The sequence below is a fragment of the Mesorhizobium sp. CU3 genome (assembly GCF_006442965.1).
GTDB lineage: Bacteria > Pseudomonadota > Alphaproteobacteria > Rhizobiales > Rhizobiaceae > Mesorhizobium.
Genome location: NZ_VFWX01000017.1, coordinates 1 through 110160 on the forward strand (window position 1 = coordinate 1; position 110160 = coordinate 110160).

Annotated in this window: 118 protein-coding genes (1 of these 118 only partly in view); 63 read left to right on the forward strand and 55 right to left on the reverse strand. The window is 64.4% G+C overall.

The annotated features are described in order from the left end of the window. Positions 1-73 precede the first annotated feature (73 nt). The gene (locus FJ988_RS23305; RefSeq protein WP_140820699.1) at positions 74-661 is read right to left on the reverse strand and encodes an invasion associated locus B family protein; all 588 of its coding nucleotides are present in this window, start codon (positions 659-661) and stop codon (positions 74-76) included. Positions 662-865: 204 nt separating this feature from the next. Between FJ988_RS23305 and FJ988_RS23310 the strand changes: the two genes are divergently transcribed. After that, complete coding sequence (locus tag FJ988_RS23310) at positions 866-1159, forward strand: hypothetical protein (RefSeq protein WP_181183646.1); 294 nt, start codon at positions 866-868, stop codon at positions 1157-1159. 146 nt (positions 1160-1305) lie between these two features. Then, complete coding sequence (locus FJ988_RS23315) at positions 1306-1773, forward strand: NUDIX hydrolase (RefSeq protein WP_140820700.1); 468 nt, start codon at positions 1306-1308, stop codon at positions 1771-1773. A 9-nt stretch (positions 1774-1782) separates the two neighbouring features. On the opposite strand, the gene FJ988_RS23320 is transcribed toward FJ988_RS23315, so the two are convergent. From FJ988_RS23320 to FJ988_RS23340, 5 genes are all read right to left on the reverse strand, one after another. Beyond that, positions 1783-2622: a citryl-CoA lyase gene (locus FJ988_RS23320; RefSeq protein ID WP_140820701.1), complete on the reverse strand. Its 840-nt coding sequence runs from the start codon at positions 2620-2622 to the stop codon at positions 1783-1785. Next, positions 2619-3803, reverse strand: a complete 1185-nt coding sequence (locus tag FJ988_RS23325) for a CaiB/BaiF CoA-transferase family protein (protein WP_140820702.1) — start codon at positions 3801-3803, stop codon at positions 2619-2621. The genes FJ988_RS23320 and FJ988_RS23325 overlap by 4 nt, the downstream gene beginning before the upstream one ends. A gap of 6 nt (positions 3804-3809) precedes the next feature. Continuing rightward, complete coding sequence (locus tag FJ988_RS23330) at positions 3810-5333, reverse strand: tripartite tricarboxylate transporter permease (RefSeq protein ID WP_140820703.1); 1524 nt, start codon at positions 5331-5333, stop codon at positions 3810-3812. 4 nt (positions 5334-5337) lie between these two features. Next, a complete protein-coding gene (locus FJ988_RS23335) occupies positions 5338-5874 on the reverse strand; it encodes a tripartite tricarboxylate transporter TctB family protein (protein WP_140820704.1) in 537 nt (178 codons plus the stop codon). Positions 5875-5981: 107 nt separating this feature from the next. Continuing rightward, complete coding sequence (locus FJ988_RS23340) at positions 5982-6959, reverse strand: tripartite tricarboxylate transporter substrate binding protein (protein ID WP_140820705.1); 978 nt, start codon at positions 6957-6959, stop codon at positions 5982-5984. Positions 6960-7153: 194 nt separating this feature from the next. On the opposite strand from FJ988_RS23340, the gene FJ988_RS23345 reads away from it, so the two are divergent. Continuing rightward, positions 7154-7906, forward strand: coding sequence for an IclR family transcriptional regulator (locus FJ988_RS23345; RefSeq protein ID WP_140820706.1), 753 nt, complete (start codon positions 7154-7156; stop codon positions 7904-7906). Here FJ988_RS23345 and FJ988_RS23350 read toward each other — a convergent pair. Next, positions 7884-8783 carry an NmrA family NAD(P)-binding protein gene (locus tag FJ988_RS23350; protein ID WP_140820707.1) on the reverse strand — a complete coding sequence of 300 codons (900 nt, stop codon included), beginning with the start codon at positions 8781-8783 and terminating at the stop codon, positions 7884-7886. The genes FJ988_RS23345 and FJ988_RS23350 overlap by 23 nt on opposite strands. Before the next feature lie 81 nt (positions 8784-8864). Here FJ988_RS23350 and FJ988_RS23355 point away from each other — a divergent pair, with 81 nt between their 5' ends. From FJ988_RS23355 to FJ988_RS23380, 6 genes are all read left to right on the forward strand, one after another. Next, positions 8865-9188, forward strand: a complete 324-nt coding sequence (locus FJ988_RS23355; RefSeq protein ID WP_140820708.1) for a helix-turn-helix transcriptional regulator — start codon at positions 8865-8867, stop codon at positions 9186-9188. Further along, positions 9185-9589 (forward strand): SRPBCC domain-containing protein, encoded by a 405-nt coding sequence (locus FJ988_RS23360; protein ID WP_140820709.1) that lies wholly within the window; start codon positions 9185-9187, stop codon positions 9587-9589. The genes FJ988_RS23355 and FJ988_RS23360 overlap by 4 nt, the downstream gene beginning before the upstream one ends. An 81-nt stretch (positions 9590-9670) precedes the next feature. After that, complete coding sequence (locus FJ988_RS23365; protein ID WP_140820710.1) at positions 9671-10063, forward strand: VOC family protein; 393 nt, start codon at positions 9671-9673, stop codon at positions 10061-10063. Between the two features lie 39 nt (positions 10064-10102). Further along, positions 10103-10336, forward strand: coding sequence for a hypothetical protein (locus tag FJ988_RS23370; RefSeq protein ID WP_140820711.1), 234 nt, complete (start codon positions 10103-10105; stop codon positions 10334-10336). Continuing rightward, positions 10336-10773 (forward strand): DUF1801 domain-containing protein, encoded by a 438-nt coding sequence (locus FJ988_RS23375; RefSeq protein WP_140820712.1) that lies wholly within the window; start codon positions 10336-10338, stop codon positions 10771-10773. The genes FJ988_RS23370 and FJ988_RS23375 overlap by 1 nt, the downstream gene beginning before the upstream one ends. Before the next feature lie 80 nt (positions 10774-10853). Then, positions 10854-11246 (forward strand): DUF1801 domain-containing protein, encoded by a 393-nt coding sequence (locus FJ988_RS23380; protein ID WP_140820713.1) that lies wholly within the window; start codon positions 10854-10856, stop codon positions 11244-11246. A 25-nt stretch (positions 11247-11271) separates the two neighbouring features. Here the strand turns inward: FJ988_RS23380 and FJ988_RS23385 are convergent, their stop codons facing one another. Beyond that, a complete protein-coding gene (locus tag FJ988_RS23385) occupies positions 11272-11823 on the reverse strand; it encodes a GNAT family N-acetyltransferase (protein ID WP_140820714.1) in 552 nt (183 codons plus the stop codon). A gap of 196 nt (positions 11824-12019) precedes the next feature. On the opposite strand from FJ988_RS23385, the gene FJ988_RS23390 reads away from it, so the two are divergent. After that, the gene (locus tag FJ988_RS23390) at positions 12020-12475 is read left to right on the forward strand and encodes a DUF2214 family protein (RefSeq protein ID WP_140820715.1); all 456 of its coding nucleotides are present in this window, start codon (positions 12020-12022) and stop codon (positions 12473-12475) included. A gap of 57 nt (positions 12476-12532) precedes the next feature. Here FJ988_RS23390 and nth read toward each other — a convergent pair whose 3' ends face one another. Then, a complete protein-coding gene (gene nth, locus FJ988_RS23395) occupies positions 12533-13336 on the reverse strand; it encodes an endonuclease III (protein ID WP_140820716.1) in 804 nt (267 codons plus the stop codon). Between the two features lie 23 nt (positions 13337-13359). On the opposite strand from nth, the gene FJ988_RS23400 reads away from it, so the two are divergent. The 9 genes from FJ988_RS23400 to FJ988_RS23440 all read left to right on the forward strand — a co-directional run bounded on the left by FJ988_RS23400 (position 13360) and on the right by FJ988_RS23440 (position 20361). Beyond that, a complete protein-coding gene (locus FJ988_RS23400) occupies positions 13360-13854 on the forward strand; it encodes a DUF2244 domain-containing protein (RefSeq protein WP_140820717.1) in 495 nt (164 codons plus the stop codon). Positions 13855-13999: 145 nt separating this feature from the next. Then, complete coding sequence (locus FJ988_RS23405) at positions 14000-14905, forward strand: bifunctional helix-turn-helix domain-containing protein/methylated-DNA--[protein]-cysteine S-methyltransferase (protein ID WP_140820718.1); 906 nt, start codon at positions 14000-14002, stop codon at positions 14903-14905. 238 nt (positions 14906-15143) lie between these two features. Then, complete coding sequence (locus tag FJ988_RS23410) at positions 15144-15614, forward strand: hypothetical protein (RefSeq protein ID WP_140820719.1); 471 nt, start codon at positions 15144-15146, stop codon at positions 15612-15614. Positions 15615-15802: 188 nt separating this feature from the next. Then, positions 15803-16123 (forward strand): hypothetical protein, encoded by a 321-nt coding sequence (locus FJ988_RS23415; RefSeq protein WP_348644332.1) that lies wholly within the window; start codon positions 15803-15805, stop codon positions 16121-16123. After that, a complete protein-coding gene (locus FJ988_RS23420; RefSeq protein ID WP_140820721.1) occupies positions 16090-16674 on the forward strand; it encodes a hypothetical protein in 585 nt (194 codons plus the stop codon). The genes FJ988_RS23415 and FJ988_RS23420 overlap by 34 nt, the downstream gene beginning before the upstream one ends. Continuing rightward, a complete protein-coding gene (locus FJ988_RS23425) occupies positions 16649-17131 on the forward strand; it encodes a hypothetical protein (RefSeq protein ID WP_140820722.1) in 483 nt (160 codons plus the stop codon). The genes FJ988_RS23420 and FJ988_RS23425 overlap by 26 nt, the downstream gene beginning before the upstream one ends. Positions 17132-17281: 150 nt before the next feature. Continuing rightward, a complete protein-coding gene (locus FJ988_RS23430) occupies positions 17282-18187 on the forward strand; it encodes a ribokinase (RefSeq protein ID WP_140820723.1) in 906 nt (301 codons plus the stop codon). 3 nt (positions 18188-18190) lie between these two features. Then, complete coding sequence (locus tag FJ988_RS23435) at positions 18191-19642, forward strand: amidase (protein WP_140820724.1); 1452 nt, start codon at positions 18191-18193, stop codon at positions 19640-19642. 104 nt (positions 19643-19746) lie between these two features. Next, positions 19747-20361, forward strand: a complete 615-nt coding sequence (locus FJ988_RS23440; protein WP_140820725.1) for a LysE family translocator — start codon at positions 19747-19749, stop codon at positions 20359-20361. Positions 20362-20370: 9 nt separating this feature from the next. On the opposite strand, the gene FJ988_RS23445 is transcribed toward FJ988_RS23440, so the two are convergent. Further along, positions 20371-21315 (reverse strand): nucleoside hydrolase, encoded by a 945-nt coding sequence (locus FJ988_RS23445; RefSeq protein WP_140820726.1) that lies wholly within the window; start codon positions 21313-21315, stop codon positions 20371-20373. Positions 21316-21455: 140 nt separating this feature from the next. Here FJ988_RS23445 and FJ988_RS23450 point away from each other — a divergent pair, with 140 nt between their 5' ends. Then, positions 21456-21881, forward strand: coding sequence for an Hsp20 family protein (locus FJ988_RS23450; protein WP_140820727.1), 426 nt, complete (start codon positions 21456-21458; stop codon positions 21879-21881). A gap of 63 nt (positions 21882-21944) precedes the next feature. After that, a complete protein-coding gene (locus tag FJ988_RS23455) occupies positions 21945-22202 on the forward strand; it encodes a DUF1150 family protein (protein ID WP_140820728.1) in 258 nt (85 codons plus the stop codon). 78 nt (positions 22203-22280) lie between these two features. Here FJ988_RS23455 and ptsN read toward each other — a convergent pair whose 3' ends face one another. From ptsN to lptC, 6 genes are all read right to left on the reverse strand, one after another. Further along, the gene (gene ptsN, locus FJ988_RS23460) at positions 22281-22745 is read right to left on the reverse strand and encodes a PTS IIA-like nitrogen regulatory protein PtsN (protein ID WP_042641064.1); all 465 of its coding nucleotides are present in this window, start codon (positions 22743-22745) and stop codon (positions 22281-22283) included. Positions 22746-22806: 61 nt separating this feature from the next. Next, positions 22807-23394 carry a ribosome hibernation-promoting factor, HPF/YfiA family gene (gene hpf / locus FJ988_RS23465; protein ID WP_140820729.1) on the reverse strand — a complete coding sequence of 196 codons (588 nt, stop codon included), beginning with the start codon at positions 23392-23394 and terminating at the stop codon, positions 22807-22809. A gap of 329 nt (positions 23395-23723) precedes the next feature. After that, positions 23724-25253, reverse strand: a complete 1530-nt coding sequence (gene rpoN, locus FJ988_RS23470; RefSeq protein WP_140820730.1) for an RNA polymerase factor sigma-54 — start codon at positions 25251-25253, stop codon at positions 23724-23726. A gap of 423 nt (positions 25254-25676) precedes the next feature. Then, entirely contained in the window at positions 25677-26495 is an 819-nt protein-coding gene (gene lptB, locus FJ988_RS23475; RefSeq protein WP_140820731.1) for an LPS export ABC transporter ATP-binding protein, read from the reverse strand. Next, the gene (locus tag FJ988_RS23480) at positions 26495-27088 is read right to left on the reverse strand and encodes an LptA/OstA family protein (RefSeq protein WP_140820732.1); all 594 of its coding nucleotides are present in this window, start codon (positions 27086-27088) and stop codon (positions 26495-26497) included. Before FJ988_RS23480 ends, lptB begins: the two co-directional genes overlap by 1 nt. Then, entirely contained in the window at positions 27075-27779 is a 705-nt protein-coding gene (lptC, locus tag FJ988_RS23485; protein WP_140820733.1) for an LPS export ABC transporter periplasmic protein LptC, read from the reverse strand. Before lptC ends, FJ988_RS23480 begins: the two co-directional genes overlap by 14 nt. Before the next feature lie 336 nt (positions 27780-28115). On the opposite strand from lptC, the gene sppA reads away from it, so the two are divergent. From sppA to FJ988_RS23505, 4 genes are all read left to right on the forward strand, one after another. Then, positions 28116-29072, forward strand: a complete 957-nt coding sequence (gene sppA, locus FJ988_RS23490; RefSeq protein ID WP_140820734.1) for a signal peptide peptidase SppA — start codon at positions 28116-28118, stop codon at positions 29070-29072. Between the two features lie 77 nt (positions 29073-29149). Continuing rightward, entirely contained in the window at positions 29150-29434 is a 285-nt protein-coding gene (locus tag FJ988_RS23495) for an integration host factor subunit beta (protein ID WP_027165368.1), read from the forward strand. Positions 29435-29546: 112 nt separating this feature from the next. Then, positions 29547-29879: a DUF1049 domain-containing protein gene (locus FJ988_RS23500; protein WP_140820735.1), complete on the forward strand. Its 333-nt coding sequence runs from the start codon at positions 29547-29549 to the stop codon at positions 29877-29879. A gap of 25 nt (positions 29880-29904) precedes the next feature. Next, on the forward strand, positions 29905-30867 hold the full coding sequence (locus FJ988_RS23505; protein WP_140820736.1) for an ornithine cyclodeaminase family protein: 963 nt from the start codon (positions 29905-29907) through the stop codon (positions 30865-30867). Here FJ988_RS23505 and FJ988_RS23510 read toward each other — a convergent pair. From FJ988_RS23510 to FJ988_RS23520, 3 genes are all read right to left on the reverse strand, one after another. Further along, entirely contained in the window at positions 30849-31289 is a 441-nt protein-coding gene (locus FJ988_RS23510; protein ID WP_140820737.1) for an EVE domain-containing protein, read from the reverse strand. The genes FJ988_RS23505 and FJ988_RS23510 overlap by 19 nt on opposite strands. Then, positions 31286-31666, reverse strand: coding sequence for a VOC family protein (locus tag FJ988_RS23515; RefSeq protein ID WP_140820738.1), 381 nt, complete (start codon positions 31664-31666; stop codon positions 31286-31288). Before FJ988_RS23515 ends, FJ988_RS23510 begins: the two co-directional genes overlap by 4 nt. Before the next feature lie 70 nt (positions 31667-31736). Beyond that, positions 31737-32447: a YafY family protein gene (locus FJ988_RS23520; RefSeq protein WP_140820739.1), complete on the reverse strand. Its 711-nt coding sequence runs from the start codon at positions 32445-32447 to the stop codon at positions 31737-31739. A gap of 126 nt (positions 32448-32573) precedes the next feature. Here FJ988_RS23520 and FJ988_RS23525 point away from each other — a divergent pair, with 126 nt between their 5' ends. From FJ988_RS23525 to FJ988_RS23550, 6 genes are all read left to right on the forward strand, one after another. Further along, positions 32574-33644, forward strand: coding sequence for a class I SAM-dependent rRNA methyltransferase (locus tag FJ988_RS23525; RefSeq protein ID WP_140820740.1), 1071 nt, complete (start codon positions 32574-32576; stop codon positions 33642-33644). 1 nt (position 33645) lies between these two features. Next, entirely contained in the window at positions 33646-34503 is an 858-nt protein-coding gene (locus FJ988_RS23530) for an RNA methyltransferase (protein ID WP_140820741.1), read from the forward strand. An 11-nt stretch (positions 34504-34514) separates the two neighbouring features. Next, positions 34515-34997, forward strand: coding sequence for a signal peptidase II (gene lspA, locus FJ988_RS23535; RefSeq protein WP_140820742.1), 483 nt, complete (start codon positions 34515-34517; stop codon positions 34995-34997). 56 nt (positions 34998-35053) lie between these two features. Continuing rightward, positions 35054-36043: an MDR family oxidoreductase gene (locus FJ988_RS23540; protein ID WP_140820743.1), complete on the forward strand. Its 990-nt coding sequence runs from the start codon at positions 35054-35056 to the stop codon at positions 36041-36043. A gap of 108 nt (positions 36044-36151) precedes the next feature. Then, complete coding sequence (locus FJ988_RS23545) at positions 36152-38431, forward strand: PAS domain-containing hybrid sensor histidine kinase/response regulator (protein WP_140820744.1); 2280 nt, start codon at positions 36152-36154, stop codon at positions 38429-38431. A gap of 261 nt (positions 38432-38692) precedes the next feature. Continuing rightward, entirely contained in the window at positions 38693-39580 is an 888-nt protein-coding gene (locus tag FJ988_RS23550) for a GNAT family N-acetyltransferase (RefSeq protein WP_140820745.1), read from the forward strand. 57 nt (positions 39581-39637) lie between these two features. Here the strand turns inward: FJ988_RS23550 and FJ988_RS23555 are convergent, their stop codons facing one another. Beyond that, positions 39638-40285, reverse strand: coding sequence for a trimeric intracellular cation channel family protein (locus FJ988_RS23555; RefSeq protein ID WP_140820746.1), 648 nt, complete (start codon positions 40283-40285; stop codon positions 39638-39640). A gap of 128 nt (positions 40286-40413) precedes the next feature. After that, positions 40414-41046: a nucleotide exchange factor GrpE gene (grpE, locus tag FJ988_RS23560; RefSeq protein ID WP_140820747.1), complete on the reverse strand. Its 633-nt coding sequence runs from the start codon at positions 41044-41046 to the stop codon at positions 40414-40416. 217 nt (positions 41047-41263) lie between these two features. On the opposite strand from grpE, the gene FJ988_RS23565 reads away from it, so the two are divergent. Next, positions 41264-41461, forward strand: a complete 198-nt coding sequence (locus tag FJ988_RS23565; RefSeq protein WP_140820748.1) for a hypothetical protein — start codon at positions 41264-41266, stop codon at positions 41459-41461. 59 nt (positions 41462-41520) lie between these two features. Here FJ988_RS23565 and FJ988_RS23570 read toward each other — a convergent pair whose 3' ends face one another. From FJ988_RS23570 to cysG, 7 genes are all read right to left on the reverse strand, one after another. Beyond that, the gene (locus FJ988_RS23570) at positions 41521-42141 is read right to left on the reverse strand and encodes a DJ-1/PfpI family protein (RefSeq protein ID WP_140820749.1); all 621 of its coding nucleotides are present in this window, start codon (positions 42139-42141) and stop codon (positions 41521-41523) included. 193 nt (positions 42142-42334) lie between these two features. Continuing rightward, positions 42335-43942 carry a GMC family oxidoreductase gene (locus tag FJ988_RS23575; protein WP_140820750.1) on the reverse strand — a complete coding sequence of 536 codons (1608 nt, stop codon included), beginning with the start codon at positions 43940-43942 and terminating at the stop codon, positions 42335-42337. A 78-nt stretch (positions 43943-44020) separates the two neighbouring features. Continuing rightward, positions 44021-44554 carry a DUF934 domain-containing protein gene (locus FJ988_RS23580; protein WP_140820751.1) on the reverse strand — a complete coding sequence of 178 codons (534 nt, stop codon included), beginning with the start codon at positions 44552-44554 and terminating at the stop codon, positions 44021-44023. Between the two features lie 170 nt (positions 44555-44724). After that, positions 44725-45489: a phosphoadenylyl-sulfate reductase gene (locus tag FJ988_RS23585; RefSeq protein WP_140820752.1), complete on the reverse strand. Its 765-nt coding sequence runs from the start codon at positions 45487-45489 to the stop codon at positions 44725-44727. After that, complete coding sequence (locus FJ988_RS23590; protein ID WP_140820753.1) at positions 45464-47134, reverse strand: nitrite/sulfite reductase; 1671 nt, start codon at positions 47132-47134, stop codon at positions 45464-45466. The genes FJ988_RS23585 and FJ988_RS23590 overlap by 26 nt, the downstream gene beginning before the upstream one ends. Positions 47135-47239: 105 nt before the next feature. Continuing rightward, the gene (locus FJ988_RS23595) at positions 47240-47542 is read right to left on the reverse strand and encodes a DUF2849 domain-containing protein (RefSeq protein ID WP_140820754.1); all 303 of its coding nucleotides are present in this window, start codon (positions 47540-47542) and stop codon (positions 47240-47242) included. Then, positions 47539-48987 (reverse strand): siroheme synthase CysG, encoded by a 1449-nt coding sequence (gene cysG, locus FJ988_RS23600; protein WP_140820755.1) that lies wholly within the window; start codon positions 48985-48987, stop codon positions 47539-47541. Before cysG ends, FJ988_RS23595 begins: the two co-directional genes overlap by 4 nt. Before the next feature lie 450 nt (positions 48988-49437). On the opposite strand from cysG, the gene FJ988_RS23605 reads away from it, so the two are divergent. Continuing rightward, positions 49438-51243, forward strand: a complete 1806-nt coding sequence (locus FJ988_RS23605) for a cation:proton antiporter (protein WP_140820756.1) — start codon at positions 49438-49440, stop codon at positions 51241-51243. A gap of 6 nt (positions 51244-51249) precedes the next feature. On the opposite strand, the gene FJ988_RS23610 is transcribed toward FJ988_RS23605, so the two are convergent. After that, the gene (locus FJ988_RS23610) at positions 51250-52056 is read right to left on the reverse strand and encodes a helix-turn-helix domain-containing protein (RefSeq protein ID WP_140820757.1); all 807 of its coding nucleotides are present in this window, start codon (positions 52054-52056) and stop codon (positions 51250-51252) included. Positions 52057-52176: 120 nt separating this feature from the next. Between FJ988_RS23610 and FJ988_RS23615 the strand changes: the two genes are divergently transcribed. Then, positions 52177-53097 carry a zinc-binding dehydrogenase gene (locus tag FJ988_RS23615; RefSeq protein ID WP_140820758.1) on the forward strand — a complete coding sequence of 307 codons (921 nt, stop codon included), beginning with the start codon at positions 52177-52179 and terminating at the stop codon, positions 53095-53097. A 116-nt stretch (positions 53098-53213) separates the two neighbouring features. Next, positions 53214-54341, forward strand: coding sequence for an MFS transporter (locus FJ988_RS23620; protein WP_246688648.1), 1128 nt, complete (start codon positions 53214-53216; stop codon positions 54339-54341). Positions 54342-54350: 9 nt separating this feature from the next. Here FJ988_RS23620 and FJ988_RS23625 read toward each other — a convergent pair whose 3' ends face one another. The 8 genes from FJ988_RS23625 to FJ988_RS23660 form a co-directional block, all read right to left on the reverse strand. After that, entirely contained in the window at positions 54351-55100 is a 750-nt protein-coding gene (locus tag FJ988_RS23625; RefSeq protein ID WP_140820759.1) for an SDR family NAD(P)-dependent oxidoreductase, read from the reverse strand. A gap of 65 nt (positions 55101-55165) precedes the next feature. Continuing rightward, the gene (locus FJ988_RS23630; protein WP_140820760.1) at positions 55166-57436 is read right to left on the reverse strand and encodes a transglycosylase domain-containing protein; all 2271 of its coding nucleotides are present in this window, start codon (positions 57434-57436) and stop codon (positions 55166-55168) included. 175 nt (positions 57437-57611) lie between these two features. Then, the gene (locus tag FJ988_RS23635) at positions 57612-58529 is read right to left on the reverse strand and encodes a hypothetical protein (protein WP_246688649.1); all 918 of its coding nucleotides are present in this window, start codon (positions 58527-58529) and stop codon (positions 57612-57614) included. Positions 58530-58542: 13 nt separating this feature from the next. Then, positions 58543-60462: an acyltransferase family protein gene (locus FJ988_RS23640; protein ID WP_181183647.1), complete on the reverse strand. Its 1920-nt coding sequence runs from the start codon at positions 60460-60462 to the stop codon at positions 58543-58545. A gap of 99 nt (positions 60463-60561) precedes the next feature. Then, the gene (locus FJ988_RS23645; RefSeq protein WP_140820762.1) at positions 60562-60708 is read right to left on the reverse strand and encodes a hypothetical protein; all 147 of its coding nucleotides are present in this window, start codon (positions 60706-60708) and stop codon (positions 60562-60564) included. A gap of 59 nt (positions 60709-60767) precedes the next feature. Further along, entirely contained in the window at positions 60768-60971 is a 204-nt protein-coding gene (locus tag FJ988_RS23650) for a hypothetical protein (protein WP_140820763.1), read from the reverse strand. A 60-nt stretch (positions 60972-61031) separates the two neighbouring features. Beyond that, complete coding sequence (locus tag FJ988_RS23655; protein ID WP_140820764.1) at positions 61032-61655, reverse strand: ribonuclease D; 624 nt, start codon at positions 61653-61655, stop codon at positions 61032-61034. 93 nt (positions 61656-61748) lie between these two features. After that, positions 61749-63134 carry a M20/M25/M40 family metallo-hydrolase gene (locus tag FJ988_RS23660; RefSeq protein ID WP_140820765.1) on the reverse strand — a complete coding sequence of 462 codons (1386 nt, stop codon included), beginning with the start codon at positions 63132-63134 and terminating at the stop codon, positions 61749-61751. A gap of 472 nt (positions 63135-63606) precedes the next feature. Here FJ988_RS23660 and polA point away from each other — a divergent pair, with 472 nt between their 5' ends. Both polA and FJ988_RS23670 read left to right on the forward strand, forming a co-directional pair. Further along, positions 63607-66561 (forward strand): DNA polymerase I, encoded by a 2955-nt coding sequence (gene polA, locus FJ988_RS23665; RefSeq protein WP_181183648.1) that lies wholly within the window; start codon positions 63607-63609, stop codon positions 66559-66561. Positions 66562-66571: 10 nt separating this feature from the next. After that, positions 66572-67192, forward strand: coding sequence for a LysE family translocator (locus FJ988_RS23670; RefSeq protein WP_140820842.1), 621 nt, complete (start codon positions 66572-66574; stop codon positions 67190-67192). Here FJ988_RS23670 and FJ988_RS23675 read toward each other — a convergent pair. The 8 genes from FJ988_RS23675 to FJ988_RS23710 all read right to left on the reverse strand — a co-directional run bounded on the left by FJ988_RS23675 (position 67189) and on the right by FJ988_RS23710 (position 75211). Next, entirely contained in the window at positions 67189-67593 is a 405-nt protein-coding gene (locus FJ988_RS23675; protein WP_140820767.1) for a Fur family transcriptional regulator, read from the reverse strand. The two genes, FJ988_RS23670 and FJ988_RS23675, sit on opposite strands and share 4 nt — an antisense overlap. Positions 67594-67735: 142 nt before the next feature. Then, entirely contained in the window at positions 67736-68782 is a 1047-nt protein-coding gene (gene mgrA, locus FJ988_RS23680) for an L-glyceraldehyde 3-phosphate reductase (RefSeq protein WP_140820768.1), read from the reverse strand. A 134-nt stretch (positions 68783-68916) separates the two neighbouring features. After that, positions 68917-70059, reverse strand: a complete 1143-nt coding sequence (locus FJ988_RS23685; protein ID WP_140820769.1) for a Gfo/Idh/MocA family protein — start codon at positions 70057-70059, stop codon at positions 68917-68919. Between the two features lie 5 nt (positions 70060-70064). Then, positions 70065-70817 (reverse strand): sugar phosphate isomerase/epimerase, encoded by a 753-nt coding sequence (locus FJ988_RS23690; protein WP_140820770.1) that lies wholly within the window; start codon positions 70815-70817, stop codon positions 70065-70067. 30 nt (positions 70818-70847) lie between these two features. After that, the gene (locus FJ988_RS23695; protein WP_181183649.1) at positions 70848-71948 is read right to left on the reverse strand and encodes an ABC transporter ATP-binding protein; all 1101 of its coding nucleotides are present in this window, start codon (positions 71946-71948) and stop codon (positions 70848-70850) included. Beyond that, positions 71948-72883: a carbohydrate ABC transporter permease gene (locus tag FJ988_RS23700; protein WP_407067738.1), complete on the reverse strand. Its 936-nt coding sequence runs from the start codon at positions 72881-72883 to the stop codon at positions 71948-71950. The genes FJ988_RS23695 and FJ988_RS23700 overlap by 1 nt, the downstream gene beginning before the upstream one ends. Further along, positions 72880-73776, reverse strand: a complete 897-nt coding sequence (locus FJ988_RS23705) for a carbohydrate ABC transporter permease (RefSeq protein WP_140820771.1) — start codon at positions 73774-73776, stop codon at positions 72880-72882. The genes FJ988_RS23700 and FJ988_RS23705 overlap by 4 nt, the downstream gene beginning before the upstream one ends. A 178-nt stretch (positions 73777-73954) precedes the next feature. After that, complete coding sequence (locus FJ988_RS23710) at positions 73955-75211, reverse strand: ABC transporter substrate-binding protein (protein ID WP_140820772.1); 1257 nt, start codon at positions 75209-75211, stop codon at positions 73955-73957. 388 nt (positions 75212-75599) lie between these two features. On the opposite strand from FJ988_RS23710, the gene FJ988_RS23715 reads away from it, so the two are divergent. Further along, the gene (locus FJ988_RS23715) at positions 75600-76643 is read left to right on the forward strand and encodes a LacI family transcriptional regulator (protein WP_140820773.1); all 1044 of its coding nucleotides are present in this window, start codon (positions 75600-75602) and stop codon (positions 76641-76643) included. Positions 76644-76776: 133 nt separating this feature from the next. Here FJ988_RS23715 and gndA read toward each other — a convergent pair whose 3' ends face one another. From gndA to FJ988_RS23745, 6 genes are all read right to left on the reverse strand, one after another. Further along, positions 76777-78201, reverse strand: a complete 1425-nt coding sequence (gene gndA / locus FJ988_RS23720; RefSeq protein WP_140820774.1) for an NADP-dependent phosphogluconate dehydrogenase — start codon at positions 78199-78201, stop codon at positions 76777-76779. A gap of 122 nt (positions 78202-78323) precedes the next feature. Beyond that, positions 78324-79949, reverse strand: coding sequence for a copper resistance CopC/CopD family protein (locus FJ988_RS23725; RefSeq protein ID WP_140820775.1), 1626 nt, complete (start codon positions 79947-79949; stop codon positions 78324-78326). Positions 79950-80002: 53 nt separating this feature from the next. Next, positions 80003-80521, reverse strand: a complete 519-nt coding sequence (locus FJ988_RS23730) for a YcnI family protein (protein ID WP_140820776.1) — start codon at positions 80519-80521, stop codon at positions 80003-80005. 36 nt (positions 80522-80557) lie between these two features. Further along, positions 80558-81022: a copper chaperone PCu(A)C gene (locus FJ988_RS23735; protein ID WP_407067714.1), complete on the reverse strand. Its 465-nt coding sequence runs from the start codon at positions 81020-81022 to the stop codon at positions 80558-80560. A gap of 167 nt (positions 81023-81189) precedes the next feature. Continuing rightward, a complete protein-coding gene (locus tag FJ988_RS23740) occupies positions 81190-81537 on the reverse strand; it encodes a DUF2946 family protein (RefSeq protein WP_140820778.1) in 348 nt (115 codons plus the stop codon). Between the two features lie 125 nt (positions 81538-81662). Next, positions 81663-82565: a GntR family transcriptional regulator gene (locus FJ988_RS23745; protein WP_140820779.1), complete on the reverse strand. Its 903-nt coding sequence runs from the start codon at positions 82563-82565 to the stop codon at positions 81663-81665. A gap of 258 nt (positions 82566-82823) precedes the next feature. On the opposite strand from FJ988_RS23745, the gene FJ988_RS23750 reads away from it, so the two are divergent. The 6 genes from FJ988_RS23750 (at position 82824) to FJ988_RS23775 (ending at position 90514) form a co-directional block, all read left to right on the forward strand. After that, on the forward strand, positions 82824-84329 hold the full coding sequence (locus tag FJ988_RS23750) for a UxaA family hydrolase (RefSeq protein ID WP_140820780.1): 1506 nt from the start codon (positions 82824-82826) through the stop codon (positions 84327-84329). A gap of 107 nt (positions 84330-84436) precedes the next feature. Beyond that, a complete protein-coding gene (locus FJ988_RS23755; protein WP_140820781.1) occupies positions 84437-85435 on the forward strand; it encodes an aldo/keto reductase in 999 nt (332 codons plus the stop codon). Between the two features lie 330 nt (positions 85436-85765). After that, the gene (locus FJ988_RS23760) at positions 85766-86761 is read left to right on the forward strand and encodes an ABC transporter substrate-binding protein (protein ID WP_140820782.1); all 996 of its coding nucleotides are present in this window, start codon (positions 85766-85768) and stop codon (positions 86759-86761) included. A 153-nt stretch (positions 86762-86914) separates the two neighbouring features. Further along, positions 86915-88465, forward strand: a complete 1551-nt coding sequence (locus tag FJ988_RS23765; RefSeq protein ID WP_140820783.1) for a sugar ABC transporter ATP-binding protein — start codon at positions 86915-86917, stop codon at positions 88463-88465. Beyond that, complete coding sequence (locus FJ988_RS23770) at positions 88462-89430, forward strand: ABC transporter permease (protein WP_181183650.1); 969 nt, start codon at positions 88462-88464, stop codon at positions 89428-89430. Before FJ988_RS23765 ends, FJ988_RS23770 begins: the two co-directional genes overlap by 4 nt. Before the next feature lie 67 nt (positions 89431-89497). Continuing rightward, positions 89498-90514 carry a zinc-binding alcohol dehydrogenase family protein gene (locus FJ988_RS23775; protein WP_140820785.1) on the forward strand — a complete coding sequence of 339 codons (1017 nt, stop codon included), beginning with the start codon at positions 89498-89500 and terminating at the stop codon, positions 90512-90514. Here the strand turns inward: FJ988_RS23775 and phnF are convergent. Further along, positions 90511-91284: a phosphonate metabolism transcriptional regulator PhnF gene (gene phnF / locus FJ988_RS23780; protein ID WP_140820786.1), complete on the reverse strand. Its 774-nt coding sequence runs from the start codon at positions 91282-91284 to the stop codon at positions 90511-90513. The genes FJ988_RS23775 and phnF overlap by 4 nt on opposite strands. A gap of 89 nt (positions 91285-91373) precedes the next feature. On the opposite strand from phnF, the gene phnG reads away from it, so the two are divergent. The 15 genes from phnG (at position 91374) to phnE (FJ988_RS23855) (ending at position 103169) form a co-directional block, all read left to right on the forward strand. Further along, positions 91374-91835, forward strand: coding sequence for a phosphonate C-P lyase system protein PhnG (gene phnG / locus FJ988_RS23785; protein ID WP_140820787.1), 462 nt, complete (start codon positions 91374-91376; stop codon positions 91833-91835). After that, positions 91835-92443 carry a phosphonate C-P lyase system protein PhnH gene (gene phnH / locus FJ988_RS23790; RefSeq protein WP_140820788.1) on the forward strand — a complete coding sequence of 203 codons (609 nt, stop codon included), beginning with the start codon at positions 91835-91837 and terminating at the stop codon, positions 92441-92443. The genes phnG and phnH overlap by 1 nt, the downstream gene beginning before the upstream one ends. A gap of 1 nt (position 92444) precedes the next feature. Next, positions 92445-93560, forward strand: coding sequence for a carbon-phosphorus lyase complex subunit PhnI (locus FJ988_RS23795; RefSeq protein WP_140820789.1), 1116 nt, complete (start codon positions 92445-92447; stop codon positions 93558-93560). Beyond that, the gene (fosX, locus tag FJ988_RS23800) at positions 93557-93976 is read left to right on the forward strand and encodes a FosX/FosE/FosI family fosfomycin resistance hydrolase (protein WP_140820790.1); all 420 of its coding nucleotides are present in this window, start codon (positions 93557-93559) and stop codon (positions 93974-93976) included. Before FJ988_RS23795 ends, fosX begins: the two co-directional genes overlap by 4 nt. Next, positions 93973-94248: a hypothetical protein gene (locus tag FJ988_RS23805; protein ID WP_140820791.1), complete on the forward strand. Its 276-nt coding sequence runs from the start codon at positions 93973-93975 to the stop codon at positions 94246-94248. Before fosX ends, FJ988_RS23805 begins: the two co-directional genes overlap by 4 nt. A gap of 5 nt (positions 94249-94253) precedes the next feature. Then, the gene (locus FJ988_RS23810; RefSeq protein WP_140820792.1) at positions 94254-95153 is read left to right on the forward strand and encodes an alpha-D-ribose 1-methylphosphonate 5-phosphate C-P-lyase PhnJ; all 900 of its coding nucleotides are present in this window, start codon (positions 94254-94256) and stop codon (positions 95151-95153) included. After that, complete coding sequence (phnK, locus tag FJ988_RS23815) at positions 95150-95926, forward strand: phosphonate C-P lyase system protein PhnK (RefSeq protein WP_140820793.1); 777 nt, start codon at positions 95150-95152, stop codon at positions 95924-95926. Before FJ988_RS23810 ends, phnK begins: the two co-directional genes overlap by 4 nt. Positions 95927-95928: 2 nt before the next feature. Then, complete coding sequence (gene phnL / locus FJ988_RS23820; RefSeq protein ID WP_140820794.1) at positions 95929-96636, forward strand: phosphonate C-P lyase system protein PhnL; 708 nt, start codon at positions 95929-95931, stop codon at positions 96634-96636. Then, positions 96633-97247 carry a DapH/DapD/GlmU-related protein gene (locus tag FJ988_RS23825; RefSeq protein WP_140820795.1) on the forward strand — a complete coding sequence of 205 codons (615 nt, stop codon included), beginning with the start codon at positions 96633-96635 and terminating at the stop codon, positions 97245-97247. Before phnL ends, FJ988_RS23825 begins: the two co-directional genes overlap by 4 nt. A gap of 110 nt (positions 97248-97357) precedes the next feature. Then, the gene (locus FJ988_RS23830; protein ID WP_140820796.1) at positions 97358-97567 is read left to right on the forward strand and encodes a hypothetical protein; all 210 of its coding nucleotides are present in this window, start codon (positions 97358-97360) and stop codon (positions 97565-97567) included. A 110-nt stretch (positions 97568-97677) separates the two neighbouring features. After that, the gene (locus FJ988_RS23835; RefSeq protein WP_140820797.1) at positions 97678-98388 is read left to right on the forward strand and encodes a DUF1868 domain-containing protein; all 711 of its coding nucleotides are present in this window, start codon (positions 97678-97680) and stop codon (positions 98386-98388) included. A gap of 493 nt (positions 98389-98881) precedes the next feature. Next, positions 98882-99739 (forward strand): phosphonate ABC transporter ATP-binding protein, encoded by an 858-nt coding sequence (phnC, locus tag FJ988_RS23840; RefSeq protein WP_140820798.1) that lies wholly within the window; start codon positions 98882-98884, stop codon positions 99737-99739. Positions 99740-99885: 146 nt separating this feature from the next. Continuing rightward, positions 99886-100794, forward strand: a complete 909-nt coding sequence (gene phnD / locus FJ988_RS23845; RefSeq protein ID WP_140820799.1) for a phosphonate ABC transporter substrate-binding protein — start codon at positions 99886-99888, stop codon at positions 100792-100794. 55 nt (positions 100795-100849) lie between these two features. Continuing rightward, positions 100850-101803 (forward strand): phosphonate ABC transporter, permease protein PhnE, encoded by a 954-nt coding sequence (phnE, locus tag FJ988_RS23850; protein WP_140820800.1) that lies wholly within the window; start codon positions 100850-100852, stop codon positions 101801-101803. Position 101804: 1 nt separating this feature from the next. Next, positions 101805-103169: a phosphonate ABC transporter, permease protein PhnE gene (phnE, locus tag FJ988_RS23855; RefSeq protein WP_140820801.1), complete on the forward strand. Its 1365-nt coding sequence runs from the start codon at positions 101805-101807 to the stop codon at positions 103167-103169. A 203-nt stretch (positions 103170-103372) separates the two neighbouring features. Here phnE (FJ988_RS23855) and FJ988_RS23860 read toward each other — a convergent pair whose 3' ends face one another. The 3 genes from FJ988_RS23860 to FJ988_RS23870 all read right to left on the reverse strand — a co-directional run bounded on the left by FJ988_RS23860 (position 103373) and on the right by FJ988_RS23870 (position 106778). Continuing rightward, positions 103373-104224, reverse strand: a complete 852-nt coding sequence (locus FJ988_RS23860) for a sugar phosphate isomerase/epimerase (RefSeq protein WP_140820802.1) — start codon at positions 104222-104224, stop codon at positions 103373-103375. A gap of 162 nt (positions 104225-104386) precedes the next feature. After that, positions 104387-105574: a Gfo/Idh/MocA family protein gene (locus tag FJ988_RS23865; protein ID WP_140820803.1), complete on the reverse strand. Its 1188-nt coding sequence runs from the start codon at positions 105572-105574 to the stop codon at positions 104387-104389. Between the two features lie 148 nt (positions 105575-105722). Next, positions 105723-106778 (reverse strand): sugar phosphate isomerase/epimerase, encoded by a 1056-nt coding sequence (locus FJ988_RS23870; protein WP_140820804.1) that lies wholly within the window; start codon positions 106776-106778, stop codon positions 105723-105725. 401 nt (positions 106779-107179) lie between these two features. On the opposite strand from FJ988_RS23870, the gene FJ988_RS23875 reads away from it, so the two are divergent. The 4 genes in view from FJ988_RS23875 to FJ988_RS23890 are tightly spaced (at most 56 nt apart) and all read left to right on the forward strand, a layout consistent with a single transcriptional unit that may run on beyond the window. Next, positions 107180-108067: a sugar phosphate isomerase/epimerase gene (locus FJ988_RS23875; protein ID WP_140820805.1), complete on the forward strand. Its 888-nt coding sequence runs from the start codon at positions 107180-107182 to the stop codon at positions 108065-108067. Positions 108068-108123: 56 nt separating this feature from the next. Next, positions 108124-109293: a mandelate racemase/muconate lactonizing enzyme family protein gene (locus FJ988_RS23880; RefSeq protein ID WP_140820806.1), complete on the forward strand. Its 1170-nt coding sequence runs from the start codon at positions 108124-108126 to the stop codon at positions 109291-109293. Positions 109294-109295: 2 nt separating this feature from the next. Continuing rightward, the gene (locus FJ988_RS23885) at positions 109296-110012 is read left to right on the forward strand and encodes a FadR/GntR family transcriptional regulator (RefSeq protein WP_140820807.1); all 717 of its coding nucleotides are present in this window, start codon (positions 109296-109298) and stop codon (positions 110010-110012) included. 4 nt (positions 110013-110016) lie between these two features. Continuing rightward, positions 110017-110160: the beginning of a hydroxyacid dehydrogenase gene (locus FJ988_RS23890; RefSeq protein ID WP_140820808.1), read on the forward strand. It continues 837 nt past the right edge of the window; 144 of the gene's 981 nt are visible here — the first part of the coding sequence; its start codon is at positions 110017-110019; its stop codon lies off the right edge, out of view.

The following is a 110160-nucleotide window of genomic DNA, read 5'->3' on the forward strand; positions in this document are numbered from 1 at the left end:
CCCCCCCCCCCCCCCCCCCCCCCCCCCCCCCCCCCCCCCCCCCCCCCCCCCTACTCGAAAACCAATTCGGTAATCAGTCCGCCGACAGATCCGCCGTCCGCGCCAGCGCGCTGCCGAAGCCGTTCAGCGAGATGGTGAAGGCGATCGGCTGCTGTGTGTCGGCCGCCGTAGCGTTTATCTTCAGCGTGGTGCCGTTCTGCAAGAGCGGCGTGGTGTCGGCGTCGAAGGTCACCGGCACCAGACAGCCGACCGCCTGGCAGGTGTTGAACTGCAGCGTGCCGTCCAGCTTCTTGTCGTCGATCTCGAGCGAAATGCCGTTGGCCAAGGCAAGCCCGAAGGGTAGCGCCAGCGTGCCGGTGGCGTCCTGGCCGGTCTTGGTCGTCAATTCGATCGCGAGCAGCCGCTGGCCGCTCTGCTTGTTGAACTGCTGGTGCGACAGGCTGCACACCTTGTTGCTGCCGGTGATCTGGCAATTGACCGTCCAGTCGCCATGGGTTTCCGACAGCGCCGAGGCGCCGCCCGGCAATTGCGGCTTGGCCGCGGCGTCGGCCGGTTGAGCGGCCACCTTGTCGCCCTTGTTGTTCTGCGCGGCGAATGCCGGCAGAGCTGCGATACCCGCGACGGCCAGCATCGCTATGGTCAACCTATACCTGCTTTTCATCGAATTCCCTTTTGACCAACCGGCCAGTCATGCGGACGGGCGGAACCGCGCGATAGAGCCGCCGACCGCTGCTGCCGTCAAGTGCAATGGCGGGCACCTGCCGGATTTTCTTTGGTATGACAATCGATCAACTGACCATGGCAGAGCTGGTCGAACGTCCTATATTAGGATGAGGCTCTATCGTTCATGCGGACAAAGGAAACGATGTCGCATTTCCGTCTGACAATGGCCGCCCTCGCGGCCACCGGCTTGCTGTATACGGCACCTGGCGTGTCGGCCCAGGTGGTCTTACCAAACAATGGCAACGCATTGGTGCAGCAGGGCCAGTTGCAGCAGTTGCAGAACCAGTTGCAGCGGCAGCAATATCAGCAGCAGCAGCAACTCTATCGTGAGTTGGACCGGCAGACCGCGCCAAACCCCCAGCCTGACGTGCCGGTTATAGGTAAAACCTGCCGCATGGAGACCGTAGGCAACACGATTTCGCGTGTCTGCCGCTGACAATTCGGTTTTTTCGGTTTATTAGCCGACTTACTTGCAGGCGAAATGCCGGATTGCAAGGGCGGTGGTTTTGGGGTCTTAGGGCCCGGAGTTTTGCCGCGCGCGGACAGCGTACGGCACTGGTCTTGCTCTCACCGGAATTTGGGATGGCAACAGCCAAGAAGAAAGCAGTTCGCAAGGCCAAGAAAGGCCAACGGATCCGCCAGGTGGCGGCCATTCCGTTTCGTCTGCGCGGCGACGGCGGCCTCGAGGTCTTGCTGGTCACCTCACGCACGACCAAGCGTTTCATCGTGCCCAAGGGCTGGCCGATGAAAGGCAAGAGCGGACGCAAGGCGGCGGCGATCGAGGCCCAGGAAGAAGCCGGCGTTCTGGGCAGGACGCTGAAGCAGCCGGCCGGCGCCTATTCCTATTGGAAGCGCATGACCAACGGTTTCATCCGCGTCGACGTGGCGGTCTATATGCTCGAAGTGACCGAGGAACTGGCCGACTGGCGGGAAGCCGCGAACCGTCAACGCGCATGGCTGCCGCCTGCCGATGCCGCGCTGCTCATCGACGAGCCGGAGCTGTCGACACTGCTGAGGGATTTGACGAATCCGGCAGCCGACCCCGCATAGATTGCCACTCTATTCAGTGTCGTTCGGGAAAGGCCGTACCGGCGCGCCGGTATAAGCCCACAGCCATTCCCTGGGCAGCGGCCCCTTGTTGCGGTCGCTCTCCTGCGACTGCTCCCAGGCATGCGCCAGGATGCCGACCGAGCGCGACAGCACGAAGAGCCCGCGCGTCAGCGCCGGCGGAAAGCCGAGCTCGCCATAGATGACGGCGGTGGCGCCGTCGATGTTGAGCGGGATTTTCTTGCCCTTGCGCGCCTCGACTTCCGCCTCGATCGCCTGCGCTATGTCGGCGAAGCGTCCACTGACCACCCCGCGCGCGGCGAACTCCCGTGTCAGCTCAAGAAGGCGCGGCGCGCGCGGGTCGACCGGATGGAAGCGATGGCCGAGGCCCGGCACATAGCCTTTCTCCTCGGCAAGAAACCGCTCGAGCCGCGCCGTCACCGCCGCAGCCAGGCCGGCGCCGCCATCCATCGCCGCGGCAACATCGCCATAGAAGGAAAGCGCCTGCTCGCCGGCGCCGCCATGCACGTCGCCAAGCACGTTGATGGCCGACGCCATGGCGTTGTTGATGCCGACGCCGCAGGTCGCCGCCATGCGGGCAATGGCGATCGACGGCGCCTGTGGGCCGTGATCGACGGCGGCTCCCAGCGCAATGCCAAGCAATGCCGCCTGCTCCTCGCTCGGCAATTCGCCGCGCAGCATGAGCCAGATCATCGCCGGAAAGCTGACGCGGCCGATCAGGTCCTGGATCTCGTAGCCGCGCAGCCGGATCACACCCGGCCGCATCTCGATGATGGAGGTCTGCCACCATTCCTCCGCGCGCTCGCGGCCGGTCTTTTTCTCGCCGCTCATGCCCGCGCCCTCGATTTGTCGCGCCCCGGCAGTGTGGCGAAGACCTCATCCATATGCTCGCCCAGACGCGGCGGCGGCCCGGCCGGCTGAGGCGCCGCGCCATCGACCATGAAGCCGCAGCGCACCACGGTCAGCGGCCGGTCCATCCCGGCGACGCTCTCGAAGCTGGTCGTCATGGCGCGTTCGATGACTTGGTGTTCCTCCAGCACTTGCGGGATCGTCAGCACCCGCCCCGCCGGCACCCCGGCACGGTTGAACTTCTCTTCCCAGCTCGCGGCGGAAGCGCCGGCCAGCGCGTCCTCGATCAGCATCTTCAAGGCGGCCCGGTTCCGTTTGCGCGTTTCGCGCTCGGCAAAGCGCGGGTCGGCAGCCAGGTCCGGCCGGCCGATCAGTCCGCACAGCGTGACGAACTGCTCCTGCTTGTTGGCGGCTATGTTGAGCAGGCCATCGCCGGTGCGGAAAGCGCCCGAGGGCGCGGCCGTCATGTTCTCGTTGCCCATCGGCTTCGGCTCGACGCCTGCCGTCAGATAATTCGACACCGGCCATCCGAGCGCCGACAGCGTGCATTCGAGCATCGACACGTCGAGGAAGGTGCCCTCGCCGCTGGTCTTTTGCCGCACCAGCGCCGCGGCAATGGCGAAGGCGCCGACCAGCCCGCCAAGCGTGTCGGCGACGGGATAGCCGACGCGTAACGGCGCGGTCTCCGGAGTTCCGGTGATGCTCATGATCCCCGAGAGGCCCTGGATGATCTGGTCATAGGCCGGATTGCCGCGCATCGGCCCGGTCTGGCCAAAACCCGATATCGCGCAATAGATGAGGCCGGGCCGGACGTCCTTCAGCTTTTCATGGCCAAGCCCCAACCGATCCATGACACCGGGACGGAAATTCTCGACCAGCGCGTCGGCGGTCGCGACCAGATCGAGGAAACGCTCGCGGTCTTCCGCCCTCTTCAGGTCGAGCACGACCGATCGTTTGCCGGCGTTCTGGGCCAGGAAGGACGCCCCCATGCCGGCCTGGTTGAGCTCCGCCGAAGCGCCGAGCTGGCGCGCCAGATCGCCGCCCGGCGGCGCCTCGACCTTGATGACGTCGGCGCCGAGCAGCGCCAGCTGGTAGGCGCAGTAAGGGCCGGCCAGCACATTGGTGAGGTCGAGGACGCGGATACCGGAAAGCAGGCCTGTCATGATAAATCAGGCATCGCCCGGCACATGCTCCGGCCCGCGCCTGCGCCGGTGCTCGATCCAGGCCCAGATATGCGGCCCGGCGAGGCCGATGAAGGCCAGCGTCAGCAACGTCAGCGACAGCGGGTGGCGGAAGAATACCGTCCAGTCGCCGTTTTCGATCGTCATCGCCCGGCGAAACTGTGTCTCGGCCAGCGGCCCCAGGATCATGCCGATGATCACCGGCGCAGTCGGAAAATCGAAGCGCCGCATCAGGAAGCCGGCCGCGCCGAGCAGATAGAGGATGACGAGGTCGATCGGCGACTGCGAGATGCCATAGGTGCCGACGGTGGCGAACACCAGGATGCCGGCATAGAGCTGCGGCGCCGGGATCTTCAAGAGCCGCACCCAAAGGCCGATCAGTGGCAGGTTGAGGACGACGAGGATGACGTTGGCGATGAACAGGCTGGCGATCAGGCCCCAGACCAGATTGGCCTGCGTCGTCAACAGCAGCGGTCCCGGATTGATGCCGTAGCTCTGGAAGGCCGACAGCATGATCGCCGCCGTCGCCGAGGTCGGCAGGCCGAGCGTCAGCATCGGCACCAGCACGCCGGCGGCCGACGCATTGTTGGCCGCCTCCGGTCCGGCGACGCCTTCGATGGCGCCGACCGTGCCGAACTCCTCCTTGTGCTTCGAAAGCTTCTTTTCGATCGCATAGGACAGGAAGGTCGGGATCTCGGCGCCGCCGGCCGGCATCGCGCCGATCGGGAAGCCGATTGCGGCGCCACGCAGCCATGCTTTCCACGAACGCGCCCATTCGGCCGCCGTCATGTAGAGCGAACCTTTCAGCGGCACGATCTCGTCCTTGCCGGCATAGCGCCGCGAGGCCATGTAGAGTGTCTCGCCGACCGCGAACAGGCCGACCGCGACGATGATGACGTCGACGCCGTCGAGCAGTTCGGCGGTGCCGAAGGTGAAGCGCGGCTGTCCGGTCTGCAGGTCGACGCCGATCATGCCGATGACGAAGCCGGCAAACAGGCTGGTCAGCCCGCGCACCGACGACGAGCCGAGCACCGCCGAGACGGTGATGAAGGCCAGCACCATCAGCGAGAAATACTCGGCCGGCCCGAACTTCAGCGCGTATTTGACCACGGTGGGCGCCAGGAACGCGACACCCAGCGTGCCGATGGTGCCGGCGACGAAGGAGCCGATCGCCGAGGTGGCAAGCGCGGCACCCCCGCGTCCCGAACGCGCCATGCGGTTGCCTTCTAGGGCGGTGACGATTGTGGCGCTCTCGCCCGGCGTGTTGAGCAGGATCGACGTCGTCGAGCCGCCATACATGGCGCCATAATAGATGCCGGCAAACAAAATGAACGAAGCTTCGGGCGCCACCTGATAGGTGATCGGCAACAACAGCGCGATGGTCAGCGCCGGCCCGAGGCCGGGCAGCACGCCGATGGCGGTGCCGAGCGTCGTGCCGACCAGGCACCACAACAAATTGGTCGGCGTGAACGCGACCGCGAATCCATTTGCGAGATGGCTGAGCGTGTCCATGGTCTCAGCTCCCCTTGCCGCCGAACACGGCGCTGATCAGCACATTGAGCTCATTCTCGATCAGGCCGGCCCCAATGTTGACGCCGAGCGCCTTGGCGAAGCCGAAATAGGCGGCAAGCGCCAGCACCAGGCCAAGCAGCGCATCGCGCAGCGGGTGCCGGCTGCCGAAGCCGAAACAGATCAGCACGAACATCACTGTCGAAGCGAGGGTAAAGCCGAGCGGCTGGATGAGCACCAGGTTGGCGACGAGGCCCGCCGCCACCAGGCCCATCGCCTTCCAGTCGGTCGGCGTTTCCTTTTCTTCCTCCGGCTGCCAGCCGCCGCGGATGGCGGCGAGGATGAGCAGCAGCGAAAGCACGATCATCCCGGCCATGGTGATATAGGGAAAAACCGTCGGGCCGACCTTGGAATAGAGCGGCGAAACAGGGATCGCCAGCGTCTGCCAGGCGACGGCGCCGGCGCAGGCCAGCAGCCCGACGCCGATGAGAAGTTCGGGTATGGCAAGGCGCGCCGGTGACGCCTGCTGGTCGCTCACGCTCATGGATCTCCTCCCCGGATGGCCGGCATCGCACCGCCGGCATCGCCGCAGTTCTGCCCGTTCATGCCGTCACGGAGGCGGTGCCGCCTCCGCGACCCGGTGGAGAGGGATCAGGCCAAGCCGAGATCCTTGAGGATGGCGCCGATACGGGCCGTGTCTTCGGTGACGAATTTGGCGTAGTCGTCGCCGGTGAGCAGGATCGGTGTCCAGTTGCGGTTCTTGCACTCGGCCGCCCAGGCGTCGCTTTTGGCCATGGTCTCGACCAGCTTGATCATCGCCGCCTTGTCCTCGTCGGAGACGCCGGGCGGCGCGAAGACGCCGCGCCAGTTGAACAGTTCCACGTCGATGCCCGCCTCTTTCAGCGTCGGCGCGTCGATGCCGTCCTGGCGCTTGTCGGCCGAGATGGCGAGCAGCCTCAGCGCACCGGCCTTCACCTGTTCGGAGAATTCGCCATAGCCCGAGATGCCGGCCGCGACCTGGTTGCCGAGCAGCGCCGACAGCGCCTCGCCGCCGCCGGCGAACGGCACATAGGAGAGGTTCGCCGCCGGCACGCCGGCGGTCTTGGCGATCAGGCCGAACAGGATGTGGTCGGAACCGCCGGCCGAACCGCCGGCGACCGGAACCTTGGTCGGATCGGCCTTCAGCGCGGCGACGAAATCGGCGGCCGTCTTGAACGGCGATTCCGCCGGCACCACCAGCGCCTCGAACTCGCCGGTTAGCCGCGCGATCGGCGTCACTTCGGTGAGGTTGTTGGCCGCCTTGTTGGCGATGATGGCGCCGACCATGACCATGCCGGCAACCATCAGCGAATTGCCCTTGCCTTTCCACTGGTTGACGAATTGCGGCAGGCCGACCGTGCCGCCGGCGCCGCCGACATTGGTGATCTGCGAGCCCGAGATCAGCTTTTCGGAGCGCAGCACCTGATCGATGGTGCGCGCCGTCTGGTCCCACCCACCGCCGGGCGCCGCAGGCACGAAAATCTGCACCTGCGGCGCGTCCTGCGCGAAGGCGGGGGCGAAATGCAAGGCGGCGAAACCGGCGGCGCCGGCCGCGGCCGTACCGGTCAAAAATCTGCGTCTGTTCAGCATGGGATTCCTCCAGATCACGGGCACCCTCCTCCGGTGCCTGCCAAGACGAGGTCCGATCACGGGCCTTCACATCGAGTTCAAGCAAATGTTACTTAGTTCTGTCAACAGGAATACCATTCTGCTAGACAGAACGCAGACAATCAAAGGAAAGTCTGTCCTCTGGATTGGACCGCGACAGTGAAACCTTCGGCGAAATGACAGACACCCCTCCCGCTTCGAGATCGGCCGACGGCGTTGCCGCACTCGAGCGGGCGATCGCCATCCTCAATGCCTTCACCCCCGCCGACCGCTCGCTCGGCCTTGCCGAGATCGCCGCCCGCACCGGCCTCTACAAGAGCACGATCCTGCGGCTCGCCAACTCGCTGATCCGCGGTCAATTGCTGGAGCGGCTGGCCGACGGCCGCTACCGCGTCGGGCCGGCCACGTTCAGGCTCGGCGCGCTCTACCAGCGCTCCGTCGTGGCGATGGACATCCTGTTGCCGATCATGCGCGATCTGTCCGAGCTAAGCTGGGAAAGTGTCGCCTTCTATGTGCGCTCGGGCGATGTGCGCACTTGTCTCTACCGGGTCGAATCGAAGCATCCGATCCGCTACACGATCCGCGAGGGCGATGTGCTTCCCTTGCTCGTCGGCTCAGGCGGCCGCGTGCTTGCCGCCTTCTCCGGCGAACCGGGCGAGCCTTATGAGACGATCCGCAGGACCTACACTTACATCTCGATCGGCGACCGCGATCCGCAGACGGCGGGCATATCGGCGCCTGTGTTCGGGCCAGGGCGCGCCTTGCTCGGCGCACTGACACTCGCCGGCCCGAGCACCCGCGTCGACGCGGCCTTCCTCAGCCGCATGAAACGTCCGCTGCTCGAAGCCGCCGCCCGCGCCACCCGCGCCTTCGGCGAGGATGCGTTCATGCTGGACGTGGCGAGCCTCAACGCGGACGTTTCAGGATAGAACTCGGCAAGTCGACCGGCGGAATTCCCGATAGTGTTCGAACGAGAAAATCGCGGAAGCTTTCCGGCTTGCGGCGTGTAATTCCTGCAAAATGGTTCACCGTGTAGCAGTAGCCGCCGTGGCCGATCGAGGCGCACAGGCTTGCAAAGGCACGGGGCCAGGGCTCGTCGAGCCGGGCCGATGCTGCAGTCAAATATTCCTCGATGGCGCAGGAGCGATAGCGCAGCGGCCTGCCGCTCACCTCGCGATAGATGGCGCAGACATCATCGAAATCCAGCAGTCGATCCCCGGTGAGCATCCGGATGTCGCCAAATTTCTCCGGTCTGGCGGCGACGGATGCAATGGCAGCGGCAACATCGTCGCGCGAGATCGGCGCAAATTGACCATGGTTGGCGGGAAGTGCGAGTTCCCCCGATGCAACACCGGACTGCAGCCAGTGTTCGAGAATGAAATCCGAGTAGAGGCCGCATGCCAGAACGGTCGAAGGCACGCCGCAATGCGCCAGTTGGTGCTCTGAGGTCCGATAGACATCGGCGAAGTAGAAAGTCGACATCTCGCTGGCATCGAGGATGCTTGTGAACACGATGTGCCGGACTCCACGGGCAGCAGCCGCGTCAATGGCGTTGGCATGGTGCCGCATCACGGCGTCTGCCTCGCCATCGCTTGAGATCAGGACCAATACATCGACGCCATCAAACGCAGTTTGTAGAGAGCCGACGTCCTCGTAATCGCCAACACGCAGCGGAATCTTGGCGGGCAGCCGGCGACGCGCGGCATCGATGTTCCGGACCATCGCGACCACCTCGCGGCCGCGCGCTGCCAACCTGCAAACAACGCTGCGACCGATATGGCCTGTGGCTCCGGTTACGAGGATCATGCACCGCTCCAGCTTTCTGCTTGACTCACATATATCCCAATGGTTATACGTCAATCAATAGCCAACGGGTTATCGATTGAGATGTCGGCCTCGCACGATGTGCTGTTCAGGACACTTGCCGATCCGACAAGGCGCGCCATTTTCGAGCGCCTGTGCCGGCAGGGCGAGCAGACGGTCGGCGCGCTGACCGCGCAGGCCGGCGTGTCGCAGCCGGCGGTGTCGAAACACCTCGGCGTGCTCAAGGAGGCCGGGCTGGTGCGCGACCGCCATGAGGGCCGCCAGACGCATTACAGCGCCCAGCTTAGCGCGCTGTCGCCGCTGATGGACTGGACGCGCGAGATGGCGGGGTTTTGGGAAAGCCGCTTCGACGACCTCGAGGACCTGCTCAAAAGGATGGACCAATGAATGAGGCCGTAGCGCGCTCCGTCGTCGTCGAGCGCGAGATCCCCTTCCCGCCGGAAAAGATCTGGCGCGCGCTCACCCAGCCACATCTTATCGAGGAGTGGCTGATGAAGAACAATTTCAAGCCGGTGGTGGATCACCGTTTCAACGTCAGCGCCGACTGGGGCAGCGTCGACTGCCAGGTGCGGACGGTCGAACCCAACAAGTCGCTGTCCTACAGCTGGGACACAAAAGACCTCGAAAGCGTGATTACCTGGACGCTGACGCCGACCGGTGCCGGCACCCGTCTGCGCATGGAACAGGTCGGCTTCCGCACGGATCAGGAGCCATATTATCGCGGCGCCACGGTGGGCTGGAAGCGCTACTTCGCGGCCCTGGAAGAACTGCTTTCGCGGCTCGAGTGAAGTCCGCGCAAAGGCTCAAAAGACAGACACAGGTCCTGGCGGAGCGGCGCACCGCAGGCGCAAGCAATGGAGGAATGACAAATGAAGATCAAGCTGACCAGCATCTATGTCGACGACCAGGAGAAAGCCCTCGGCTTCTACACCGGCGTGCTGGGCTTCACCAAGAAGGCCGACTTCACCAACGGGCCGTTTCGCTGGCTGACCGTCACCGCGCCCGACGATCCAGACGGCACCGAACTGCAGCTGGCGCTCAACGACAATCCGGCGGCGAAAACCTACCAGCAGGCCATTTTCAAGCAGGGCCAGCCGGCGCTGATGCTGTTCACCGACGACATCAAGGGCGATCACGAGCGCATCAAGGCCAATGGCGGCAGCTTCGCCATGACGCCGACCGAAGTGACCGGCGCCACAATCGCGCAACTCAACGACACCTGCGGCAATCTCATTCAGCTTTCGCAGCTGGCGCGCTGGTGAATCGTCGATCCATTTGGGCATTCTGCAAAGGAGGAAGCATTGGACTGGAGCAAGTGGACCAGGCAGCTTCATCGCTGGCTGTCGATCATCTTCACCATCACCGTCATCGCGAATTTTGCCGCCATGGCCTTCGGCCCGCCGCCGGCCTGGATCGTCTATTCGCCGTTGATCCCGCTCTTCCTCTTGCTGTTCTCCGGCCTCTATATGTTCGTGCTGCCCTATGTGGCGAGGTCGCGCGGCGATGCGGCGCACGAGCGGAAGGGACCGGCCTGATGGCGAAGGCGAAATCGACGGAGGGCGCGACAGCAAAGCCCGTCCTGTTGTCGGGCGGCAACCCGCAGATCGCCAAGGGCTATGGCGACGCGCCGGTGCAGGCCTATATCGCGGCCATGCCCGGCTGGAAAAGCGAGGTCGGACGCCGGCTCGACCAGCTGATAACAAAGGCCGTTCCGGAAGTGCAAAAGGCGGTGAAATGGAACTCGCCGTTTTACGGCATGGACGGCGAGGGATGGTTCCTCGGCATCCATTGCTTTGCCAAATACATCAAGGTGGCGTTCTTTCGCGGCCTGATGCTGGACCCGGCGCCGCCGGTTCCATCCAAGAGCAAGGACACGCGCTACCTTCACATCCACGAGGACGGCGCACTGGATGAAGCCCAGTTCACCGCCTGGGTGAAGCAGGCGAGCCGGCTGCCCGGCGAACGGATGTGAACGCACGAAAGATCAAGCGCGGTTCCCCGCGAAGGGGCACGGTGGCCATCTTCCATTCAGAAGCGAAGGAAAACCAGGACATGAGCACAAGCGACGACGGCAAGTCTCCTTCCGAGCTGATCGATGGCAGGATCAAGGAGCTGGGCGACTGGCGCGGCGAGATGCTTGCCCGGCTCCGCGCCCTGATCAGGCAAGCCGCGCCGGAGGCGATCGAGACATGGAAATGGCGCGGCGTGCCGGTTTGGGAGGATGCCGGCATGATCTGCACCGGCGAGACCTACAAGGCCGTCGTCAAGCTGACTTTCGCCAAGGGCGCGGCGCTGCCGGATCACGAGAAACTCTTCAATTCGAGCCTCGAAGGCAACACCAGGCGCGCCATCGACTTCCATGAAGGCGAAGCGATCAAGGAGGACGCGCTGAAGGCGCTGGTCCGGGCCGCCGTGACGCTCAACAAGACCAAGGCCAAGCGCTGAATCACCACGCCCGCGAGGCTCCAAATCACACGCTTCCGCCCGCCTGGCGCTCCAGCAGGATCGTCGGCTTTTCATGATAGGTGGTGCGCAGCGTCTCGCGGTAACCGTTCTTCTTGGCAACCCTCAGCGAAGCGCCGTTATCGGGATCGATGATGCAAACGGTTTTCGCCGGACCGAACGTCTCGTCGGCCCAGGCGACGATCCGTGCGACGACTTCGCTGGCCATGCCTTGCCCATGCGCAACCGAAGCCAGCGCCCAGCCTGCTTCCGGAATGCCTTCGAGCGAAGGTTCGATCTCGCGCTTCAGATCGTGAAAGCCGGCCTCGCCGATGAAGCGCCGCGTAGCCTTGTCCTCTATCGCCCAGAAACCGTAGCCGATCAGCGACCACAGGCCGGCATGGCGCAGAAAGCGCATCCAGCTTTCCTCGCGCGTGCGCGGCTTGCCGCCGATGAAACGGGTGACGCCGGGCTCCGCCCACATGGCGGCATAGGTGTCGAAATCGTCCAGCCTGTGCGGCCGCAGAATCGTGCGCGCCGTTTCCAGGATCGGCACGCCGGTTTCCTTTTTGATGCTCATGGCATTTCCTCGTTGAGGCGGCAGCGCTTAGCAAACCGTCCCGTTCGAGCAAGGGCCAGAACGGCACGATGCATCTCCCAGCGCGGGCAGCGGACTGTCAGGAGATGGCGCTAACCGCACCCAGCGTCGCTATGGGCTTTTCGCCCGACGATGCTAGGTTGCGGACCGGGCACGGCACTTCGACCGGAGGAGAAGCATGGACACCACCGACCTTCTGCTGGCGATAGTCCATCACCTCCTGGTGTTCTCGCTGGCCGGCATCATCGGCGCCGAGTTCGTGCTGGTGCGCGGCGATCTGGGGGCGGCGACGCTCAAGCGCCTTGCCGGCATCGATCGCCACTACGGCATCATCGCCGCGCTGATCGTCGTCGTCGGCATCTGCCGTGTCTTCTATGGCCTCAAAGGCTGGGAATTCTACGTCTACAATTGGGTGTTCTGGGCCAAGATGGCAGCCTTCGCCATTGTCGGCCTGTTGTCCATCGTGCCGACCATCCGCTTCATCTCCTGGAGCCGCCAAGCGAGCGGCAATCCGTCCTTCTCCGTGCCGGCCGCGGAGCTGGCCTCGGTGAAGAACTATGTCCGCGCCGAGGGCGCCATCTTCCTGCTCATTCCGATCTTCGCCGCGGCCATGGCGCGCGGCTACGGTTACTGAAGCAATTCCAGGAAAAGTGTGTAGCGATTTTCCGTCCGGAATTGCGCGAAAAAGACCCTAAACCCCGACCGCAGCCGTCTCCTTCAACGGCGCAATCTCCACCAGCGGCGCCGGCACGTCAGTGGTCTTCTCGGGCGACTTGCAGATGTCGGCGATGACACAGGCCGGACAGTCGGGCTTGCGCGCCTTGCAGACATAGCGGCCATGCAGGATCAGCCAGTGATGGGCATGGCGCATGAATTCGTCCGGGATGACTTTCAGCAGCCCTTCCTCGACCTGTTCCGGCGTCTTGCCAGGCGCCAGCCCGATCCGGTTGCCGATGCGAAAGATATGCGTGTCGACCGCCATTGTGTGCTGGCCGAACGCGACGTTGAGCACGACATTGGCGGTCTTGCGCCCGACGCCCGGCAGCTTCACCAATTCGTCGCGTTCCTGCGGCACCTCACCGCCATAGTCGTCGATCAGCGCTTTCGACAGCGCGATCACGTTCTTGGCCTTGTTGCGCCACAGGCCGATGGTGCGGATATGATCGCCGACCTTGGCCTCGCCGAGCGCCAGCATCTTGGTCGGCGTGTCGGCGGCTAGAAACAGCGCCTTGGTCGCCTTGTTGACGCCGGCATCCGTCGCCTGCGCCGACAGCACAACCGCCACCAAAAGCGTGAAGGCGTTGACATAGTCGAGCTCGCCTTTCGGCTCCGGCCGCTGGACCGAGAAGCGCCGGAAGATCTCATGCACCTCGGCGGGCGTGTAGAGACAGCGCGACGCGCCCTTCCTCGGTCGCCTCGCACTTGCGCGGCCGCTCGAAGCGGTCGGCTGTGGCTTTTTGACAGTTGCGGATTTTTTGGACTTGGGAGGCGCCATATCCCTTCCTATAATAGTCCCTTATGAGCGACACAAACGCCTCATTCGAAGCCGACGAGCCATTTTTCCAGGCCCTGCTGACGCCGCACCGCTCGCTCGGCCGCACCGGCTTCCTGATCCTGATGGGAGCGCTGCTGTTCGGCTGGGTCGTCACCGGCGCCTTCTTCCTGTCGCACGGCGCCTGGCCGGTGTTCGGCTTCTTCGGTCTCGACGTCATCGCCGTCTACATCGCCTTCCGCGCCAATTACCGCGCCGCCCGTGCGCGCGAGGAAATCACCGTATCGCGTACCAGCCTCGACATCCGCAAGACGGCGCCGTCCGGCAAGTCGGAAGCGCATCGCTTCAACCCGTTCTGGACCAGGTTTTCGATCGCCCGCCATGCCGAGATCGGCATCACCAGAATGGCGGTGGAGGCGCAAGGCAAGAGCGTGCCGATCGGTGGCTTCCTCGATCCGGATTCCCGCGAGAGCTTTGCCACTGCCTTTTCGCGCGCGCTGGCGACTGCCAAGACGCGCTGAGGTCTTTAGCAGGCTTCCCTATCCCGTCAGATTTTGCCTGTTCGCGGCGATCCGCTTTCGTGACCCCGGCCTATTGGAGGAAGGCAAGTTTCGGGTGGAGGCAAAGCCCGGGAGGACCGATATTCAGGCTCAAGGAGATATTGCCATGAACGCTCAGATGACCATGAATAGGCAGATGAAACCGACCGCGATCCTTCAGAACGACATCACGCCGCAAGGCAGCGACTACGACGTCGTGCGCCGCGCCATCGAGAAGATCAGCCTCGACTACCGCGACCAGCCTTCTCTCGAAACCCTGGCGGAGGAAGTCGGCGAAACGCCGACCGGGCTGCAGAAACTGTTCACCCGTTGGGCAGGCCTGTCGCCGAAAGCCTTTCTGCAAGCCGTCACGCTCGACCATGCGCGCCGGCTGCTCGATTCCGGCATGCCGCTCCTGGAGACCTCGTTCGAGCTCGGCATGTCCGGCCCCGGCCGGCTGCACGACCTCTTCGTCACCCATGAGGCGATGTCGCCCGGCGATTACAAGACCCGTGGCGCCGGCCTCACCATCCGCTACGGCTACCACATCTCGCCCTTCGGCATCGCGCTGGTCATGGTCACCGACCGCGGCCTCGCCGGCCTTGCCTTCTGCGATGCCGGCGGCGAGCGGGCGGCCTTCGCCGATATGTCCGGCCGTTGGCCGAACGCCAATTACGTCGAGGACATGTCCGCCACCCAACCCTATGCGGCGCGGGTCTTCGACCCGACCCAATGGCGCGCCGACCAGCCGCTGCGGGTGGTAATGATCGGCACCGATTTCCAGCTGCGCGTCTGGGAAGCGCTGCTGCGCATCCCGATGGGCAAGGCCTGCACCTATTCCTCGATCGCGGCGGGCATTGGCCACCCGACCGCAAGCCGCGCAGTGGGCGCTGCGGTCGGCGCCAACCCGATGTCCTTCGTCGTGCCCTGCCACCGGGCGCTCGGCAAATCCGGCGCGCTGACAGGCTACCACTGGGGTCTGACGCGCAAGCGCGCCATCCTCGGTTGGGAGGCCGGACAGGTGGGGTCCTGAAACAATCGATTTTTTCGCATCCCATTGCGAAAAACCGTGTTTCGTAATATAACTCGGTACAACTCAAATAAGTAAACTGTTTTATTGGCGAGATACAACCGGCGACAACCTATGGTTATCGCCGGTTTTCTTTGAAGTTGTTTGGGATCAATATCCCATTTAACGTTAAATTAACCACGATAAATGGAAGATGACTCCTAGATTGAGCCGCATCATCCGGCTCGAAAGAGGGGTCTCGATGAAGTTCCTTCGCGCCGCCACGGCCGCTGGCTTGCTGGCCGCCTGCACCGGCCATCAAGCATCGGCCGCCACCGGAAACGTATTGTTTAACGGCACGATCACCGCGACCTGCACGATCACGGTGAATTCCAACGGCACGATGACCGTCAGCAGCAATCTGCAGTCGCTGAGCTCGCACAATGCCGGCGGCTCGGCCGGCAGCGCGCAGGTCGACACCACCGGCGGCGTCCAGCTCAGCGTCGACCCGGTGACGACCACGACCGTGCCGACCAGCGACGTCACAGCCACCACCTGGACGCCGACCTTCGCCACCACCGGCGCGCAGACCATCGCCGAGACCGGCACCGCGACCGCGCTGACCGTGCCCGGCACATCGACGGTCGCGGTCAATCTCGCCGGCACCAAGAGCGGCACGAACCGCTTCTCCGCCGGCAACTACCAGGCAACGGTGACGCTGCGCTGCGAATAGTCCTCTAAAACAGTTCCAGGAAAAGTATGATCGGTCTTCCGCCCGGAACTGCGTAAAAACAAAGGGATAGAGCGTTTCATCGGTTCCATGAAACGCTCTAGGGAAAGGAGCGATCCTTGAGAACGATTGCAATTCTGGCGGCAGGCCTGACTACCGCGCTGTCACCTGTTGCGGCGACGAGCCAATCGATGACGCCGATGCGCGGCGAGGTGCGGTCCTTCACCGACGCCTTTGCCGTGCGCGTTTTCCCGGGCAATCCGTACAACCAGCGCATACGCGTCGAGGTTCATGTCTACGACCAGAATTTCGAGCCGGTCGCGGCCAAGATCACGCCGAGCGCCTTTCTTCTGGCCGGCCAGGCGTCGCGCCCCGTCTTGGTGGTGGTCCCGTTCGACGGCGCGAACGAGCGTAAAGTGCGTATCTGTACCGAGAGCATCCCCTTTCCAAGCGAGCAGACCCAGATAAGGGCACAGATATGCGGAAAGTTCTTCGGGCATCGCAGGTTCTGACCCTATCCCTGCTGCCCGTCCTGGCTTTCGTAAGTCAGGGGCTTGCCGAGGATATCCTGAACCTGAACCAGAACCAGACGGGTTTCAGCCTGCCCGGCGTCAGCCTGCCCCAGGGCCAGGACGAGGTTCATGCCAGCGACGGCACGACCTGCCGCTCGGCCGTTTCCGGCAGCGGCGCCTATCTCGACCTCGGCATCATCCGCGGCAACAACTCGAGCAACCAGGCAAGCAGCGACATCGCCACCTATGGCCGCGTGGTGATCCCGATCGGCCGGACGCCGAAACGCGTCGATTGCAGTCGACTCTACGAGTTGGAAGTGGAGCGTCTGCAGCTTGAATTGAAGCTTCTCAAAATGGGCCTTGGCGCCGACGGCCAGACGACGGGGAGTGTGGCCGCCGCCACGCCCCAGGGTTCCGCGCCCCAGGCTGGCGCACCTCAGGTCAACGCTGCGCAAGCCGGCGCGGCCCAGGTCAAATCAGCAGGATGGGCCAACGAAGGCTGGACGATCAGAGGCACGACCGGCAATGCAAAGAAAAAGAAGCGGAAATAGCCGCGCGCTGTTCGCGGCGGCGGCGCTTGCCGGCCTGTGCCTCCCGGCGCAGGCCGCGATCATCGGCACCTGCACGATCATGATCGGCGCATCGGGAACGATGAAATCGAACCCCGCCATCAACATCCTCGGCTCCAAGCAGCCCGGCGGATCGAGCGCCGGCGCCACCATCACCGCGAACTCGACCCTGTGTTCGATCCTGAACCTGCTAGATTGTTATACTGTCTCCGCGCCGGCGCCGATCGCCTTCACCTCGGCGCCGAGCGGCGGCGACACCAACGTCACCTTCGCCACCGTCTACCGCCTCGACGGCTCGGGCCTGGATGTGCCGGGCAGCTCGCCGCAGCGGGTGACCAACGGCACCCACACCATCCAGGTCGATCTCACCGCGACGAAATCGCCCGGCATCTTCCCGGCGGGCAATTACCAAGGCACGGTCACGGTACGCTGCGAATGAAGCTGTGGGCTGCGCCGCGCAAAGGCCCCTGACGATCTGGCACCCGACGACCTTTGCGGCTAGCCTTTTGCGCAATCATTTTGTTAAAGCAGACACTTGGAGTGTCGGCATTCGACCGAAAGCCGGACCGCTCCGCCGGGAGGCTTCTTCTTGATCATCGTTGTCGGCTCGATCAACCTCGACCTCATCGCCAATGTCGACCGCTTGCCGGAGCCCGGCGAGACGGTGCGCGGCTCCGGCTTCGCCACCACGCCGGGCGGCAAGGGCGCCAACCAGGCGCTGGCGGCCGCCCGCGCCGGCGTGCCGGTGCGCATGGTCGGCGCGGTCGGGAGGGACAGCTTCGCTGGCGACGCGCTGGCGCTGCTCAAGGCCGGCAATGTCGATCTCTCCGGCGTCGGCCAGAGCTTCGCCTCGACCGGAACGGCGCTGATCCTGGTCGGCGCCGACGGCGAGAATGTCATCGCCGTGGTGCCGGGCGCCAATGATTCCGTCGTGCCGGGCGATGTCGCAAAGGCGTTCCTGAAAAAGGGCGACGTCGTGCTGCTGCAGCACGAGATCCCGCTGCAGACGGTCGAGGCGACGCTCGATGCGGCCCGCGCCGCCGGCGCCGTCAGCGTGCTCAACACCGCGCCGTTCCGCGCGGAGGCTTCGAGCTTCGTCGGCAAGGCCGACTATGCCGTCGCCAACGAGACCGAATTCGACCTCTATGGCGAAGCGCTGGCGCTGTCCGGGCGCGACCGCCCTGCCCGCATGCGCGACTATGCGCAAAAGACCGGTCGCGCCATCGTCGTCACGCTCGGCGGCGACGGCGTGCTTGCCGCCACGCCCGACGATTTCCTTACAGTCCCGGCGCTGAAGATCACCCCGGTCGACACGGTCGGCGCCGGCGACACTTTCTGCGGCTATTTCGGCGCTGGCCTGTCGTCGGGCCTCTCGCTCGCGCAGGCGCTGGCACGCGCCGCCGCGGCCGGCTCGCTCGCCTGCCTGAAACCCGGCGCGCAGCCGGCGATCCCGCTGGCGAAGGATGTCGAAACGGCCCTGGCGGCGGTTCGCTGACAGATGCGCCCGGCCACCAAACATGCCGTGCCGCCGGCCAGCGACATTTGCCGCCTCTCCGCCGTCGATCTCACCGAAGCCATCCGGCAGCGCCGCCTGTCGGTGCGCGAGGTGGTCGCCGCCTTCCTCGACCGCATCGAGGCGGTGAACCCGCTGGTCAACGCCATCGTGTCGCTGCGCGAGCGCGCCGACATCCTGGCCGAGGCCGCCGGCGCCGATGCCCATCTGGCGCGGGGCGGCGAGGCCGGCTCGCTGTTCGGCCTGCCCATCGCGATAAAGGACCTTGCGCTGACCAAAGGACTCAGGACCACCTTCGGCTCGCCGATCTTCGCCGATTTCATCCCGCAGGAAGACGAGATCTTCGTCGATCGCCTCCGCAAGGCCGGCGCCATCATCATAGGCAAGACCAACGTTCCGGAGTTCGGGCTGGGCTCCAACACCTACAATCCGGTCTTCGGGCCGACGCTCAACGCCTTCGACCCGGCTTTGATCGCCGGCGGCTCCAGCGGCGGCGCGGCCGTGGCCTTGGCGCTCGACATGGTGCCGGTTGCCGACGGCAGCGATTTCGGCGGTTCGCTGCGCAACCCGGCCGCCTACAACAACGTCTATGGTTTTCGCCCGTCGCAAGGTCTGGTGCCGGCGGGTCCAGCCTTCGATGTCTTCCATGCCCAGATGGGCGTCGAAGGGCCGATGGGCCGCAATATACGCGACATCGCACTGCTGCTCGACGAACAGGCCGGCTATCACCCGCAGGCGCCGCTGTCGCATGACAGCCAGGGCTCATTCCTCGACAGCTTGCGGGCCAAAGCGGCCGGCGGCCGCATCGCCTGGCTGGGCGACCTCGGCGGTCACCTGCCGATGGAGCCGGGTGTCCTCGACCTTTGCGAGACATCACTCGCCCGCTTCGCCGATGCGTCGTTCGAGAGCGAGGCGCTGGTGCCTGACGTCGATTTCGAGGCGCTGTGGCAGGCCTTCGTCACCCTGCGCCAGGCAAGCAGCGGCTGCGGGCTGAAGGCACATTACGACGACCCGGCAAAGCGCAAGCTGCTGAAACCGGAGGCGGTCTGGGAAGTGGAGCAGGCGATGCGCCTCAACGCGCCGCAGGTCCATGCGGCAACCGTCCGGCGCACGTCATGGCACAAGACGCTGCTGTCGCTGTTCGAGCGCTTCGACCTCATCGCCCTGCCCAGCGCACAGGTCTTCCCTTTCGCGGTCTCGACCCATTGGCCGAGCGAAGTCGCCGGACGGCCGATGGACAGCTATCACCGCTGGATGCAAGTCTCGGCCTTCGCCACGCTGGGCGGCTGCCCGGCGCTCAACGTGCCGGCCGGCTTCAACGAAAAAGGCCGGCCGATGGGCATGCAGTTGATCGGCCGGCCGCGAGGCGACCTCGACGTGCTGCGGGCAGGCGCGGCCTATGAGGCAACCCTGCCTTGGAAGGCCGGAGCGGTATAAGCGTCTCGTCACTGGTCCACAGCGTGCCGCTTGCGCCGGCAAAAGCGCCGTGCATTGATCGCTCGCGCCACCGCCGCATCACCTCTATCCCCCGAGGAAAGACCATGTCGCTGGAACTTTACGCCACCTATGTCGTCGCCTGCATCGTCATCATCCTGGTGCCTGGACCGACGGTGACGCTGATCATCGCCAACAGCATCCGCCACGGCTCGAAAGCCGGACTTGCTAATGTCGCCGGCACCCAGGCCGGCCTCGCCATCATGATCGCCATCGTCGGCATCGGCCTCAACACGCTGATCGCCGGCATGGGCCACTGGTTCGAATGGGTGCGGCTGATCGGCGCCGCCTACCTAATCTGGATGGGCGTGCAGATGTTCCGTGCCAAGGGCACGCTGAATCCCGATGGCTCGGCCAGGAAGCCGCGCGGCGGTTTCTTCCTGCAGGGCTTCCTGGTGGCGATCTCCAACCCGAAGACGCTGGTGTTCTTCGGCGCCTTCTTCCCGCAATTCATCGCGCCGCACGGCAACTACACGCTGCAGATCGTCGTCATGGGCCTGACCGCGATGGTCTTCGCCGCAATGTCGGATTCGACCTACGCCCTCGCCGCCGGCCGCGCCGGGCGCTTGCTGTCAGCCAGCCGCGTCAGGCTAATGTCGCGCATCAGCGGCAGTTTCCTGGTCGGCGGCGGGCTGTGGTTGGCGTTCTCGAAAGCGAAGTAGAGGCGCTGATCAGTTTAGCCGGCCGAGCCGCTCCACCAGCAGCGCGAAGAAGCCGTCATGGTCGATGTCGCGCATCACCATGGCGTTCTTTTCGCGCTTGGTGACGCCCCACCAGTCGATCACCGTCATGCCCATGGTGAGCTCCGACGAGGTCTCGACGCTGACGTTGCAGCGGCGGCCCTTGAACAGCTCGGGTTTCAGCAGATAGGCGATGACGCAAGGGTCGTGCAGCGGCCCGCCGTCGGTGCCGTATTTCTCCTCGTCATAGCGCTCGAAGAACTCCAGCATCTCGGCGGTCGCGGTGCCGACCTTGGTGCCGAGCTGGCGGAAGGCCTGGATGCGCTTGGACGTGGTCAGCGCCTTGTGGGTGACGTCGAGCGGCATCATGACGATCGGGATGCCGGATTTGAACACCAGATCGGCGGCTTGCGGGTCGACATAGATGTTGAATTCGGCCGTCGGCGTGACGTTGCCGCCTTCGAAGAAGCCGCCGCCCATCAAGACGATTTCCTTGATGCGCGGAGCGATCCTCGGCTCTCGGATCAGTGCCAGCGCGATGTTGGTGAGCGGGCCGAGCGGGCAGAGCGTGATCGTGCCCGTTTCCTCGCGCATCAGCGTCTCGACGATGAAATCGACGGCATATTGTTCCTGCAGCTTCATCGTCGGCTCGGGCAATTGCGGCCCGTTTAGGCCGGTCTTGCCGTGCACTTCCTCGGCGGTGACCAGCTCGCGCGCCAGCGGGCGGATAGCGCCGGCATAGACCTTGATGTCGGGCCGGCCGGCCAGTTCGCAGATCTTGCGGGCATTGTTCTGGGTGAGTTTCAACGGCACGTTTCCGGCAACGGCGGTGATGCCGACTATGTCCAGTTCGGAGCTGCCGAGCGCCAACAGGATGGCGACGGCATCGTCCTGGCCGGGATCGGTGTCGATGATGATCTTTCGGGACTGCGGCATGTCAATTCCTTTTGGGGAGTCTTTTTGGGCGGGATTTAGCGGCTTGAACTTGATTGGCCGGCGGACCATATCAAGACCATCGGGAAAAATGCCATCCGGGTTTTTCCAGTTTGTGTCGCTCTTGAGAGGACAGTGTAACAATGAGTCGAATGACGCCCTTCTCCAGCCCGCTTCTCCTGGGTTTCGACGCCATGGAAAAGACCCTCGAGCGTCTGGCTAAGTCGGGCGACAGCTATCCTCCCTACAACATCGAGCGCCTGGGCGCCTCCGACGGCAAGGCCGAGCGGCTGCGCATCACGCTCGCCGTCGCGGGCTTCGCCGAAAGCGACCTCGATGTCACCACGGAGGAAAACCAGCTGATCGTGCGCGGCCGTCAGACCGACGACACCGAGCGCGAATTCCTCCACCGCGGCATCGCCGCGCGCCAGTTCCAGCGCTGCTTCGTGCTGGCCGACGGCATGCGGGTGATTGCGGCAGAGCTGAAGAACGGCTTGCTTTCGATCGACCTCGACCGTCCGGAGGCCGAGCGGCTGGTACGGAAAATAAACATATCGGTGAAAGACTGATCTTCGCCGATGGCTCTATGCGAGGCGGCCAATCCTGGCGTCCTCGCGCCAAGGAGGCTTGAAATGACCAGAACTGACGAAACCACCACCATGACCAGCGGCGAACTCGCCCATCTCGGCGAAGGTTCGGTCGCTTATCTCAGGAAAGTCTCGAGCGACGACCTGCGCGGCCGCTTCCCCGGCCTCGAGGAAATCGCTCCCGGCATGGAGCTGTGGGCGCTGTTTGCCGCCAACGGCCAGCCGATCCTGCTTTCCGACGCCCGTGACCGGGCGCTGGCGGGTGCGATGGAGAATGATCTGACCACGGTCGCCATTCACTAAAGGCGGCTTACGGTTTCAGAAATGGAAAGGGCCGCCCGCGGCGGCCCTTGGAAGCTTTAATCCAAAAAAATCGAAACCTCAGGCCGCGTGCGAGGCCTGCGTGTCCGACAGCAGCGCGTGGATCGCCACCGCATCGCGCGTTCCCCTGATCTTGGCCACCGTATCGGCGTCGCGCAGCACGCGCGCGATGCGCGACAGCGCCTTGAGATGGTCGGCGCCGGCACCTTCCGGCGCCAGGAGCAGGAACACGAGATCGACCGGCTGATCGTCCAGCGCCTCGAAATCGACCGGCGTTTCCAGGCGTGCAAAGACGCCGGCGATGCGCTTCACGCCGGCGAGCTTGCCGTGCGGGATGGCGATGCCGTTGCCGACGCCGGTCGAGCCCAGCCGCTCGCGCTGCAGGATGGTATCGAACACCTCCCGCTCCGGAATCCCTGAAATCGCCGCGGCCCTCTCCGACAGCAATTGCAGAAGCTGCTTTTTGGAATTCGCCTTCAACGCCGGCATGATTGCCGGAACGCTGATGAGATCACTGAGATCCATGCTTGAAAAATCCCTTGCTCGCCTGCCGCGCCGGTCGTCGCCCCCTCGCGCGGCCGGCTTTTTATCCCTGAGCGACTTTGGTCGTCGACGGATCGATCCAGCCGATGTTGCCATCCGGCCGGCGGTAGACGATGTTGAGATGGTCGGTTCCGGCGTTGCGGAACAGGAAGACCGGGCTGTCGCTGTTGTCCAGCTCGATGACGGCCGACGCCACCGACATGGTCCGCAGCGTCATGCTTGATTCGGCAACGATGACCGGAGCGAAGTCCACCGGAATGTCTTCTTCATCGTCGGTCAGCGGCGCCATCACCGTATAGGCGATATCGGTCGGCTCCTCGCCATTGCCGTTGCCGGTATTGCGCGACTTCAGCCGGCGCTTGTAGCGCCGCAGCCGCGTCTCGAGGCGATCAGCGGCCGCCTCGAAGGCAAGCGTCGGGTCCTGGGCATCGCCCGTTGCCTGCAGGGACGCGCCGGAATCCAGCCGTACCATGCAATCGGCCGAAAATCGCGATCCCGATTTGATGACGGTGACATGTCCCGAAAAACCACGATCGAAATATTTCTCGATCGCCTCGCCGACGCGGTCGTTGATGCGCGTGCGGAACGCATCCCCGATGTCCATGTGTTTTCCCGAAATGCGCAAATTCATCTGAAAACTGACCTTCCTTGCTCAGGCTTCAAACTGTTCCGAGTTTATACCCGTGGTGCGCACGCACAAGCTTCGCAGCGGCATGCGCGCCGATTTTAGACCCGAACTTTCCGGTTGATCACAAGTCGCCTTCTTGGCCGTCCGTGGCCTTGTCTGACGGACCCATTTGCAAGCTGGCATTACCGCCCTGCTCATGCGGGCGGGCTTCTAGCCACTTCATTGCGGCTTGTCAATGAAGCTTGAGAACTGTGGAAAATCCGCGCCTTCCCGCGGCTGCGAATGCCTGTGTGAATCCCGAGCAGGTCGGCCTCACCCGAAGGTCGGCAAGCCTAGCGGCCGGCGTTGGCCAAAGCCCGCTTCTCGCGCCGCCGCTGCACCGAGGATGCGATGTTCATGCCTTCGCGGTATTTCGCGACGGTACGGCGGGCGATATCGATGCCGCTTTCCTTCAGCATATCGACGATGGCGTCGTCGGAAAGCACGTCCGCGGGCTTCTCCTCGTCGATCATCTGCTTGATACGGTCGCGCACGGCTTCGGACGAATGCGCCTCCCCGCCGGCCGCCGAGGCGATCGAGGCGGTGAAGAAATACCGCAATTCGAAGACGCCACGCGGGGTGAGCATATATTTGTTGGCGGTGACGCGACTGACGGTCGATTCATGCATGCCGATGGCGTCAGCCACCGTGCGCAGGTTGAGCGGCTTGAGATGGCGAACGCCGTGGACGAGGAACGCGTCCTGCTGCCGCACGATCTCGGAGGCCACTTTCAGGATGGTCTTGGCGCGCTGGTCGAGGCTGCGCGTCAGCCAGTTGGCGCTCTGCAGGCACTCGGCGAGGAAATCCTTTTCCGCCTGGTTCTTGGTGTGGCTGGAGACCCTGGCGAAATAAACGTTGTCGACCAGCACGCGCGGCAAGGTGTCGGCGTTGAGCTCCACCGCCCAACTGCCGTCGCTGGCCGCTCGCACCTCGACATCGGCGACGATCGCGTCGCTGGCACCGCCCGAGAACGCCATGCCCGGCCGCGGGTCGAGCGCCCGGATCTCGGCCAGCATGTCGATAAGGTCCTCCTCGTCGACGCCGCAGAGGCGCTTCAAGGCCTGGAAGTCACGCCGCGCCAGAAGCTCGAGATTGGCGACCAGCGCCTTCATCGCCGGGTCGAGCCGGTCGCGCGCGACGAGCTGCAGCGCCAGGCATTCGGCGAGGTCGCGCGCAAAAAGGCCGGCGGGTTCGAAGCTCTGGCACACATTAAGCACGCGCGCCGCCGTCGCCTTGTCCGCGCCGAGACGCGCAGCGACCTCATCGAGCTCGGCGCGCAGATAACCGGCTTCGTCGAGCCCATCGGCAAGTTCGCCGGCGATCAGGCGCTCGCCGGGATTGAGCGAGGCAAGCGCGATCTGTTCGCCGACATGCTCGCGCAGCGTCACCACGGAGGCGGCCATGTCGCCGATATCGAAGCCTTCGGAGGCCGCCATGCCGGCGCCGCCACCCGAAGCCGACTTCCACTGCGCCGTCAGGTCCGGCCCGAGCCGCTCGCTGGTGCCGGGATCGTCGGGAAACAGGTTTTCCAGCGACGAGTCGAGCTTGTCCGAAATCGCCTCGGCGCTCCACTCCGTCTCGCCCTCGAACCAATCACCCTCGGCAGGCTTTTCCTGCGCGGCATCGCTCTTCTGCAATTGGTCGGTCACCGCGTCGTCCTGCGGCTCCGCCCGCTCCAGCAGCGGATTGCGCTCGATCTCCTCGTCGATGAAGCGCTCGAGCTCGACATGGGTCAGCTGCAGCAATCGAATCGACTGCATCAGCTGCGGCGTCATCACCAGCGACTGGGACTGTCTGAGCTGCAGTTTGGCTGCCAGCGCCATGGTGTTGTTCAAACGCCTCGTCTACGCATCGGACTAACCGAAACAGATTTTTCCGGCCGACCATAAAAACTGGCCCGGCTTTTGCTTGTCAAGGCAAACGCTAGCAGTCGAGGCTTACCGGAGCGTTATCGGGCGAGGAATCGCGAAAAACCGATCGGAATTCGTCTGAATTCACCGCGAGGAAACGAATTTAACGCGCCGGAGCAACTCCAGGAAAAAGGGCGAAGCGTTTGGGCTCGGCGACTTCGCCGGAGCCTTCCAGCCGGGATTGCGTAAAATTCCAAGGTGCGTTGAGATTCAGGTCAGGCCGAGCCGAAAACGGTGGTTTCGAGAACCGGAGCGGAGCGTACTTTTCGTACGTGAGCACCGGAAGCGCAGGAAACCGGCGTTTGCAGGCCGGCATCACCTGAATATCAACACACCTTAAAGCGTAAAGCCTTCGCCGAGATAGAGGCGCCGCACATCGGCATTGGCGACGATCTCGTCGGCACGGCCGTGCGTCAGCACCTGGCCGGCATGGATGATGTAGGCGCGATCGATCAGGCCGAGCGTCTCGCGCACATTGTGGTCGGTGATCAAAACCCCGATGCCGCGCGCGGTGAGATGGCGCACCAGCTGCTGGATATCGGCGACCGCGATCGGGTCGATGCCGGCGAACGGCTCGTCGAGCAGCATATAGGCCGGCCTGGTCGCCAGCGCCCGGGCGATTTCGAGGCGGCGGCGTTCGCCGCCCGACAGCGACATCGACGGCGCCTTGCGCAGATGGCTGATGTGGAATTCCTCGAGCAGCTCGTCGAGCGTGCGCTCGCGCTCCTTGCGGTCCTTTTCCACCACTTCCAGCACGGCGCGGATGTTCTGCTCGACATTCAGGCCGCGGAAGATCGAGGCTTCCTGCGGCAGATAGCCGATGCCGAGACGGGCGCGGCGGTACATCGGCATCGAGGTGACGTCGAAGCCGTCGATCTCGATCGTGCCCTCGTCGACGGGCACAAGGCCGGTGACCATGTAGAAGCAGGTGGTCTTGCCGGCGCCGTTGGGACCGAGCAGGCCGACGGCCTCGCCGGCGCGTACGCCGATCGTCACGCCGCTCACCACCTTACGCCCCTTGTAGCTCTTGGTCAGGCCCTTGGCGATCAGGGTGCCCTTGAACTTGGCCTTGTCGGTGCCGACCGTCGCCGGCGCAGCCGGCTTTGCGGCCGCCCGCCCCGGAAGACGGGCCAGCAGCGAAGTTACGCCGGCCATTAGTTGCTCGACGCTCCCTGCTTCTGCGCGTCCTGCTTCTGCGGCTTGAACATCATGATGACGCGCGGGCAGCCGTCGACATTGCCGAGGCCGCTCTTCATCTGCACGGTGAGCTTGCAGCCCTTGAGCACATTGTCGCCCTGCGACAGCACCACTTCCTGACCCGAAAGCACCAGCACCTGCGTCTTCATATCGAATTTGCCGGTATCGCCAGTGGCGATCTGGTCGTTCGATTTGATGTAGACTTTGTTCTCGACCACGAGGTGGTCGATGTTGGCGGCGCCCGTCATCGCCGACGCACCCGCCGCAGCGCTTTTATCGCCATTGGCAGGCTTGACGTAGTAGACCGTCATCTTGCCGGCCTTGAGCAGGGTCGGCCCCTGGTTGACCGTCACATTGCCGGTGAACACCGCCATGCTCTCGTTCTGCCGCACCTCGAGCTTGTCGCTTTCGATCTGTATCGGCTGGTCGCCCGACAGCTTCAACCCGGGAATCTGGCTGGTCGCGCTCGACTGCGCGAATGAATGCGCCGTTCCCAGTACCAGCAATGTGGAGGCCGCGCCGACGAGCCAGGCGGATTTACTGCGACGCATTCTGTTCTCCACTTTGTACCCCCGCCGCCTTGAGCGCGGCCGGATCGATGTTGACGCGCACCCGGTTCTCGAAGACCACGAGCCTGCCGTTGTCCTCGACCGACATCGAATCCGCGGTGATGCGCGATCCGCCACGGCTGACATCCACCGGATTGCTCGTCTTCATAGAGCCTTTGCCCATGTCTAGGAAGATCGATTTGAACTTCGCCACCATGCCGTCCGAAGTGGTCACGCTGACATCGCTGGTGAGGTCCATCGTGTTGGCGTCGCGGTCGTAGATACCGTGCGTGGCATCGACCGCCACAACATTGTCGCTGGCGACCGGCAGCTTGGCGTTGATGCCTTCGAGGTCGATGATGGACTGCTTGCCGACATCCTGCGTCGCCCTGGTCGCAGTCAGCGAATAGGGCAGCTTCTGCTTGGTGAAACCGTTGAGCTTGGGATTGGCCATCACCAGCTTGCCGTCGGAAAATGCCGTTCCGTCGGCCTGCACCGAGATCGATACCGGCGCGCCGAGATAGGAATAGATAGGAAAGGCGATGGCGATCGCGGCCGCGAGCAGCGGCACCGCGAATTTCAGCACGCGCACGCGCCGCGAATGCTTCTGCGCGCGATGAAAGGCGTCGCCCCGCATGCTGTCCGGCGTCGCGGGAGCCTCGGCATCGCTCATTTCGTCAGATCGCGCCAACATGATCGTTTCTGTTAAAGCCTTATGCCCGCAAACACCGCCTATAGGTGGTATGCCGGTCCCCGCACGCAAGCACAAGCCGAGCAAAACTGCAAAAATATGACAAACTTCAGCCTGCGACGGACACCAAATCCCGCGCGGCTTCGTACACTTCATAGCAGATACGCAGCCATTGCGTTAATTTTTCGTGAGGGCGTCGTCAACGGCTGCGGTTGTCGTTAATGCATGTGTGCCGCGGTTGCGGGACAGCGACAAGCATCGAAACAAAGACCCAAAGCGGTAGCCGCGCGCGGAAGCTTGCTTTAAAAGCGGCCTTTTCCACCATTCACGAGGCAGACAATGGCAATGAGAGCCGACGACCTGATCGACCGCCGCCGCCTGCGCCGCAAGCTGACATTCTGGCGCGTGGCCGCTTTTGTGGTTCTGGCGGCAGCGGTGATCGGCTTTGCCTCCTGGTTCTATGACGGAAAGTTTACCGGCAGCGCGCTCGATCACATTGCCAAGGTCAGGATCGAAGGCACCATCACCGAAGACGACGAACTGATCACAAGGCTGGAGACGATCCGCACCTCGCCGCAGGTCAAGGGCGTCATCCTGGTGATCGATTCGCCCGGCGGCACGACGGTCGGCGGCGAGTCGATCTTCGAGGAAGTGCGCAAGCTTGCCGGCGACAAGCCGGTGGTGGCCGAAATCGGCACGCTTGCCGCGTCCGCCGGCTATATGATCGCCAGTGCCGCCGACCACATCGTTGCCCGCAAGACCTCAATTGTCGGCTCGATCGGCGTGCTCATCCAATATCCCGATGTCAGCGGCTTGATGGACAAGCTCGGCATCAAGCTGGAGGAGGTGAAGTCCTCGCCGCTCAAGGCTGCGCCCTCGCCGTTCAAGCCGACCAATGACGACGAGCGCGCCATGGTGCGCAAGCTGATCCTCGACAGCTACGACTGGTTCGTCGGCATCGTCGCCGACCGCCGCAAGATGACGCGCGACCAGGCGCTGGCGCTGGCCGACGGCTCGATCTTCACGGGCCGCCAGGGGCTCGCCAATCATCTGGTCGACGCTCTCGGCGGCGAGCAGGAGGCGATCGACTGGCTGGCGACCAAGGGCGTCGACGGCAAGCTCAAGGTCATCGAATGGAAGGATACCGACGGGCGCGGCGGCTTCTTGCTCTCACAGTCGATGGCAAAAATGGCGGCCAAGGCGCTCGGCTTGCCCGATGCCGGCGGCGACGTCATTCACGAACTGGGCGCCGACCGCTTGTTTCTTGACGGTCTCGTTTCGGTCTGGCACCCTTGAGGTGCCGTTGGGCGAGCCAAAAAAGCAATAAAAATCATCCTGATAATTGACCGCAGTGGTTTACGGGGAACGTTCCTATGATCAAATCCGAGCTTGTGCAGATCATCGCTGCACGCAACCCGCATCTGTTTCTGCGCGATGTCGAAAACATCGTCGGTGCGATCTTCGATGAAATCACCGACGCCCTTGCGGAGGGCAATCGCGTCGAACTGCGTGGTTTCGGCGCCTTTTCGGTGAAAAACCGCCCCGCCCGCACCGGCCGCAACCCGCGCACCGGCGAATCCGTCGAGGTCGAGGAGAAATGGGTGCCGTTCTTCAAGACCGGCAAGGAGTTGCGCGAAAGGCTGAACGGCGGCAAATAGGCGCCGCGCCGGCGGGTTGAACCGTGGCGTGAAAGCATGTCTCCCGAAAGGGGGGGCCGGTTTTCGGAACACAGACATGCTCGCCTTAAGCCGTCGCTCCCATGGAGATCTGATGTTCAATCGCTTCATCCTCATCGTGGTCTTCGTGCCGCTGGCCGTCATCCTGATCGCGCTCGCCGTGGCCAATCGCGGCCCGGTCGCCTTCACGCTCGACCCGTTCCATCCCGGCAATCCCGCACTGACACTGAACTGGCCGTTCTTCATCTTCCTGTTCCTGGCGCTGGCCGTCGGCATGATCGTCGGCAGCTTGGCCACCTGGGTGAAGCAGGGCCGTTATCGCAAGCTCGCTCGCCAGCGCGGCCTCGAGGCGGAGAACCTGCGCCAGGCGGTGAGCCGCGCGCCGGCCGCGCCGCAAGGCCCGGCGCTGCCCAAGCCGACCAACTGATCGGCACTTTTCCACGGAGCCTTCTATGCTGACCATTTCGGCCGCCGAGGTCGACAGCGCGCTGACCTTCCCGGGTCTTGTCGAGACCTTGCGCACCGCTTTCCGCGACGGCGCCGTGCAGCCCGTCCGGCATCACCACGGCGTCGAGCGGCCGGATGGAGCCGCCTCGACGCTGCTCCTGATGCCGGCATGGACCGACTTCAACGCCGCCGGCACCTCGGTCGGCGGCCATATCGGCGTCAAGATCGTCACCGTCTCGCCCGACAACAATGCCATCGGCAAGCCGGCGGTGATGGGCCTCTATCTTTTGCTCGACGGTGTCACCGGCGAGCCGCAAGCGCTGATCGACGGCCAGCGGCTGACCCAGTGGCGCACGACTTGCGCTTCGGCGCTCGCCGCCTCCTATCTCGCCCGCACGGATGCCTCGCGGCTTCTGGTGATCGGCGCCGGCGCGCTGTCGCCTTTCCTTGCCAAGGCGCATTCGGCGGTTCGCCCGATCACCTCCATCCGCATCTGGAACCGCACCGCAGCCAATGCCGAAAAGGTTGCGGCTGCCTTGCGCGCCGAAGGCTTTTCGGCCAGCGCCGCCGGCGACCTCGACGCCGAGCTTGCCGAGGCCGACATCGTTTCGTCGGCGACGATTTCGACCGCGCCGCTGGTCAAGGGCGCGCGGCTGAAGCCCGGCACCCATGTCGATCTCGTCGGCGGCTTCACGCCCGAAATGCGCGAGGCCAATGACGATGCCATCTCGCGAGCCCGCGTCTATGTCGACACCCGCGCCGGTGCCACCAAAGAGGCCGGCGACATTGTCCAGCCGCTGGCCTCCGGCGTGCTCAAGCCCGAAGCGATCATCGCCGACCTGCATGAACTGGCGCGCGGCGAGAAGAACGGCCGGCAAAGCGACAGCGAGATCACGCTGTTCAAGTCGGTCGGCGCGGCACTTGAAGACCTCGCTGCCGGCATCGCCGTCTACAAGGCGCTCAAATAGTCAGGGCTTGCTCCCATCGCTTCGCCGATCAGCCGGAAATCATGCTCGCTGATCTCGAACAGGCCGAAGCGCAGTTGATAGCCCCAGTTCGGCTTCCCGGCGGTAAAATCCAACTGATCGAGCAGCGGTTTGATCGGCGCCTCCTTGCCGTCGCACCAGTCGACGTCGCGCCGCGCGGGTGTGAAGCCGCCGCCCATGACGCCCTCATACACTTCGCCTTGCCGCACGGTGCCGATCGCCGTGAAGGATTGCAGCCCGCCCTTCTCGCCGAGCACGGTGCTCGGCGAGTAGTAGACGACGCCGTCACCCGGCTTGATGCGGCGCAACGGCGCCGCCTTGCCATGATTGACCTGCATGAAGCCGTTCTTGCGGCCGATCCGCACATGCTCGGCCGATGCCACCGCGATCCAGAAGCCACTCATCCTTGCGCTCCCTCGAAGGGCCAGTAAACGCGCAGGCGATGATTGTCCGGATCGAGCGCGACGAAGGTGCGGCCGAAATCGAGATCGGTCGGATCTTGCAGCATGGCAAGGCCCCTGCCAATCCAATCCGCATGGGTGGCATCGACCGCCGCCGCGTTCTCGACCGCAAGCACGAGCTCGCCGCCGCCACCTGCCGCTGCCGCGGCCGGCTCCACAGTATGACGCGACCAGAGGCCGAGCTTGAAACCCTTGTCGAGCACGAACATGACGAAGGTCGGCGAGGATTCGACCGGCTCGCGTCCGAGCAGCGAGGCGTAGAAAGCGCCGCTCTTTTCCGGGCTGTCGACATAGAGGATGACGAAATTCGGCGTGGTCATGTCTGGTCTCCAAAGTCTCTGAACCTTGGAGACGATATGCAAGCCTGCTGTCAGATTCTGGCAGCATCGATCAACCGGAAGTCCCCTTCGCACCGTTGCGGCCGGGCGCATCGAGCGTCGCCCGCCATTCCTTCAGCATTGCCTGACGGCGGCGCGGATAGCGGATCCCGGTGGGCGTAAGGCCAGACATCCGGTCGGCGCGAAAATGCCGAAAATCCCGGCGCATCTCACACCACGCCACCATCACCCGCACCTTATCGAAGAAGGCGAGCGCGAACGGCCAGACCAGGCGCTCGGAGGCAGCGCCCTCGGCGTCGCGATAGACGAAGCCGAGCTTGCGCTCGTCGCGGATCGCTTGCCTGACGACGCCGAGATCGATCGCTTCGAGATGGTCCGAACGCGGCCCGACCAGCAGCGTCGTGGCATCGAGGTCCTCGCGCAGATCGTCCGGCAGCACCGCCGCGATCTTGGCCAGCGCATCCGCAGCGGCCGCCGCCAGCCTCTTGTCGGGCTGCTTAGCCACCCAACGCGATCCAAGCACGATCGCCTCGATCTCCTCGTCGGAGAACATCAGTGGCGGCAGCATGAAGCCGGGTTTCAGCACATAGCCCAGCCCCGCCTCGCCCTCGATCGGCGCGCCCTGCCCCTGCAGCGTCGCGATGTCGCGATAGAGCGTGCGGATCGACACGCCCATCTCGTCCGCGAGCGTGTGGCCGCTCACCGGCTGGCGATGGCGGCGCAGGATCTGGATCAGGTCGAGCAGGCGTTCGGAACGGGACATCTACCGCAGGATAGAACCGCACGGGCGCGGCCGGAAGCCGCCGCAACGTCCGCGCGGCGCATGCTTTGTTGCGCCGATGGGCCTTGCTGTGGCAGAAGCGGGCCGAACCGCCGGAGTTGATCCTTCTTGAAATCTTTTCGCGACAAGCGCCGCGATAGCCGTCCCGCCCGGGCGGAGCAGCCACGCCCGCGCGATGCGTTTGCGCCGGCGCGGCCGCCGGCAAAGCCTGCCGAGCGGCCCGAACCGAAGGACAGGCAGGAGGTAAAGCCCGCGCCGCGCATAGTGGCGCGCCGCGAGGGCCAGTTGCCGGCCGAAAAGCTGCCGCTGATCCTCGAAGTCGCGCCCAATGCCGATTACGCGCTGCTCGACAGCGGCGGCGGCGAGAAGCTGGAGCAATACGGCCCCTATCGCATCGTGCGCCCCGAAGGCCAGGCGATCTGGCAGCGCGCCCTGCCGGCGAAGGAATGGCACCGCGCCGACGCCATCTTCACCGGCGACACCGACGAGGAAGGCATCGGCCGCTGGCGCTTTCCCAAGTCGCCGCTCGGCGAAACCTGGCCGATGAAGCATGACGGCATCGACTATCTCGGCCGCTTCACCTCCTTCCGCCATGTCGGCGTCTTTCCCGAGCAGGCCTCGCACTGGGACCACATGGCCGGCCTGATCGCGGCGGCGAAGCGTCCGGTGAAGGTCTTGAACCTCTTCGGCTACACCGGCCTTGCCTCGCTGGTCGCGGCCCGCGCCGGCGCCGAAGTCACCCATGTCGATGCCTCGAAGAAGGCGATCGGCTGGGCGCGAGAGAACCAGGAGATGGCCGGCCTTGCCGACAAGCCGATCCGCTGGATCGTCGAGGACGCAGTGAAATTCGCCGAGCGCGAGGAACGCCGCGGCAGCCGCTACGACATCGTGCTGTTCGATCCGCCGGCCTATGGCCGCGGCCCCAAGGGCGAAGTCTGGCAATTGTTCGAGGATCTGCCTGGATTGACCGATCTCTGCCGCTCGATCCTGACGCCGAAGCCGATCGCCGCCGTGCTCACCGCCTATTCGATCCGGGCCTCCTTCTTCGCCATCCATGCCTTGATGCGCGATACGTTTGCCGGCATGGGCGGCACGGTCGAATCCGGCGAACTTATCATTCGCGAGAAGTCGGCCGGCCGCGCTTTGTCGACCTCGCTGTTCTCGCGCTGGGTGGCTTGAAATGAACGCACATGACGGCGCCCGCCCGGTCGGGCAGGTCAAGGAAGTCACCAGCCTTGCCAATCCGCTGGTCAAGGACATCAAGGCGCTGGCGCTGAAGAAATTCCGCGACCAGCAGAACGCCTTCATGGCCGAGGGCCTGAAGCTGGTCATCGACGCGCTCGACCTCGGCTGGTCGATCAAAACGTTGGTCTTTGCAAAGGCCGGACGCGGCAATGCGGCGGTCGAAAAGGTCGCCGCGCGCACCGTTGCCGCCGGCGGCACCGTGCTGGAAGTCTCGGAAAAGGTGCTGGCCGCCATCACCCGGCGCGAAAACCCGCAAATGGTGGTAGGCGTCTTTGCCCAGCAGACCTTGGCGCTGAAGGACATTCGCGCCAGGGATGGCGATGTCTGGGTGGCGCTCGACCGCGTCCGCGACCCCGGCAATCTCGGCACCGTCATCCGCACCGTCGACGCCGTCGGTGCCAAGGGCGTCATCCTGGTCGGCGAGACCACCGATCCGTTCTCGCTGGAGACGGTGCGCGCCACCATGGGCTCGATCTTCGCCGTTCCGGTCGCCAGGGCGACCGAGCAGGCCTTTCTTGCCTGGCGGCGCGATTTCTCCGGCCTCGTCGCCGGCACCCATCTCAAGGGCGCGGTCGACTATCGGTCCGTCGATTTTTCGCGCGGTCCGGTGCTGCTTTTGATGGGCAACGAGCAGCAGGGCCTGCCCGGCAGCCTGGCCGAAAGCTGCGACAGGCTGCTCAGGATTCCGCAAGCCGGCCGCGCCGACTCGCTCAACCTGGCGGTCGCCACCGGCGTCATGCTGTTCGAGATAAGGCGCGGCGCCTTGAAGCTCGACGCCACCGAGACGCGATGAGGACTGATTAAGTGAAATCCTGGTCCCCTTATGCCCTGCTGGTGGTCGTTGCAGTCGCGCTCGACCAGTGGATCAAGCAACTAGTCGAGAACGGTCTCGCCTTCCAGGAAAAGGTCGATCTCGTGCCGTTCCTGGCGCTGTTTCGCACCTATAATACCGGCATCGCCTTCTCGATGTTCCAGTCCTTCGGCGACACCGGCCTGGTGGTTATCGCCGTGCTGGTCGTCGCTTTCGTGCTCTATCTCGCCACACGCACGCCGGCCGGACATATCGTCGCCCGCGTGGGCTTTGCGCTCATCATCGGCGGCGCGCTCGGCAATTTGATCGACCGCGCCGTCTACGGCCACGTCATCGACTACATCTTGTTCCACACGCCCGTCTGGTCCTTCGCCGTGTTCAACCTCGCCGATGCCTTCATTTCGGTCGGCGCCGCACTTGTCGTCTTCGACGAACTGATCGGCTGGCGCCGCCAGCCGAAGCCTTCGCAAGATTGACCGCGCGGGTCTGTCGCCGCACAGTCCAACGACCCACGGAAACCCGAGGAGAAAAAATGTCCGCCACGTTCAAAGCCATCCTGGTTTCGCGCGATGCCGAGAAGAAGCAATCCGTCGATGTCGTCGACCTGACCGAAGCCGAGCTGATGGAAGGCGATGTCACCGTTGCCGTCGAGGCGACGACGGTGAACTACAAGGATGGGCTGGCCATCACCGGCAAGGCGCCGGTGGTACGTCGCTGGCCGCTGGTACCGGGCATCGATTTCGCCGGCACCGTGATCGACTCCTCGCATGCGGATTGGCGCAAGGGCGATCATGTCATCCTCAATGGCTGGGGCGTCGGCGAGACGCATTACGGCGCCTATGCCGGACGCGCCCGCGTCAAGGGCGACTGGCTGGTACCGCTGCCGGAAGGCATCAGCGCGCATGACGCGATGGCCGTCGGCACCGCCGGCTATACGGCAATGCTCTCCGTCATGGCGCTGGAACGCCACGGCATCCTGCCTGACCGAGGCCCCGTGGTGGTGACGGGTGCGGCCGGCGGCGTCGGCTCTGTCGCCGTCTCGATCCTCTCCAGCCTCGGCTACCACGTGATCGCATCCACCGGCCGCAATGCCGAAAGCCCCTATTTGATCGACCTCGGCGCGGCCGAGGTTATCTCGCGCGAGGAGCTTAGCCAGCCGGCCAAGCCCCTTGCCAAGGAACGTTGGGCCGGCGGCGTCGATTCCGTCGGCAGCCATACCCTGGCCAATGTGCTGTCGATGACCTCCTATGGCGGCGCCGTCGCCGCCTGCGGCCTGGCCGGCGGAATGGATCTGCCGTCGAGCGTCGCCCCCTTCATCTTGCGCGGCGTATCGCTGCTCGGCATCGATTCCGTCATGGCACCGAAAGCAGTCCGGCTGGAGGCATGGCGCCGCATCGGCAAAGATCTCGACCTCAAGAAATTGTCGACCTTGTCACGCACGATCGGCTTCGACGGCATCGTCGATGCCGCGCGCGACATCGTCGAAGGCAAGGTCAGGGGCCGCGTCGTCGTCGATATGTAGCCGGCAAGCCCCGGTTTCGTCGGCGCCGATGCCCGGAACGCACGAAATCGCTAAAATTCGAACGATCCGCCGCAGCCTTCCATAATCTCTATCTGGCATGGTTCGCGCATGGTCGCGGATTCCGACACCAGGCAGGACAGCAAGCCGGCAGGCGCTGACGGGCTCGCCCCGGATGCGCCCAGGCGGCGTTTGCTCGTCACGCCGCCGCTGGCGCCCGAATTGCCGCGCGCCAGGCACGAAGGCCTGCCCTTCCTGACGCTCGTCGCCATTGCCGTGCTGATCGGACTGGCGCATCTCACCGGAGCGCCGCCGATCGTCACCATCGGCCTTGCCGCGATGGGACTTGCCGGCCTCGCAATGTATCTGCGCGAACGTCGCGACAAGCGCCGCACCGCGGCGCTGCTCGATGCGACGGCTGCCCGCAGCCGCGCCGAGATCGAGACGCTGGCCGACCGCATGTGGGAGATGCAGGAGAGCGAAGAGCGTTTTCGCGGCCTCATCGACGCGCTCGGCGATCTCGTCGTCCACCGCAACCGCGACGGCCATATCGTCTATGCCAACAAGGTGTTTGCCCAGCTCGTCGACATCGACCCGCGCGATCTCGCCGGCAAGACCCTGTCGGAGCTTGGCATCGATGTCGGCATCGTTCCCGACGCCGCCTTTTCCGATCACGAATGCCTGAGCTCCACCGATGTCGCCATCCGCACGCCGAGCGGTCCGCGCTGGTTCTCCTGGATCGAACTGTCGGTGCGCGACAAGGACACCGGCGCTGTCTCGCATCGGGCGATCGCCCGCGACATAACCGGGCGCAAGCGCGCCGAAGCCTCGCTGATCACCGCGCGCGAACGCGCCGAGTATGCCAGCCAAGCCAAGTCGCGCTTCCTCGCCACTGTCAGCCATGAGATCCGCACGCCGATGAACGGCATCATGGGCATGGCGAAATTGCTTGCCGACACCGACCTGTCGCCGGAGCAGCGCACCTATGTCGGCGCCGTCTCGACCTCCGCCAGCGCGTTGCTCGCCCTCATCGAAGACCTGCTCGACTATTCCAAGATCGAGGCCGGCCGTTTCGAACCCGAACCGCAGCCGACCTCGCTGCGCGAGATCGCCGACAACATCATCGAGCTCCTGGCTTCGAAGGCCTTCGCCAAGAATATCGGGCTGGGCTGCCACGTCGAACCCGATGTGCCGCAGATGATCACCGCCGACCCGGGCCGCCTGCGCCAGGTGCTGCTCAATCTCATCGGCAATGCCGTGAAATTCACCGACGCCGGTGGCGTGCTTTTGACCGTGGCGCGCGCCCGCACCGAGACCACCGACCATATCTGCTTCACGGTCGCCGACACCGGCCCGGGGCTGCGCGAGGAGGACATGGATCGCATCTTCGAGGAATTCGAGCAGTCAGACGGGACCTCGACCAGGGTGCATGGCGGCGCCGGCCTCGGCCTTGCGATCTCGAAGCGGCTGGTCTCCGCCATGGGCGGCACCATCTCTGTCTCGAGCCGGCTCGGCGAAGGCTCGGAGTTCGTCCTCGAAATCCCCGCGGTCCAGGCGACCGAACCGCCGCAGCACCGCAAGAACATCCTGGCCGACCGGCGCGCGGTGATCGTGTCGAGGAACGCGATCGAGGCCGATGCCATCGCCCGCACCATCCGCACCCATGGCGGCAGCGTCGAAATCGTCGCCACGCCGACCCAGGCCGCGCCCTTGGCCTCGGGCTGCAACGCGCTGCTGATCGATGCCGCGCTGGAGAACAGCGACGGACGCATGCTTAAGCGCCTGCGCGAAAGCGGCTTCGCCGATTGCGAGGCCATCACGCTGATCGCGCCGACCGACCGCGGCCTGCTCGGCGAATTCCGCGCCAATGGCTACGCCACCTTCCTTGCAAGGCCGGTGCGTGGCGAAACGCTGCTTCGGGTGCTGTTGACCAGCCATGCGCCGGCGCCCGCCCAGCCGCAGCCCGAGCCGCGCGGCGGCTCCTCCGCACGCCGGCGCGACCAGGGCCTGTCTGTGCTGATCGCCGAGGACAACGACATCAACGCCTTGCTCGCCCGCGCCACGCTTACCAAGGCCGGACATCGCGTCAGGATCGTCGGCAACGGCAAGGCCGCGGTCGATGCCGTGACCGAGGCCGGGCTCAAGCACCGCTTCGACGTGGTGCTGATGGACCTCCACATGCCGGTCATGGACGGGCTCGACGCGATCGCGGCCATCCGCCGGCATGAGGAAGCGACCGCCGTGCCGCCGATCCCGATCATGGTGCTCTCGGCCGACAGCCAGGAAAAGACCCGCCATGCGGTACTTGCTCACGGCGCCAGCGGCTTCGTGACCAAGCCGCTCGATCCCGACGCGCTCGTCCAGGCGGTCGAGGGCCAGGTCGCGGCTTAGGCTTTCGAAAACTGCAATCCGGTTCTAGCCAAACAGACGTGAGAGTTCCGGTCCGATTTAGGTGCCTTGGGGCGGTAACGAAATTTTTAACCGCGGCGAGCCTTGGATTGCCTGGGTTTTGCGGCCGTAAGCTAGCCGGTTGAAGGTAATTGCCAGCCGGCGAAGTATTGCCCGCCCCGTCGTATCACGGTACTGTCACAATCCTGTTGCACCTACACCGTATCCCCGTGCCAAGAGGGATGGCTCGAAGGAGAATCACTCGTGCATACAGTTATGCCTGACTGTGACACTCGGCCAAATGCTGGCGGCGCCCTCATCGCTGCCCGTACCGCCGATGCCGTCGCAAGCGGCGCACCGCTGGGCCGTATCGGCAATCTCGAAGTGCGGCTCGCCCGCAACGAGGCCGAAATCGCCGCTGCCCAGGAAGTACGCTACCGGGTGTTCTATGACGAGCTTGGCGCCAGGAAGGATTTGTTTCAGGCGCAGGACCGGCGCGACGCCGACCGTTTCGACCCGCTTTGCGATCACCTTCTGGTGCTCGACACCTCGCTGCCCGGCCCCGAGCATCGCCGCATCGTCGGCACCTATCGCCTGCTGCGGCAGGAGATCGCCACGGCGGCCGGCGGCTTCTATTCCGAGGGCGAGTTCGAGCTCACCAAGCTGGTCGCGCGCCATCCGGGCCATCGCTTCCTCGAGCTCGGCCGCTCCTGCGTTCTCAAGGAATACCGCTCCAAGCGCACGATCGAGGCGCTCTGGCAAGGCATCTGGGCTTACATCAACCATTACAATATCGGCGTCATGACCGGCTGCGCCTCCTTCCATGGCATCGTGCCGGCCGCGCACGCCGAGGCGCTGACCTATCTCGCCCATCACTGCCGCACCGATTCCGCCTGGGATGTCCGGGCGGTGGCCGGCCGCTACTGCTCGATGGACCTGATGCCGATCGAGGCGGTGAACGCCAAGGCGGCGATCGCCGCCATGCCGCCGCTGGTCAAGGGCTATCTGCGCGTCGGCGCCCGCATCGGCGACGGCTGCGTCATCGACCACGAATTCTCGACTGTCGACGTCTTCGTCGTCATGCCGGTCAAGGAGATCGGCGCCCGCTACGTCAATTATTATGGCGGTGAAGGGCAGCGCTTCGCGGCGTGAATCAGTCAGTAGTGAGTAGTCATTGGTGAGCAGCAGCGCTCACACACTCACTACCCACTATTCCCTCCTCACTCTGGGTATGTCTTCCGGCCTCCGCCCCGGCCGGCTCTTATAGGCCGGAAACGACCAGCCGAATTTCAGCGCGCCACCACGCACGACGAATGCCGCCGCGAAGCCGAGCAGGCTCGATGCCAGCGCCGGCAGGCCGGCAAGATCGCCGAGCGTGAAGAGGGTGGCGCCGGCGAGAGCGGCCGTGACATAGATTTCCGGCCTCAGCAGCACCGAAGGCTCGCCCGCGAGCAGGTCGCGCAGGATGCCGCCGAAAGTCGCGGTCAGCACGCCCATGACGACCGACACGACCGGCGAACCGGTGATCGCCAGCCCCTTGGCGGCGCCCATCACGCAGAAGGCGGCAAGCCCGATCGCATCGAGCCAGAGCAGCAGCTTGTAACGGGATTCGAACCGGTGCGCGCTGAAGAAGACAAGCACCGCCACCACGGCGCAGATCAGCACATAGCCGCTGTTGGCCACCCAGAACACCGGCAGGTTGAGGATGACGTCGCGCAGCGTTCCGCCGCCGATGCCGGTGACGCTGGCCAGGAACAGGAAGCCGATGATATCGAGCTCTTTGCGCGAAGCCGCAAGCGCGCCCGTCGCCGCGAAGACGGCGACGCCGGCATAGTCGAGCAAGGCGATGGGATTCATGAGAGTAAGGGAGTAGGGCAGTAAGGGAATAGGGGAATAGGGAAGCTATTGAATACCACAGAACCGCGTGAATGCACGGTTTGGCTTTTTCCCTACTGCCTTACTGCCCTACTCCCTTACTCCCCTAATCACGCATCCTTCTCGGCCTGCTCGTTCACCGGCCCCGGCTCGACCGGCGCGGCGGCGGCGGCCTTCGGGCCGCCCTTCGACACGCCGACCATGGCCGGCCGCAGCACCCGCTCGCCGATCGAATATCCAGGCTGCACGACCTGGACGACCGTGCCGGCCGGGATCTCCGGATTGGGCACCTCGAACATCGCCTGGTGGAAGTTCGGATCGAACTTCTCGCCTTCCGGCGCCAGCTTCTTCACGCCATGGCGCTCCAGCGCCGAAAGCATGGCGCGCTCGGTGAGGTCGACGCCCTCGATCAGCGACTTGAAGCCGGCATCGCCCGCGGCCTTCGCCTCGGCCGGGATGGCATCCAGCGCACGGCGCAGATTGTCCGACACCGACAGCATGTCGCGCGCGAAATTCGCCACCGCGTAGCTGCGCGCGTCATGCACGTCGCGCGCGGTGCGCCGGCGCAGGTTTTCCATCTCCGCGGCAGTGCGCAGCGCGCGGTCCTTCAGTTCCTCGTTTTCCTTCAGCAGTCGTACAAGCGCTTCATAGTCGCCGTCGACGCCGCCTTGCGCACGTTCGCCGGAAGCCTCTGCGGCTTCAATGTCGTCTGGCGCGCGTTCGTCTTTTGCCTGGTCGCTCATCGCCGTTTCCCATCATTTCGATTGGTCTGGATTTGCGCCCGATATCGAGGTTTGAGGGCCAAAAATCAAGGGGCAAGCGCCAGCCGCGGCTCTCGGCATTCATTCCAGATTAATTCAAATTTTACCGTATCGACTGGCTTCGGTTGCCATCACGGGCTCGTGCGGGAACCATTGCCGGGCTGCGGGAGTTTCGAAGCCGACACAGGATTTTGGGACGATGAACGGCAAGAACGGCGACAAGCGAGGCGAAATCGCCGCCGACCTCAGGCGGCAGCTGGGCAGCGAGGCGACGCAGCGCTTCCTCCGCGCGATGCCGGCGTTCCGCCTGGAAACCGACATGCCGAAGCATTTCAGGGAACTGCTGGATCGCCTGGACAGGGCAGATGCCAAGCCGGCCGGGGGCGAGCGGCGGTAGCCGCGCGCCGCCTGTTTCAACCGGCAATCACCGGGGCTCAAAGGCGCGGCAGGCTCCGCTCAGGCCGCCTTGCGCTCATCGCGCATCAGCGCCTTGCCGTCGCGGATTTCGGTCCCGAGCACCTTCAGGCATTCCCGCATGAAAGCTGCGAGGCCTGGCCAGCCCTTGGCTGAGACCAGATTGCCGTCGACATGCGCGCCGGTCGGCGGCACATCGATATAGATGCCGCCGGCAAGCGTCACTTCCGGTTCGCAATAATGCAGCGCCGCGACTTCGCGGCCGCGCACCACGCCATCGACCGCGATCAGGATCTGCACGCCATGGCAGATGGTGAAGATCGGCTTGCCGGTTTCATGGAAATGCCGGACCAGCGCCTGCACCCGCTTGTCGATGCGGATATATTCCGGCCCGCGCCCGCCGGCGGCATAGACCGCGTCGTAGTCGGCCGGGTTCACCTCGGCAAAGGTCTTGTTGAGGATGTAGTCGTGCCCAAGCTTTTCGGTATAGGTCTGGTGGCCCTCGAAATCATGCAGCGAGGTCTTCAGCACATCGCCGGCCTTCTTGTCGGGGCACACGACATGGACGGTGTGGCCGACCGCATGCATGGCCTGCTCGAAGACGAAGATCTCGTATTCCTCGCTGAATTCGCCAACGAGCATCAGTATTTTCTTGCCTGCCATGCCTTCCTCCCTTTGTCGGCTATTTATTTCGAGACGTGAAATAATAAGCCTATCCTAAGGGCAAGCGGCCGGAAGGGGAAGTGCAAATCGCCAAATTGGTCTGACCAGATTGAGTCCATTTTGCGAGAGATGCAGCAACGACGCCGACGCCCTCGCTAAAGTGGAAACCCTGGTCCGACCAAATGACGAGAGATCAGGCTGCAACCCGGATCATATCCGCCGCCTTCTCGGCAACCATGATCGTCGGCGCGTTGGTGTTGCCGCCGATCAAGGTCGGCATCACCGAGGCATCGACCACGCGCAGGCCTTCCAGCCCGCGGACCTTGAGCTTCGGATCGACCACGGCCATGTCGTCGACGCCCATCTTGCAGGTGCCGGCCGGGTGATAGATCGTGTCGGCGCGCGCCTTGATATGCGCCATCAACTCGGCATCGCTGGACGCGCCGGCCGTGTAGATTTCCTTGTGGCGGTATTTCGCCAGCGCCGGCGCCTCCAATATCGCGCGCATCGTCCGCACCCCCTTGAGCAGCAGGTCGGCGTCGCGCCGATCCTCTAGGAAGCGCGGGTCGATGCGCGGCGGCGCAAGTGGGTCAGCGCTCATCAGCCCGACCTCGCCGCGCGAATGCGGCCGCAGCACACAGACATGGCAGGAAAAGCCGTAGCCCATATGCAGCTTGCGGCCATGGTCGTCGACGATAGCGATGCAGAAATGGAGCTGCAGGTCCGGCCGCTCGATCGCTGGATCGGATTTGAGGAAGGCGCCGGCCTCGGCATAGGGCGTGGCGATCATGCCGCCACCGTCCCGGCGCCAGCGCAGCATATGCCTGAGCAGCGCCGGCAGGCCGGCGAGGCCGATGCCCATCAAGTCCGTCTGCCGCGACTTCCAGGCCAGGATGAAATCGAGATGGTCCTGCAGGTTCTTGCCGACCCCGGGCAATTCATGCGCGACCGGGATGCCATGTGCCGCCAACTCGACCGCCGGGCCGATGCCCGACAGAAGCAAGAGCTGCGGCGAGCCGAACGTGCCGCCGCACAGGATGACTTCGCGCTTCGCCTCCGCCACCGCTTCCGTCTTTCCGGCGCGATAGCGCACCCCGGTGGCGCGCTTGCCGTCCAGAACGACCTTCGTCACCTGCGCGCCGGTGACGACGGTGAGGTTCTTCCGATCCATCGCCGGATGCAGATAGGCGGCGGCCGCCGAGCAGCGCTCGCCATTGCGCCGCTCGCCCCAGAACTGCGTCACCTGATAGAGCCCCGCCCCTTCCTGCTCCGGCCCGTTGAAGTCGTCGTTCAGCCTGATCTGGTTTTCGCCGCAGGCTTCGACGAAGGCCCTGGAAATCGGCCGCGGCTCCTGTTGCTCGCCGACCCGGAGCGGCCCCTCGCCGCCATGCAGCCCATCTGCGCCGCGCTGGTTGCCCTCGGCGCGCCGGAAATAGGGCAGCACCTCGTCAAACGACCAGCCGTCGCAGCCGAGCTCGGCCCATTCGTCATAGTCGCGGCGGTGGCCGCGCGTATAGAGCATGGCGTTGATGGCGCTGGAACCGCCGAGCGCCTTGCCGCGCGGCTGAAAGCCCTTGCGGCCGTCGAGGCCTTGCTGCGGCACCGTCTCGAAGGCCCAATTGTTGATCTTCGGCCGTCCGGGCAAAAGCGCGATGATGCCCGCCGGCGCACGGATCAGCAGATCCTTGCCGCTGCCGCCGGCCTCGATCAGGCAGACCGTCTTCGATGGATCCTCGGAAAGCCTTGCGGCAAGCGTCGAGCCGGCGGAGCCGCCGCCGGCAATCACATAGTCGTAGCGCATCCTCTCCTCCCGGCGGATATTTCCGTCCGTTTCCTTGAGAGAATGCCTGCGGAAGCGCCTTGTAAAGATGCCGCTGCGTCAGCCGGGCCTTTTGCGGCGCCAGGAATATTTCGGCCCCTTTGGTTCCTGCTCAACGGCCGGCTGGTAATAGACCGGCAGGCCGCCGGTGCGGCCTTCCTCCAGCCGCTTCAACAGCACCGGGTTGGAGACCTCGAACTCGTCGAAGCCGAGCCGCAGCATATGCGGCAGCTGGTCGACCAGCACCTGGCCGGTGGCGCGCACCGGACCCTCGAAATGGTGGCGGGCGCGCAGCAATTCGCCCTTGGAGAAGGAGCGGCCGTCATTGAAGGCCGGGAACGCCAGCGCCACCAGCGACAACTGGTCGAGCAGGCCGACGATCTTGTCGAGCTCGTCGCCCGGCTGCAGCAGCACGCCAAGGCGCTCGCGCGCCGACTTGCGGACCTCCTCGTCCAGCCCGAGGAAGACCTGCAGCGGCACGATGAAACGGCCATTGCCGGCAAGCGCCTCGGCGCTTTCGGCATGGGTCCACTCGTCTTCGCGAAAACCGTCCGGGGTCCAGAGGCGGGTCCCCGCTGTCGTCGTTCCAGTCATCAAAAATCCCAAGGTCCAAAAAATCGAAAGGCTATGTCGAGAGTCAGGTCAGGCCGAGGCGAGAACGGTGGCTTCCGAGAACCGGAGCGGAGCGTACTTGAAGTACGTGAGCACCGGAAGCGCAGGAAGCCGCCGTTCGCAGGCCGGCCTCACCTGACTATCGGCATAGCCTAAAGTGAGGCGTCGGTCAGCGATTTCTCCAAGCCCGACAAGTGAATGCCGCACTCGGTCTTGGCGTGACCTGCCCAGCGGCCGCTGCGCGCATCCTCGCCCGGCTGCACCGGCTGCGTGCAGGGGAAGCAGCCGATCGATAGATAACCATAGGCAACCAGCGGATTTTCGCGCAGCGCGTGCGCGCGCATATAGTCGGCCTGGTCCGAAGTCGTCCAATGCGCCAGCGGATTGATGCGGATGCGCGAGCCGACCGCTTCGAAGACCGGCAGTGCGGACCGTGTCGAGGCCTGGAAGCGCTTGCGCCCGGTGAACCAGGCGCGGAACGGCTCGACGCCGCGCGCCAGCGGTTCGACCTTGCGCAAATTGCAGCAGGAATCCGTATCGGTCTCATGCAGCCTGCCGGTCGGATCGACGCGTTCGAGCGCCGCCTCTTCCGGCTTGATCACCCTTATGTCGGTCAGGCCGAAATCGGCGACCAGCGCGTCGCGATAGCCGAGCGTCTCCTCGAAATGTTTGCCGGTATCGAGGAAGATCACCGGCAGCGAGCGGTCGACCTCGGCGATCATGTGCAGCAGCACCGCCGAATCCGCACCGAAGGACGACACGGCGGCGATCTCGCCGCGGAACAGGTCGCGCGCCGCGCGTTCGATGATCTCGATCGGCTTCAGATGGCCGTGCAGCGCGTCGAGCCCGACCGCCTCGGCGGCGACGCCGGCCTCGACATCGACGACCCGATCAAGCGGCCTTGGTTTCGCCAGCATAGAGCGCCTCCTTGAACGGCGCGGGACCGACACGGCGGTAGGCGTCGATAAATCGTTCACTGGGATTGAGCCGAAGGCCGAGATAGGTATCGACGATCTGCTCGATGGCATCGGTGATCTCCTCCGAGGAAAAGCCGCGGCCGATGATCTCGCCCACGGAAGTGTTCTCGTCGGCCGAGCCGCCGAGCGTCACCTGATAGAGCTCGGAGCCTTTCTTCTCGACGCCGAGAATGCCGATATGGCCGACATGGTGGTGGCCGCAGGCATTGATGCAGCCGGAAATCTTCAGCTTTAGCTCGCCGATCTCGCGCTGCCGCTCCAGCGAGGCGAAGCGTTGCGAGATTTCCTGCGCGATCGGGATCGAGCGCGCGGTGGCCAGCGCGCAATAGTCGAGCCCCGGGCAGGAAATGATGTCGCTGATCAGGTTCGAGTTGGCCGTTGCCAGCCCGATCTCGACCAGCGCGTCATAGACCGCCTTCAAATCGGCGCGCGCCACATGTGGCAGGATCAGGTTCTGCTCATGGCTGACGCGCAGCTCGTCGAAGGCGTATTTCTCGGCGATGTCGGCGACCGCTTCCATCTGGCTGTCGGTGGCGTCGCCCGGCACCTCGCCGATGCCCTTCAGCGAAATCGTCACCGCCGCATAGTCGGGGTGGCGATGCGTCACGACATTCTGGTCGAGCCATTGCGAGAAGTTCTTGGAATCGAGCCGCGCCTGCTTCAAGAGATCGTCGCCTTCCGGCCGGTTCGCCAGCGTCGGCGGCGCGAAATAGGCGTTGATCGCCTCGATGTCGGCCTCCGGCAGCTTCAGCTCGGCGTCTTTCAATTCCTGCCATTCGGCCTCGATCTGGCGCGTGATCTCCTCCACACCGGTCTCGTGCACCAGGATCTTGATGCGCGCCTTGTACTTGTTGTCGCGGCGGCCATAGAGGTTGTAAACGCGCAGGATCGCCGTGCAGTAGGACAGAAGATCGGCTTCCGGCAGGAAGTCGCGGATCTTCCTCGCCACCATCGGCGTGCGGCCCTGGCCGCCGCCTACATAGACGGCGAAACCAAGCTCGCCGGCCGCGTTCTTCTTCAGGTGCAGGCCGATGTCATGCGTCTGGATGGCGGCGCGGTCGCGCTCGGCGCCCGTCACAGCGATCTTGAATTTGCGCGGCAGGAACGAGAATTCCGGATGCACCGACGACCATTGCCGCAGGATCTCGGCATAGGGCCGCGGATCGGCGACCTCGTCGGCGGCGGCTCCCGCGAAATGATCGGCGGTGACGTTGCGGATGCAGTTGCCGCTGGTCTGGATGGCGTGCATCTCGACGCTGGCCAGATCGGCAAGGATCGCTGGAATGTCCGACAGCGCCGGCCAGTTGAACTGGATGTTCTGGCGCGTGGTGAAGTGGCCGTAGCCCTTGTCGTATTTGCGCGCGATGTGGCCGAGCATACGCATCTGCTTGCTGTTCAGCGTGCCGTAGGGCACGGCGATGCGTAGCATATAGGCGTGCAACTGCAGATAGACGCCGTTCATCAGCCTGAGCGGCCGGAACTGGTCCTCGGTGATGTCGCCGGACAGCCGGCGCTCGACCTGGTCGGTGAACTCGGCGACCCGGGCCTGAACGAAATCGTGGTCGAACTCGTCGTAACGGTACATGCTTCGTCTTTCAGGGCGCGTCCGCCCGCTCTGTCTAAGTTCTTTGTTGGAGCATGATCTTATCCGAAAACCGGCTCCCACTTTTCGGGATCATGCTCTGAAACTCTACGCCCCGATGGCTTCCGGGCTTGCCTGCTTGCCGAGATCGGTGCGGATGGTCGGGCCCGCGGCGCGGATCTTTTCGCGCAGCCGCACCGGCTCTACCAAGCCGTCCACCATTTCGACGTCGATCAGGTTGACGTCGACCACCTCATTGTTGGCGTAGGCCGCGGCGCCGATCGCCTCGAGCCGGTCCTCCGCCGCCTTGTCATGCGCGAGATCGGCATGGCCGACCGTCTCCGCCCAGCCGCCATCGGCGTACCAGACGGCGATGCCGTCGGAGAGCCTGTTCGCGGTCAGAACCTTCATGGACAAACTCCTTCGGCGACGGCTGCAGCCGCGCCTTCATGCTTATGTGCCGCGAGCGGCTCGGATTGTTCAAAGTTGGCGCCGGCGACCGCGTCGCCGATGATGGTCATCACCGGCCCAGTGAGATCGGCGCGCGCTTCAAGCGATGGCAGGTCGGCCAGCGTGCCGTGAAAACGGCGGCGCTCGCCGAGGCTGGCATTCTCGACCACGGCGACGGCCGTATCGGGCGACAGCCCGGCTTCGATCAGCCGGCCAGCAACTTCGGCCGCGACCGAGCGGCCCATATAGACGGCGACAGTCGCCCCAGAGATGGCGAGCTTCGCCCAATCCGGAAGCGAATTGCCCTTGAGATCGTGACCGGTGGTGAACACCATCGAGGACGAGACGCCGCGCAGCGTCAGCGGCAATTCGAAATCGGCAGCCGCGGCGAAAGCGGCGGTGACGCCCGGAACCACTTCATAGGCGATGCCGGCCTCCCGCAGCGCCGCCATTTCCTCGCCGGCGCGGCCGAACACCAGCGGATCGCCCGACTTCAAACGTACTACGCGCCTGCCGGCGCAGCCGAGCGCAACGAGCAGCGCGTTGATCTCTTCCTGGCTCTTCGAATGGCAACCCTTGCGCTTGCCGACCGGCAGGCGTTCGGCGTCGCGGCGGCCCATGGCGACGATGCCTTCAGGCACCAGCGCGTCATAAACGATGGCGTCGGCTTCCATCAGCAGGCGGTGCGCCCGCAGCGTCAGAAGGTCTTCCGCGCCCGGACCAGCGCCGACCAGCGCGATGTGGCCCTCCGCCGGCGCATCGGACACGAGCAGGTCGAACGCCGCTTCCTGCGCCTTGGCCAATTCGCCGGCCTCGACGGCCTTCGCCGGCGTGCCGGCGAAAAAATCGCTCCAGAAACGGCGGCGGCGGTTGCCCTTCGGCAGCCGCTCGGCGGCGGCGCGGAACGAAGCGGCCAGAGCCGCCAGCCGGCCGAGCGAAGGCGACAGCATACGATCGATGCGACTGCGCAGCATCTGCGCCAGCACCGGCCCGGCGCCTTCGGTGCCGATGGCGATGACGACAGGCGCGCGGTTGACCAGCGCCGGCGTGAAGAAATCGCAAAGCTCGGGACGGTCGACGGCATTGACCGGAATGCCGAACTGGCGCGCATCCTCGGCGACGCGGCGGTCGAGCGCCTCGTCGCCGCTGGCGGCAAACACCAGGGCCGCGCCTTGGAGATGCGCGGCATCATAGGCGGCGTCGACATGCTCGGCACCGACGGCAGCGATGAATTTCAGAAGCTCGGGATCGGCATCGCCCGCGACGATGCGCAGCACGGCGCTCGACTGCGAAAGCAGCCTTGCCTTGGCCAGCGCTTCCTCGCCATTGCCGACAATGGCCACGGCTTCGCCGTCGACCCGCATGAAGACGGGAAAGGCGTTGAGCTTGGCATTGGCTGGCGACATGGCGATGAGCAATAGTGGAACAGTCTGGCAGTTTTATGCGGTCGCGGCAAAAACCAGAAGGCACGCACTCGCGCGTCCCTTGGGGCGAGGCAATCGCTTTTTCGCAGCCGCGAAGGGCAGGAGAAAAAAATTCTACTTTGAGAGCGAAGCGGTTAGGGCAGCGTGGGAAACGGCCTTGATCCGGCATAATTTTTAGCGCCTGGCACGAAAAGCCGCAAAACAGTTTTTTCTAAATTCTACTAAGTTAGTAGATTAAAGCCGACCTTGCCGGATCGAACGCCTGTCCACGGCGGCGCGATGCCGATTTCGCACGGCGCAAGCTGCTTCGGTGTCGATTTCTGCCAGGCGGTGGTTGCATCATCGCCGCTCCGTCCACCATATTGCCGAAGGCGGCTGCCTTCGGCCGGCGCCCATCCGACATCGTAATTTTCGAAAGGCGCTCCATAGACAATGCCGCATGACACGCCCCTCATCGCCACCATCGTCGCCGGCCTGGGGCTTGCATTCGTCTTCGGAGCTTTAGCCAACCGTTTCCGCATCCCGCCGCTGGTCGGCTATCTGGTGGCTGGCGTGCTTGTCGGCCCGAACACGCCGGGCTTCGTCGCCGATGCCGGCCTGGCCAACGAGCTGGCCGAAATCGGCGTCATCCTCTTGATGTTCGGCGTCGGCCTGCATTTTTCCCTGAAAGACCTTCTGTCGGTGCGGGCCATCGCCGTGCCGGGCGCGATCGTGCAGATCGGCTTCGCCACGTTGCTCGGCGTTGGTCTCGCCTGGACACTTGGCTGGTCGCTCGGCGCCGGCCTGGTCTTCGGCCTGGCGCTCTCCGTTGCTTCGACCGTCGTGCTGCTGCGCGCGCTGCAGGAACGGCGGCTGATCGAGACCGAACGCGGCCGCATTGCCGTCGGCTGGCTGATCGTCGAGGATCTCGCCATGGTGCTGGCGCTGGTGCTGCTTCCCGCGCTGGCCGGCGTGCTCGGCGGCCAGCCGCCGGCCGACGACCATGCCAGCCTGCTGTCGCTGCCGGCTAGCTACGGCATATGGGGCGTGGTCGGCATCACGCTGGCCAAGGTAGCCGCCTTCGTCGTCGTCATGCTGGTCGTCGGCCGCAGGGTTATCCCCTGGATCCTCCACTATGTCGCGCATACCGGCTCGCGCGAGTTGTTCCGGCTCTCGGTGCTGGCGATTGCGCTCGGCGTCGCCTTCGGCGCAGCAAAACTGTTCGGCGTGTCGCTGGCGCTCGGCGCTTTCTTCGCCGGCATGATCATGAGCGAGTCCGAACTCAGCCACCGCGCGGCCGAAGAATCGCTGCCGCTGCGCGACGCCTTCTCGGTATTGTTCTTCGTCTCGGTCGGCATGCTGTTCGATCCATTCAGCCTGTTCAGCAATGGCCTGCCGATCCTGGCCACGCTCGCCATCATCGTCATCGGCAAGTCGATCGCCGCCTTCGTCATCGTCATCGTCTTCCGCTATCCGATCGCGACGGCGCTGATGATCTCGGCAAGTTTGGCCCAGATCGGCGAATTCTCCTTCATCCTGGCCGAACTCGGTGTCGGTTTGAAACTCTTGCCGGAGCAGGGCCGTGACCTGATCCTGGCCGGCGCGATTCTCTCGATCCTGCTGAACCCGCTGATGTTTTTGGTCATCGACTGGATGAAGCCGTGGCTGGAAAAACGCGCCGGCAAGGATGCCGCGCCGACGCCGGAGCAGAAGCCGCTCGGTCCGGCCACCGAACCCGGCCAGGTCGCTTCGGTAGCGGCGCCCCCGGCGGAGAAAGACGACGGCCCGCCTCCGAAGACCGCGCTGAGCGGCCATTCCATCCTGATCGGCTATGGCCGCGTCGGCAGCCTCGTGGGTGCAGCGCTGAAAGAGGCTGCCCTGCCCTTCCTGGTCATCGAGGACGCCGACAAGACGCTGGCGAAGCTGAAGAGCGACGGCGTCGAGACGGTCGCCGGCAACGCCGCCAATGCCGAAGTCTTCGCGGCCGCCAATCCGGAAGGCGCGAAGCGGCTGATCCTCGCCATCCCCAACGCTTTCGAGGCCGGCCAGATCGTGCTGCGCGCCCGCGCGGCCAACCCCGCGATCAACGTGGTCGCCCGCGCCCATTCCGATGCCGAGGTCGAGCATCTGAAAGGCCTCGGCGCCGACGCTGTCATCATGGGCGAGCGCGAGATCGCGCGCGGCATCGTCGAGGTGGTGACCGGCAAGGCAGCCATTCCGATCGAGCAGCCTATCGAGATCAACCCGCAGCCCGCCTGACCGACATTACGCCGCGAAGGCGGAACCGCCGTGCTGCGCGATATCGCTGAGATATTTCGCCGGCGGCTTGCCCAGCGCCTTCTTGAACATGGTGATGAAGGCGGTGACGGATTCATAGCCGAGATCGCCCGAGACCTGCTGCACGCTGGCGCCCGCGGCCAGCTCGCGCAGCGCCACGATCAAATGCAGTTGCTGGCGCCAGCGCCCGAAGCTCAAGCCCGTCTCCTTCACCACGAGGCGCGCGAGGCTGCTCTCGCTGAGCGCCACGCGGTTCGCCCACTCAGCCAGCGTGCTGCGATCGGCGGGATCCTCAGCCAGCGCCTCGGCGATGCGTCTCAGCCGCGGCTCGGCCGAAATCGGCAGATGCAGTTGCTGCACCGGCATGAGCGGCAGCTCGGCGAGCAGGACCTTGCCGAGGAACTCGCCTCTAGCATCGTCCGGCGCGCAATCCGCCAGTTCGATGATCAGCTCGCGCAGCAGCGGCGAGATCGACAGCGTGCGGCAGCGGTCCGGCATTTCGGCCGCGCCCGGCTCGACATAGACGAAGAAAATCCGCGCGTTTGCCGTCGCGATGTTGCTGTGTTCCATGCGGCTCGGCACCCAGACCCCGCAATGCGGCGGTACCATCCACAGCCCGCCGGGAACGCGGCAGGTGACGCCGCCGCCGAGCGCGAAGACGAGCTGCCCCTTGCGATGCCAATGCATCGGCACCTCGGCCTTGGTCTCTGTCACGTCGACGCCGACGGCGATCGCCGGCGCTGTCACATCGTCGACGTCGAAGTTCAACCAGGGCCAGCGGAGCGGCTGTCTCATGCTTGACTGCTTTTAGCGATCATTTGGCATTATATCTAAATTCTTCAACTGAGGAAGTCGATAGGATCTTGCCGCTATCGTCGCGATCGGTCGCGGCGTCGAAACCTCAAAGGTGGCTTCATGCTCGCGCTTGCCATTTCGTCCGACAGCCCGAACCGGCTCAAGCTCACCGAGATCGACGAGCCAAACTGCAATGCAAATGAAGCATTGGTAACAATTCATGCAACGTCGTTGAATCGTGGTGAGCTGCGTCTTCTCGCCATCCGTCCCGACGGCTGGATCCCCGGCCAGGACATCGTCGGCTTCGTGGAACGGGCAGCGGCCGATGGCTCCGGGCCGGCCGCCGGCGCCCGGGTCGTGGCTCTGGTCGACGAGGCCGGCTGGGCCGAACGCGTCGCCGTGCCGACCGACCGGCTTGCCGTTATGCCGGACGCGGTCGGCTTCGTCTCGGCGGCAACGCTGCCGGTCGCCGGCACGACGGCGCTGAGGACGTTGCGCCATGGCGGTGACCTCGCCGGTCAGCGGGTGCTGATCACCGGCGCCAGCGGCGCCGTCGGCCGCTTCCAGATCCAGATCGCCCGCGCGCAGGGCGCTTCGGTCACTGCGGTCGCCGCCGCCAGGCATGCCGAGGATCTCAGTCAACTCGGAGCCGAGCAGGTCGTCGGAGCGATCGAGGAAGCCGGGGGACTGTTTGCGCTGATCACGGAATCCGTCGGCGGGACAAGCCTCGCGCACGCCATCGAGCGCGTCGCGCCGGGCGGCACCATCGTCATGTTCGGTTCGAGCAGCGGCGAGCCGACGCCGGTCTCCTTTCGCCAGTTCGTTCCGGGTCACGAAGGCGCGAGGCTGCAGACCTTCGCCTACTACACCTCCGGCCCGGCCATCGGCGCCGATATCGCCCGGCTGCTTGGCCTGGCCGCAGCCCGCCGGCTGGAAACCCGCGTCGCCTTGACCGTGCCGTGGACAGACATCGGCCAGGCCCTGGATGCGCTGAGACAGCGCAGCTTCAGCGGCAAGGCCGTTCTCACCATAGCCAATTAGGCGGCCGTTTCGGCCAACGCCCTTGTTCGAGCCAAGAACAGTTCAGGAGCATTGCAATGACGATAAGAGAAGCCGTTAGGACGTCGAGCGGCCAGGGGCTGATCCTGGTCGGTATATTGCTGATCGCCTCGGCGTTGCGAGCGCCCATCACCGGCGTTGCGCCGATGCTTGGCATGATCCGTGAAACTACCGGCATCAGCGCCGCCGAGGCGGGCGTGCTGACCACCCTGCCCTTGTTGGCATTCGCGGCGATTTCGCCCTTCGCGGCCCACCTGGCGCGCCGATATGGCATCGAGAAATCACTGTTCGGCGCGATGCTCGTCGTCGCGACCGGAATCGCCTTGCGCTCGACCGGCTCCATTTCGGCGCTGTTCCTTGGCACTGCCACGCTCGGGGCGGGGATCGCTGTCGCCAACGTCCTGCTCCCCAGCCTGCTGAAGCGTGACTTTCCGACTCGGATCGCCACATTGACCGGCGCCTATGCTATCACCTCGGGACTGGCGCAAGCGCTTGCATCGGCGGCGGCGATCCCGATCGCCCGGCTGCCCGGCTCGGACTGGCACCTCTCGCTTGCCTCGACATTGGTCTTCCCGGCGGCGGCGCTGATTGCCTGGCTTCCGCAACTGCGCTCGCAGTCCGCGCCAACCGAGCAAAACGCCACTTCCACGGCCGAGCGCACCCCTGTCTGGCGCTCGTTGCTGGCTTGGCAAGTGACAGGCTTTCTCGGCCTGACCTCGCTGGTTTTCTATATCGTCGTCGGATGGCTGCCTGCCATTTTGGCGCAGGCGGGCTATTCGGCTGCGACGTCAGGTTCCCTGCACGGGCTGTCTCAATTGGCGACTGCCATTGCCGGTCTGGTCATTGGCGCGGTGGTGCGGCGGATGAAGGATCAGAGGGCTCTCGCCATCGGCATGTCGCTCATCACATGCCTGTCGCTGCTCGGCCTATGGCAGTTTCCAGTCCTGGCAGCGCTCTGGGTGCTGCTGTTCGGCTTCGGCGCGGGTGCCGCCTTCATCCTCGGCCTGTCTTTCGTCAGCCTGAGGGCATCGCACAGCGGTCAGGCGGCGGCGCTGTCCGGAATGGCGCAATGCCTCGGCTATTCCCTGGCCGCTGCCGGCCCGCCTCTTGCCGGCCTTGCCCACGATGCCACCGGCAATTGGAACGTCGCACTGGGACTTTGCGCCCTTGCGACCTTGCTGATGGCAGTTCTCGGGGGGCTTGCCGGGCGGGCAAGGACGCTTTGACCTTGCCGATTAAACGTGCTGGCCGCCATTGATGTGGATTTCCGAGCCGGTCACGTATGACGACTGGCCGGAGCACAGGAAGTAGATGATGTCGGCCACTTCCGGGGTGGCGCCGAGGCGGCGCAACGGAATCGTCTCGACGATCTTGTCGGTGCCGGGCGACAGGATCGCCGTGTCGATCTCGCCCGGCGCAATGGCGTTGACGCGGATACCGTGTGGACCGAAATCATGCGCCATCTCGCGCGTCAGCGAACCGAGCGCCGCCTTCGACGTCGCATAGGCCGTGCCGGCGAAGGGATGCACCCTGGTGCCGGCGATCGAGGTGACGTTGACGATCGAACCCTTGGCCGCCGCCAGCTCCTTGAACAGACCCCGCGCGAGCATGATCGGCGCGAAGAAATTGACCTGGAACACGTCGCGCCAGACATGCATCGGCGTCTCGATCGAGTTCATCCGGCTGCCGTCTTTCAGCTTCGGCGAGATGCCGGCATTGTTGACCAGCGCATTGAGCTGGCCGCCATGCGCCTCCAGCCGGTGACGGATTTCCGACACGGCAATGCCGACATCCTCCTGGTCGGCGAGATCGACCTTGATGTGGTCTTCCGGGCCGGCCGGCCACGGGCAATCCTCGGCAAAGGCCTGGCGCGAGCAGGTGATGACGCGCCAGCCTTCGCGCGAAAAGCGCTTCACCGTCGCATGGCCGATGCCCCGGCTGGCGCCGGTGAGCACGATGGTTTTTCTGCTGTCGGTCTCGGCCATGTCGCGGGTCTCCGGCCGGACATGTAGCCGAAGGCGCCTTCTGTGGCGAGAGGCGAAGTGCCGCTCTAACCGCCGCCCAGTATATCGAGGATCGAGGTCTGGCGCTTCTTGGTCGGGCCGCCGACGTCCCCAGGCGGCACGGGATGCTTGATCGAGGCGGTCGATCCGCTGTCGCTCGGCATGTCGAAGCCGCCGGCATCGACGGTCTCGGCCGGCTGCGCCTGCCGCGCCGGAGCCTGCCGTACGGGCGCGGGAGCCTGGGCAACGGGCTGCGACTGGCCGACCGCCGCGGGCGGCGCCGGCGCCGGCGAGGCATCCACCGTCGGGATCTCGTCCGGCACGATCGTATCGGACGGCGTCGACTTCCAGGTGCCGGGCAGCGGCCGGACCGGCACGCCTTCATGCGCCGCCACCATGAATTCGTGCCAGGCCTGCGCCGGCAAGGCGCCGCCGGTGACCTTCTTCATCGGGCTGCCGTCGTCATTGCCGAACCACACGCCGGTGGTGAGATTGGCGGTGTAGCCGACGAACCAGGCGTCGCGCGAATTCTGGCTGGTGCCGGTCTTGCCGGCCGAGGGCCAATTGAACGCCGCCTTCTTGGCAGTGCCGATCTCGACGGTGCCGGTCATCATCGAATTCATCATGCCGACGATGTCGGCCTTGATGACGCGCGGCGCGCTGCCGGTGCTGCCCTCATAGAGCACCTTGCCGGCGGAGTTGGTGATGCGTTGGATGAAATGGATGTCCGGCTTGTAGCCGCCATTGGCGAAGGGCACATAGGCCGAGGTCAGTTCCAGCGGGGTCACTTCCGAAGTGCCGAGCGCGATCGAGGTGTTGGCCTGCAGATCCGACTGGATGCCCATGCGATGCGCGGCTTCCACCACGGCGTCGGGCCCGACCTCCATGGTGAGCTGCGCCGCCACCGAGTTCAGTGACTTGGCAAGCGCCGTCGCCAGCGTGACCTTGCCGTAATATTTGCCGCCGTAATTGTCGGGCGTCCATTTGCCGATCTTGATCGGCGCGTCGTTGCGGATGCTGTCGGGCGTGCGGCCGGCTTCCAGCGCCGCCATATAGACGAAGGGTTTGAACGCCGAGCCCGGCTGCCGGCGCGCTTCCGAGGCACGATCGAACTGGCTGGTCGAATAGTCGTAGCCGCCGACCATGGCGCGCACCGCGCCGGAGTCGTCGATCGACACCAGCGCGCCTTGCGTGACGTTGAGCTTCTTGCCGCTCTCGTCGATCAGCCGGCGGATCGACTGTTCGGCGAGTTTCTGCAGATTGAGGTCGACGGTGGTGTTGATGACGATGTCGCCGCGCACGTCGCCGATCAGGTCGGGCAGCTCGTCCATCACCGTATCGGCGACGTAGTTTTCCGAGCCTGTCCAGTAGGACGGCGCGCGCGTCGCCGGCGCGCTCAGCGCCATCTTGTATTCCTTGTCGCCGATCTTGCCTTCGTCGCGCATGGCCGCCAGCACCAGCTGGGCGCGATCTTCCGCCGCCTTCGGGTCGCGCGCCGGCGAAAGCTTGGACGGCGCCTTGAGCAGGCCGGCGAGAAGGGCGGCCTCGGAAAGCGTGACGTCGCGCGCGCTCTTGCCGAAATAGCGCCGCGAAGCCGCCTCCACGCCATAGGCGCCAGAGCCGAAATAGACCCGGTTGAGGTACATTTCGAGGATCTGGTCCTTCGTGTGCTTATGCTCGAGCCAGAGCGCGAGCAGCACTTCCTGCACCTTGCGCTCCAGCGTGCGGTCCGGCGTCAGGAACAGGTTCTTCGCCAGCTGCTGCGTCAGCGTCGAACCGCCTTGCGAGAAATGCCCGCCGAGCAGATTCGTCACCATGGCGCGCGACAGCCCGATCGGGTCGACGCCGAAATGCGAATAGAAGCGGCGATCCTCGATGGCCACGACCGCTTCCGGAATATAGGGCGACATTTCATGCAGGCTGACGGCCTCGCCGCCCGACGCGCCGCGATTGGCGATCAGATTGCCGTCGACGTCGACGATCTTGATGTTGGGCGCGCGGTCGGGGACCGACCATGTCGTCGCCGCCGGCATCTTGGCGCCGTAATAGACGACGATGCCGGCCGCAGCGATGCCGCCCCAGATGCAGAGCACGAAGCACCAGTAGACAAGCCTTGTGGCAAGGCCGAGCAACCCGCGCCGGTTGCGGTCGCGCCCACGGCCGCGCGATTTCGCCTTGGCGGATTTGCCCTTGGAAGCGGATTTACGACTGCCCGGCACGACGCGATCCTCCTCGCTGACCGAAAAGCCATCGGAGGATTTCGCGCGCTGCGCGCCCTCGAAGCTCGGTTCGATGCGACTGTCTCTGCGGTTCGCCATGCGCTCTTGCTTGCCTGCCCCGGTGCCGATGGCGTTTGGGTTGAAGACTAGATGCGGCGGTTTAAAGGCGCGTTAAAGCAGGGTTTATGCAGCCTTCTGAAAACCCTTAGGATTTTCGGAATGTGCCGCCGCCCCCAGCATATCGGCATAAGCAGGGTGTCACCCCCGCGCATCCTCACAATAGCGCGACTTCCACCGCTGGCTGATCCGGCCCGCCGGCTTTGCGCAGCAGCGCGATAAGCTGCTCGCGCCTGTCGACCTGCGGCTTCCGCCAATGCGAGGCGTTGCCGGCATGCAGCCAGCCGTCGATGAACATGAAGTAGTCGTTGAATTCGTCCCGTCCGTCGCCGAAACGAAGCCATCTCTTCTCGGCAAAACGCACCTTCTCCGGCTCGCAGGAGCGGTAAAACTTCGGCCAGTTGCCGCCGCCAGAATCCATGTGGAAGCGGTAGCTCGGCGAAAAATCCAGCCGCCGCGGCGACACGCTGCCGTCGAAGAAGCAGAAGCCCGGCCACAGGAACCAGCCGCCCGGCGTTGGCGTGTCGGTCCGCTTCCTGCCGTAGAGGAGTTTGCCTTGCAGTTTCTCGCGGACGGAAAAGGCGCCGGTCGGAAAGATGTCGTGGTCGATGAAGCCGAACAGCAAGGGTCTGAAGGCCGCGACGAAATTCCTGGCGATCCAGTTCAGCGCCAGGCCGTGCGAGGCGCTGACATACATCTTGTTCCGGGGCAGACCGACGTAAGGAACTTCAAGCCGCCGGCAGAGGTCGCGGATCGCCTGCCTCGCCTCGTCGCGGCTGCTGTTGTCGAAGACGACATAGCCGTCGTTCTCGGCGAGGTGTCGCCGCACGAGATGGACCTGCCACTCGATCATGTCCGGACGGTTGAAGGCCACCGAAGCGACGATCGCCTTCGAGAAGGCTTTTTCCTTGCCGGATAGCATCGTCTCGCCGGCCGGCGAGCGCAGGAAGCGCACCATCCGCAGGCGATCGCGCAACCAGTGTTTGCGCTTCGGCGGCGGATTGAACCTCAGCCAGTCCTCGACGGTCAGGAGTTCGTCATGCCCCTCGGGCGGGATATCGTCGGGAATGATCACGGCCTAGACCTGCTCACAAACCCGCAGCCTTTGCCAGATAGGGCGCCAAGGCCAGCGCGTAAGTCGCCGTGAGATGGTGGTTGTCGCGCAGCACGACGATGTTGCCGACGACCGCCGGGCAAACGTCCTTGGCGCAGATCGCATCGTTGAGGTCGACGGCCGTCGCGCCCTGCACGCCTTGCGCCGCCAGCGCGGAGACGTTTTCCTGTTCGACCTCGGCGCGCGGATTGCTGCATTTGGCCGGATCGGTACCCAGGCAGGTGCGCGGGTCGAAACGGCTGAAGGGCGTGTTGCGGATGGCAATGACATGAACGCCCTGCCCGGCAAGCTCGGCCCAGACGCTGCGCAGCCCCTCGACCATGACATCCTGCGGAACGCTGGTGTAATTGCTCTGGCTGGTGAACACGAAATCCGGCTTCAGCCTGGCGATTTCGGCGATGACCTTCTCCCGCCATATCGCGCATTCCGGATAGGGCTTGCCTTCGTCTTGGACGGTGATCCGGGTCACCGGGCATGCAGCCTTGGTGAAGACGAAGAACTTCCACTTGCGGTCCTTGGCGATCTTGTCGAGCGCCGGAACCCATTGCGCCGCGTGGGAATCGCCCATGATCGCGATGGCCCTTGTTCCCTGCGGGTCGCCGAGCAGGCAGCCTTCGCCATTCGTGCTTCTCTGATCCCGATGGCAGTGCGTCTCGTAGATCACGGGCAGGTCTCTGCCGAGGCTGCTGAGCGGCGGCAGGAGCTTTACGCCCTCGGGAACGGCGGCATTCGCCAGCAAGGCGGCCGGCCCCGGATAATCCGGCGTCCCGATCAGGCCGATATCGATGGTTTGCCTCTGGATGGCGAACAGCAGCCCGCCGGCCATCGCCACGCACAGCCCCACCGCCATGGTGCCGTCGATCAGCGGCCGCCATTCCAGGCGCGAGCGCGAATGGCGGTAGGGTTCTTCAACGAAGCGGTAGGAGAGTTCCGAAACGGCGAGGGTGACGACGATCAGCAAAAGACCGTCGACAACGCCGATCGAGCCGCGCTGCGCGGTGTAGAAAATGATCAGCGGCCAATGCCACAGATAGATCGAATAGGAGCGGTCGCCGACATAGCGCAGCGCCGCGATGTCGAGGCCGCGGAACCAGCCGATGCGGATCGTCCCGGCCGCGATGATCAAGCCGGCGCCGAGCGTCGGCAGCAGCGCATTGTAGCCGGGAAAGGCGGTCGCGTTTGAAAACAAGATCGCCGACGCGACGACCGCAACCATGCCGAGGACAGCCACCGCCATCCGCGTTCGCTCGTTAGGCCGAAGCCGGTCGAGGGTCAGCGCCAAAAGTCCGCCGAGCGCCAGTTCCCAGATCCGCGTGTGGGTGACGAAATAGGCCCATGCCGGATCGGAGCGGGTGATCACGATTGATGCCGCGAGCGATGCCGCCAGGATCAGACTAAGCAAGGTGATGAGCATCCTTTGCGGCGACTGCCCGCGCCGCCTGGCCCACCAGAGCGCCGCCATCATCAGCAACGGCCAGACGATGTAGAACTGCTCCTCGATCGACAGCGACCAGAAATGCTGTACCGGGCTCGGCGCATCCTGGGCGCCGAGATAGTCCACCGCCTGATCGGCAAGCCGCCAGTTCTGCACATAAAGCGCGCTAGCCATCACCTGCTTGACGGTCTCTTCCCACCAGGCGTCGGAGACGAAAAGCAGCGTCCCAGCAAGTGTCACCACAAGCGTGACGATCGCCGCCGGCAACAGCCGGCGCACACGCCGCGTGTAGAAGCCGACAAGCGATATGCCGCCTTCGGCCAGCGCCATGCGCGCCAACAGGCCGGTGATGAGAAAGCCGGAGATGACGAAGAAGACATCGACGCCGACATAGCCGCCGGGGAGTGCTGTCGGCCAGATGTGGAAGATCACGACAAAGGCGACGGCGAGGCCGCGCAAACCCTGTATTTCCGGCCGAAATCCTCCAGCCGCCCTATCGTCCCGCGAAGCCAGTCTGCCCCCCTGCGGCGAGCGGCCCGTACCGGCCGCCCGCCGTCCTCAATTCTGCTGGATGGAAATACCCTTGTCGTCGATCTTCAGCTCGACGCCCTTTGGCCTGGTCTGCTCGCGATAGGCGTAGACCCCGAGCGCGATGAGCGCGACCACAAGCGCGCCGATGATCAGATAAAGCGTGTTTTGTCTCAATGAGCGGCCCCTTTTTTGCGAGCCCGCGCTCGCCGCAAATCTTTCAGATAGCCGATCGCTTACTGGTCGTCATCGTCGCCGGAGGCCGGCCGCCAGCTCGTCGCATCGACCTTCTTTTGCGTGTCGCTGTCGGTGTAGACCCACCAGCCGCCGTCGCGATACTGGCCGATGGATTCGTTGACCACGCCGTCGCCGTCCTTCCATAGGATCGTGACCTTGGAACCGTCCTTGGGCGCGCTCGCGATCGGTTTGCGTTCTGCCATCTCATTCCCTCCCACGTCTCGATCGGCTGGCGGAAACGTCCCGCTCGGCGCCCGGTTCCATCAGCTATGCGCGAAGATGTCTTCCTCGGCCCAGCCCATCAGGTCGAGCTTGGCCCGTGTTGGCAGGAAACGGAAGCAGGCCTCCGCTTCCTTGCTGCGGTTCTCGCGCGCCAGGCGGGTCGCCAGCACCTCGCGCAGGCGGTGCAGGTAAAGCACGTCGGAAGCGGCATATTCGAGCTGCTCGGGCGACAGCGTTTCCGCCGCCCAGTCCGACGATTGCTGCGCCTTGGACAGGCCGATGCCGAGCAATTCGTTGCACAGGTCCTTCAGCCCATGCCGGTCGGTATAGGTGCGGGTGAGCCGCGAGGCGATCTTGGTGCAGAACACCGGCTCGGCCATCACGCCGAAGGCATTGTAGAGCACCGCGATGTCGAAGCGGCCGTAGTGGAACAGCTTGGTGATGGAGCGGTTCTTGAGCAGGCTGACGAGGTTCGGCGCCTTCTTCTGTCCCGGCGCGATCTGGATGACGTCGGCGCTGCCGTCGCCGGGCGAGATCTGCACCACGCAGAGCCGGTCGCGATGCGGGTTGAGCCCCAGCGTTTCCGTGTCGATGGCCACCGCGCCGACATTGTAGCGCGACAGATCGGGCAGATCGTTCTTATGGAAACGGATATCGGCGGTCATTCTCTTCTCCGGATCGCGGTCTAACCCGTCCTTGCCGCGATCCATGGAAAAATCAACAGAAAGTTGAATTTCACGCCCCGCGTGAAACCCCGCCTAGCGGGTCAGCGCATCGAGAATGCGCGCCCAGGAACGCTGCCCCTTGTGGAAGGAGGTCAGCTCGTACTTCTCGTTCGGCGAATGGATGCGGTCGTCGTCGAGGCCGAAACCGACCAGCATCGATTCCATGCCGAGATAGGTCTGGAAATCGCCGACCACGGGAATGGAGCCGCCGCCGCCGGTGGTCACGGCCTGCTTTTCCCACTCATCGGACAGCGCATCCTTGGCCTTGGCCAGGAACGGCGAGTCGTAGGAAAGCTGGATCGCCGGCGAGCCGCCATGCGGGTGGAATTCGACCGAGCAGTCGCCCGGAATGCGCTCGCGCGCGAAGGCCTGGAAGGCGGCGCGGATCTTCTTCGGGTCCTGCTTGTGCACCAGCCGGAACGACACCTTGGCCGAGGCCTCGGCCGGGATCACCGTCTTGAAGCCCTTGCTGGTGTAGCCGCCGATGATGCCGTTGAATTCGGCCGTCGGCCGCGCCCAGGTCAGCTCGAGCACGGAACGGCCCTTCTCGCCGGCCGGAATGGAAAGGCCGACCGGCCCGAGGAAAGTCTGCGCAGTTTCGCCAAGCCCTTCCCAGGACTTCAGCACCTGCGAAGGCGTCTCCTCGACGCCGTCATAGAAGCCGGGGATGGTGATGCGGCCGTCGTTGTCGTGGATGTCGGCCAGGATCTTGGCGAGGATGCGGATCGGATTGGCGGCCGGACCGCCATAGAGGCCGGAATGCAGGTCGCGGTTCGCCGCCTTGACGGTGACCTCCTCGCCGACCAGGCCTCGCAGCGACACGCAGATCGACGGCGTCTCGCTGTTCCACATCGAGGTGTCGCAGACCAGCGCGAAATCGGCTTTCAACTCGCCGGCATTGGCTTCCAGGAACGGCTTCAGCGACGGCGAGCCGGATTCCTCCTCGCCCTCGAACAGGATGGTGACGCGGCATGGCAGATTGCCGTGCACCTGCTTCCACGCCCGGCAGGCCTCGACGAAGGTCATCAACTGCCCCTTGTCGTCGGCCGAGCCGCGGCCCGTGATCACCTTGCGTCCGGGCGCGACCTCCTTGATCGACGGCGCGAACGGATCGGTCTCCCAGAGCTCGATCGGGTCGACCGGCTGCACGTCGTAGTGGCCGTAGAACAGCACATGCGGCGAGCCTGCCGGCCCATCGTGATGCGCCACCACCATCGGATGTCCGGGCGTATCGCGCACACTCGCATCGAAGCCGATCAGCTTGAGCTCGGCGACTAGCCATTCGGCGCCCTTTCGGCAATCCGCGGCAAAGGCCGGGTCGGTGGAGATCGACTTGATGGCGAGAAGGCCGAACAGCCGGTCCAGGCTCTGGTCGAGATTCTGGTCGAGGCGGTCGAGGACGGGAGCGATTCTGGACATTGCGAGGCCTTTCGGGTTTTGCGGCAGACCCTAAAGGGCCGGGCCGAAAACGAAAAGCCGCGATCGTTGGACCAGGCACTACATGTCTCCCAAAAGCGTATGACGGTTTTGGGAAGGCGGCATGCATCGAAAGCAAAAGTCGGAAGGCAAAAAAAGACCGCCGTGGTGGAGGGGGAACCACGGCGGTCTTTACTCGAAACGTTGCGGCAGCCCGGAGAGGGGGGATAGGCTGCCGCAGTTGCCCGGAATAGGCGGGGGACGGGCCTTGGTCCGGACTTCGGCGAAAACTGCCGATGACGTGTATTTGGGTCTTTGAACGTGGCGATTCAAGGGCACGAGAATTACACTTTTGTAACATGGCCGTGAGTGCCCGAAACCGCGCCGGCAGCTTCTGTCAGGGGATTGCCGGAGTGAGCCGTTTGTTCAGCCTTTGGCATGGACCGCGAAGCTTGGCCGCGCTATCCCTGCCGGCATGAAAAAAGGCGATCATCTCTTCCTTGTCGACGGCTCCGGCTACATTTTCCGCGCCTATCACGCGCTGCCGCCGCTCAACCGCAAATCCGACGGCCTGCCGACCAACGCCGTGCTCGGCTTCTGCAACATGGTGTGGAAGCTGATGCAGGATGCCCGCAACACCAATGTAGGCGTGGTGCCGACACATTTCGCCGTCATCTTCGATTATTCGTCGAAGACCTTCCGCAGCGATCTCTATCCCGAATACAAGGCCAACCGCTCGGCGCCGCCGGAGGACCTGATCCCGCAATTCGGCCTGATCCGCCAGGCGACGGTCGCCTTCAACCTGCCCTGCATCGAGATGGAAGGGTTCGAGGCCGACGACATCATCGCGACCTACGCCCGGCTCGCCAGCGAGGCGGGCGCCGACACCACCATCATCTCCTCCGACAAGGACCTGATGCAATTGGTCGGCCCGACGGTCGGTATGTACGACCCGATGAAGGACCGCCAGATCGGCATCCCCGAAGTGATCGAAAAATGGGGCGTGCCGCCGGAAAAGATGATCGACCTGCAGGCGCTGACCGGCGACTCGGTAGACAATGTGCCGGGCGTTCCCGGCATCGGCCCGAAGACGGCGGCGCAACTCCTCGAACAGTTCGGCGACCTCGATGGATTGCTGGCGCGCGCCTCCGAGATCAAGCAGGACAAGCGCCGCGAAACCATCATCGCCAATGCCGACAAGGCGCGCATTTCGCGCGAGTTGGTGACGCTGAAGAACGACGTGCCTATGCAGGAAGGCCTGGACGATCTGGTGTTGCATGACCCGGACGGCCCGAAGCTGATCGGCTTCCTCAAGACCATGGAATTCACCACGCTGACGCGGCGCGTCGCCGAGGCGACCGCGACCGAAATCGGCGATGTGCAGGCTTCCGCCGTTACCGTCGAGCGCGCAGATACCGCGCATGGCCCCGATGTCGGCGCCGGTGCGCCGCCGAGGCCGGCAGCCCCCTCGTCGAACGGCGCCGCCAAGCCGGCCGTCAAGGGCGAAGACGCGCCGCCCCAGGGCGACACCCCATCGCTGCTTTCGGCGCTGCGGATGGAAAGGGCCTCATCGGGCAAGATCGACTTTTCCGCCTATGCCGCGATCCGCGACACGGCCACGCTGAAATCCTGGATCGCCGAGGCAAGGGAAGCCGGCATCCTGGCCTTCGACGCCGAGACCACCTCGTCCGATCCGATGCAGGCCGATCTGATAGGCATATCCATCGCGATCGCGCCGGGTCGCGCCGCCTATGTGCCGCTCACCCATAAGAGCGGCAATGGCGACCTGCTTGGCGGCGGCCAGGTGGAAAACCAGGTGCCTGTTCGCGACGCACTGGCGCTGCTGAAGCCGCTGCTCGAGGACAAATCCGTCCTGAAAATCGTCCAGGACATGAAATACGACATCGTCGTCATGAGCCGGCACAACGTCGAGGTCGGCCCGTTCGACGACACCATGCTGATCTCCTATGTGCTCGACGCCGGCACGGTCGGCCATCACGACCTGGCCGGGCTGTCGGAAAAATGGCTCGGCCACACGCCGGCCTCGAAGAAGGAACTTGCCGGATCGGGCAAGAGCGCCGTCGGCTTCGACCAGGTCGATATCGAACGGGCAACGATCTATGCCGCCGAGCAGGCCGATCTGACGCTGAGGGTCTGGCAGGTGCTGAAGCCGAGGCTCGCCGCCAAGGGACTGGTATCGGTCTATGAGCGGCTGGAGCGGCCGCTGGTGCCGGTGCTCGCCCGCATGGAACAGCGCGGTATTTCGGTCGATCGCCAGATCCTGTCCAGGCTTTCGGGCGAGCTGGCGCAGGGCGCCGCCCGCGTCGAGGAAGAGATCTACGGCATCGTCGGCGAGCGCATAAACATCGGCTCGCCGAAGCAGCTCGGCGACATCTTGTTCGGCAGGATGGGCCTGCCGGGCGGCTCCAAGACCAAGACCGGCCAATGGTCGACTTCGGCGCAGCTTCTGGAAGATCTCGCCGCAGAAGGCCACGAACTGCCGCGCAAGATCGTCGACTGGCGCCAGCTGACCAAGCTGAAATCGACCTATACCGACGCGTTGCCGGGCTTCATCAATCCCGGCACCAATCGCGTCCACACTTCCTATGCGCTTGCCGCGACGACCACGGGCCGCCTGTCATCCTCCGATCCAAATCTGCAGAACATCCCGGTGCGGACCGCCGAAGGCCGCAGGATCAGGACCGCCTTCATCGCCGAGAAGGGCCACAAGCTGGTCTCGGCCGACTACAGCCAGATCGAGCTGCGCGTGCTCGCCCATGTCGCCGAGATCCCGCAGCTGAAGCAGGCCTTCGCCGACGGCGCCGACATCCACGCCATCACCGCCTCGGAAATGTTCAACGTGCCGGTGGAGGGCATGCCGTCGGAAGTGCGGCGGCGGGCCAAGGCGATCAATTTCGGCATCATCTACGGCATCTCGGCCTTCGGCCTCGCCAACCAGCTGTCGATCCCGCGCGACGAGGCCAGCGCCTACATCAAGCGCTATTTCGAGCGCTTCCCGGGCATCCGCGACTATATCGAGGAGACCAAGGCCTATGCGCGCGAGAACGGCTTCGTCGAAACCATCTTCGGCCGCCGCATCCACTATCCGGAGATAAGGTCGTCCAACCCCTCGATCCGCGCCTTCAACGAGCGCGCCTCGATCAATGCGAGGCTCCAGGGCACCGCCGCCGACATCATCCGCCGCGCCATGGTGCATATGGAAGAGGCGCTGGAGAAGGCGAAGCTCTCGGCCCGCATGCTGTTGCAGGTGCATGACGAGCTGATCTTCGAGACGGTGGACGCGGAAGTCGAAGCGACGATTCCCGTCGTGCGCAAGGTGATGGAAAACGCACCGATGCCGGCCATTTCGATGTCGGTGCCGCTGCATGTCGATGCCCGCGCAGCGAACAACTGGGACGAGGCGCATTGATGTGAGCGACATGCTGCCGCTCTCGACGGCTGCGTTGCTGTCCTTCGCGCTCGCGGCCCTGCTGATCGAGCTGACACCGGGACCGAACATGACCTATCTGGCGCTGGTCTCCGCCAACGATGGCCGTCGTGCCGGCTTCGCTACGGTCGCCGGCATCGCGCTGGGTCTCGCCATCATCGGTGGCATCGCCGCCTTCGGCGTCGCCGAATTGATCCAGGCGTCGCCGCTGCTCTACGAGGGCCTTCGCTGGGCGGGTACGCTGTTCCTTCTCTACCTGGCCTGGGAAGGCTGGACGGCCGGAACGGATGTGGTTTCGACCAACAAGATGCCGGGTGGCAAGTACTTCGCCCGTGGACTGGTCACCAACCTGCTCAACCCGAAGGCGGCGATCTTCTACATCGCCGTGCTTCCGACATTCATCGAAGCCGATCGGCCGGCCCTCGCCCAAACCGTGCTGCTCACCACGGTCTACGTGGCCATCGCGACCGCAATCCATGCGCTGATCGTCCTGCTGGCGGGAACGCTGGAACCATTCCTCAATGATCCGCGCCGCGAACGCATCGCCCGCAGGGTGCTGTCCGCAATGCTGGCGCTGGTAGCGATATGGTTTGCTTGGTCGACTGCGCGTTAGGCGGCTTCCGCCCGGCACTTCGCGCACGTCCCGCGAAACTCGATCACCGCCTTCTTCGCCGCAAACCCGGTCGAGCGCACCCATTCGTCCAGGCGGTGGTCGACATCATGGTCGGACATCTCGGTCACCTGGCCGCAATTGTCGCAGATGGCGAAGGCGGTCATCGAATGGCTGTGGTCGTGCGGTTCGGCGCAGGCGACGAAGGAGTTGAGGCTTTCCAGCCGGTGCACGAAGCCCGACTTCACCAGCGTGTCCAAAGCGCGATAGACCTGCAGCGGCGCGCGAAAACCGCGCTCGCGCAGCTGGTCGAGCAGCGTATAGGCGCTGAGCGGCCCGCTGGACGCCTCGAGCTTCTCGAGCACGCATAGCTGGTTCTTGGTCAGCGTATCCCTTGCCGTCATCTTGCCGGTCCACTCATGGCGCCGTCCGCAAGCGCGGACGGTCTCTTCCCCCTGAGATAGCGACGAACGAAGGTTTTTGCCACTGTTTCCGCGCCGCTCGTTGCTGGGCCACGAGCGTCGGAGGTGCTTCGCCGACCAATCGCTACTTGCGCGGCGGCCCTTTGCGTTCGGCCGACGCCGCCCACAGGTTGATATCGGCCTCGCGTGCGTAAGTGTCGATCTCGGCGAGCTCGGCGTCGCTGAACTCCAGCGCCTTGAGCGCGCCGACGCAATCCTCGACCTGCTCCGGCCGGCTAGCGCCGATCAGCGCCGTCGTCACCCGGCCCTTGCGCAGCACCCAGGCCAGCGCCATCTGCGCCAGCGTCTGGCCGCGCTTCTTGGCGATTTCGTTCAGCGCCTTGATGTTGGCGATCGACTTGTCGTTGATGAAGGCGGGCCTGAGCGATTTGCCCTGGGCAGCCCGGCTGCCGTCCGGAATGCCGCCGAGATATTTGTCGGTCAGCATGCCTTGCGCCAGCGGCGAGAACACGATCGAGCCAATGCCCAGCCCCTCCAGCGTGTCGAGCAGCCCGTCCTCCTCGACCCAGCGGTTCAGCATCGAATAGCTCGGCTGGTGGATCAGGCAGGGCGTGCCGAGCCGTTTCAATATGTCGGCGGCCTCACGCGTGCGCTGCGAATTGTAGGACGAGATGCCGGCATAGAGCGCCTTGCCGGAGCGCACCGCGTGATCCAGCGCGCCCATCGTCTCTTCCAGCGGTGTCTCCGGATCGAAGCGGTGCGAATAGAAGATATCGACATAGTCGAGCCCCATGCGCTTCAGGCTCTGGTCGAGGCTGGCCAGCACATATTTGCGGCTGCCCCACTCACCATAAGGCCCGGCCCACATCTCGTAGCCGGCCTTGGTCGAGATGATCATCTCGTCGCGATAGGGAGCGAAATCGGTGCGCATGATCTCGCCAAAGGCGATTTCGGCGGAGCCGGGCGGCGGGCCGTAATTGTTAGCGAGGTCGAAATGCGTGATGCCGAGGTCGAAGGCCCGGCGCACGATCGCTTGCTTTGTCTTGTGCGGCGTGTCGTTGCCGAAATTGTGCCACAGGCCGAGCGAGATCGCCGGCAGCTTCAGGCCGGAGCGCCCGCAGCGATTGTAGACCATTGTCTCGTAGCGGCTTTCAGCGGCGATGTAGGGCATGGCGGATCCTCGGATCGGGGCGGCGTTGGGATCGCCGCAAGGGGAAATTGAATCGATGCTTGCCCCTCTCCTTACCCCCTCCCCGGCGAAACGGGGAGAGGCCGATTTGAAAAATTATCGATAATCGCCAGCGCCTACTTCTTCTTGGCGAGCAGCGCCTTGGCGTCCTTGACGCCGAGCGCCGCCGGCCGCTCGCAGGTCGTCTGCATGGCGACGACCTTGCCGCTCTCGCCGGCGCGCAGGATGCCGGTCATGACGTCGACGGCATGCAGCGCCAGCTCCATGGAGCAGCGATGCGGCCGCCCTTCGCCGATCGCGATCGCCATGTCGGCAAGGCCGGCTGTGCGATAATTGGCCAGCATGCCCTGGCTGTGCATCTGGTTGGGCACGGCGAACGGATGCTCCCATTTCGGCAGCTTCTTGACTGGCTTATCCGCTGCGGTGAAGCGAACCTCGCCGCCGAAGAAGTTCGGGTCCGGCACGAAGACGGTGCCGGCCTCGCCATAAAGCTCCATCGGCGCGTGGCCGTGGGCCCAGACGTCCCAGGAGGTGTTGAGCGTCACCACCGCGCCATTCTCGAACTCCAGCAGTGCATGAATCGTGGTCGGCGTGTTGACCGGGATTTTTTCCCCCGCACGCGGTTTCGACGATATGGTGCGCTCCTTGGCCGGCGTCGCGGTAAACGCCGTCACCTGCTTCACCGGCCCGATCAACTGGATCAGGTTGGTGACGTAATACGGCCCTATGTCGAGCACCGGACCGGCGCCCGGCTGGAAGAAGAAGTCGGGATTGGGGTGCCAGTGCTCCATGCCGTGGCCCATCACGTGGCAGGTGCCGCTGGTGATCTTGCCGAGCTTGCCGCCATCGATCAGCGCGCGCGCCAATTGATGCGCGCCGCCGAGGAAAGTATCCGGCGCCGAACCGATGCGCAGGCCCTTCTTCTCGGCCCGCTTCTTGAGGTCGAGCCCTTCCTTGACCGACAGCACGAAGGGCTTTTCCGAATAGACATGCTTGCCGGCGTCGAGCACCTGCTTCGACACCTCGTAGTGCACCGCCGGGATCGTCAGGTTGACGATGATGTCGATCTCGTCGTCCTTGAGCAGGTCGTTGACCGTTTCGGCGCGGAGCTTGAACTCCTTGGCGCGCTCTTTCGCGGCCTCCATGTTGATGTCGGCGCAAGCGCGCATCTCGATGCCGCGGAACAGCGGCGCGAGCGAGAAATACGCCTTCGAGATGTTGCCGCAGCCGATGACGCCGACGCCAAGTTTCTTTGCCATTTCCATTACTCCTGCCAGCTCTTGGCCGTCGCGATCGAACGGCTTGCATAGCGCTCGATGTCGTTGGGGTTGTCCTGTTCCATGACGAAATACTTCGCTGCGCTCTTGGCGCGCAATGTCTTGAACAGACCGGCCCAGTCGATCGTGCCGTGGCCGACATCCGACCAGCCGTCCTCGTCCAGCCCCTCGCCCGGCTTCGCCATGTCCTTGACGTGAACGGCGACGATGCGTTTGGCGTGCTTTTCGATCCAGGGCAGCGGATCGGCGCCGCCACGGATCACCCAGGCGACGTCCATCTCCCAGCCGATGTCGGGCGCGGCCGACAGGATGTGGTCCTGCGGCAGCGAGCCGTCGGCGAGCGGCTTGAACTCGAAATCATGGTTGTGCCAGGCAAAGCCGTAGCCGGCCTTCTTCGCCGTCTCGCCGACCTTGGCCAGGCGTTCGCCGAAGCCGCGCCAGCCGCCAGCGTCCGACGGGCGCTGATCGGGCATCAGATACGGGCAGATCAAGAGCGTGACGCCGAGCGCATCGGCGATTTTGCGCACGCCGTCGAAGTCGTTCTCCAGCGCGTCGATCGAGAAGTGCCCGGTCGGCATGGCAAGCCCGTTCTTGTCGAGCTCGGCGCGAAAAGCCTTCGGATCGTCATAGACGCCGCCAAAGCCTTCGACCTGTTTATATCCGAGTTGGCCGAGCATTTTTACCACGCCGTCCCATGGCTGGAAATTGCGGGCGCTGTAGAGTTGGAATGACCAGTTCATCTGTCCTGTCCGTTTTGTTGGTCTGGGAGGTTAAAGGCGATTGCCGGTCTCGGCATCGAAGAGCGAGGCGCGCATCGGATCGAAGCCGACGGTCACCGCCTCGTCATTCCTGGGCGCGCGTTCCGAGGCGACGCGGACGCTGAATTTCTGTCCGGCCAGCCGCAGCCAGACAAGCGTGTCGGAGCCCATCGGCTCGACCACCTCGACCTTGCCGGCCACCGAGAACGGCCAGCCGCTGCCGCTGTTCAGGCTGACATGCTCCGGCCGGATGCCGAAGACGGCCGGCCCGGGCTGCGGCTGCCGGTCGAAATCATAGGTGCCGAGCGGAACTGTCAGACCTTCGGCGCTGAAGCGCCAGCCGCCATCGCCGTTCTCCAGCCGGCCGTCGACGAAATTCATCGCCGGCGAGCCGAGGAAGCCGGCGACGAAGCGGTTGACCGGGCGGTTGTAGATCGTCTGCGGCGCGTCGAGCTGCTGGATGACGCCGCCTTTCATCACCGCGATGCGGTCGGCCAGCGTCATCGCCTCGATCTGATCGTGGGTGACGTAGATCATCGTGTTCTGCAGCTTGCGATGCAGAAGCTTGATCTCGACGCGCAGTTCGGCGCGCAGTTTGGCGTCGAGGTTCGACAGCGGCTCGTCGAACAGGAAGACGTCGACGTCGCGCACCAACGCCCGGCCGATCGCCACGCGCTGGCGCTGGCCGCCGGAGAGCGCCGAGGGCTTGCGCTGCAGCAGCGGCTCGATCTGCAGGATTTCGGCGGCGCGGGCGATGCGCTTGGCGATCTCGTCTTTCGCCACGCCGGCGACGCGCAGCCCGAAGGACAGGTTCTTCTCCACCGTCATCTGCGGATAGAGCGCGTAGGACTGGAACACCATGCCGATGCCGCGGTCCTTCGGCTCCTCCCAGGTGACGTTCCTGCCCTTGATGAAGATGCGGCCGTCCGAAATGTCGAGCAGGCCGGCGATGCAGTTGAGCAAGGTCGACTTGCCGCAGCCGGACGGCCCCAGAAGCACGACGAATTCGCCCTCGGCGACGTCGAGATTGAGCGTCTTCAGCACCGACAACATGCCGAAATTGAGCGACAGATCTTGGATTGAGACGCTGGTGCCGTTTGCCGCCATATCCATCAGCCTTTCACCGCGCCGGCGGCGATGCCGCGCACGAACCACCTGCCGGAGACGAAATAGATGATCAGCGGCACCGCCGCCGTCAGAATGGTGGCCGCCATGTTGACGTTGTACTCCCTGACCCCGGTTGTTGTATTGACGATGTTGTTGAGCTGCACCGTCATCGGCCAGTTGGGCCGGCCGGCGAACACGATGCCGAACAGGAAGTCGTTCCAGATGCCGGTGACCTGCAGGATGACGGCGACGACCGTGATCGGCACCGACATCGGCAGCATGATGTAGAAGAAGATGCGCCAGAAACCGGCGCCGTCGACGCGCGCCGCCTTGAACAGCTCCACCGGCATCGCCGCATAGAAATTGCGGAACAGGAGCGTCAGGATCGGCATGCCGAAGATGGTGTGCACGATGATGATGCCGGGCAGCGTCGCGAACAGGCCGACCGAGCTCAGCCCGATGATCAGCGGATAGATCACCACCTGGTAAGGCACGAAGGCGCCGAACACGAGCAGGCCGAACAGCAGGTTTGCGCCCTTGTAGGGCCAGAAGGTCAGCGCGTAGCCATTGATCGATGCGCAGATGATCGAGATGACGACGCTGGGCAGCGTGATCTTCACCGAATTGTAGAAACCGGGGCTCAAGCCGTTGCAGTCGCGGCCGGTGCAAGCGTGCAGCCAGGCATCCGCCCAGGGCTGCAAGGTCGGCTCGCTCGGCAGGTTGAAAAGATGCCCGAGCCTGATCTCCGGCATCCCCTTCAACGAGGTGACGACCATGATGTAGACCGGGATCAGGAAGAACAGCGCGGCGACGATCAGGAAGACGTAGAGGCCGATCCGGCCGGGCGATACGCGGCGTGGCTTCTTGCCGGAGGGACCGGCATCGGCCTGATCGGACACGCCTTGGGCCGGCATCGCAGCGGGGGTCTGAGCTAAGGTCATGCGCCGGCTCCGCGCAGACGGTTTCGCCGCCATATCACGATGCCGCTGAAGGCGAGCACGACCAACACCGGCAAAAGCATCATCGTCGCCGCGGCCATGCCCTGGCCGACATTCTGGCGCACGGTGATGAGCTGGATGACATAGACCGCAGGCATCGACGTTGCGATGCCCGGGCCGCCACCGGTCATGGCGATGACAAGGTCGTAGACGCGCACCACGCCGACGCATTGCAGGACGAAGGCGGTGGCGAAAGCGCCCTTCATCATCGGCGCCACGATGGAGATGTGGGTGCGCCATGTCGGAATGCCGTCGACCCGCGCCGCCCGCCAGATCTCGTCGTCGATACCGCGCAGGCCGGCAAGCAGGATCGCCATCGTCACGCCGGAGCCCTGCCAGATGCCGGCGACGACCAGCGCGTAGATCGCGGTGTTGGCATCGACCAGCGGGGCAAAGGAGAAGCTCGTCCAGCCCAGATTGCGCATTGCTTCCTGCAGGCCGAGATTGGGATCGAGCACCCATTGCCAGACCAGGCCGGTGACGATTAGCGACATGGCGAACGGATAGAGGAAGATCGAGCGGAACAGATCCTCCTGGCGGATGCGCTGGTCCATGAAGACGGCGAGCAGATAGCCGAACACCATGTTGCAAGCGATCGACATCAGGCCGAAGAACCAGATGTTGTTGACCGAGACCAGCCAGCGGTTGTCGCCCCACAGTCGCCTGTATTGCGCCAGGCCGACGAAGTCGTAGGTGGGGAAGAGCTTGGAACTGGTGAAGGACCACAGCACTGAGAAGCCGATGCCGACGACGAACACGCCGACGGCAACCAGGATCATCGGTATCGTCCCGATCACCGCGGGCAGATGGAACCTCTGCCTCCAGCTTTTCTGCATCGTGTTCCGGTCTCCGCTTCCGCCGACGCTTGGATATGAAGAGGACGCCACCACCAAGTGCGGCGTCCCCGAGGGGTTGGTCGGTCGAGAGCATGATCCCGAAAAGTGGGAACCGGTTTTCGGAAGAAGATCATGCTCCAACAAAAGAACTAGATCAGGATGACAACGTTATCCTGATCTAGTCGGAGTTGCCGATGATGGTGGCGAACTTCGCCGTGGCGTCGTCGGCCGTCATGGAATCGTCGGCGAAGAACTGCGCGACGAGTTCGTTGAGCTGCTGGTTGGTGTTTTCGGTGATGAACCGGTTCGTCGCGGTGACGATGTTGGCCGGATCCTCGACCGCCTTCAGCGACTTCTGCATGCAGGGATCGGCCGTCGACATGTCGACATCGCCGCGCACCGGCATCGAACCCTTGGCGTTGTTGAAGGCGACCTGCACCTTGGGGCTGATGAGCAGCGCCGCCAGACGCTTCTGCGCCGCTTCGACATCGGGATTGTTCTGCTTGAAGAACACGATGATGTCACCGTCGGTGCTGACCACGGGCTTGGCCTCGTTGAGGCCTATCATGCAGCCGAAATCCTTGACCCCGGTCATGCCGGCAGCCGCGAATTCGCCGCGCGCCCAGTCGCCCATCACCTGCAGCCCGGCCTTGCCGGTGATCACCAGGTTTGTGGTGTCGTTCCAGTTGCGGTTGGCATAGCCGTTGTCGGTGAACTGCTTCAGCGCCCGCAACTGCGTGAAGACGCCTTTCATCTCGGGGCCGCCGGCGATTTCGGCGCTCTTCTTGGTGTACATCTCGTCGCGCTTGGCGACGCCGAGCGCTTCGGTGACCATGTCCTGGAACAGCAGTTGGATCTGCCAGCCATTGCCGTCGCCGCCGATGGCGAAGGGAATGAAACCCGCCTCCTTGATCTTCGGCGCGGCAGCGATGAAGTCGGCCAGGTTCTTCGGCTCGGGCACGCCGGCTTTCTCGAACACCGGCTTGGAGTACCAGGCCCAGTAGTTCGAATGGATGTTGACTGGAACGCACCACCAGTGGCCGTCGACGAGACAGGCGCTGCCGATCGCCTTCGGGCGGATGACCTCGTCCCACTTGCCGGCCTTCGCGATATCTGTGAGGTCGAGCAGCTTGCCGCCTGAAATCAGTTCCTCGTATTGGCGGCCGGGATTAAACTGGGCGGCACCGGGCGGATCGCCGCCGAGCACGCGCTGCATGACGGTGGAGCGGGCCGTCTCGCCGAGAGCGATCGCGCTGTCCACCCACTTGTCGCCATGGCCGTCATTGTCGAAGGCCTTGGCGAACTGCGAGACCGCCGCCGACTCGCCCTTCGACGTCCACCAGTGGATCACTTCCAGATCGGTCGCAGACGCCGGTCCGGCGAAGTTCAGCGCCACCGTGGCCGCGAACGCAGCGGTCAGGATTTTGTATCGCATTTCGATTTCCTCCCAGAATCTGAAACGTTACAGATTTTCGATACGGCAAATGAACGGCCTAGGCAACCCCCTCGCTTGAGGCCTCGTCTAGATTTTTTCGAGGCGCGAACAAAACCCATTGCTCGAGACTACGCTGTCAGCGCCAAAGTGCGCTTTTGCTACTAAAAGTGTAGTGATCGCGATATTTCTTTGTGAATCCAACAGCTTTGGCCTCTCCTCCGCACCCCGCCGCGAAAGGGTCGCGGCCACACCGGGAGGTCGCGAGCATTGGCAACCTGTAACGTTTCAGTATATTGAACCGTACCAAAGGCTGAATGTAGCGCAATGTCAGCCCCCACACGGTTGCCGGCCGGCCTTGCGGCTGCTATGCGCCTGACGGGCGGGACGAATGGACAGACGGATAACCAGGAATGACGACGACGCGTCGGGCAAGGAGCGGCCGACGCTGAAGACGCTTGCCTTCATGACCGGGCTCGGCGTCACCACGGTATCGCGAGCACTGAAGGACGCGCCGGAGATCGGCGCCGAGACAAGGCGCCGCGTCCAGCTCGTCGCTAAGCAGATCGGCTACCGCCCGAACCGCGCCGGCGTGCGCTTGCGGACCGGCAAGACCAACGTCATCTCGCTCGTGCTGAACACCGAGCACGAGCTGATGAGTTTCGTCTCGGACATCATCTATGGCGTTACCGAGGTGATCGCCGACACGCCCTACCACCTGATCGTCACGCCCTATTCGCGCTCGCAAGACCCACTCGACCCGGTGCGCTATCTGGTCGAGACGGGCTCGGCCGACGGCGTCATCATCTCGCGCACGCAGCCCAACGACCCGCGCGCCCGCTACTTGCTGGAGCGCGGCATTCCCTTCGCCACGCATGGCCGCACCGACATGGGCCTGGTGCATCCCTATCACGACTTCGACAATTACGCTTTCGCCAACGAGGCCGTGCGCGCACTCGCCGGCAAGGGCCGCAACCGGCTTGCCCTGGTGACGCCGCCGCTCGGTCTCACCTACTACCGCCACACGGTGAACGGCTTTGCCGATGCGCTGAGCGAGGTCGGCGCCTCGGAGGTGCCGTTCAACACCGTCTCCATCGATCAGTCGATCGAACAGATCAGGACGCGCACAGCGCAATTGATGCAGCGCAAGGACCGCCCAGACGGCTTCGTCAGCAGTGCAGCAGCCGCCACGCTGGCCATCGTCGCCGGCATCGAGGATGCCGGACTGAAGCTCGGCCGCGACGTCGACGTGGTGTCGAAGCAATCTTCGGAACTGTTGCATCTGTTCCGGCGCGAGCTGCTCGTCGTCAACGAGAACTTCCGGCTGGCGGGCTTCGAGCTCGCCCGCGCCGTGATGGGCTGGATCGCAGGCCAAGAACCCGGCTCGCTGCAATCGCTGAGCAAGCCGAGCGAGGTTCTGGCCTATCGCGGCTGATTGGCGCGACTTGAGAGCCAGGTCAGGCCGAGTCGAAAATGGTGGCTTCCGAGAACCGGAGCGGAGCGTACTTTTCGTACGTGAGCACCGGAAGCGCAGGATGCCGCCATTTGCAGGCCGGCCTCACCTGGCTCTAGGCGGCTCCGCTGCCCCATGGGCCGTGGAACGCGCCCTGCTCGCCGATGCGTTCGAAACCGTGCGCGCCAAAGAAATCGCGCTGCGCCTGGATCAGGTTCGAGGTGCCGCGGCCCTGTCGGTAGCTGTCGAAATAGGCGAGTGCGGACGCCAGCGCCGGCACCGGCGACCCGGCTTCGGACGCCCTTGCCACGATACGCCTGAGCGACGGATGCGCTTCCTGCATCATGGCGATGAAGGCCGGCGCCATCAGGAGATTGGTCGTGGCACTGCCCGAACCGAAGGCCTCCGCCATCGTGTCCAGCATCTGCGAGCGGATGATGCAGCCGGCGCGCCAGATCTTGGCGATGGTCGGCATCGGCAGGTTCCAGTTGAATTCCTTCGAGGCACCGCTCATTACCGCGAAACCCTGCGCGTAAGCCGCGATCTTGCCGGCGAACAGCGCCAGCTCGAGATCCTTGAGCAGCGCCGCCTTGTCGCCGGAGATCTTCTCGACGCCGATCGCGCCGTAAGCCTTCTCGGCCGCCTGCCTTTCGTCCTTGATCGAGGACAGCACGCGCGCCGCGACCGCCGCCTCGATGGCTGTGGCCGGAATGCCAAGCTGCTGCGCTTCGATAACCGACCATTTACCGGTACCCTTCTGTCCGGCGCGGTCGAGGATGATGTCAACCACCGGCTTGCCGGTCTTGGTGTCGTCGGCGGCGAGCACCTTGGCGGTGATCTCGATCAGATAGGAGTTGAGCCGAGCCTGGTTCCATTGCTCAAAAACCTTGCCGATCTCCTTCGGCGCCATGCCGAGGCCGTCGCGCAAGATGCCGTAGATCTCGGCGATCATCTGCATGTCGGCATATTCGATGCCGTTGTGGATGGTTTTCACGAAGTGGCCGGCGCCGTCATGGCCGAGCCAGGCCGCGCAAGGCTCGTCCTTGAACTTGGCCGAGATCGCGGTGAGCACGCTCTCGACGCGCTTCCACGACTCCTCGGTGCCGCCGACCATGATCGACGGTCCGTGCCGCGCGCCTTCCTCGCCGCCCGACACGCCCATGCCGATGAAGGTGAGGCCCGAGCCGGAGAGCTCGGAGAAGCGGCGCATCGTGTCGCGGAAATTAGCGTTGCCGGCATCGATGACGATGTCGTTGTTGGACAGCACGCCGCGCAGTGCCGCGATCTGCTCGTCGACCGGCTTGCCGGCCAGCACCATGATGATGATCGGCCGCGGCGGCCGGATCGCGGCGGCGAGTTCCTCCAGGCTGTAGCAGGGCACGACCATGTCCCTCAGCGCGCCGGCGCTCTCGACGAAGGCGTCGGTACGGGCAGGGGTGCGGTTGAAGACGGCGATGCGGTGGCCATGTTCGGCGATGTTGAGCGCCAGGTTGGAGCCCATCGTGCCAAGCCCGATCAGGCCGATTTCGGCTTTTTCCATCGTTTCTTCCCTGCTTCCGGATCTTTTGTTGATGGCGGCATCTTGAAGATGCCTTCCCAGATGAATGACGGGCCACAGCGGCGGCGTCAACCGTCTCGCTGAATTGTGTCGGGCAGGGCTGCCTATTCCGCCCTGATCTCGATAGGCGCTTCGATCTTCACCAATTCGAAGTCCGAGACAAGGATGTCGAGCCGCGCATTCCATCGGCCAGGAACGGGGATAACCAGATTGTCGACCCGCCAGGTGCCATCGCCGGGCTTGAATGCCGGCCGCTTGATCGCTTCGATGCCGGACTCCGGCTTCGACAGAACCAGCGTCACTTGCTTGGCGTCGAGCGGCCCGAAATCGCCGGTCATGATCATCATCGAGGCGGCGGTCTGTCCGGCATGTCCAGGCGTGATGCTCAAATCGGCCATCGCCTGCAGGGTATGGATATGGATCGACACCGGCTGCGTGGCGGCAATCGCCAGCGCGCGTGGCGGCGGCGTGAAGCGCCAGCCGGCGGCGACGCCGAAGATGGCGAGCACGATCACCACCTCGATGCGGATGGAACGCGCCAGACGCCGCTGCACTTCGGTGTCGCCCGCTTCGGCGGGCTTGGTCAGCGTCCAGCGGTTGACGGCGGCGAGCGTGAACAGGAACAGAAGCAGCGCCAGCTTTACGAGCAGCAGGCGGCCATAGGATGTGTCGATGAGGGCCGCCGGCTGCTGCACCTGGATGATGGCAAGCACGATGCCGCTGGCGGCAAGCACAGCCACCACCGGCAGGATCGCGCGTGAGAACCGGCGCAGGAACAGCTGCGCTTCCGACGGCTGCCGCCGCAGCGCGAGCCCAAGCGGCGCCAGCGCGCCAGCCCAGAAGGCGATGGCCGTGCCATGCAGGAACACCAGCGGCCGCGTCAGCCAGCGCGGCTCGGCGGCACTGGCGTGGCCGCTGGCAGCAAGGGCGGCGCCGGCGCCGAGAAGCGCCAGAGTTGCCAACAGCTTACGAAGGCTTGCCGGTCCGGCAAGCGACAGCAAAGCAAGGCCAAGCGCGATCAGGCCGATCAGCACGGTCCAGACGAAGCTGGTCTCCAATGCCGTCTTCCACACCGTGGGCGACGCGAAGCGGGCGAGCGGTGCGCCAAGCCCATCCAGCCCCTGCAGCCCGAGCGACAACGGCGCCCCGACGAGGCCGAGAAGCAGCGCGGTGGCGACGAAGCGTTGGCCGAGGCGCCGGTCCTCTGCCAGCCAGGCAAGCGAGAATGCGCCGCCAATGCCGAGAAAGAAGCCGGCATAGAGAAACAACTTGCCGACCCAGATCGCCGCGCGCAGCGTCCAGTCGACGGCTTGTCCGACAACAGGCGGAGCACTCGGCGCGCCGATGGAAAACAGCGCCGAACCGCCGACCGGATGGCCGTCGACCGACACCACGCGCCAGCTCAGCACATGCGTGCCGGATCTGAGCGTTTCGGGATTGTCGATCTCGACAGTCTGGTCGTTGAGGCGGAAAAAGGTCAGCGGCAGTTGCGAACCGTCCGGCCGCACCAGCGTCAGCACCAAAGGCGAGACTGGCTCGCTGAAGGTGATTGAAAATCGTTTTGGGCTTTGCGCCAGCACCGCGCCGTCGGACGGATCGGTCGCGACCAGCGCCGCATGTGCAAACGCACGGCCCGGCAAAGCCAGCACCGCGATCGCCATGACCGCCGCCAGCAGCCAGGCAAGCAGGCCGATGCGCCGGATCGTCGATGGAGGCTGTATTGCGTTCATGCTCTCGGGACAGGAAGTGATGGCGCGCTCCAATGGAGCGCGCCATCAAGAGATCATTTCTTGGGCAGCAATTTGATGCCGGGCGCCGGTGTTTCGAGGGAATCCTCGTCTTGCCCCGCCGCCGGGATTTCGATCCAGCGCGCGGCGGCGTCGCCGCATTCCTGGACGACAGGGAAATAGAGCATCTGGCCCGCCGGCAGATCGGCCGCCAGCGAGGCGCGGAAGACGAACTCGTCATAGAATTCGTCGGGCAAATTGCCGCCGCTCCAGTCGACTTCCTTGACGCCGGTGGTCAGCGTCTCGCCATAGAGCTGGTAGGATTTCTCGTATTTGCCCTTCTTGGTCTGCAGCGTCCAGCCGGGCTTCGGCATCGGCTTCACCGAAATCACGCCTTCCGGGATCTGCACCCGCACAGCGGTCGTCGCCTTGCCCTCGCAGCCATGCGGCACGCGCAACACCGCCTTGTAGGTCGAGCCGACGGCGGCTTCCTGGGTTTCCAGCGTGATATGCGCCAGCGCCGCATTCGTTCCGAGCGCAAGCAGCGCGCCTGCGGCAAAAAGATATGTCTTCATGGATTGTCCCTCTGATTTCTGAATGCGACCCAGCGATTACTCGTCGTGGTCCATGTCCATGTCGCCGGTTTCGCCCATGCCCTCGACGGCGAACTCGATCTTGACGCTGCCGGCCTTCTCGAAGGTCAGCGTCGCCGGGAACTTTTCGCCCTGCTTCGGCTGCCGCTTCAGGCCGGTGAACATCAGGTGGTAGGCGCCGGGCTTCAGCGCGACCTTGCCGCCGGCCGGGATTTCCAGCCCGCCGCTGACCGGCCGCATGGTCATGACGCCGTCCTTGACGCCCATTTCATGTAGCTCGGCCTTGTCGGAGATGTCGGACGAGATGGACAGCAGCCGGTCAGCCGCGCTGCCCTTGTTGACCACGGTGAAATAGCCGCCGGCGACCTTGGCGCCGGGCGGCGTGGCGCGCGACCAAGGATGCTCGATCTGGAGATCGCCGACCTTGAACTCATGCGCAAGGGCGGCCGGAATGCAGGCGAACAGTAGCAGCAAAGCGAGCATGGCAAGGCCGATAGGCCGCAGATCGAGCGGCGGCGCGCCGCGAAGGGCGAAGGCTCGCGCATTAGGAAGATTGGACATGGTTGCTCCATGGATAGGGGATCGCGCCGCAAGGCGGCCGCGAGCAGTCTGATCGTAGGATGGTCAAGGCCGCGAAAGGTTCCGCGGGATCAGCCGATTGCCGGCGGCGCGCGCGGATTGGCCGGCGAGCGATCGCGGGCGAAGTCCAGATGCTGGAAGGCCGGAACTGCAAAAGCGACCGCTTCGAAAGCCGCCACCCCGTGCAGTGCATTCGCTTGCGGCGGCGGCAGATGCGCCGAAAAAACCATGCTGCAGCCGAGCGCGCAGCAGGCCGGCATATGCTGCTGGTGCGGATCGCCACCAGGCAGCTTGACCACGCCTTCATGCGTACAGATGACATTGCCGAAGGCATCGAGCTGCGATGGCGCGCCGAAGGCAAAGGCGCCGAGCGAGGACTGAAGCAACAAAAGCAGCGCCGCGACGAACGCGGCCGGCATGCTCCATCGTTTCAGCCGTATACCCAAGGGAAAGCCTCTCCCGGAAACTTGATCGACCGTAACACGGACAACTCAGCCGGAAAATCGGCAAAACTGCGCTGCGGCAACGCGGCGCGACGCGGGTCTTACGCGGGCTGCGCTTGTCGTCCTTCGGGAATGGAGCTCAGCAGCGTCTGGCGCGCCGATTTCAGATGCTTGCGACAGGCGGCGTCGACCTTGGCCGGATCGCGCGATTTCAGCGCCGCGATATAGGCCAGGTGCTCCTGAATCGCGACTTCGTTGCGCTGGCGCTCCTCGGCCTTGTTCCACTGATAATGATAGTGGAAGATCATCGCGATCACGTCGTAGAAGTCGACGATGAAGCGGTTATGCGAGGCGCGGTGGATCAGCCGGTGCAAGCGCTCGTCGAGTTCGGAGAATTCGTTGAAGCGCGTCGCGATCTCGCCGGCGAGTTGGCGATGCTCGACCTCCAGCCTGTCGAGATCGGCCCACACCGCGCTCTCTTGCGGCAGCGCGACGAAGGCCGCCGCCGAGCGCAGTTCGAACATCTCGCGGATCTCGGTCAGTTCCAGCGCGAAGGCGCGGGTAAAACCCTTCAGCACCCAGTGGCTGTTGCGCCGCTTCTCGATCAGCCCGAAGCGCGAGAAGCGGATCAGGAACTCGCGCACGCTGGTGGTGCCGACACCGATCTCGCGCGCCAGCTCCAGCTCGTTGATCTGCATGCCGGCCTCCGCACCGCCGGCCAGCAGCCGGCGCATGAAGGAGCGTTCGATGATCTCGGCCAGCGAATCGGTTTCCTCTTCGGGGAAGAAATCCTCCTCTCGCGGCGCCCTCAGCACCGTCTTGCTGCGCTTATTCCAGTCGATCAGCCCGGTCTCCTCCATGCGCGAGAGGATGCTGCGCACCGTGGTGCGGCTGACGCCGAGCAGCGTGCCGAGCTCGGGCTCCGAAGGCAGGCTCCGGGATTCGTCGAGCATGCGCAGGCAGCGGTTGAAAGCGTCCTTGTAGACGTTGTTACTCTTCGACATTTCCCTGCCCCGTTGCCTCGCCGGCGCTTGCGACGGCCGGCTTGAGGCAATTATGTTGCGTTCCTAGCGCAAGCGTCCGAAAACACGAAAGGTTTTCGCCGGCTTGCCAACGGGCATCGATGCTCTCCGCGGGAGGCACGCTGCCGCGACGAAAAAACAATTGACGCAAAAATGTTTTTTCCCGATAAAAGACATTACCCTTAAACGGGCGCAAGTCAATCCGCCCCGCACTCCCAGGATCACCCAGGACAGCCGCTCGTGACCGTTGCAAACATCATCCTTCTCTCCCCCTCCGACAATGTCGCAGTTGCCAATGGCCGCCTTGAGATCGGCACCACCCTGCCGGGGGGCGCCGCCGCGGTGGCGGTGATCGAGCCGGGCCACAAGGTGGCGATCAAGCCGATCGCCGCCGGCGAAGCCGTGGTGAAATACGCGCAGGCGATCGGCCGCGCCACGACCGACATCGCACCTGGCGAGCATGTCCACTCGCACAATCTGGTGTTCGAGAGCGGCCGGCTGCCGGTGGTGCCGCCGAGCGAGGCCGAACACGCTACAGAGGCGGACCGCAAGCGCACCTTCATGGGCTATCGCCGCGCCGACGGCCGCGCCGGCACGCGCAACTTCATCGGCATCATCGCCAGCGTCAATTGCTCGTCGACGGTCTGCCATGCGATCGCCGACGAGGCAAACCGCACGCTCTTGCCGAGATATCCCGGCATCGACGGCTTCGTGCCGATCGTGCACGGCCAGGGCTGCGGCATGAGCGCCACCGGCGACGGCATGATGGTGCTGCACCGCACGCTCGCCGGCTATGCGCGCCACCCGAATTTCGGCGGCATACTGATGGTCGGGCTGGGCTGTGAGGTCAACCAGCTCACGCTTTACGGCCAGAAGGGCGTCGCCGCCGGCAAGCGCCACTTCAACATCCAGGAGGCCGGCGGCTCGCGCAAATCGGTCCTGAGGGCAATGGACGTGCTGGCCGAGATCGCCGAGGAGGTGGGCCATCTGCAGCGCGAACCGATCCCGGTCTCGGAGATCGTCGTCGGCCTGCAATGCGGCGGCTCGGACGGCATGTCCGGCATCACCGCCAACCCGGCGCTGGGCGCTGCCGTCGACATCCTCGCCGATTGCGGCGGCATCGGCATCCTGTCCGAGACCACCGAGATTTACGGCGCTGAGCATTTGCTCGCCTATCGCGCCGCCTCGCCGGAGATCGCCGCCAAGCTCGACAGCTATGTGAAGTGGTGGGAGGACCATACCGCCAAGCACGGCGCCTCGATCGACAACAATCCTTCGCCCGGCAACAAGCGCGGTGGCCTGACCACCATCCTGGAAAAGTCGCTGGGCGCCGTCGCCAAGGGCGGCCAGACGCCGCTCAACGGCGTCTTCGGCTATGCCGAGAAGGTCTCAGGACACGGCCTAGTGTTCATGGACACGCCCGGCTACGACCCGGTCTCGGCCACCGGTCAGGTCGCCGGCGGCGCCAACATCATCGTCTTCACCACCGGCCGCGGCTCCTGTTTCGGCTGCCGCCCGACGCCGTCGATCAAGGTCGCCACCAACTCCACCATGTACAACCAGATGGAAGAGGACATGGACGTCAATTGCGGCGTCATCGCCTCGGGCGAGAAGACCATCGCCGGCATGGGCCGCGAGCTCTTCGAGCTGATCATAGAGACCGCGTCGGGCCGCAAGACCAAGAGCGAGGCGTTCGGCTACGGCGACAACGAATTCGTGCCCTGGCACCTCGGCGCGACGCTTTAGAGCAATCCAGGCAAACGCGTAACGGCTTTCCGATTGGGCCGCTGAAACGCTCTCGACCAACAAGACATCGATGACCGGCCGTAAGCCGGCTGCGAGGGGAGGCTTTTGTGAACAAACGCCGTATCGGCAGCACTACGCTCGACGTGACTGAAATAAGCTTCGGCGGCGCGGCGATCGGCGGGCTTTATCGCGCCTGTTCCCGCGAGGCCGCCATGGCGACTTTACAGGCTGCCTGGGATGCCGGGCTGCGCTACTTCGACACCGCCCCGTTCTACGGCTTCGGCCTGTCCGAGCGACGGACAGGGGATTTCCTGCGCGACAAGCCGCGCTCTTCCTATGTGCTCTCGACCAAGGTGGGGCGCCTGCTCCGGCCGGTTCCCGAAGATCAGGTGCCCGACCATTCCTATGTCGAGCCGCTGCCTTTCGCGGTCGATTACGATTATTCCTACGACGGCATCATGCGTTCGGTCGAGTTCAGCCACGCGCGGCTCGGCCTCAACAGGATCGACATCCTCTTCGTGCACGACATAGGCACATACACGCACGGCGTCGAAAAGACGAAGCTGCACTTCCGCCAATTGATGGACGGCGGTCTGAGGGCCCTGGAGGAGTTGAAGTCCTCCGGCGCGATCGCCGCCTATGGCCTCGGCGTGAACGAGGTCCGGATCTGCCTCGACGTAATGGCCCGCGCGCCGCTCGACTGCATCCTGCTCGCCAGCCGCTACTCGCTCCTCGACCGCAGTGCGCAGGCGGAGCTGCTGCCGTTGTGCCGCCAGCGTGGGACATCGCTGATCGTTGGGGGCGTGTTCAACTCCGGCATTCTGGCGACCGGCCCTGTGCACGGCGCTCATTTCGACTACATGCCGGCGGACAAGGACATTTTGAGCCGCGTCGGCGCCATGGAGCATATTGCAGCAAATGGCGGCTATCCACTCGCCGCCGCGGCGTTCCAGTTTCCGCTTCATGAACCCGTCGTTGCCTCTGTGTTGACCGGCACTGCCAAGCCAGCAAACCTGACGCGAAACCTCGAACTGCTCAACGTCGAGGTGCCGCCGGAGGATTTCGCCAAGTACGACCCCTACACAGTGTTGCAGAGCCTTGGGTGAAGAGAGCCGTCCATCATGCTGCCGCCTGTTCGACAGGCGCCACCTTTCACAAAGACGCGATCAAGTTGGAGGAATAGACATTCCATATTGACACAATAGTGGAATTTATGTTCCATGCGTCAAGGAGGATCGGAAGCCTCGTAAGGGCCGAAACAGGGCACGTCACCCGCCCATTTATTCACGCAAACGGCACCAGTGACCGCTTGCATCGGCCGAAGCGATGCACTATCAGAATATGGCAAATGTTTTTTATTGATAAAGTTCTGTTTGGGCCGCGCCTATCCAGATAGAGCTTCCGAACCTTCACCAGGCGATTTAGGGAGGATCCTAATGAAATTCGTGACCAGCCTTCTCAACCGCCGCGCTTTCGTGGCGCTTGCCGCCGCTTCGATGCTCGCAGGCGCGATGCATTCGGCACCGGCCTCTGCCGCCGACGTGACCATCCCGATCATCGTCAAGGACACCACCTCCTTCTACTGGCAGATCGTGCTGGCCGGCGCCCGCAAGGCCGGCAAGGATCTCGGCATCAACGTGCCGGAGCTCGGCGCCCAGGCCGAAACCGACGTCAACGGCCAGATCTCGATCCTCGAAAACGCCGTCGCCAGCAACCCGGCGGCGATCGTGATTTCGCCGACCGAATTCAAGGCGCTCGGCAAGCCGATCGATGAGGCCGCGTCCAAGGTCAAGGTCATCGGCATCGACTCCGGCGCCGACTCCAAGGCCTTTACTTCGTTCCTGACCACCGACAACGTCCAGGGCGGCCGCGTCGCCGCCGATGGTCTGGCCGCCGCGATCGGCGCCGCCAATGGCGGCAAGGTCGAAGGCAAGGTCGCGCTGATCACAGCACTTCCCGGCGCCGGCTCGCTCGAGCAGCGCAAGCAGGGCTTCATTGAACAGCTGAAGGCCAAATATCCGGGTCTCGAGCTCGTCGCCGACAAGTATGCCGACGGCCAGGCTACCACGGGCCTGAACATCGCCACCGACCTGATCACCGCCAATCCGGACCTCAAGGGCATCTTCGCCTCGAACCTGATCATGGCGCAGGGCGTCGGCCAGGCGATCGCCGAAAACAATCTCGGCGGTAAGGTGGCGCTGATCGGCTTCGACAGCGACGAGAAGCTGATCAAGTTCCTCAACGACGGCGTCATCTCCGGCCTCGTCGTCCAGGATCCGTACCGGATGGGCTATGACGGCATCAAGACCGCGCTTGCCGCTTCCAAGGGCGAGAAGGTCGAGGCCAACGTCGACACCGGCGCCAACCTCGTCACCAAGGCCAACATGAAGGACCCGAAGATCGACGCTCTGCTCAACCCGAAGCTCAACTGAGCGACGTCGCTCGCACTGGTTTCCGGGGCCTCGGCGCCCCGGAAACTTCCGCCGGCCGCTTGGAAATTCGTTAGCCTGCTTTAACTTGCTATCGAGATGCGCACAGAAGACGCATTGCTGCATATCGGCTGAGATCAATCTGGGAGGATTGTCATGACGTCGACGGCGCAGGACCTGCACCCCGCCCCCACGCTGGCCCCGGGCCGGACGATCCTCGAACTACACGGCCTGGAAAAACGCTATCCCGGCACGCATGCGCTGAAGCCCGTGCACCTCGCCTTCAAGGCGGGCGAAATTCACGCTATCGTCGGCGAGAACGGCGCCGGCAAGTCGACGCTCATCAAGCTCTTGACCGGCGTCATGCCGCGCACCTCGGGCGAGGTGGTCTGGGAAGGCAAGCCGGCGGCCCTGGCCACCCCGCATGAGGCCATGGCGCTCGGCATCAACGCCGTGCACCAGGAGGTGGTGCTGTGCCGCCATCTCACCGTCGCCGCCAACATGTTCCTCGGCGAGGAGGAATCGCGTTTCGGCCTCCTGCAGCAGCGCGCCATGGTCAAGGAAGCGCAGAACATCATCAACGGTCTCGGCTTCGACCTGCCGGCGCATGTCGTTCTCGGCGACCTCACCATCGGCCAGCAGCAGCTGATCGCCGCGGCCAGAGCCACCGTGCGTGGCACCAAATTCCTGATCTTCGACGAGCCGACCGCCTACCTGACCCGCAAGGAAGCCGACCAGCTCTTCAAGCTGATCCGCCGGCTGAAGGGCGAAGGCGTCACCATCATCTATATCAGCCACCGCATGGAGGAAGTGTTCGAACTCGCCGACCGCGTCTCGGTGCTGCGCGACGGCACTTTGGTCGGCACCCGCAACATCGCCGAGACCAACGAGCCCGAACTGGTCAAGCTGATGATCAACCGCTCGATCGAACAGATCTACCACAAGGAACATTTCACGCCGGGCGCGGCCATCGTCGAGACGAACAACCTCTCCGGCAAAGGCTTCGAGAATGTCTCGGTGAGCGTCCGCGCCGGCGAGATCGTCGGCCTCTACGGCCTGATCGGCGCTGGCCGCAGTGAGTTCGTCACCACGCTCTACGGCCGCCACAAAAAGTCGGCCGGCCAGATTTTCTGGCAAGGCAAGGAAGTCCAGGTCAACTCGGAGCATGACGCGATCCGGCTCGGCATGGCTCTGGCGCCGGAAAGCCGCCGCGACCAGGGCCTGTGCCTCAATTTGTCGGTCGGCATGAACCTCAACCTGCCGATCTACAAGCGGATCTCCAGCAACGCGCTGATCTCCGGTGCGAAGGAGAAGGCCGAGGCCGACCGCCAGATCGCCGACCTGCGCATCAAGACGCCGACGCGCAGCGCGCTCGCCTCCAGCCTGTCGGGCGGCAACCAGCAGAAGATCGTCATCGGCAAATGGCTGGCGCATGGCGCCAAGCTCTTCATCTTCGACGAGCCGACAGTGGGCGTCGATGTCGGCACCAAGGCCGAGATCTACCGGCTGTTCTCGACGCTTCTATCGAAGGGCGCCGGCATCATCCTGATCTCGTCCTATCTGCCGGAGGTCTACGAGCTTGCCGACACGCTGCATGTGTTCCGGCGCGGCAAGCTGGTCGCCACGCACGGGTTCCGCACCGCCAGCCACGAAGACATTCTGGGACAAGCGCTGGCCGAGAAACAAGAAAAGCCGGGAGGGCAATGATGAGCACCGAGACGATTCCCGCCGAAAAACCCAAGCGCAATTTCAACGCGCTGTTCGGGCTGACATTGCTTGGCCTGCTGGTGCTGATGTGGATCGTGCTGGCTGTCGCCACGCCGTCCTTCGCCTCGGCGCTCAACATCACCAATCTTTTGCGCCAGGGCTCGCTGATCGCCATCCTTGCCGTCGGTCAGACCTTCGTCATCATCACCGGCGGCATCGACCTGTCGGTTGGCGCCGTGGTCGGCTTCACCACCGTCATCGTCGCGCTGTTGATCAATGCCGGCTGGCCGATCTGGGCGGCGGTGCTGGTCACGCTGCTGGTCGGCGTCGCCATCGGCCTCTTCCACGGCTTCGGCATCGTCAAGATGGGCCTGCCGCCCTTCATCATCACGCTGGCCACCATGACCTCGCTGCGCGGCATCGGCCTCTTGATGACCAACGGCAATTCGATCTCGATCAACAGCGATCCGTTCCAGGCCTTCTCGCGCGGCTCGCTGTTCGGCATCCCCTATCTGTTCTGGATGGTGATCCTAGTCGCCATTCCGTCCTATATCTTCCTGCATCACACGCGCTGGGGCCGCTATCTGTTCTCGGTCGGCTCCAACGCCGAGGCCGCGCGCCTATCCGGCGTCAACGTGCCGCGCACCATCTTCATGGCCTATATCCTGTCCGGTCTTTTGGCCGCTTTCGTCGGCGTGCTGCTTGCTTCGCGCATCGGCATCGGCAACCCGACCCAAGGCGACACCTATGAGCTGCAGGCCATCGCCTCGTCGGTTATCGGCGGCACCTCGCTGTTCGGCGCCATCGGCTCCGTGCACGGACCGCTGATCGGCTCCTTCATTCTTTCGACGATCAACAACGGCGCCAACCTGCTCAACGTCAACACCTTCTGGCAACGTGTCATCACCGGCCTTTTGATCATCGTCATCGTCTACTTCGACGGCCTGCGCCGTCGCGGCAAATGAATCCTCCTGAACTCCGCCGGCCTCGCTCGTACGAGGCCGGCGTTCTTTTTTGTTTTGGATTTGCGAAATGAAAGCCGTCGTCTGCCGCTCGCCTGGCGAGCTCGTCCTCGAAGACCGCGCAGCGCCCGGTGCGCCCGCGCCCGGCTGGGCGCGCGTCGCCATCAGCCATGTCGGCATCTGCGGCACCGACTATCATATCTTCGAAGGCAAGCACCCGTTCCTCGCCTATCCGCGCGTCATGGGCCACGAGGTCTCGGGCACCATTGTCGAGAGGGGTGAAGGCGTCGACCTCGCCGTCGGCGAACCGGTGATCGTCAACCCCTATCTCGCCTGTGGCAAATGCATCGCCTGCCGGCACGGCAAGCCGAACTGCTGCATGAAGATCGAGGTGCTCGGCGTCCATCGCGACGGCGCCATGTGCGACGAGATCCTGGTGCCGGCGCAAAACCTCTATCCGACGAACGGCCTGTCGCTGGCCGACGCCGCGGCGGTGGAATTCCTGGCGATCGGCGCCCACGCCGTGCGCCGCTCGCTGGGCACACCGGGCCAGCGCACGCTGGTCATCGGCGCCGGACCGATCGGGCTGGGCACGGCGATCTTCGCGCGCATTGCCGGGCTCGACGTCAGCCTGCTCGACATGAGCGCCGAGCGGCTCGGCTTCGCCGAAAAAGATCTCGGCTTTGCCCCGCTCGACGCCTCCAAGGTTTCGGCGACGGACCTGGTCAAGCAGGCGACGGGCGGCGAAGGGTTCGACCTCGTCTTCGACGCCACCGGTAACACGGGCTCGGTGCAATCGGCCTTCGCCCACGTCGCGCATGGCGGCACGCTGGTTCTGGTCAGCGTCGTCAAGGACGACATCACCTTTTCGGACCCGGAGTTCCACAAACGCGAGATGACGCTGGTCGGCAGCCGCAACGCGCTGAGGGCCGATTTCGACCACGTCGCCGCCTCGATCCGCAACGGCGCCGTGCCGCTGACCAAACTCGTCACCCACCGCACGACGCTCGCCGGCACGCCGCGCGATCTGGCGCGGTGGGCGCAGGAGAAATCTGGGCTGATCAAGGCGGTCATCGAGGTTGGCTAATCGCCGGCTGACAGCCTCAGCTCCACCCGTTCCGCCGGGAAGCGCGATTCCGCGAACTGGATCGGCTGGCCGTCGAGCGTGACGTTGACCGACATCGTCACCAGCACGATCGCGCCCGGCTGCAGATCAAGTGCTGCAAGATCGTCGGCATCGGCATGGCGTGCCGACAGCACCGTCGAGTGCCTGAGATAATCGTTGATGCCGAAGCGCTTTAGCGAGGCGGTGACCGATCCCGTCTCCGCCATGGCGGTATCGATGCCAGCGAAGCGCTTGGCGTCGAACCATGTGGTCGCGCGCGACACCGGATGGCCGTCGGCTTCGCCGCGCGTCTCCAGCCGGATCACGGCCGCCCCCTTGGCGATGCCCAACGCCTCGGCGATGCGCCGGCTGGCCGGCTCGGTCGACGACGACAGGAGCGCGATGTGCCGCTCGCTCGTCTGTCCTTGCAAGCCGGCGGAAAAGCGCGTCCGCGCACCGATCGGGTAGGACAGCCGCTTGCGCGACATCACGAAGGTGCCGCGCCCCTGCTCGGCCTTCAGCACGCCGTCCTGCGTCAGCGCCGCGATCGCGCTGCGCACCGTGTGGCGGTTGACGCCGTAGCGCTCGGCCAGCGCCACCTCGGGCGGCAGCGCTGTATTCTCGGCGAAATCGCCGCTGGCGATCCCTTGCAGGATCCTGTCGGCGATCTGCCGCCACAGCGCCACACCGTTGCGTCTTTCGATACTGGCAAGTCCGATCACTACCGCCCCCGGTATTTTTCGCCCTGTCATCCACGCGTCATGGACTCTCGGTACTAGGTCAGTATAATTTGTATAGTTGTCTATATCAATAGACAAATTTCCATACAAGGAGCGGCACCATGCGAGGACAGGAAGCGCGCGAGCAAGCGGAGCGGAAAGCCGCTATGGCGACGCTTGCGCATGCCGCGGCCGATGAGATCGCGCGCCTGTGGGACGGCTCCGGCCTGCCATCCGAGGCTGAGCTTTTGCGCGGCCCGGAAACCGGACTGGTGACGGTGCGCGGGCGGATCGGCGGCGGCGGCGCGCCCTTCAATGTCGGCGAGGCGACGGTCACGCGTGCCACCGTCCGGCTGCCTTCCGGGCAGGTCGGCCATTCCTATTCGCTTGGGCGTGACAAGCAGAAAGCCAGGCTCGCGGCCATCGCCGACGCGCTCTGGCAGGACCCTGCGCATCGCGCAGAGGTCGAGGCAAAGCTGGTGGCGCCGTTGCGTGAAACACTCGACGCCGCGCGCGAAAAACGCCGCGTCGAGACGGGGGCGACCAAAGTCGATTTCTTCACCATGGTGCGCGGAGAGGACTGATGGATATCGCCACGCAATCGATCGACGGCGGCTTCGCCGAGCCGGTCTTCAACGCCCAGACCGTGTTCCGCGCCATCATGGACGCGATGGCGCGTCCCGGCACGGTCCCGCCTTTGCCGCCGCTCGCCCATCCGCCGGCTCCCTTGTCGGCGACCGCCGGCGCCGTGGCGCTGGCGCTCTGCGACAACGACACGCCGGTCTGGCTCGACGCGCCGTTGCAGACGGCATCCGTCAAGGCCTGGCTCGGCTTTCATTCCGGCGCGCCCCTGGCCAACACGCCGGCCGACGCGCATTTCGCCTTGATCGCCAATCCGAAGGAGATGGCGGCGCTCGACGGTTTTGCGCAGGGCACGCAGGAATATCCCGACCGTTCGACGACGCTGATCCTGCTGGTCGACGATCTCGCTTCCGGCCCGTCGCTGCTGCTCGAAGGACCCGGCATCGAAAAGACGTCGATGATCGCGCCTCCCGGCATGCCGCGCCATTTCGTCGAGCAGTGGAAGCAGAACAACCAGCGTTTTCCGCGCGGCGTCGACATCATCCTGGCGGCGCCCGGCAATCTCGCCTGCCTGCCGCGCACCACCCGCATCAAGACGATGGAGGCCTGACATGTATGTCGCGGTAAAGGGCGGCGAGGCCGCAATTGCCAACGCCCATCGTTTGCTGGCCGACCGCCGCCGCGGCGACCGCGCGGTGCCGGCGCTGCGCCTCGACCAGATCGTCGAGCAGCTGGCGCTCGGCGTCGACCGCGTGATGAGCGAGGGTTCGCTCTACGACCGCGAGCTTGCGGCGCTGGCCGTAGTTCAGGCGCGCGGCGACATGATCGAGGCGATCTTCCTGGTGCGCGCCTACCGCACCACGCTGCCGCGCTTCGGCTACACCAACCCGGTCGATACCGGCGCCATGCAGGTCGAGCGCCGCGTCTCGGCGACCTACAAGGATCTGCCCGGCGGCCAGGTGCTTGGGCCCACCTTCGACTACACGCACCGCCTGCTCGATCCTGAGCTTGCCGCCGGCGCCGAGGTCGAGACGCCGGTTCAACGTCCGGTCGAGGACGAGGCGATGCCGCGCGTCTCGGCGATCCTTGCCCATGAAGGGCTGATCGAGGCCGATGGCGAGATGCCGCGCGACCATGTCCCCGGCGACATCACGCGCGAGCCGCTGCAGTTCCCGATGGCGCGCGACATACGCCTGCAGGCGCTGTCGCGCGGCGATGAGGGTTTTCTGCTGGCGCTCGGCTATTCGACGCAGCGCGGCTATGCCCGCAACCATCCCTTCGTCGGCGAAGTGCGCATCGGCGAAGTCGAGCTCGAGCTCGACGTGCCGGAACTGCCCTTCGCCGTGCCGCTCGGCTCGATCCGCGTCACCGAATGCCAGATGGTCAACCAATTCAAGGGCTCGGCCAAGGCGCCGCCGCAATTCACGCGCGGCTACGGCCTGGTCTTCGGCCAGAGCGAGCGCAAGGCGATGGCAATGGCGCTGTGCGACCGGGCGCTGCGCGCCGGCGAGCTTGGCGAAGATGTCGTTGCCGCGGCGCAGGACGAGGAATTCGTAATCTCGCATTCCGACAATGTGCAGGCGACCGGCTTCGTCGAGCATCTGAAGCTGCCGCATTATGTCGACTTCCAGGCCGAACTCGGCCTCGTGCGCCGCATGCGCGCCGAATACGAGGCGCGGGAAAATGAGGACAAGGCCGCCGAGGAAAAGCGGGAGGCCGCGGAATGATCCAGGGCCTCTCCCACGTGACTTTCGTCGTGCGCGACCTCGACCGGATGAGCGATATCCTGACCGGCGTCTTCGACGCGCGTGAGGTTTACGACAGCGGCGCTCGGCAATTCTCACTGTCTCGCGAGAAATTCTTCCTGATCGATGATCTCTGGATCGCCATCATGGAAGGCGAGCCGCTGCCAGAGCGGAGCTACAACCACATCGCCTTCAAGATCGATGATGCGGATTTCGACCGCTACGCCGAGCGTGTGAGGAAGCTCGGCCTCGACATGCGTCCGCCGCGGCCGCGCGTCGAGGGCGAAGGCCGCTCGATCTATTTCCACGACGACGACAACCATCTGTTCGAACTGCACACCGGCACACTGGCCGAGCGACTGGCGCGCTACGCCAGGGAATTGGAGGTCGTGCAATGAGCTCAGCTGTCTCCGCCACCGTGACCGGCGTGCCCACCGCCATCGTGGGAGTGTCCACTGGAGCCCTCGTAGCCACCACCGCCGTACCAACTTTCGGAATTGCCGGAACCTTCCCTTGGCGCCGGAAAAATCCTGCGCCGCAGAAAAAAGACGACGACGCCGGCGAACACCAGCAACACGATCCCGAGGTGCATCCATCCGGCAGAATTCATTTCGATCCGGTCCGGGTTCCACGCCTTGCAAGTCAATTCGGTAGCACGGAGCGGATGTGATCGCCATGACCGACATCGCCACCTACAATTTCGCCTATCTCGACGAGCAGACAAAGCGGATGATCCGCCGGGCGATCCTCAAGGGCATCGCCATTCCCGGCTACCAGGTGCCTTTCGCCTCGCGCGAGATGCCGATGCCTTATGGCTGGGGCACCGGCGGCGTGCAGGTCACCGCCTCGATCATCGGCCCCGACGACGTGCTGAAGGTCATCGACCAGGGCGCCGACGACACCACCAACGCCGTCTCGATCCGCGCCTTCTTCAAGAAGGTCGCCAATGTCGCCGTCACCACCGAGACGGGACAAGCGACCATCATCCAGACCCGCCATCGCATTCCGGAGCAGCCGCTGACCGCCGGCCAGGTGCTGGTCTTCCAGGTGCCGATCCCCGAGCCGCTGCGTTTCCTCGAGCCGCGCGAGACCGAAACGCGGAAAATGCATGCGCTGGAGGAATACGGCCTCATGCATGTGAAGCTCTACGAGGACATCGCCCGGCACGGCCGCATCGCCACCACCTACGCCTATCCGGTCAAGGTCGAAGGCCGCTATGTGATGGACCCCTCGCCGACGCCGAAATTCGACAATCCGAAAATGCATCGTTCGCCGGCTTTGCAATTGTTCGGCGCCGGCCGCGAGAAGCGCATCTACGCCGTGCCGCCCTTCACCGATGTGGTCAGCCTCGACTTCGAGGACCATCCCTTCGAGGTGCAGACCTTCGACCAGCCTTGCGCGATCTGCGGAGCCGAGAATGTCTATCTCGACGAGGTCATCCTCGACGACCGTGGCGGCCACATGTTCGTCTGTTCCGACACCGACCACTGCGAGAAGCGGCGCGAGGACGGCCATCGCGGTCATCTCGCACCTGAAGCCCATCCCGTTCTGGGAAAAACGGAGCCGGCAGAATGACCGACGAACCGCTGCTGCGCGTTTCAGCGCTTTCCAAATTCTACGGCTCGCGCGTCGGCTGCGAGAACGTTACCTTCGACCTGTGGCCCGGGGAGGTGCTGGCGGTGGTCGGCGAGTCCGGCTCCGGCAAGACGACGCTGCTCAACTGCCTGTCGGCCAGGTTGCTGCCCTCCTCCGGCACGGCGAGCTACCGCATGCGCGACGGCCAGTTGCGCGAGCTCTACCGCATGAGCGAGGCCGAGCGCCGCTTCCTGATGCGCACCGACTGGGGTTTCGTTCACCAGAACCCGGCGGACGGCCTGCGCATGACGGTTTCGGCCGGCGCCAATGTCGGCGAGCGGCTGATGGCGGTCGGCGACCGGCACTACGGCAAGATCCGCGCCACCGCGGTCGACTGGCTGTCGCGCGTCGAGATCGACGAGGACCGTATCGACGACGAGCCGCGCGCCTTTTCCGGCGGCATGCGCCAGCGCCTGCAGATCGCACGCAATCTGGTGACCGGTCCGCGCCTGGTATTCATGGACGAGCCGACCGGCGGCCTCGACGTCTCCGTGCAGGCGCGCCTGCTCGATCTGTTGCGCGGCCTGGTCACGGACCTCGGCCTCGCCGCTGTTGTCGTCACCCACGACCTCGCCGTGGCGCGGCTTCTGTCGCAGCGCATGATGGTGATGAAGGACGGCCGCGTCGTCGAAAGCGGCCTTACCGACCGCGTGCTCGACGACCCGCGCGCGCCCTATACGCAACTTCTTGTGTCTTCGATTTTGCAGGTATGATCATGCCGACGCCTCTCGTTGTCTCCGATGTCGCCAAAAGCTTCACCATGCATCTGCGCGACGGCGTCACGCTGCCTGTCGTCGCGGGCGTCTCCTTCTCGATCCGCGCCGGCGAATGCGCCGTGCTCGGCGGCCCGTCGGGCGCAGGAAAAAGCTCGATCCTGAAGATGCTCTACGGCAACTATGCCGTCAACGAAGGCCAGATCATCGTCCAGCACGCAGGCGGCCTGATCGATCTCGCCGCCGCCAATCCGCGCACCGTGCTTGCCGTGCGCCGGCAAACGATCGGCTATGTCAGCCAGTTCCTGCGCACCGTGCCGCGCGTCTCGGCGCTCGACGTCGTCGCCGAACCGCTGGTCGAGCGTGGCGAGACCAGAGAGGCCGCGCGGGAAAAAGCGCGCACCTTGCTGGCCCAGCTCAACCTGCCGGAGAAGCTTTGGGCGCTGCCACCAGCGACCTTCTCGGGCGGCGAGCAGCAGCGCGTCAACATCGCGCGAGGCTTCATCACCGAACACCCGATCCTGCTGCTCGACGAGCCGACCGCCTCGCTCGACGCGAAAAACCGCGACGTCGTGGTCGAACTGATCGCCGCCAAGAAGGCCGCCGGAGTTGCGCTGCTTGGCATCTTCCATGACCTCGACGTGCGTGACGCGGTCGCCGATCGCGTCATCGACGTCACCACCTTCGCCGCCGGAAAGATCGCTGCATGAGCAAGAAGCTTTCGGAGGCGCCGCTGATCCACCCGACGGCGCAGGTCGAGAACTCGACGCTCGGCCGCTGGACCGAGATCGCCGAGCGAAGCCGCGTCGCCGAATGCGAGCTCGGCGACTATTCCTACATGATGCAGGACTGCGCCGTCTGGTGCGCGACCATCCGAAAATTCTCCAACATCGCGGCGAGCGTGCGCATCAACGCGACCAACCACCCGGTCTCGCGGCCGACGCTGCACCACTTCACCTACCGCGCCTCGGACTATTGGGACGATGCCGAGCACGAGAGCGAGTTCTTCGCTCAGCGCCGCGCCAAACGCGTCACCATCGGCCACGACACCTGGCTCGGCCACGGCTCGACCATCCTGCCCGGCGTCACCGTCGGCGACGGCGCCGCGGTCGGCGCAGGCGCCGTGGTGTCGAAGGATGTCGCGCCCTACACCATCGTCGGCGGCGTGCCGGCAAAACCGATCCGCGAGCGCTTCGACCGCCGCACCGCCGAGCGCTACCAGGCGCTTGCCTGGTGGGACTGGGACCATGCGAAGCTGCGCGCCACGCTCGGCGATTTTCGCGAATTGTCGGCGGAGGAGTTTCTGGAAAAATACGAATGACGCGAGCGCTATTCGCAGACGCGCGGCCGACAAACATACCGCACTCGGCAATATAAATGCTTGCAAGAAAGCTTAATACTAAATCAGTAGAATCCAACTAGGCATCCAATATGGATGGAGCTCAGCAATTTTTCTTCACGGTTATCTGCATCGGTTTGGGACTGATTGCGATCGGGCTTCTGATAGTGGGCCGCAGTATCTACCGCCGTGTCGAAGCGGGCTCTGCTGCGGTGATCGTGGCGACGCTCTTCGGATTGGCTCTGTCGGCGGCCGGGCTTGTAATCCTTTATTACGCAGCACTGGTCCTGAGTATCAAATAGTGCTGGTGATAGCCCGATCGGGGCAATTCGCGCGAATTGGATAATCGGCGCCGACCTTCACACCTTTGACACAAGACTCGGACACGAGGCCATCTCCCCAGGAGATCGTCATGCTCGACACAGTCAGACCTTCGCTCGCCCTATTCTTCGAAGGCACCAACCCGGCGCCTCCGACCCATCTCGGCACGCGTTACGACACGGCAGGCAACTTCCTGCTCGAGCCCGGCAACACCGTCGTCTCCCATCTCGTAGCCGGCTCACCTTCCGAGGCTGCTGTCATCAAGGTGCGCGAGCGCATGCTGGCCATGCCTGATGCCGACCGGCTGGCCTTCACCCCGATCTCCAGTCTGCACATGACGCTGTACCAAGGCATCATCGAGTACCGGCGCCGACTGCCCTACTGGCCATCCGACGTGCCGGTCGACACTAGTATCGACGACATGACGCGGCTCTATCTGGAGCGCCTGCAAAACTTCGAAGGCAGCGGCTCGTTCAGGATAAAGGCCATCGGCGTTACGCCGAACGGCCTCACCGTCGCCGGCGCTTCGGAGGAAGACAGGGCCATCATGAGTGCCTGGCGCGATGCGCTTTCAGTGCCCTTCGGTTATCGTCACCCGGACCACGACACTTACGTCTTCCACATCACATTCGCCTACCAAATAAGCCGCCTCGCCGACGAGCGGGCAGAAGCCTGGCAGGAATTGTTCGACGACTGCCTGGCCTTCCTCGAGCGCGAAGCTCCGGTGATCGAGCTGCGTCCGCCAGCCTTCTGCAGCTTCAAGGACATGGAGCATTTCGAGGAACTGCTCGTGTTCGGCTAAGTAGTTCGGCACAGGGATTTTGGAAAGTTGCCGCTTGTCGACGGGGCAAGATTTTCACCGTTTCCGTGAAGTCAGCGCAAGCGCCGGGGATTGGCTGAAGCCTCTCAACCTCGTCATCCCTGGGCGGAGCAGCCGCGAAGCGGCGTCGCGGAGACCCTGGGATCCATTCCGTGACCCTGATCGAAGAGTGCAGCGGAGCAGAATTCTGCACCGCAGCAGCGCTCATGCGTCACGGCATGGATCCTCGGGTCTGCGCGCGTCGCTACGCTCCTTGCTCCGCCCGTGGATGACGACGAAATGGCCGTTTCGGCCAATCTCCGAGGCACTCTCAACAGAAACATAGCCGACCCTGTCAAAAACCCTGTGCTGGGAAATTAGCCCCACAAGCCTGTGCGCGGTAACAAAACTGACATCAATCCGACACCCCAGCTTCATCCGCCTGCGCTAGCGAAGGTTAACAGACCTTCAAATGACGATGGACTGGAGTTTTGGTATGTCGGCATCAGCGGCCACGCTCGAAATCCGCGGCGTCTCCCGACGATTTGGCAAGAACACGGCCGTCAGCGACATCAACATCTCGATCCCGCGCGGACAGATGGTCGGCGTCATCGGACGCTCCGGCGCCGGCAAGTCGACGCTTCTGCGAATGGTCAACCGCCTCATCGATCCCAGCCAGGGATCGATTTTTTTCGACGGCGCAGAAGTCTCCAGCCTGCAGGGTTCGCCGCTGCGCCGCTGGCAGCGCGACTGCGCCATGATCTTCCAGCAGTTCAACCTGGTGCCGCGCCTCGACGTTTTGACTAACGTGCTGCTCGGCCGCCTCAACCACCGCTCGACGTTCTCCAATCTGCTCGGCATGTTCACGCGCACCGAATGCGCCGAGGCTGTTGCCGCGCTCGAGCGGCTCGACATAGCCCGCACCGCGCTGCAGCCGGCCGGCACGTTGTCCGGCGGCCAGCAGCAGCGTGTCGCCATCGCCCGCGCCATGATGCAGCAGCCGAAGGTGCTGCTGGCCGACGAGCCGATCGCCTCGCTCGACCCGCTCAACGCCAAGGTGGTGATGGACTCGCTGCGCGACATCAACCAGCGCGAAGGCATAACCGTCATCACCAATCTGCACACGCTGGACACCGCGCGCGCCTATTGCAACCGCATCATCGGCATGGCCGCCGGCAAGGTCGTCTTCGACGGCGCGCCGGAAGACCTCGACCGCGACGCCGTGCGCACCGTCTATGGCGCGGATGCGAGCGGCGCCGAGATCTCCGAAGCGATCACGTCGACCAGCGTCACCATCAAGCCGAAGATCCTTGCATCCGCCGGACCGCTCGAACCAGCTTTTCCTGGCTACTGAGCCCCAGGCCCGGACCCGCTTCATCGATCCGGGCGCGTCATTGGGCATCGCAGAGCGAGCAACCCGGATCGCCCGCCCGCGTCAAAGGCAAGACTTGAAAAATCAGAACGCCGGCGCGCAGCCGGAACAACAGGAGAGAGAGCACAATGTTCAGAAAAATGGTTTTTGCGGGCATTTCGCTGCTCGCCATGGCAGCCAGCGCCGCGAATGCCGCCGACATCAAGGAGTTCCGCGTCGGCATCCTCGGCGGCGAGAACGAGACCGACCGTCTGCGCAACTACCAGTGCCTTGCCGACCATCTGAAGGCCGAATTCGGCTTCGAGAAGGTGTCGCTGTTCCCGGCCGCCGACTATGACGGCGTCATCCAGGGCCTGCTCGGCGGCACGCTCGACTTCGCCGAGCTCGGCGCCTCAGGTTACGCCAGCGTCTATATCAAGGACCCGAACGCCGTCACCCCGATCCTCACCACCCAGCAGACCGACGGCGCGACCGGCTATTATTCGATCGGCCTGGCGCTGAAGTCCTCCGGCATCACCGACATCAAGTCGGCCAAGGGCAAGAAGCTCGGCTATGCCGACCCGGATTCGACCTCGGGCTATCTGATCCCGCTGACGCAGATCCCGAAGGACACCGGCGCCTCCAACGAGACCTATTTCGCCTCGACCCAGTTCAACGGCGGCCACGAGAACAACGTGCTGGCCGTGCGCGACGGCAAGGTCGACGTGGCCGTGGACGATTCCTCGGGCATCGGCGACTTCAAGAACGGCTATACCTCCGGCACCTTCCACAAGGAAGTCGCCAAGGGCGCCGTCGATCCGAACGACTTCGTCGAAGTCTGGCGTTCGGGCCTGATCCCGAACGGCCCGCTGGTCGTGCGCACCGCGCTCGGCGCCGACATGACCGCCAAGCTGGCCGCCTTCTTCACCGCCCTGCCGACCAAGGACAAGGCGTGCTTCGAAGGCGTCGAAGGCGGCGATTTCACCGGCTATGTCCCGGTCAAGCCGGACTTCTACAACGTCATCGTCGAAGCCCGCAAAGCGGCTATCGGCGGCTGACGACGACAACCGAAAGGGCGGTGTTCAAAACACCGCCCTTTTTGCATCTCCGATCATGACATCAGCCACCCTCCACTCCGACGCGACCCGCCAGCAGGCGGATGCCTGGCGACGCCAGACATCGCTCAGACGCTTCTACACCGCGCTCGGCATCGGCCTGCTTCTCGTTGCCATGTGCGCCACCATGTGGTTCGCCGACGAGGCCAATGCCGGCCATTTCTTCGACCGGCTGCCGCATCTTCTCGATTTCCTCAGCTGGCTGATCCCGAAGGACTGGAACGACGTCTGGCGGGCACTGTTCGACATCGCTTCGCCCAACGACAAGGGCACGCAGGAATTCAACTTCCCGCTCGGCCGCGTCTATGTCTGGGGCGGCTTCTATATCCCCGAATATTTCGAGCTGATGCTGACCACGGTGAACGTCGCGTTGGTCTCGACCTTCATCGGCTTCGTCTTTGCCGTGCCCTTCTCCTTCATCGCCGCGCGCAATCTGACGCCGAGCCCGGTCCTGCGGCTCGTCGTCAAGCGCTTCATGGAATTGCTGCGCGCCTTCCCCGAAATCGTCATTGCCGGGCTGTTCGCGGCCATCGTCTCGATCGGCCCGGTTGCGGCCATCATCGCCATCGGCCTGCATTCGATCGGCGCGCTGGGAAAACTGTTCTACGAGATCAACGAGAACATCGACATGCGCCCGGAGGAGGGCCTGCGCGCCGTCGGCGCCAACTGGTTCGAGCGCGTGCGCTTCGCCGGCCTGCCGCAGGTGCTGCCCAACTTCATGTCCTACACGCTGCTCCGAATCGAGATCAACGTGCGCATCTCGACCATCATGGGCGCCGTCGGTGGCGGCGGCATCGGCGAAGAATTGAAGCTTTCCATCTCGCGCGGCTTCGGCGCCAAGACGCTGGCGCTGGTGCTGCTGCTGTTCATCACCATTTTCCTCGTCGACCAGTTCTCCGCCTGGCTGCGCCGCAAGCTCGTCGGCGAACAGGCTTTCCTGATGAGCGCGTGAAATGGCAATCACTGTAGAAGAAATCGCTGCCATCGAGGACCGCCACCCGCAGATCTTCCGGCGGCCGGCCTACAAGCGTTTCTGGCCGCTGCTGCTGATCGCCGGCACGCTGCTCTATCTCGGCTATGCCTTGTGGTTCTTCAGCCTGCCGCAGGTGCTGCGCGAGTCGCACTGGGAGCGGCTGCCGCTCTTCCTGTCGCAATGGATCAGCTACGATCTGCAGCCGGAATTCCGCCTCGACCAGCCTCAGATCACGCCGAAATATCCGCGCTTTTCCGCACTTGGCGAAAACCCCAATCCCGATTGGGTGATCCAAAACCCCGACGGCACTTTTACGGTGCAGATCGACGGCGATGCCAAATCCGTCACCTTCGACAAGACCAAGGCGACGATCACGGCGAATGGCGTGACCGTGCCGGTAGCGCTGACCAGCGGCAAGCCGGTAGTAACCGGCCCCGTGCCGGACTGGGTGACGGTGCATGACGACGAGATCGTCGCCAAGATGGGCTTTGCCGGCGAGGTGCGCGTCACCGTCGACCGCGTCAAGGTGCGCAAACGTTTCCTCGGCTGGGCGAATTTCGTCTTCGACACGCGCTCGCCCTTCTTCGGCAGACCTTACAGCGAAGTGGTCTCGCTGATCGTCTCGGGCCCCGAACTGCAGCCTGGCACCTCCAACCTTTCTTTGGCCGCCGACAACATCTGGAACAACGCCCAGTGGCAGCACGGCGACGTCTGGACGAAGCTGCTGCAGACCATCGTCATGGCCTTCCTCGGCACGCTGCTCGGCGGCATCGTCGCTTTCCCGCTCGCCTTCTTCGCCGCGCGCAATATCACGCCGAGCGGCATCCTCAGCCAGGTGCTGAAACGCTTCTTCGACTTCATGCGCTCGGTCGACATGCTGATCTGGGCGCTGTTCTTCACCCGCGCCTTCGGCCCCGGACCGCTGGCCGGGAGTGCCGCGATCTTCTTCACCGAGATCGGCACATTGGGCAAAACCTATTCCGAGGCGCTGGAGAACATCGACGACAAGCCGCGCGAGGGTGTGCTCTCGACCGGCGCCAACGGCTTGCTGGTGCAGCGCTACGGCGTGCTGCCGGAAGTGATCCCCGTCTTCATCAGCCAGACGCTCTACCAGTGGGAATCCAACACCCGCGGCGCCACCATCATCGGCGCCGTCGGCGCCGGCGGCATCGGCCTGAAACTGTGGGAGGCGATGCGCACCAATTCGAACTGGGCCAACGTCTTCTACATGGTGCTTTTGACGCTGCTCGTCGTCTTCATCTTCGACAACATCTCGAACTTCCTGCGGCGCAGGCTCAGCCGCACGCTGCATGATTATAACAGGTTGCAGGCCGAGCGGGGGTAATTTCGCGCCTTCGTCATCCACGGGCGAAGCAAGGAGCGAAGCGACGCGCGCAGACCCGAGGATCCATGCCGTTACCTAAGCCGTAGAGTGCAGCGGTACAGAATTCTGCATCGTTGCGGCGCGTCGACGTCACGGAATGGATCCTCGGGTCTCCGCGTCCGCTTCGCTCCCGCTCCGCCCGTGGATGACGAAGAGAGAGACGCTTACGCGGCAGCCTTCCACCCATCCCTGATATGCCGATACCCCTCGCGATAAACCGCCTCCGGGCTCTCCGCGAAATCCCGCCACACCTTCGTCGCCGCCGCCAGATCCTTCAGCGACCGCCCGAACGCTTCGATCGTCAGCCAGTCGTCATAGCCACTCTTGCGGATGGCGGAGAATGTTTCCTTCCAGGGAATATTGCCGCGCCCCGGCACGCCGCGGTCGTTCTCTGAAATGTGGATGTGAACGACGTTCCGCCGGTTGCGCGTATAGGCGCCGATCGGGTCGGCTTCCTCGATATTGGCGTGGAACGTGTCGTACATCGCCTTGATGTGCGGCCGGTCGATCGCGTCGATATGCTCCGACAGATCGTCCATCGTGTTCAGCAGATAGCATTCGAAGCGGTTGAGCGCTTCGAGCCCGATGGTCACGCCCTTCTTGCCCGCATGGTCGCCGATGGCGCGCTGCGAGGCGACCGAGCGCTTCTTCTCGGCCGCCGTCGGCCCGCTCCCGGAAAACGCGCCGAGTGTCGAATGCAGCGGTCCGCTCAGCAGGTCGGCGCCGAGCGCTGCGCTGCAGTCGATCGCCCATTTCATGTAGTCGATGCCGGCCTTGCGCGTGGCTGCATCCGGCGAGATCAGGCTCATCGCCGGATCGCCCATCGCGGTGACCGCGGTGCGCTCCAGCCCGATGCGATCGAGCATCGCGCAGAGCTTGCTATAGTCGTCCGGTGAGCCAGCGAAGACCGGGATCTCGACCCCGTCGAAGCCGGTCGCCTTGATGTCCTTGAGAAGCGCCTCGTGCTTCTTCGAAACGCTTGTCGTCCACAAGAACATGCACATGCCGATTTTCATCGACCCCTCCCCCGGCTTGCTGGCCAGCCATTTGCGCCAGCGGCCACACTCCCCCTCATCCGGCCGCTTTGCGGCCACCTTCTCCCCAAGGGGAGAGGTCGGATTGCCCCGAATTGCGTTTGCAATTCGGCTTGGCAATTCGGATGAGGGTGAGTCTCGCCCCTACAGCTTCGTCCACGCCCCGTTTTTCTTCGACGACTTCACGCAGGCCTCGATGAAGGCCATACCTTCGACGCCATCCTCGATCGTCGGGAAGATCACATCCTTAGCCGGCTTGCCGCCCTTCCGGCGCGCCGCGCGGATGGCCCGTGCCGCCTCCTGGTAGATATTGGCGAAGCCTTCGAGATAGCCTTCCGGATGGCCCGACGGCACACGCGTCACGCGCCCAGCGGCCGGTATCGCGCCGGCTCCGGCGCGAGTCAAAAGCTGCTTCGGTTGGCCGAACGGCGTGTACCAGAGATAGTTCGGATCGGCCTGCACCCATTCCAGCCCGCCCTTCGAGCCGTAGATGCGCAGCTTCAGCCCGTTCTCATGGCCGGGCGCCACCTGGCTCGCCCAGATCATGCCCTTGGCCGGATGCTTGTTGCCGACCGGCTTGAAGCGCAGCATGACGTTGACGTTGTCGTCGAGCTGACGTCCAGGCACGAAGGCGTCGAGATCGGCCGACAGCGTATCGAGCTCCAGCCCGGAAACGAAGCGGGCGAGGTTATAGGCATGCGTGCCGATGTCGCCCAGCGCGCCGCCGGCGCCGGCTTGCTTCGGATCGGAGCGCCACGACGCCTGCTTCTGGCCGGTGGCGGCGAGGTCTTCGGTCAGCCAGTCCTGCGGATATTCCGACTGCACGATGCGGATGTCGCCGAGCTGGCCCTTGGCCACCATCTCGCGCGCCTGGCGGATCATCGGATAGGCAGTGTAGTTGTGGGTCAGCACGAACACCTTGCCGGTCTTCTCGACCAGAGCGGCGAGCTTCTTCGCCTCCGCCAGCGAGGTGGCCAGCGGCTTGTCGCAGATGACATGGATGCCGGCCTCGAGGAAGGCTTTGGCCGCCGGCACATGGACATTGTTGGGCGTCACGATCGCCGCAGCTTCGATGCCATCCGGGCGCTTGGCTTCGGCCTTCGCCATCTCGGCATAGGAGCCGTAGCTGCGTGCCGGATCGAGTCCGAGTTCCTCTGCCGACGCCTTGGCGCGCTCGGGGTTCGCTGAAAGCGCACCCGCAACCAGCACGAAGTCGTTGTCCATGCGCGCCGCGATGCGATGCACCGCGCCGATGAATGCGCCCTGGCCGCCGCCGACCATACCATAGCGGATCGGGCCGCCTCCCGTTTCCGACTTCGATGCGCCGACCATTTTCGTACTCTCCTCTTTGGCTCCTCACCCTCCCCCTTGCGGAGAGGGCCGACGCACAGCGTCGGAGCGGGGTATAGGGGTCCGCTACGGCTTGCAATTCAATCCCGTCCGGACCCGCAGTCGAATCTTCTCAAGTGAAGTTCGCGGGTCAAATCCCCATCATCGCGCGCAGCAGCTTTTTGTCGGTCGTGCCGGCGGCGAAATCGTCGAAGGCCTTTTCCGTCACCCGGATGATGTGGTGCTGGATGAAGGGCGCGCCCTCGGCGGCGCCGTCCTCGGGATGTTTCAGGCAGCACTCCCATTCCAGCACCGCCCAGGAATCGTAATTGTACTGGGTGAGCTTGGAGAAGATGCCGCTGAAATCCACCTGCCCGTCACCCAGCGAGCGGAAGCGGCCGGCGCGGTTCACCCAGCCCTGATAGCCGGAATAGACGCCTTGCCGCCCGGTCGGGTTGAACTCGGCATCCTTGACGTGGAAGGCCTTGATCCGCTCGTGATAGATGTCGATGAATTCGAGATAGTCGAGCTGCTGCAAGAGGAAGTGCGAGGGGTCGTAATTGATGTTGCAGCGCTTGTGGCCGCCGACCGCGTCGAGGAACATCTCGAAGGTCGCGCCGTCGAACACGTCCTCGGAAGGATGAATCTCGTAGCCGACATCGACGCCATTGTCTTCATAGACGTCGAGGATCGGCTTCCAGCGTTTGCCGAGTTCGCCGAAGGCTTCCTCGATGAGCCCGGCCGGCCGCTGCGGAAACGGGTAGAGGTAGGGGAAAGCCAGCGAGCCAGTGAACGAAACCGAAGCATTCAGCCCGAGATTGCGCGACGCCTTGGCGCCGAACTTCATCTGTTCGACCGCCCATTTCTGCCGCGCCTTGGGATTGTTGTGCACCGATGGCGGCGCAAAGCCGTCCATCTGCGCGTCATAGGCCGGATGCACCGCCACCAACTGTCCCTGCAGATGCGTCGACAGTTCGGTGATCTCGACGCCGGCTTCGGCGCAGATGCCTTTCACCTCGTCGCAATAGGCCTTCGACGACGCGGCCTTTTTCAGGTCGAACAGCCGGCCGTCCCAGGTCGGGATCTGCACGCCTTTGTAGCCGAGGCCGGCCGCCCATTTGGTGATCGAAGCCAGCGAATTGAAGGGCGCCGCATCGCCCGCGAACTGCGCCAGAAACAGGCCGGGACCCTTCATCGTCGTCGGCATCGGCATCCTCCCTCGTTTGATTTCCGCGACCAAGCATAGCGCCGATTGAAGTCAGGGCCAGCCCGGTCGATCTCTTTCTGCCGGCATTTGTGCGCGGCTTCATTCTGGTATTACCAAATCTCCATTTTTGGTCAAGCGGGCGAGACGGGCCCGCAAGCCAGGCGCTTGGCTATCGGCTATTGTATTTACTGTTGAAAATCAAATGTATAAGGCATCACAATGGCGTTATGGCCGTACTTCTTGCCGTACAAGTGAATTTGCGCTAGAGGTCATCAAGGACCCAATTGGTCGAACCAGTTTCGAGAAAATCGCTGGAACGCCGTGGGGCGGAGATTACGCGACGGGTTCGCAGGAGAACGTCGCGAGTAAACATGACAGGCGAATTCTGGGGAGGATAGACCATGCATCTTTCGACGCACAACTGGATGCGCGCGGAGCCGTTGGAGGTGACGCTGAAGCGCATCAAGAAATTCGGCTATGAATCGATCGAGATTTCCGGCGAACCCGAGCAGTACAAGACCAAGGAGACGCGCGCCCTGTTGAAGGAGCACGGCATCCGCTGCTGGGGTTCGGTGACGCTGATGCTGGGCGAACGCAACCTCGCCGCCAAGAACCAGGGCCAGCGCGAAAGGTCGGTCCAATACGTCAAGGACGTGCTGACCATGGTGAGCGAGCTCGAGGGCGAGATCATCACCCTGGTGCCCGCGACCGTCGGCAAGGTGGTGCCGGACGGCACCGAGGCGGAGGAATGGGGCTGGGTGGTCGACGCCACGCGCGAATGCTTCGCCCATGCCAAGAAGGTCGGCGTCAAGATCGCCGTCGAGCCGCTCAACCGCTTCGAGACCTATCTCTTCAACCGCGGCGCCCAGGCGCTGGCGCTCGCCGATGCGGTGAGCCCGGAATGCGGCGTCTGCCTCGACGCCTACCACATCCACATGGAGGAATTTAACGTCTATGACGCCATCCGCCAGGTGGGAAAGCGCCTCTACGACTTCCACGTCGCCGACAACAACCGCTTCGCCGCGGGCCTCGGCCAGATCGACTGGCCGAAGATCGTGCGCACGCTGAAGGAAGTCGGCTATGACGGCGCGTTGACCAACGAGTTCGTCGCGCCGGTAGACCGCACGCCGGCCGCGCCTTATCCGGAAATGGTCGAGCGCAATCCGGTCGACATCTCGCCCGAGCAGCTCAAATTCATCCAGGACCATGGCTCCAGCGTGCTGACGGAAAAATTCTACACCGATCAGATGCGCATCACCGCCGAAACGCTGCTGCCGCTGATCAAGTAGACGATCCGAAGCTCCGCCCTTCCGCCTCGACCGGCGGCAGGGCCCCGGGGAAGACCATGCGCATCAAAAGCGTCCAGGCCTGGTGGGTCCGCATCCCGATCGAAGTCGCGAAGCAGCATCGCAGCGACTTCGGTCAGGTGACGACGTTCGACGCCGCCATTTTGCGCATCGAGACCGATGATGGCCTGGTCGGCTGGGGCGAAGGCAAGAACGCCGCCGGCAGCGCCGGCAGCTACGGCGCGCTCGTCCATATGCTGAACCACGAGATCGGCCCGCAGCTCATCGGCCGCGACCCCGGCGATATCTCCGTCATCTGGGAAATGCTCTACAACGGCGTGCGCCATGAGACGGCGGCGCATAGCGGCCATGCCATGCCGCAGCTGGCACGGCGCGGCGTCAGCGTGGCGGCGATCAGCGCCGTCGACATCGCGCTCTGGGACATTCTCGGCAAGTCGCTCGGCCAACCTGTCTGGCGGCTCATCGGCGGCCGCAAGGTGGAGCGCATGCAGGCCTATGCTTCCGGCGGCTGGGCGCCCGCCGAGGCCATTGGCGAGCAACTGAAATCCTACATCGCCAAGGGCGGCTTCAAGGCGCTGAAGATGCGCGTCGGCTCGATGGACGGCGCACCGCATGTTTCGGCCGCGCGCGTGCGCGCCGCGAGGGCCGCGATCGGACCGGATGTCGACCTCATGGTCGACGCGCACGGCACCTACACCGTCGCCGAGGCCAAGCGCTTCATCAGCCTCACCGCCGACCTAGACCTTGCCTGGTTCGAGGAGCCGGTGATCGCCGACGACAAGCCCGGCATGGCCGAGCTGCGCGCCTCCGGCGCGACCCCGATCGCCACCGGCGAAAGCGAGGCGACGCGCTACGCCTTCCGCGATCTCGCCGTGCTGAAATCGGCCGACATATTCCAGCCGGATCCGGCCTTCTGCGGCGGCATCAGCGAGGCGATGAAGATCGGCACCATAGCCAGCGCCTTCAACCTGCGGCTGGCGCCGCATCTGTGGGCCGGCGCGCCCTGCTTCTTCGCCGGCCTGCATGTCTGCGCCGCCTCGCCGGCCAGCTTCATCATCGAATTTTCGCTCGGCGCCAATCCGATGATACACGATCTCGTTCACGAGACTGTCGAAACAAAGGACGGTATGATAGCGATCCCTGAAAAGCCCGGGCTGGGATTCACCATCTCCGAGCGGTTCCTGGAGGCGCACGCGCAACGCATTTGACGATGAAAGAAAAGAACCTCCTCGCGGAACTCGCCGCCTATCTGTTCTCCAACTCGGACAAGGAGTCGGGCCGCACCCCGTCGGAGCGCGAACTGGCCGAACATTTCGGCGTCAGCCGCGGCCAGATCCGCGAGGCGCTGGCCATCCTCGAAGCGATGCGCATCGTCGAGCGCCGCGCCAAGTCCGGCATCTATGTCGACACCAAGCAGGCAAGCGTCGAGGCGCTGGCGCTTTTCGCCCGCGCCGGCCTGCCGCTCGACCCGGTGCAGATTTACGAGACCGTCGAACTGCGCAAGATCCACGAGATCAAGGCGGCCGAACTTGCCTGCTCGCGGGCCACGGAGGAGAATTTCGAGCGGCTGCGCGAAATCCTGAAGGCTTCGGAAGAGCGCATCGCCGCCGGCGAAGGCCTCGCCAAGGAGGACCGCGAGTTCCACCTCGAGATCGTGCGAGCCACCAAGAACGGTGTCTTCCACAACATCTGCAGCGTCTATTACCTGATGGGCGAGCAGCGCCTGCCGATCTATTTCAACGATCTCGAACGCAGCAAGCGCTCGCATGCCGAGCACATCCAGATCTACGAGGCGCTGCTGCGCCGCGACGGCAACCTCGCCCAGGCCTTGATGAGCGCGCATCTGCAAGGCGCCGAAAGCTATTGGAAAGGGATCATCGAAGGCCGCGGCACGGAGCCGAAGAACGCGGCGCTCGAAAAGGCCTGAGGCAGTGCACAAGATCCTCTCGACGCATCCGCTGCACCCGCGCGCCACGGCGATGCTGGCCGGCGCCGGCCGGCTGGCTGTCGCCTCGGCACTCGACGCCAAGACGCTGACCGCCGAAGCGCGCGATGCCGACATCGTCATCGTGCGC

Excerpts from the sequence above, each read along its gene's own strand:
- FJ988_RS23305 (WP_140820699.1), bottom strand. The coding sequence starts at position 661 with ATGAAAAGCAGGTATAGGTTGACCATAGCGATGCTGGCCGTCGCGGGT.
- FJ988_RS23310 (WP_181183646.1), top strand. The coding sequence starts at position 866 with ATGTCGCATTTCCGTCTGACAATGGCCGCCCTCGCGGCCACCGGCTTG.
- FJ988_RS23315 (WP_140820700.1), top strand. The coding sequence starts at position 1,306 with ATGGCAACAGCCAAGAAGAAAGCAGTTCGCAAGGCCAAGAAAGGCCAA.
- FJ988_RS23320 (WP_140820701.1), bottom strand. The coding sequence starts at position 2,622 with ATGAGCGGCGAGAAAAAGACCGGCCGCGAGCGCGCGGAGGAATGGTGG.
- FJ988_RS23325 (WP_140820702.1), bottom strand. The coding sequence starts at position 3,803 with ATGACAGGCCTGCTTTCCGGTATCCGCGTCCTCGACCTCACCAATGTG.
- FJ988_RS23330 (WP_140820703.1), bottom strand. The coding sequence starts at position 5,333 with ATGGACACGCTCAGCCATCTCGCAAATGGATTCGCGGTCGCGTTCACG.
- FJ988_RS23335 (WP_140820704.1), bottom strand. The coding sequence starts at position 5,874 with ATGAGCGTGAGCGACCAGCAGGCGTCACCGGCGCGCCTTGCCATACCC.
- FJ988_RS23340 (WP_140820705.1), bottom strand. The coding sequence starts at position 6,959 with ATGCTGAACAGACGCAGATTTTTGACCGGTACGGCCGCGGCCGGCGCC.
- FJ988_RS23345 (WP_140820706.1), top strand. The coding sequence starts at position 7,154 with ATGACAGACACCCCTCCCGCTTCGAGATCGGCCGACGGCGTTGCCGCA.
- FJ988_RS23350 (WP_140820707.1), bottom strand. The coding sequence starts at position 8,783 with ATGATCCTCGTAACCGGAGCCACAGGCCATATCGGTCGCAGCGTTGTT.
- FJ988_RS23355 (WP_140820708.1), top strand. The coding sequence starts at position 8,865 with ATGTCGGCCTCGCACGATGTGCTGTTCAGGACACTTGCCGATCCGACA.
- FJ988_RS23360 (WP_140820709.1), top strand. The coding sequence starts at position 9,185 with ATGAATGAGGCCGTAGCGCGCTCCGTCGTCGTCGAGCGCGAGATCCCC.
- FJ988_RS23365 (WP_140820710.1), top strand. The coding sequence starts at position 9,671 with ATGAAGATCAAGCTGACCAGCATCTATGTCGACGACCAGGAGAAAGCC.
- FJ988_RS23375 (WP_140820712.1), top strand. The coding sequence starts at position 10,336 with ATGGCGAAGGCGAAATCGACGGAGGGCGCGACAGCAAAGCCCGTCCTG.
- FJ988_RS23380 (WP_140820713.1), top strand. The coding sequence starts at position 10,854 with ATGAGCACAAGCGACGACGGCAAGTCTCCTTCCGAGCTGATCGATGGC.
- FJ988_RS23385 (WP_140820714.1), bottom strand. The coding sequence starts at position 11,823 with ATGAGCATCAAAAAGGAAACCGGCGTGCCGATCCTGGAAACGGCGCGC.
- FJ988_RS23390 (WP_140820715.1), top strand. The coding sequence starts at position 12,020 with ATGGACACCACCGACCTTCTGCTGGCGATAGTCCATCACCTCCTGGTG.
- nth (WP_140820716.1), bottom strand. The coding sequence starts at position 13,336 with ATGGCGCCTCCCAAGTCCAAAAAATCCGCAACTGTCAAAAAGCCACAG.
- FJ988_RS23400 (WP_140820717.1), top strand. The coding sequence starts at position 13,360 with ATGAGCGACACAAACGCCTCATTCGAAGCCGACGAGCCATTTTTCCAG.
- FJ988_RS23405 (WP_140820718.1), top strand. The coding sequence starts at position 14,000 with ATGAACGCTCAGATGACCATGAATAGGCAGATGAAACCGACCGCGATC.
- FJ988_RS23410 (WP_140820719.1), top strand. The coding sequence starts at position 15,144 with ATGAAGTTCCTTCGCGCCGCCACGGCCGCTGGCTTGCTGGCCGCCTGC.
- FJ988_RS23415 (WP_348644332.1), top strand. The coding sequence starts at position 15,803 with ATGACGCCGATGCGCGGCGAGGTGCGGTCCTTCACCGACGCCTTTGCC.
- FJ988_RS23420 (WP_140820721.1), top strand. The coding sequence starts at position 16,090 with ATGCGGAAAGTTCTTCGGGCATCGCAGGTTCTGACCCTATCCCTGCTG.
- FJ988_RS23425 (WP_140820722.1), top strand. The coding sequence starts at position 16,649 with ATGCAAAGAAAAAGAAGCGGAAATAGCCGCGCGCTGTTCGCGGCGGCG.
- FJ988_RS23435 (WP_140820724.1), top strand. The coding sequence starts at position 18,191 with ATGCGCCCGGCCACCAAACATGCCGTGCCGCCGGCCAGCGACATTTGC.
- FJ988_RS23440 (WP_140820725.1), top strand. The coding sequence starts at position 19,747 with ATGTCGCTGGAACTTTACGCCACCTATGTCGTCGCCTGCATCGTCATC.
- FJ988_RS23445 (WP_140820726.1), bottom strand. The coding sequence starts at position 21,315 with ATGCCGCAGTCCCGAAAGATCATCATCGACACCGATCCCGGCCAGGAC.
- FJ988_RS23450 (WP_140820727.1), top strand. The coding sequence starts at position 21,456 with ATGAGTCGAATGACGCCCTTCTCCAGCCCGCTTCTCCTGGGTTTCGAC.
- FJ988_RS23455 (WP_140820728.1), top strand. The coding sequence starts at position 21,945 with ATGACCAGAACTGACGAAACCACCACCATGACCAGCGGCGAACTCGCC.
- ptsN (WP_042641064.1), bottom strand. The coding sequence starts at position 22,745 with ATGGATCTCAGTGATCTCATCAGCGTTCCGGCAATCATGCCGGCGTTG.
- hpf (WP_140820729.1), bottom strand. The coding sequence starts at position 23,394 with ATGAATTTGCGCATTTCGGGAAAACACATGGACATCGGGGATGCGTTC.
- rpoN (WP_140820730.1), bottom strand. The coding sequence starts at position 25,253 with ATGGCGCTGGCAGCCAAACTGCAGCTCAGACAGTCCCAGTCGCTGGTG.
- lptB (WP_140820731.1), bottom strand. The coding sequence starts at position 26,495 with ATGGCCGGCGTAACTTCGCTGCTGGCCCGTCTTCCGGGGCGGGCGGCC.
- FJ988_RS23480 (WP_140820732.1), bottom strand. The coding sequence starts at position 27,088 with ATGCGTCGCAGTAAATCCGCCTGGCTCGTCGGCGCGGCCTCCACATTG.
- lptC (WP_140820733.1), bottom strand. The coding sequence starts at position 27,779 with ATGTTGGCGCGATCTGACGAAATGAGCGATGCCGAGGCTCCCGCGACG.
- sppA (WP_140820734.1), top strand. The coding sequence starts at position 28,116 with ATGGCAATGAGAGCCGACGACCTGATCGACCGCCGCCGCCTGCGCCGC.
- FJ988_RS23495 (WP_027165368.1), top strand. The coding sequence starts at position 29,150 with ATGATCAAATCCGAGCTTGTGCAGATCATCGCTGCACGCAACCCGCAT.
- FJ988_RS23500 (WP_140820735.1), top strand. The coding sequence starts at position 29,547 with ATGTTCAATCGCTTCATCCTCATCGTGGTCTTCGTGCCGCTGGCCGTC.
- FJ988_RS23505 (WP_140820736.1), top strand. The coding sequence starts at position 29,905 with ATGCTGACCATTTCGGCCGCCGAGGTCGACAGCGCGCTGACCTTCCCG.
- FJ988_RS23510 (WP_140820737.1), bottom strand. The coding sequence starts at position 31,289 with ATGAGTGGCTTCTGGATCGCGGTGGCATCGGCCGAGCATGTGCGGATC.
- FJ988_RS23515 (WP_140820738.1), bottom strand. The coding sequence starts at position 31,666 with ATGACCACGCCGAATTTCGTCATCCTCTATGTCGACAGCCCGGAAAAG.
- FJ988_RS23520 (WP_140820739.1), bottom strand. The coding sequence starts at position 32,447 with ATGTCCCGTTCCGAACGCCTGCTCGACCTGATCCAGATCCTGCGCCGC.
- FJ988_RS23530 (WP_140820741.1), top strand. The coding sequence starts at position 33,646 with ATGAACGCACATGACGGCGCCCGCCCGGTCGGGCAGGTCAAGGAAGTC.
- FJ988_RS23540 (WP_140820743.1), top strand. The coding sequence starts at position 35,054 with ATGTCCGCCACGTTCAAAGCCATCCTGGTTTCGCGCGATGCCGAGAAG.
- FJ988_RS23545 (WP_140820744.1), top strand. The coding sequence starts at position 36,152 with ATGGTCGCGGATTCCGACACCAGGCAGGACAGCAAGCCGGCAGGCGCT.
- FJ988_RS23555 (WP_140820746.1), bottom strand. The coding sequence starts at position 40,285 with ATGAATCCCATCGCCTTGCTCGACTATGCCGGCGTCGCCGTCTTCGCG.
- grpE (WP_140820747.1), bottom strand. The coding sequence starts at position 41,046 with ATGAGCGACCAGGCAAAAGACGAACGCGCGCCAGACGACATTGAAGCC.
- FJ988_RS23565 (WP_140820748.1), top strand. The coding sequence starts at position 41,264 with ATGAACGGCAAGAACGGCGACAAGCGAGGCGAAATCGCCGCCGACCTC.
- FJ988_RS23570 (WP_140820749.1), bottom strand. The coding sequence starts at position 42,141 with ATGGCAGGCAAGAAAATACTGATGCTCGTTGGCGAATTCAGCGAGGAA.
- FJ988_RS23575 (WP_140820750.1), bottom strand. The coding sequence starts at position 43,942 with ATGCGCTACGACTATGTGATTGCCGGCGGCGGCTCCGCCGGCTCGACG.
- FJ988_RS23580 (WP_140820751.1), bottom strand. The coding sequence starts at position 44,554 with ATGACTGGAACGACGACAGCGGGGACCCGCCTCTGGACCCCGGACGGT.
- FJ988_RS23585 (WP_140820752.1), bottom strand. The coding sequence starts at position 45,489 with ATGCTGGCGAAACCAAGGCCGCTTGATCGGGTCGTCGATGTCGAGGCC.
- FJ988_RS23590 (WP_140820753.1), bottom strand. The coding sequence starts at position 47,134 with ATGTACCGTTACGACGAGTTCGACCACGATTTCGTTCAGGCCCGGGTC.
- FJ988_RS23595 (WP_140820754.1), bottom strand. The coding sequence starts at position 47,542 with ATGAAGGTTCTGACCGCGAACAGGCTCTCCGACGGCATCGCCGTCTGG.
- cysG (WP_140820755.1), bottom strand. The coding sequence starts at position 48,987 with ATGTCGCCAGCCAATGCCAAGCTCAACGCCTTTCCCGTCTTCATGCGG.
- FJ988_RS23605 (WP_140820756.1), top strand. The coding sequence starts at position 49,438 with ATGCCGCATGACACGCCCCTCATCGCCACCATCGTCGCCGGCCTGGGG.
- FJ988_RS23610 (WP_140820757.1), bottom strand. The coding sequence starts at position 52,056 with ATGAGACAGCCGCTCCGCTGGCCCTGGTTGAACTTCGACGTCGACGAT.
- FJ988_RS23615 (WP_140820758.1), top strand. The coding sequence starts at position 52,177 with ATGCTCGCGCTTGCCATTTCGTCCGACAGCCCGAACCGGCTCAAGCTC.
- FJ988_RS23625 (WP_140820759.1), bottom strand. The coding sequence starts at position 55,100 with ATGGCCGAGACCGACAGCAGAAAAACCATCGTGCTCACCGGCGCCAGC.
- FJ988_RS23630 (WP_140820760.1), bottom strand. The coding sequence starts at position 57,436 with ATGGCGAACCGCAGAGACAGTCGCATCGAACCGAGCTTCGAGGGCGCG.
- FJ988_RS23650 (WP_140820763.1), bottom strand. The coding sequence starts at position 60,971 with ATGGCAGAACGCAAACCGATCGCGAGCGCGCCCAAGGACGGTTCCAAG.
- FJ988_RS23655 (WP_140820764.1), bottom strand. The coding sequence starts at position 61,655 with ATGACCGCCGATATCCGTTTCCATAAGAACGATCTGCCCGATCTGTCG.
- FJ988_RS23660 (WP_140820765.1), bottom strand. The coding sequence starts at position 63,134 with ATGTCCAGAATCGCTCCCGTCCTCGACCGCCTCGACCAGAATCTCGAC.
- polA (WP_181183648.1), top strand. The coding sequence starts at position 63,607 with ATGAAAAAAGGCGATCATCTCTTCCTTGTCGACGGCTCCGGCTACATT.
- FJ988_RS23670 (WP_140820842.1), top strand. The coding sequence starts at position 66,572 with ATGCTGCCGCTCTCGACGGCTGCGTTGCTGTCCTTCGCGCTCGCGGCC.
- FJ988_RS23675 (WP_140820767.1), bottom strand. The coding sequence starts at position 67,593 with ATGACGGCAAGGGATACGCTGACCAAGAACCAGCTATGCGTGCTCGAG.
- mgrA (WP_140820768.1), bottom strand. The coding sequence starts at position 68,782 with ATGCCCTACATCGCCGCTGAAAGCCGCTACGAGACAATGGTCTACAAT.
- FJ988_RS23685 (WP_140820769.1), bottom strand. The coding sequence starts at position 70,059 with ATGGCAAAGAAACTTGGCGTCGGCGTCATCGGCTGCGGCAACATCTCG.
- FJ988_RS23690 (WP_140820770.1), bottom strand. The coding sequence starts at position 70,817 with ATGAACTGGTCATTCCAACTCTACAGCGCCCGCAATTTCCAGCCATGG.
- FJ988_RS23695 (WP_181183649.1), bottom strand. The coding sequence starts at position 71,948 with ATGGATATGGCGGCAAACGGCACCAGCGTCTCAATCCAAGATCTGTCG.
- FJ988_RS23700 (WP_407067738.1), bottom strand. The coding sequence starts at position 72,883 with ATGACCTTAGCTCAGACCCCCGCTGCGATGCCGGCCCAAGGCGTGTCC.
- FJ988_RS23705 (WP_140820771.1), bottom strand. The coding sequence starts at position 73,776 with ATGCAGAAAAGCTGGAGGCAGAGGTTCCATCTGCCCGCGGTGATCGGG.
- FJ988_RS23710 (WP_140820772.1), bottom strand. The coding sequence starts at position 75,211 with ATGCGATACAAAATCCTGACCGCTGCGTTCGCGGCCACGGTGGCGCTG.
- FJ988_RS23715 (WP_140820773.1), top strand. The coding sequence starts at position 75,600 with ATGGACAGACGGATAACCAGGAATGACGACGACGCGTCGGGCAAGGAG.
- gndA (WP_140820774.1), bottom strand. The coding sequence starts at position 78,201 with ATGGAAAAAGCCGAAATCGGCCTGATCGGGCTTGGCACGATGGGCTCC.
- FJ988_RS23725 (WP_140820775.1), bottom strand. The coding sequence starts at position 79,949 with ATGAACGCAATACAGCCTCCATCGACGATCCGGCGCATCGGCCTGCTT.
- FJ988_RS23730 (WP_140820776.1), bottom strand. The coding sequence starts at position 80,521 with ATGAAGACATATCTTTTTGCCGCAGGCGCGCTGCTTGCGCTCGGAACG.
- FJ988_RS23735 (WP_407067714.1), bottom strand. The coding sequence starts at position 81,022 with ATGCTCGCTTTGCTGCTACTGTTCGCCTGCATTCCGGCCGCCCTTGCG.
- FJ988_RS23740 (WP_140820778.1), bottom strand. The coding sequence starts at position 81,537 with ATGCCGGCCGCGTTCGTCGCGGCGCTGCTTTTGTTGCTTCAGTCCTCG.
- FJ988_RS23745 (WP_140820779.1), bottom strand. The coding sequence starts at position 82,565 with ATGTCGAAGAGTAACAACGTCTACAAGGACGCTTTCAACCGCTGCCTG.
- FJ988_RS23760 (WP_140820782.1), top strand. The coding sequence starts at position 85,766 with ATGAAATTCGTGACCAGCCTTCTCAACCGCCGCGCTTTCGTGGCGCTT.
- FJ988_RS23765 (WP_140820783.1), top strand. The coding sequence starts at position 86,915 with ATGACGTCGACGGCGCAGGACCTGCACCCCGCCCCCACGCTGGCCCCG.
- FJ988_RS23770 (WP_181183650.1), top strand. The coding sequence starts at position 88,462 with ATGATGAGCACCGAGACGATTCCCGCCGAAAAACCCAAGCGCAATTTC.
- FJ988_RS23775 (WP_140820785.1), top strand. The coding sequence starts at position 89,498 with ATGAAAGCCGTCGTCTGCCGCTCGCCTGGCGAGCTCGTCCTCGAAGAC.
- phnF (WP_140820786.1), bottom strand. The coding sequence starts at position 91,284 with ATGACAGGGCGAAAAATACCGGGGGCGGTAGTGATCGGACTTGCCAGT.
- phnG (WP_140820787.1), top strand. The coding sequence starts at position 91,374 with ATGCGAGGACAGGAAGCGCGCGAGCAAGCGGAGCGGAAAGCCGCTATG.
- phnH (WP_140820788.1), top strand. The coding sequence starts at position 91,835 with ATGGATATCGCCACGCAATCGATCGACGGCGGCTTCGCCGAGCCGGTC.
- FJ988_RS23795 (WP_140820789.1), top strand. The coding sequence starts at position 92,445 with ATGTATGTCGCGGTAAAGGGCGGCGAGGCCGCAATTGCCAACGCCCAT.
- fosX (WP_140820790.1), top strand. The coding sequence starts at position 93,557 with ATGATCCAGGGCCTCTCCCACGTGACTTTCGTCGTGCGCGACCTCGAC.
- FJ988_RS23805 (WP_140820791.1), top strand. The coding sequence starts at position 93,973 with ATGAGCTCAGCTGTCTCCGCCACCGTGACCGGCGTGCCCACCGCCATC.
- FJ988_RS23810 (WP_140820792.1), top strand. The coding sequence starts at position 94,254 with ATGACCGACATCGCCACCTACAATTTCGCCTATCTCGACGAGCAGACA.
- phnK (WP_140820793.1), top strand. The coding sequence starts at position 95,150 with ATGACCGACGAACCGCTGCTGCGCGTTTCAGCGCTTTCCAAATTCTAC.
- phnL (WP_140820794.1), top strand. The coding sequence starts at position 95,929 with ATGCCGACGCCTCTCGTTGTCTCCGATGTCGCCAAAAGCTTCACCATG.
- FJ988_RS23825 (WP_140820795.1), top strand. The coding sequence starts at position 96,633 with ATGAGCAAGAAGCTTTCGGAGGCGCCGCTGATCCACCCGACGGCGCAG.
- FJ988_RS23830 (WP_140820796.1), top strand. The coding sequence starts at position 97,358 with ATGGATGGAGCTCAGCAATTTTTCTTCACGGTTATCTGCATCGGTTTG.
- FJ988_RS23835 (WP_140820797.1), top strand. The coding sequence starts at position 97,678 with ATGCTCGACACAGTCAGACCTTCGCTCGCCCTATTCTTCGAAGGCACC.
- phnC (WP_140820798.1), top strand. The coding sequence starts at position 98,882 with ATGTCGGCATCAGCGGCCACGCTCGAAATCCGCGGCGTCTCCCGACGA.
- phnD (WP_140820799.1), top strand. The coding sequence starts at position 99,886 with ATGTTCAGAAAAATGGTTTTTGCGGGCATTTCGCTGCTCGCCATGGCA.
- phnE (WP_140820800.1), top strand. The coding sequence starts at position 100,850 with ATGACATCAGCCACCCTCCACTCCGACGCGACCCGCCAGCAGGCGGAT.
- phnE (WP_140820801.1), top strand. The coding sequence starts at position 101,805 with ATGGCAATCACTGTAGAAGAAATCGCTGCCATCGAGGACCGCCACCCG.
- FJ988_RS23860 (WP_140820802.1), bottom strand. The coding sequence starts at position 104,224 with ATGAAAATCGGCATGTGCATGTTCTTGTGGACGACAAGCGTTTCGAAG.
- FJ988_RS23865 (WP_140820803.1), bottom strand. The coding sequence starts at position 105,574 with ATGGTCGGCGCATCGAAGTCGGAAACGGGAGGCGGCCCGATCCGCTAT.
- FJ988_RS23870 (WP_140820804.1), bottom strand. The coding sequence starts at position 106,778 with ATGCCGACGACGATGAAGGGTCCCGGCCTGTTTCTGGCGCAGTTCGCG.
- FJ988_RS23875 (WP_140820805.1), top strand. The coding sequence starts at position 107,180 with ATGCATCTTTCGACGCACAACTGGATGCGCGCGGAGCCGTTGGAGGTG.
- FJ988_RS23880 (WP_140820806.1), top strand. The coding sequence starts at position 108,124 with ATGCGCATCAAAAGCGTCCAGGCCTGGTGGGTCCGCATCCCGATCGAA.
- FJ988_RS23885 (WP_140820807.1), top strand. The coding sequence starts at position 109,296 with ATGAAAGAAAAGAACCTCCTCGCGGAACTCGCCGCCTATCTGTTCTCC.